This is a genomic window from Oceanobacillus sp. M60 (genome assembly GCF_053839645.1).
The window spans coordinates 57,672-155,122 of sequence record NZ_JBSSNH010000009.1 but is presented as its reverse complement, the minus strand read 5'-3'; the positions used below and the strand labels follow the sequence as shown (position 1 = coordinate 155,122).

Below are 97,451 nucleotides of genomic sequence, written 5' to 3'. Positions count from 1 at the left end.
TTGGCATGCATTTAATTCGTATATTTTTCTCATCATTTATTTTCTTTTTCACTTGACTTTATATAGTTAGTCTTTCTAAATGAAACACAACATTAAAAATGTATTTCTTGTTATTAAGTATAAAGCTGTGTTACATTCAATAAAAGTGAACAAAATTAATATCAGCATTCAAAAATATTGAAAGCTAGAGGGAGAATTATGATGGAATTACGCCAACTGAATACATTCCATACGGTTGCAACAACTTTAAATTTCAGTCGAGCTGCTGAAGCACTAAACTATGTCCCTTCAAACGTCACGATGCAAATAAAAGCATTGGAGGAAGAGCTTAATGTTCGTCTTTTTGACCGCTTGGGAAAGCAGCTCGTTCTCACAACTGCGGGTAAGCGTTTTTTAACTCATGTCCAAGACATTCTAAACAAATTAGACGAAGCACGCAGCTCCGTTCATGACAATGAAATTCTTAGTGGTACTCTAACGATTAGTGCCAACGAGGTTGTTTGTGCCTATCGACTTCCAGAGGTCTTTAAACTTTTCCGTTTTCGGTATCCGGGAGTTCGCCTTATCTTTCGCTCTGTTTCAAATCAACAACTTAAACAAACGCTCTTTGAGGGTACCTCAGATGTCGCCTTTATACTTGACGAACCCATTCAATCAACGGGACTTGCAGTGGAAGCATTGACAGAAGAAAATTTTCGCTTGTTCGTTGCTCCAGATCATCCACTGGCTAAACAAACTGCAATACAGCTTGAAGATTTTTACGGAGAGGTGTTCCTTATTAATGAAAAAGGCTGCCCCTATCGAACAATGTTTGACCAAACATTTAAAAAAGGAGACATTGACAGTATTTCATCTTTAGAGTTCCAAAGTGCAGAAGCCATTAAACAATGTGCAATTTCAGGAATCGGTATTGCCTTTCTTCCTAAAATAGTAACTGAAGTCGAAGTTGAACGTGGCGAACTTGTTGCTCTTCCTTGGCCGTTTCCAAACTTGGATGTATATACACATATGGCATGGCATAAAGATAAGTGGCTTTCACCAATTATATTATCTTTCATTGAAACAGCAAGGGAGGTTCTAGCTTTTACGGAAGACAATATGTCAAAGTAGTTTAAACCATTTTGACATATTGTCCTAAATTCCAGCAAAATGCTATGATACGACCTCTTTAACTAATACTATATCCCTCTGCGCAATCGGCGTATCTCTTAATCTTTTATGAATATGCCAGTGATACATTTTATTTGTATTTAATTTCAAATTTCCATTTTCAGTTCTGAGTACATGAAAACCGGCAACAGTATTATTATTCATTAAACTTCTAATATGACAAATATTTATTGCCTACATCAATATCTAAGCAATGGATATTTATTGAAGTAATTTTATTGCGGAACAATGTATATATGCATAAAATAGATAAAACTTACTCTCTTTATCTATATTTGAGGGTATTAGTTTACCGTTACTTATGGTATGGTTCCCCCCTCATAATCCGAAAACTCCGATAAACCTGCTCCAACAACACCAGCCGCATCAACTGATGAGGAAACGTCATCTTAGAAAACGAAAGCCCTAAATCACTCCGCTTCCGCACATCCTCACTAATCCCAAGTGAACCGCCAATCACAAACACAATCTTGCTCTTCCCATAAGTCGCCAGCTCATCCAGCTTTTTCGCAAGCTGCTCTGAACTCAGCATCTTCCCATCAATCTCCAGCGTAATCACAAACGCATCTGGATGAACCTGTGCAAGAATACGCTCTCCTTCTTTACGCTTCACTTCTTCCATTTCCGCTTCACTCATCGTCTCCGGCGCTTTTTCATCCGCTACTTCGACAATATTCACTTTGGCATACGCACCTAAGCGTTTTTTATATTCATCAATACCCTGCTTTAAGTATTTTTCCTTTAATTTTCCGACGGTAACAAGGGTTATGTTCATTAAAATCTTCCTTTATTATTTCATTTTTTCGATTCTGTACATATTCTTCCTTTATTTTACCATGTTTCTCTACCTGGAGTTACTCTTACTTTAAAAATATTCTAATATCTACATACAAAAACCGAGATTCTCTGCATATGCCATACAGAAACCTCGGTTTTTTCCAAACATCCTTATTGAGCTTCTTCGCTCTCTTCCTGATCAATCAACCCGCACATCTTCAACCCATCAGCAATTCCATCATCATCCGCTGACTTCGTAATATACGTCGCCACTTCCTTAATCTCCTCCACAGAGTTCTCCATCGCCACCGATGTTTTCACAAACCCAAACATCTCCAGGTCGTTTAATCCATCGCCGAAAGCATATGTATTCTCTTTAGAAAGTCCGGTGACTTCTAAGAATTTCTTAATACCTGTTGCTTTGGAGACGTCTTTTGGGAAGACATCACAGTTATAGGGAGAGTTGCGGACAAAGTGAAGCTCTGGGAATTTTTCCTGATATTCTTCTTCCCCATCTTCCAGGTATATTTCTACCTGATAGACCGGCTTGTTCATATAAATATCATCATCCACTTCCGGAATCTCTCTGTCACATTCCAGGCAGTCCTTCTTTAACAGCTCACATTGATTGTTCGTTGTAAAAATTTGCTCGGCAGTGTGGAAAGAAAGGGTGACCCCTCTTTGTGTTGCATAGTCTCCCAATTTTTTTAATTGGACCGGGTTGATTCGGTTCCGGGAAACGACTTCTCCTTCATGTACAATGAATTGTCCATTCATCAACACAGCTGATCCGATTCCTGTCTCTGCTCGTAATTTCTTTGTTTCAAATGGAGGTCTGCCTGTTGCAAGCACAGGTATTCCATCATTTTCAATTAGTTTTTCAATTGCCTCAATACTGCTTTTTGCTACTTTATTATCACTTGTCAATAATGTTCCGTCTAAATCAAAAAATACAACGGGTCTTTTCATCATTTTTTATCCCCCTCACATATCCTGCTGGAGTTAATGTATCCCTATTCTAAAAGATAATGAGATGAAAAGCTAGGCTTTCTGTCATTTTCTGAATTATTTTCATTTCCATTTTTTCCTATTCCTCCTGGTTTCATGTTCCCCGTATTGTGGAATAGACAAAGTAGGCAAAAAAAAAGAGGAACATGAAGCTGTTTATCAGCTATTCGATGGATAGATAAGATAAAATACTCACGAAAAGGAGACATGCCACATGTTTGATGATCGTGCAGGAAAAGTACTTGTGGATTTACTGGAGGACTGGGGTGTAAACCATATTTATGGAATGCCTGGGGACTCCATCAACAATTTAATGGAAGAACTGCGAAAAGCAGAGGATAAAATAAAATTTGTGCAGGTTCGTCATGAAGAGGCCGGCGCATTAGCTGCTGCTTCTTACGCAAAATTAACTGGAAAGCTTGGCGTTTGTTTATCCATTGCGGGGCCGGGTGCGATTCACTTATTAAATGGATTGTATGATGCGAAGGAGGATAGCGCTCCTGTCCTTGTTCTTGCCGGGCAGGTTCCCACAGATCAAATTGGGACAGATAGCTTTCAAGAAGTCAATATGGAACGCATTTTTGATGATGTTGCGGTTTATAATAAAGAGGTTACCTCAGAGGAACAGCTCCCATCCATGGTCAATCAGGCTATTCGCACAGCGTATGCGGAAAAAGGAGTTGCTGTGTTAACCTTGCCGGATGATATTCCAACTGAAAAAATTAAAAATAAGGTGCAAAAAAATGCAGTGATGTATGAGTCACCAGCACTTACTCCAGATGTAACTGCGATGCAGGAGGCTGCAGCTGCAATTGAAAAAGCGAAAAAACCTATTATTTTAGCAGGAACAGGTGTGAAGAAAGCGAAGGAAGAGCTGGCGGCATTTTCAGATACGATTGCTGCACCCGTTGTTATTTCCTTACCTGCTAAAGGAGTGATGGAGGATGAGCATCCAAATTTCCTTGGTAACCTTGGAATGATTGGCACCAAGCCGGCTTATGAAGCAATGGAGGAGACAGACCTCTTAATCCTGCTTGGAACCTCTTACCCTTATACCGAGTTTCTGCCAGAGGATGTTACCTGCATCCAAATTGATAGGAATCCTTTACAAATCGGCAAAAGGTATCCCGTGGATATTGGCGTTGCCGGGGATGCGAAAAAGGTGCTCGGGTGGTTCAATGAACAGCTGCCTCGCTCCGAGAAACGTGATTTCTTAGAAAAATATCAGGAGAAAATGACCAGCTGGTGGGAGGAAATGAAGAACGATGAAGAGCAAACCTCTACACCAATTAAGCCGCAGCAGGTCATTCATGAAGTGCAGAAAATCGCAGAGGATGATGCTATCCTGTCAGTTGATGTCGGCAATGTGACTGTATGGGCGACGCGGCATTTCCGGATGAAAACAACGCAGGATTTCTTGATTTCCAGCTGGCTAGGCACGATGGGTTGCAGTCTTCCTGGAGCGATTGCAAGTAAAATAGCTTTCCCTGAGCGGCAGGTAATCAGCCTTGCCGGCGATGGCGGTTTTTCCATGAACATGCAGGATTTTTTAACTGCTGTGAAATATAACCTGCCAATGATTGTTGTTATCTTTAATAATGAACGTATCGGCATGATTAAGTACGAGCAGGAGGCTGGCGGACACCTGGATTATAAAACTGGCTTAGAAAGCTTTAACTTTGCTCAATTTGCGGATAACTGCGGCGGTAAAGGGTATCTTGTAGAAAAGTTTGAAGACCTTGGACCTTCTCTGCAGGCTGCAGCGTCGTTTAATCAGCCCGCGATTATCGATGTCTGTATTGAGGATGAGCCCCCAATTCCAGGCAAGCTTTCTTATGATCAGGTGACCAGCTACACCAAGCAGACCATTAAAAAATTATTTGAAAAAGGAAAGCTGGAGCTTCCGCCGATTCGCAAGGGGTTAAAGCGGATGTAAGCTGACGTTTAGAAGGAGTGTTTCTTTTCGAAGCACTCCTTCTTTTTTATGGATTTCTCTTAAACTTTTGAGGAGTTCTTCATTTTATCCATCTATTATCCTATGATAAACGTTCTTTTTCTAAAGCATTCCCTAAAAATCGAGCTAATTCCAACATCCCATATTTATTAACTTTTTCTTCCGCTTCCGAATTGTAGTTTGTATTCGTATTTACATCATACGTGTAAATCTCTCCATTGATATCACGAATAAATTCAATACCGGCAACATCAATCCCGCTATTTTTCAAGAAATTCTCATAACGTGCAATTTGCTCCGTGTCCATTCCTTCTTCCATAATCTCAAACATCGGCGGACTTTCTTCTTCCTCCCCGACCGGACAAAATGCATCGCCAATCCGGCACGCATCTGCAGGGCACAACTCAAAGCCTTCTGTAGTATCTACCTTCACTGCGTAAATCAATTTCCCGCCGACAAATTCTGCTCGTATTATAAAAGGCTCAGGCGACTGGATGTATTGCTGAATCAATGTAATACCATCAACGGGTTCTTCAAATTCCGGGCTATTTACATACGCTTCAAGGGCATCGATGGAATGGAAAAGCTGAACTCCCAGCCCTTTCCCTGCTCTGTTATGCTTTGTAATGAAAGAAGATTCACCTATTTTTTTTGCAGCTTCTATTATTTGGTCACGTCCAACTGCTCCAATTGTCTTTGGTGTTTTTATGCCGTTTTTTTCAAGTGCGGTATATTGGTTAATCTTGCTAATTTCCAGCTGAAGCGCCTGTGAACCATTAAAGACCGTTCGATTATGCATCTCTAACCAGGATAGAATGCCTCCAGCTAATTCGGGTGCAAAGCGGTGATCTCGTGTGTGTGAGGAGGCACTCATCCGATTATAAAATACCCCTTCAGGCGGTTCTGCGGTTAAATCAACCACCCCCTTATCTAAATGCCAGGTTTCATAAGGCAAATTTAATTCTTCCAGACGATTGGTTAAGTGTACTGTCCAATCATCGTTTTCATGTAAAATATATATTTTCGACAATGATAACACCCCTTCATTAAAAAATTTTATTTCATATGGCTTAGCTTCTATTTAGCATCCATGCACTATTTCCAGCCATGACATAACTTCCATTCTTTATAAAAAGAAATTCTAAACACTGTTGATTTTAACAAAAAAAGAAGGAAGAACCCAAGATTCTCCCCTCTTTATATGTAAAAGGAAACCATCAATCGTCTCCTTCTTCCCACTGGACACGCTCCATAAATTCCGTAGAAGCCTTATATCCCTGCTGCTGCAGGTACCAATTATTCGCAGCCGCTTCTACTAATCCAGCTACATCCCGTCCTGGCTGGAGCTGAATCTCAATTCTTGGAACCTGGACGCCCATATACTCTTCATAATCGGTTTTCGGCTCCAGATCATTATTGAGTGCATCCTTCTCCCACTTTGTCAGTTCAATATCCAAGGAAATACGTGATTCATCCTGGAACGCCTTTCTGCCATACATCCGTACAACATTTAAAAGTCCGACACTGCGGAGAGCGAGGAATTCACGATTGATATCGTTATGTGTACCAAGAATCGTCTTATGGCTCACCTTTTTCAAAATAACAATGTCATCCGAAACAAGCCGATGTCCGCGCCCAATCAAGGTATGTGCCAGCTCACTTTTCCCTACGCCAGACTCTCCGCGAATTAAGACGCCAATTCCGGAGACATTCAGGCAGACCCCATGAACTGCAATTTCTGTTGCGAGCTTGCGGGTTAAATAATTATCTACCTTAGCGATAAAATCAACGGCTGTATCTGCTGTACGCAGAAGCGGAATATTTTCTTCCTGACAGAATTTCGTTAAGTACGTAAGTCCCTCTTGATTCGACGTAACAATAAAGCATGGCGGATGATAGCTTACCACATGGTCTATCCGTTCCTTACGTTCTTCAATATTCTGCTGCTTCAAAAAGTTAATTTCTTTTTTCCCTAAAATCTGCACACGTTCCATTGGGAAAAAGTCAAAGTAACCAATGAATTCTAAGCCAGGGCGATGGGTCCTGGCTTTCTTGATGGTGCGATCTAACTCATCGCCTCCAGCCAGTACTTCCAATTTAAATTCTTGCACTAATTGCTTTACACTGATAGATTTCAAAGCACCACGCTCCTCTCCGTCCTGTCCTTTTCCCTACATTATAACGAATTATGTCGCAAAGAGACAGAATCATGTATGAGAAATCGCTATTTCACTAATTTGTCACATTAACCTGTAACTATTTGAAAAAGGAACTGGAGAAATGTGCAAAATATAGCGCCTTTTCATTATTTCTATTTAATAATTTGAACCCGCTTAATATATCGGCCGTCTATTTCTAATATGTGGAATGTTAAATTTTCCTTTTCCAGCGTATCTCCTTCTATAGGGAAGGTAGTAAAGTTTCTCAGAATATAAGCTGCAAGCACATCATCTTCCTCTGGAATATCTGTATCAAAGGTATTATTCAGCTGGTGAAGCGTGATTTTTCCATCACAGATAATTTCGGTTTCTGTCTGCTTTTCTATCAGCGCATCCTCTTCCACATCCATCTCATCTTCTATCTCTTGTCCAATCATCACTTCAATAATATCTTCCTGTGTGACAATTCCTTCTGTGCCGCCATACTCATCCAATACGATAGCCATATGCTTCTTTTCCTCCAGCATTTTATGGAATACCCATTCGATATTATTAAATTCATACACACGCAGCGGATCCATATCACTATAATCTGCAAGTGTTTTTTCTTTTTCATCGCTCCACGCAATTAAATACTTAGAGTGAAAAATGCCGATAATATCATCCACATCTTCTCCATAAATAGGATACCTTGTAAATGGACTGGACAGCGCCAATTCTTTCACCTCTTGGTAACTTGCTTCATGATCTAACCCGACAATTTCAACGCGCGGTGTTTTTAGAACATCCTTTACATTCAAATGATAAAAATCAAATACACCACGTATTCGTGAAGACTCTTCCTTTTGAAAAGCTCCTTCTGAATCAGCAATATCCACTATTGCCCGCAGCTCTTCTTTGGAAACAGACTCCATCTGCACTTCTCCTTTAGAAAGTGCCCGGGTAATCGTGCCTGTTAATCCATTTAATAAAAAGGTGATTGGTTTTAAAATCCATACCACAGCCCGAATAACCGGGAAGATCAAAGCAGCAATCCGGTCCGGGAAGCTGGCTGCTACGGATTTTGGTATCACTTCCGAAAATACAATAATCGTAATGGTCAGTACAGCTGACGCAATTCCTACATTTAAACCATAATCTATCGCCATCATGGTAACCAGTGTAGGCAACAGAATATTCGCCACGTTATTTCCGATTAAAATTGCTGTAATAAATTCACTTGGGGTAGAGACAAGCTGAAGCAGTTTTTCTGATTTTATATCACCATCATTTGCTTTTGCCTGCAGTCTCACCTTATTTGTTGCTGTTAAAGCTGTTTCACTTCCTGAGAAGAATAGAGAAACAAATAATAAAAAAATGATCGCAATGATCACGAGTAAATTCCTCCTAAATGACATTTTCGTTAGATATGCTGCATCACTATGTAGAGCAGAAAAGATAGCTCTCTTTCATTTGAAAACTATCTTTGTTGAACATATACACGCTGAAATAATTTTAAAACCTTTAATTTAATAAATTCTGGATAAACACACGAATCACATCCGCGCCGCCAATCAATGTTCCTAAAGAACTTCCTATATTGGCAAATACGATTACTAACAAGATACGTGTTACTTTATTATTCCAAAAACCTTTTACAGAATGCACATCATCTGCAAGTGAATCAAAATCGCCTACATTCGGCCGCTTAATATAAGCCTGAGCAAACCCTGCAAACCAGCCTGCCGCAAGTAATGGATTCAGCGAAGTAAATGGCGCTGCGACGAATGCAGTCAGGGCAGCTAATGGATGTGCGAAGGCAACAAGGGCGCCAATAGCTGAGAGAGAGCCGTTCCAGAGCGCCCAGCTTATCGTTTGCTGCCAGCCTGCCGCTGGATTTGTCATGAATGTGTAGGCAATGATGCCAATAATGAAAATAGGTATCGCCCATCCAACCACTTTCGGCCACTTTGATTTCGGCGGACGTGTGTTTAGTTGTTCCAAATCCTGTTCTTTTTCAATTTCTTTGGTTATGCCTGGCACATGTGCTGCCCCAAGTATCGCGACAACCTTATCGCCGGGAGCATCTTTAATCTTTTGAGATAAATATTGATCCCGTTCATCAATCAATGGTTTCTTCAGGTCTGGAAAATAAGCGGTAAACTCTTGAAGCATCGCATTAATCGTATCCTGCTGCTTCATCTTTTCTAATTCTTCTTCGGAAATTTCCTCTCTGCTGAAGATACTTCCAAACACTTGCATGAGCAGCATTGATTTTCCTTTAAAGCCCATATTCCCCCAAATTCGGGCAAAAGTAATTTGAATATCCCGATCGGCTAAAACAAGCTCGGCTCCTGTTTCTTCCGCGGATTCAATTCCTTGTATCATCTCTTCTCCCGGACGAATACCAAACTGCTTAGCCATCCGCTTCTGAAAGGAAGAAACTGCCAGGTTCATTAATAGCATGACTGCTTTTTTATCGCGGATGACTTGAAAGATATCGGTGTTTTTCCATTTATTATTATCCTTCACCGATTGAAAACGCTGGGCATCCAGCTCAATACATACCGCATCAGGCTGTTCCCTTTCAATGACTTCCTTGACCTGTTCGGCACTATTTTTAGAAACATGGGCTGTTCCGATTAGTATATATTCTTTTCCATTCAAATGGAGCCTTGTGATGTTCTCCTCACTCATGTACCATCCTTCTTCCTTCCATTATGTTATTCAACACGGAATTCCTTTTTTTAAACTTGTATATCCTATTGTAATACATTTTCACCAATTAATTAAACATCTACGCACAAATAACGTATGATATAGGAAGATGATAATAAAGGAAGTATGAATATGGGGGTTAACCTATGTTTCACTATCAAATAGATGACCGTCTAACCTTGCGCCAGCTGCAGATGAATGATGCAAACGCGCTGTTCAGGACGGTAGAAAGCTCCAGAGAAGAGCTGCGTGAGTGGCTTCCCTGGATTGAAACGACACAAAAACCGGCCGATTGTTTAGCCTTTATTGATTTATGCCTGCAAGGAGCCCGGCACAGACAGTCGCTGAATATCGGTATCTTTGATCGGGATAGGCTGATTGGCTGTGTCAATTATAATTTTATTGACTGGCAAAATGGCAGCACATCGATTGGCTACTGGTTAGATCCGGCTTATCAAGGGAAGGGCGTCATGACCACAGCAGTTCAGGTGATGATTGATTATGCCTTTTATACACTGCGGTTAAACCGGGTTGAAATTCGTGCTGCAACCCACAATAAAAAAAGCAGAGCCATTCCAGAACGGCTCCGTTTTCAAAAAGAAGGTATGATCAGGCAGGGAGAATGGCTATACGATCATTATGAAGATTTAGTTGTTTACGGACTGCTAGCACGAGAATGGACGCATTAACGGAGAATCACAGCTCATTGTGCTAGTTCTTTGTTTCCCTCATTTTTATTTCGACAATTTCTTTTGTATCGGTTTTAAAATAAATATCAATAATAACACCAAATTCCTTTTCTTTTCCCACTAACCATAGCTTAAAGGTTTCGACTGTATTTTCAGATTCTGTTTGTCTGCCTACATGCAAATAATCTACAATTTTTTCTTGAGGGTACTTGGCTTTCACTTCTTTCATGGCAATCTGACCCCATTCGGCATATTCCGGCTCTTCTGCATTCACCCATGTTCCAATCAACAATGGAATGATAATAATGCCGGCGAAGATAAGGGCGCGATATATTCGATTCATCAGGCCACCTCCTAATTAGTCTTAGCTTGTGTTATTTTTTATGTTTTTATGCTAATCAGAAGACAGATGTCTTTATTTCCCGGGAAATGAAGACAATACGCTAAAAAAACAGGCTGCGCTTGGCACAGCCTGTTCTGCTATTTCATTTGAACACCGTGCAGATGAGCAAAGATACCTTTTTTCTGCAGGAGTTCTTCGTGCGTTCCTTCTTCTTCAATCCCATTTTTCGTTACCACCATAATACGGTCTGCTTCTTTAATCGTAGCAAGACGATGGGCGATCACAATTGTCGTCCGGTTGGCGGCCAGCTCGTTCAATGCTTTTTGAATAATCATTTCTGTCTCTGTATCCAGCGCCGAGGTTGCTTCGTCCAAAATAAGAATTGGCGGATTTTTCAAGAACATCCGCGCTATTGCAATCCGCTGCTTTTGTCCTCCTGACAGCTTTAAGCCTCTTTCTCCAACCTGTGTCTCATAGCCATCTGGAAGCTCCTTAATAAAATCCTCCATATGTGCACGTTTAGCTGCAAGTTCGATTTCTTCATCAGTTGCTTCCAGGTTTCCATACGCAATATTCTCCCGCAGGGTTCCTGTAAACAGAAATACATCCTGCTGTACGACACCGATTTTACTGCGGAGAGATTCCTTCGTCATATCACGAATATCCATTCCATCAATCGTAATCGCTCCATCTGTCACATCATAAAATCTTGGAATCAATGCGGAAATCGTTGTTTTTCCAGCTCCAGACGGTCCGACAAAAGCAACCGTCTCTCCATGATGAATATCAAAGCTGATATCGTTCAATACCGGTTTTTTCGTTTTATCGTAGCTGAAGCTGACTTGATCAAAACGGATATCCCCTTTTAATTCACTGACTGCTTCGGCATCCGGCTTGTCCTCGACATCCGGGTTGATTGCCATCATATCTGAGAAACGTTTAAAGCCGGCCATTCCTTTGGGATATAGCTCTAAGAGTGCTGTAATTTTATTGATTGGTGTCGTTAATACATTCACGAACAAGATAAAGCTGACTAATTCTCCATAGCTGAGGCGATCTGTATAAGTGAACCAGGCCCCTACAACAAGTACAAGCAGTGTCATTAAACGCATCAGCAGAAAAATATTCGAATGGACGATACCCATTACTTTATATGCTCCAACCTTTACAAGGCGAAACTTTTCATTATTCTCCTGAAAACGCTGCTTTTCGAATTCTTCATTTGTAAAGGATTGTACGACACGTACACCAGAAACAGCATCCTCTATTCTTGCATTGACTCCTGCAATATTTGCATACATTTTTCTCCACGCCTTATTCATACGAATATTTCCAAATGTAATAAGGAATATCAGGATAGGTACGGTAATAAGAACAATCAGTGCTAAAACTGGATTAATGGTGAACATAATAAAGAAAGCACCTAAAAATGTCATGATGGAAATAAAGAAATCCTCCGGGCCATGATGGGCAAGCTCTCCCAGATCAAATAAATCATTCGTAATACGGCTCATGATATGGCCTGTTTTCGTATTATCAAAGAAATGAAAGGATTGTCTCTGAACCTGATAAAATAAATCACGGCGCATATCTGTTTCGATATTGATTCCCAATTTATGCCCTAAATAGGAAACCACATATTGCAAATACGTACTGATAATATACACAATCAGCAGTAAAATCGATATAACAACAATGGCATTCCAGTCTTGGCCAGGTAATAATTGATCGATAAACCACTGAACCGCTACCGGAAAGGCTAATTCCATCAGCGCCACAATCACTGCAGCTGAAAAATCTATAATAAATAACCGCTTATGCGGTTTATAGTATGAAAAAAATTGACGCAGCATACTTATCCTCCTCCTCTTCTTTTTTATAAAAAGCTAAAGCGCATATGAATGAATTATATAGTTAATCGCTTATGAAAACAATATGCTTTTCTCCAGATTCTTGGGAAAGTTTGTCCTTTCCCCTGCATACCATTTAAAAAAGGAGGATGTTTCACATGAAACCAATGAAGCTTATTTGCTATGTAGTGGGATTTGTATTTCTAGTTTCCGGGCTGATGAAATTTGTGGACCTTTCGATGGTCAGCAGTTTTGAACAAATGGGCGTGCCTTTATCCAATTTTGTTTATTTCTTTGTAGCTCTGTTTGAAGTGATGGCGGGGATGTTATTAATCGGCAGAATATTTATCCACATAAGTCTTATTCCACTGATTTTTATTATGCTTGGCGCACTCTTTTTCACCAAGCTTCCTATTCTGACAGGGGACGGGATATTCGCATTTCTTTTTGCTTCGCGATTAGATCTGACGTTACTTATACTGCTCATCTTTCTCTGGTCTCAGCGAAATGAAAAAGAAGCCTTCACGTAACTTTCCCACACCCAAATTGTGGACAACATCTGTGTAATTCAAAAATCCTGTTTATAGCTTATGGACAAACTGTATTTATCCACAATTATATCCACATATGCACAAATGTTCGCAGTTATATAGTATAGGAACATATTTTCCACACCAAATATAGAATCTCATTCTTTTATTATCCACTGTTTGTGCATAATTCTATATTTCTGTGGATAAAAACTTAAAAAAGAATGGATACCCTTTCATCCATTCTTTTCTAGCTTTTATTGAATTTCTAATTCCAACTCTGTCTGCATTAACTCGCCGTCCCTGTAATAATCAATGGTTACGACTTCTCCAACCTCTTTCTCTTCGTAAAGGATTTTCCGCAGGTCAATCGTGTTATGCACAGGCACACCATCCAATGCGACGATGACATCATATTGTTGAATACCTGCTTCATCAGCTGGGGATAAGTTTTCTACGCTCCATACATACACACCGCCCTCAACTTCCACCGGCAGCTGCAATGTGTTTCTCCATTCATATTGAGGCAGCTCCTCAATCGAATAGATTTCTACACCTAAGAATGGACGGACGACTTCTCCATTCTCCTCTAATTCCTGAATCACAGGAATGGCACTGTCGATTGGAATGGCAAAACCAATTCCTTCTACTGCTTCCTCGTTAATTTTCATGGAATTAATACCAATCAATTGCCCGTATAAATTTATCAATGCTCCACCGCTATTTCCCGGGTTAATCGCTGCGTCTGTCTGGATAACTTCAGCCTGCCAATCGGGCTGCCCGTCAAAGTTAAAATCCATTGGAATGGTGCGCTCCATCCCGCTGATGACGCCCTGCGTAACAGTGCTTGATAAGTATGCTCCCAGCGGGTTTCCGATAGCAATGGCCGGTTCGCCTACCTTCAAACTCTCGGAGGTTCCGATTTCCATTGGCGTATCTTCATTCTCATTATCCATTTTAAGTACTGCTAAATCTGTAAATAAATCACTGCCGATGATTTCTGCTTCCATATGTGTCTCATCATGCAAAATCACTTCTACGCTGTCCGCATCTTCAATAACATGGTGGTTCGTCACAATATAGGTTTCTCCGTCTTCTACCTTATAAATGACGCCTGATCCTGTTCCGGCCTCAATCCCATCCGCTTCGGCTCCCCAAGAAACATTCTGCTGAATATTGGTTATACCAACTACTGCGGGGGTTACTTGTTCAATAATCTCTGTCAGCTGAGTAGAAACATCTACCTGCATCGGCTGGTCTTCCAAAATCCCGTTACTGTCAGCGTTCTCATTGTTTTCTTCTTCACCAGCAGGGCTGATTTGCGCTGTATTCTCATTACGAAGAAAATCAGGATTTATAAGCAACACGAGGATTCCGCCAATAATAATACCTAGCAGTAAGGGGATAAGCCATTTTCCTTTATTCTTTTTATCCGGTCCTGGCTGCGGCTGATTCGGTTGGTCATTATATTCCATATATCCTTCTCCTTATTGATTCATCTACCTACATATTCCCTAAATACATTTATTACTAACACAAAATTGCTCTTTATTAATTCTGCTCTTCACCAAAGTCTATCGGTAACATACTAGATATAAATTTGCTGTAAGCGACCGCTACAGAAATACACTACGCTTTCCATGGGCTCCGAGCTCAGCCTCCAGAATTCAAAACAGAGGTCTGCAAGAGGGAATTATTTTCAGTTTATGCACAAATGAAATTTTTATCCCATTACAGACCTCTGTATCTTTGATCATTACTTTATTTTCTTTATACACGCTCGGTTACAGCGCCGACATCATATAATGGCGTTGGCGCTTCCGGATCAGTGTCATGCAGCTCTACATCGATTCCGTGCTCGGTCAGAACTTGATTGACAGACATACGCGCCAGGTCTTTCATATTATTATCCAGACTCAGGTGAGCCAGGTAAATCCGCTTCGTACGGTTAGAAATAACATCGGTTAAAGCAAGCCCGGAATCCTCATTGGAAATATGTCCGGAGTCTCCTAAGATGCGTCGTTTTACATTCCATGGATAGCGTCCCATCCTAAGCATCTCCACATCATGATTTGCTTCAAAAATATAAGCGTCTGCGTCCTCGACCGTTTTTTTAATACGTTCGGATACGTATCCTAAATCCGTCACAAGCGCTACTTTCTGTCCGTTATTGCGGAAAGTGTAAAACATTGGCTCTGCCGCATCATGAGACACACCGAATGATTCGACCTCGATATCTCCAAAGCTTCGAACGGATCCCATATCAAACTGAAATTTTTGGTCGATGGTCAGCTTTCCGAGAGAAGACTCCATTGCCTGCCATGTTTTTTCATTTGCATAGATGGGCAGCTGATACTTTCGCGCAAAAATGCCCAGACCTTTAATGTGGTCGCTATGCTCATGTGTTACCAGAATCCCGTCAAGACGTGACGGATCGACATCAATTCCCTTAAACAGCCCGTCCATCTTTTTTCCGCTTAATCCGGCGTCTACTAGTAAACGCTGTTGTTCTGTTTCGATATAAAAGGCGTTGCCTGTGCTGCCTGAGGCAAGCACACTAAAACGTAAACTCATTCTGGCTCACTCCTATAAGGCTCAATCTTATCCTCTATAATGGAAATTAGGTCATCCGCTATTTCCTCATCATCCTCCGACATGGAATAAAGCTTTTGTAAATAATTTTCCTCAAACATCTTTGTTGTAAAATATTCCGTATAATTTCCCGGATACGTAAAGGACTCTGCAGCATTGACAAAATAATCATTTTCCTCATCTTCTTCAGCTACCGTGATTTTGTATGTGGGTGCAAACACCTGCGTCCCTTCTCCTTCTTCATCAATTCTGGAATAATACCCGTACGTGACATTTGTCACTTCTTCTTCGGCATTTAAAAAGCGATTATGAAGAAGCGTACCAATGGCAATCTTAGGTGTATTTAAGCTGGTGCTCCCCTGTGTACTTGCGTCACCGACCATCGTTTGCGTATAATGCGTAATCTCTCTGTCATCATTCAAATAGAAGGTGAGCATTGCATGCTGATTTAAATAAAGCGGGTATCCTTCTTTATTTTGATAGAAGACGATAATATTTAAATCATGATTCCATGTGCCAAAACTGAATTCAGAAGCATCTAAAACATACGGGCTGACCAAATCAGACAGCTCGTTCCGCTCCAAATTTTCTGGAATCTCCAATGGTGAAGAAAATTCCACGGTTAATAACTTATTATCCACACTCTTCGCCGCATCGATATCATCTATATCATTTAATTCCCTGATTTCCGTTTGGGTAAATTCCTTTTGAGTGGATGAAATATAGCTCAGCTCAGGAACTTCAAAATCAGTGTCTGCAGAAACAGTAATATTTTCTTGATCCAGCTGCTCGTCCAGATTCAAATCATTAACCTCCAGCTCTGGAATATCCATATCCTGCTGCTTATCAATAAATTGAAATAGCAAATAAATATTTAAGACAAGGAAACTGAGAATAAACAGCGTTTTAATATGTGACCATTGCATTCTCAACTTCCTCCTTCTAAGTTTTGCTGTGTGTTTGTATTTGGCTCTGGTACCACTGACCAGCTGTTATTTACTTTCTGATACCAATTAGGCTCTAAAAGCACATAATCTCCATTATCATCGGTTTCAATCGTTAAACGGTAGGCAATCTGAACATCTTGGATATCTGCTGTATTTTCATTTTGCTGAATGCTGTTCATAATCTCTTCGCCGCTCCTCAACTCTTTTTCCGAGGTATTGACCACGGTATTGAGCGATACCAGAGAACGATTATATTTGCTTAATTGATCATTTTGCCATTCCTGATAGATGGTAGATAAATCCATATATGAATTATTCACAACAGGATATTCAAATTGATACATCCGGTAAGCAATACTATCTTCTGTAAAGCCTTCTAAGCGATAATCTCCTGTAAAGCCTCGATGTGCGTTAATATTATTTAAGCTTTGCTGTAAAACGCTGTTATCCACCTGCTCCGTATTTCTTTCCGCAACATCAATAAACCGCATCCCGTAGCCGGCAATATTTAATTGTCTATTATCTGTCCGATACATAATCGATCCAGGAGCTGTCTCTGATACACTGACTACATTCGGGTTGCTGAACATAATATTTCTGATATCGACCGCTTCAATGGAGTCGAAGGTATACGTATAAGACGTTAATGCTTTCTTTTCCTTTGGAATATAAATATCTCTGGCTGCATCGGTCAATAACTGTTTTTCCTCATACTCATCTTCCGTCAGCTCCCCAAATATCGACAGCAGCTCGTCATAGCTCGTTCTGGAGTAGATCGTACCTTCCACAACTTCTTCCCTGTCTGCTGAAACAAATTGAACGTGTAAAACCTCTTCCTCTTCCTGCAGCTCGATAGAAAATCGATCCACATAGAAATTCGTGTTATTCGTCAATGTACTGTCGACATTTAAGATCGTATCGAACAAAGATAACGGGACCTCCGTCGGGAAAATAATTTCTACTTCTGCACCAGATTCAGTGTCTTCTTCTAAATCATTCCTTTGTATATCCGTCAATTCCCATTGCCGGATATCTTCAAAAAACTGCATACTATCCTCTGGTTCCTTATAGCTGGAGAATTCGCCGTTCATTTTAAAAACCACATCATTCGGCTTTACAAGATCACTTATCTCCTGTTCTTCACCGCCCAGATCCACTTCATCAATCGATTCGACATCGTTTAATGGCCTGTATTCCGCCTGATAATTCCACATCCCGAACGTGAGAACCAGACTCGTTCCTATTAAAATAATCAGCAATAATGATTTTGCAGTCTCTAATTTCATCTGCCTCTCCCCCGCTTCGAGCCCATGAGTGGCAAGGTAAATAGGATTGTCGTACCGCGTCCTTCTTTACTTTGGGCCCAAATCTTTCCATGATGAGCCTCTACAAGTTCTTTTGTAATTGCTAAACCAAGACCGGTTCCGCCAAATTTTCTTGTTCTAGCGCGGTCGGCGCGGTAGAAACGATCAAATATTTTATCGAGCTTGTCATATGGAATCCCCATTCCTTCATCCTGAATACTGATAATGACCATATGACGTCTTACATCCAGATTCACACGCACTTTTCCACCTTCTGGCGAGTATTTAAAAGCATTGGTAATAATATTATCAAATACCTGTGTTACCTTATCCCGGTCCATCCATACAAACGATTTTCCTTTTGGTATCTGGCGCTCCAGCGTAATCGTTTCCGGCAAATTCATTTCATAACGATCGAGGACCTGATGTACATAACCCATGAATTCTGTTCTTTCCTTATGCATCGGCAATTCATCTGAATCCATTTTAGACAGCTGCAGCAGATCATTTACCATCCGGATCATCCGGTCCGTTTCCTTCTGTGTAACCTCTAAAAAGCGCGGAGCAATTTCTTTATTTTCCCAAGCACCGTCAGACAATGCTTCTAAGTAGCTTTTCATGGTCGTCAGCGGCGTGCGGAGTTCATGAGATACATTCGATACAAAGTCTCTTCGCTCTTGTTCCATTTTCTCCTGCTCCGTAACATCGCTGATAACAGTAATAAACCCTGTCACTTCTTCTTCCTCATCCACAACTGTCGAAAAGTTTGCACGTATGATAAACGGTGTTTCTTCATCACTGAAATCGATAATCATCGAACCGCTGTCGGACAGCTTGCTAATATCGACGATTTTCTCTTCCAGGTTAAGCACATCGATGAGATCATCTCCAATCATATCATCCGGATTGGAGCCAATCATTCTGGCCGCAGCATCATTCATCAATGTGACTGCTCCCGTCTGATCGGTTGCGATTACCCCGTCACTCATATACGAAAGAACAGAGCTCAGCTTCCTTCGCTCTTCTTCAATCGTAGCGTAAGAATGCTTCAGCCTGCTATTTAAATCATTAAAGGTTTCGGCAAGCTGTCCAATTTCATCCCGTCCATAGACGTCCAGTTTTTGTGTGAAGTCTCCATTCGACATAATCAGTGCTTGCTCACGCATTTCCTTGATTGGCTTGGTAATTGTACGCGCCACGAGTACCCCGAGGATGGCAGAGATACTTATCGCCAAAACAGAACCCTGCAGGAAGATATTATTGATTCCTTCGATTTGGTCATAGACCTCTTCCAAAGAAGCAGTGAACTGCACCGCTCCAACTGCCTCTCCATTTCCAATCAGCGGCTCCACATGGACATGCACTCTGCTGTCGGTTTGCCGGTCAAAATACGTACTCCGCTGGGATTGTTCAAAAAAGATCGTATTCTGTACATCGATATCTGTAGATTTCTTGCCGACCTCTCCCTGCTCATCAATCTGGTTTGTCCCGAGAATCCTGCCCTGACGATCATAAACATAAATGGTTGTCGCTACATTCTCGGTATTCACATCATCAATGATGGATTGAATTTCCTGCTCTAAACTCGGCTCGTCTTCCGAACGCTCTCTCGCAAAAGCTTGTTCCAGATTATAGCTCAACATCTCCACACGCTCCGTGATCGATGCCTTAAACGTATCCGTTAAATCTTGTTCCAGCCGTTGTGTAAAAAAAGAGCCGATAACCTGTACAGCTAAAATCAACAGAAGGATATAAATAATAATAAACTTTAACTGGATTGATCTAAAAAAACCAACTTTATTCATATTGCCTTACTCCTGTTCAGGACTGCGCAAATAATAGCCGACACCTCTTCTTGTGACAATCCATAATGGGTTGCTAGGATTTTCTTCAATTTTTTCACGCAGACGGCGAACCGTTACATCAACCGTACGCACATCACCAAAATAATCATAGCCCCATACGGTTTCCAATAAGTGTTCACGTGTCATAACTTGTCCAATATGGCGTGCTAAATAATGTAATAATTCAAATTCACGGTGAGTTAATTCAATCTCTACGCCTTTGCGGGAAACAACATATGCATCGGGATGGACGACTAAATCGCCAATCACAATATCCTTGGTTGTTTTTGACGGCTCCTCTGCAGGTACATTTTCACGACGCAGATTTGCTTTCACGCGCGCAATTAATTCACGATTACTGAATGGTTTGGTCACATAATCGTCTGCACCAAGCTCTAATCCGAGCACCTTATCGATTTCAGCATCTTTTGCAGTCAGCATAATCACAGGGACACTTTGTGTTTTACGTACCTCACGCAATACTTCATTTCCGTCTTTTCCAGGAAGCATAATATCCAATAGAATAAGATTAGGACGCTCTGTTTCTGCAAGTTCAATTGCAGTATCGCCATCATTCGCTACCACTACCTGGTATCCTTCTTTTTCTAAATTAAATTGTAATATATCAGCAATTGGCTGTTCATCATCGACAACTAATATTTTTTGACTCATTGCTTGCACATCCTTTTTTTAGTTATAATTCTTTATTATCCATACAGGGAGACAGATAAGAGAGAGGCGCTTCCATAATTTCATAGGGTAGGCTTACTGCCCCTAAAAATATTTTTTCTTAGATGTCCCCGGCTTTTTCTCCCGCCAGTTTATATTTTAAAATCTCATTTTCTCTTTATTGTAAATAACGAAAGTATAACATGAAATCAGTTAACCTATAATTGCAATTCTTTATACAACCTGATTTTCTAGACAAATTGCTTCCTTCTATTTTAACGTAAATTCGCGTTTATGTCTTGTAGGCAGAACAGAAAGATAGAGATTGGGGGAATTTGGATATGATTTTTCCTTAAATTCTTTACAGTTTCTTCACATGCAAAAAAGAGCTGATTTTCATCATCAGCTCTTTTTTGATACATTTCTTAGTTTATTATGGACGGTACACGCTTCTTACGACATTTGTCTGCGAACGATCTGGGCCTACAGAGAAGATGGATAATGGAATTTCTGTCAGCTGAGAAATCCGCTCTAGGTAGTGGCGCGCATTGGCTGGAAGTTCATCCAATGTCTTCACTCCGGTAATATCCTCTGTCCAGCCTGGCATTTCTTCATATACCGGTTCACATTCTGCTAATGCTTTTAAGCTTGCCGGGAATTCTTTGATGACTTCCCCTTTGTAGCGATAGGCAACACAGATTTTCAATGTTTCAATACCTGTTAATACATCAATTGAGTTGAGAGATAAATCTGTAATTCCGCTCACACGGCGGGCATGACGGACAACGACGCTATCAAACCAGCCTACACGGCGCGGACGGCCTGTTGTTGTACCATATTCACGGCCAATTTCACGAATTTGGTTTCCTATTTCATCATGTAATTCTGTTGGGAAAGGACCATCACCAACGCGTGTTGTATATGCTTTTGACACACCTACGACATGATTGATTTTGGAAGGCCCTACACCAGAACCGATAGTTACACCGCCGGCAATCGGGTTAGAAGATGTTACAAATGGATACGTACCTTGGTCAATATCAAGCATAACCCCTTGTGCGCCTTCGAACAGGACACGTTTTCCTTCATCAATTGCATCGTTTAACACAACCGATGTATCTACAACATAAGGAGCCATTTGCTGTCCATATTCAAAATATTCATCGAGAATATCTTCTACCAGCATGGGGTCAGACTCATATACTTTTTCGAATAAACGATTCTTTTCTTTTAAGTTCTGCACTAATTTCCCGTGGAATACTTCTTTGTCCATTAAATCAGCAATGCGGATACCGACACGTGCTGCTTTATCCATATAAGCAGGGCCGATTCCTTTTTTCGTCGTACCGATTTTATTTTCGCCTTTTTCTTCCTCTTGAAGAATATCCAGCTTCAAGTGATAAGGAAGAATCACATGCGCACGATTACTGATACGAAGATTTTCTGTAGAAACATTGCGCTCATGTAAATAAGCAACTTCCTCTACAAATGCTTTAGGATCGATAACCATTCCGTTTCCAAGAACACAGGTCTTCTCGCTAAAGAAAATCCCAGATGGAATCAAATGTAACTTGTATGTTACATCATCAAATTTTATCGTATGACCAGCGTTATTTCCGCCTTGATAACGAGCAACTACTTCTGCATTTTGAGATAAGAAATCAGTAATTTTACCTTTCCCTTCATCTCCCCATTGCGTACCTACAACTACTACTGAGGACATCGTGCACCTCCAAAATTGGTTTTATATATGAAGATTCTTGCCCTGCATGAATTTTTTATTCATCATAACAGCACAATTCCTTATCAACATTTGCTTTTCACTTACCACGTAGTATTTTATCAGTAATAAAAAGACACGTCAATGTAAAACACGAACATTACTTTTTCATTTTGACTTTATCATTCGCTTCATTCGTCTTTTTTATCGTTTTTGTTAAAGAAAAACGAACTTAATAATGTAAAAGGCAAAGTAAAGTTCGGTTTTCACCTATAAACATAGAAAAAGCAGCCCCAACATAATTTGGAGCCGCCTTTCTGAATAGACAAAATGAATTATTCAATACCTTCTGTCCACTCATCTACTTTATCCTGATTAGCTTCTACCCAGTCAGCTGCTGCATCTTCTGGAGAAGCTCCTTCATTAATATCTAACATAACCTCTTCCATATCAGCTGTATCCCAATGGAAATTATCTAGTACTTGGTATGCTTCTGGAGCATCTTCTTCTAGTCCTTCACGTACCATGGTTTCAATCGTTTCTGCTTCACCGAATACGCCATCTGGATCGTCAAGATATTTTAAATCATAAGCTTGGAATTTCCAATGCGGAGACCAGCCAGTTACAACAATATCATCTTCATTATCAATTGCATTACCTAATTCTGTTGCCATTGCACCGCTGGACGAAGTCTGTACAGTCCAATCTTCCAGATTATCATATTCTTCTACAGCATTTTCTGCAGCGTTTACAACACCTGCACCTGGTTCAATACCTGTAATCGTTTGACCAGCTTCATCTGTAAGATCTTCAATCGAATCTACATCCATGTATTCAGGTACAACAAGACCAATTGCTGCTCCTTCTAAGTTAGGTCCAAGCTGTTCTACTTGATCGCCATAAGCTTCGAATTGTTCCGCATGTGTTCCAGGTAACCATGCAGCTACCATTCCATCTGCTTCACCAGTTGCAACAGCTTCCCACATAACCGCATTATCAAGCGGTGTCGTTGTAACATCATAGCCTACATCCTCTAATACTTTAGCTACAACATGTGTGGATGCTACTTCCGTATCCCATTCTACATAGGCTAAATCAATGTCACCCTCTACTCCGCCTTCTGCAGAATCATCATCTCCGCCATTGCTGTCATCACTTCCACAGCCGGCAACAACTAGTCCAAGTGCTAATGAACCAATCAGTCCAGCACGCTTAAGACTCCATTTTGACATAATTAATACGCCCCTTTTCTTAAAATTTATTCTTTCTATATTGACACTTTTTATAAATGAGATGAAATCTTCTCTCATTTATAAAAAGATTGTCATACAAATTTAGTCTTTAGCTTTATTCATATTTTGTGTAATACGGTCAATAATAATCGCCAGAATAACAATTCCGACACCAGCTACAAACCCGGTACCGACAGATGCACGTTGAAGAGAAGAAAGCACTTGACTTCCAAGTCCCGGCGCACCAATCATTGACGCAATAACAACCATAGACAGTGCAAGCATAACTGTTTGGTTAATTCCAGCCATGATGGTTCCTTTAGCCATAGGCAATTCTACCTTAAATAGTTTCTGTGATCCGGTCGTACCGAATGCATCAGATGCTTCAATTAAATCCTTAGAAACCTGACGAATCCCTAAGTTTGTAAAACGGACCGTCGGCGGTGTCGCGAAAATTAGTGATGCAAATACACCAGGAACCATCCCAATTCCGAAGAATGCTACTGCCGGGATTAAATATACGAATGCCGGCATGGTTTGCATAAAGTCCAGAATTGGTGTGAAAACCGTATTAGCAATTTTGCTTTTTGCCATTAATATTCCTACAGGAACACCCACAATGACAGATAGTAAACTTGCTAAAATAACCAATGTTACTGTAGACATCAGCGCGTCCCATAACCCCTGGTTATAAACAAACCATAGACCCACGATAGAAAATACAGCTAATCCAAGTTTTTTACCAGAAACAAAGAACGCAATTACAGCAACAATCAAGATAAATATAATTGGCGGAATACCTGCCAGAACATCTGAAGATACAAAATCCATAAAATTACCAAGATGATCTTTGATTGGCTCAAAAAGAAAGGCAAAGGTATCTTGAATCCAATCTGTCGCAGTCTCTGTCCATTCGGATAAAGGTATTTGATCAATAAAATCAAGCATTTAAGTTCACCTCACCATCATTTGCAAGCGCGGCTAATACAGCACCGCGAACAATAATTCCATTTAACCGCCCGTTATCTTCTACAACTGCAATGGGAACCGGCGTATCATAGATCATGGAGAAAATATCTTGCATTGGTGTGTCTGGGGTTACTCTTAAAATATCTGTTTGTAAAATTTCTTTAATATCTGTTATTTCTTTTTTACGTGCCTCAGAAGCGTCATCTGCTGTCACATAGCCCTGTAAGCGACGGTTTTCATCCACTACGAGAATGCTGGAAATACCTTCCCTGCGCATTCTTTCTAATGCTGCGCGCGGACCATGCTTCGCTATGTTAATCGTTTCCGGCCTCTTCATGATATGATTTGCTGTAAGAATCTTCGAGCGATCCACATCCTCTACGAATTTCTCAACGTAATCATTCGCAGGATTCATCAGAATTTCTTCCGGTGATCCAATCTGGACGATAGCCCCATCCTTCATTAACGCAATACGATCCCCTAAACGAAGCGCTTCATCCAGGTCATGTGTAATAAAGACAATGGTTTTCTTCATGGAGGATTGCAAATCAATCAGCTCATCCTGCATTTCTTTACGGATAAGCGGATCAAGCGCAGAAAAAGCTTCATCCATTAATAATACTTTTGGGTCATTCGCTAGCGCACGAGCCAGCCCTACACGCTGCTGCATACCGCCTGATAACTGGCCAGGTTTCTGATGCATATAATCGCCTAATCCAACAAGCTTTAAGGATTCTCCTGCTTTTTTCTCCCGTTCGGATTTATCAACACCTTGTACCTCTAATCCAAACGCTGCGTTCTGTAAAATAGTACGATGCGGGAAAAGTGCGAATTGCTGGAATACCATTCCTAATTTTTCACGACGTACTTGTCTTAACGCTTTTTTATCTAATGTTGCCAGTTCTTTTCCATCAATTAGAATAGATCCTTCGCTCGGTTCGATTAATCGATTTATTAATCGAACCAGGGTTGACTTACCGCTTCCGGAAAGCCCCATTATTACGAATATTTCGCCTTCTTCAACTGAAAAACTGGCACGATTTACCCCGACAGTATTACCTGTCTTTTTCAGTATCTCTTCTTTGGACATACCTTGATCTAACATTTTGATAGATTGGCCGATATTTTTACCAAAGATTTTAGACAGGTTTTTTGCTTCTACTACTGCCATATAATCACCTCTCTATTTGTTTTGATTTGTAGTACATCTAAAATTAAAATAATCTTTGGTACTCCCGAACCATTTATGCTGAAATTAAAAATAAATGAACCAACGATTGACTCATTTATTTTATGGCATCCACATAGATGTATTTACCTGTTTCAAGGCAACAATACTAATTATAGTTAAGTTCCTGTTAAACCTCAAACCGCTTATTTTACGGTATTCTAATAGTTTTAAGCAATAAATTCCTTCTATTCCATATAAATCGACGTTTCCTGCCTTTTCCTTCTGTATACTTTTAAATGCTTCACTTATTTTACAATTGGTAACATTTATTTCTGAAAAATTACCATTTTGTTACAATTGAAACCACGATATTACATATTTTTTAAATTATGCTGTCGGAACTTATTTACAATATATAAAGTCAGCATCAAAATAGCCGTGATGGACAGCATCATTATTCCGCCAAGCAGAATCATTTGTACCAAAGCCCAGTCCGCTCTCATATGTAAAATAAAGAAAGACACTAAAAACAAAATTGAGATAATTGTATATTTTCCGAGGGAATACCCTTCTTGGCGCAACTGTCCCAGCAGCAGTTCATACGACGTTTCTTTCGGCAGCGCTTCCGATGAGCCTTGATAAACTTGAGTATAATCTACTGTATCGACAAGCTCCCAACCTTCTTCTAATGGCGGCGTATCTTCCTCCACCTTTTGAATAGGCTGAAACTCCAGATGATATTGTACTTCTTTCGGTTTATCTTCTGTTAATTGAAAAAGCAGACCGCCTAATCGTAACCTTTCTACTACCCATCCTTCCTTTGCAAGAGCTTCTAATTTTTCTGTTCCTATATAATGAAAGAAAAATCTAGCAGGGTTCCAAATTAATTTCTTTTTCATGATTTTTCACCTCTGTATAATGACATCTAAATTTAAATTAGTATCATTATACAAGATTTCCCGCGATTCTTCCTAGTAATCATAAAATATGACAGAAAAATGATTTTATTAACAAAAAGATAACGCTTTCATTTTTTAACTAATGACAATTTTCATATTAAATCTATTTTTACGAATTTAAATAGTTTCCTTTTTTATCCAATTGTGTAAACCCTTTTATACCAACGCTTCCCGTTTTTTGATAGTTTCCAAAACCATGCATTTTCTAAGGATTTTCAAATGACTTATATTTCTCTAAGTCTTTTCATGATATAATCGAGACTGACCTATAACACGAGAGAAAGGATGAAATAAACCGATGAGTCGTTCAAACGAACATATTGAAAAGCCGGAGATAGCTGTCAAGCAGCCTAATCCCCGTCTTAAAAGCTGGAAAAGCGTCTTTAATAAACTGAAGAAAAATAAGTCGGCTGTTGTCGGCGGAATTTTAATTATTTTACTTATCATTATCGCTCTTATCGGCCCATACTTAACCCCCTACGACCCTCTATACGATCAAGATGTAACCAATAAATTAGCTACCCCTTCATCTGATCATTGGTTTGGGACAGATAACTTTGGGAGAGATATATTCAGCAGGGTAATCCAAGGCACCGGATTAACACTGATGATAGGTTTTTTCTCTATCTTACTGGGAGCAACTGCCGGCGTATTTCTCGGTATTATCGCAGGCTATTACGGCAAACGGATAGATAGTATTATCATGCGTTTCATGGATATTTTATTAGCATTCCCTAGTATTCTATTAGCATTAACGATCGTTACGGTTTTAGGCGGAAGCATGGTTAATGTTGTTATCGCGGTTGCTGTTTCCTCTGTACCGATATTTGCCAGAATTGTTCGTGGATCTACTTTATCTGTGAAAAAGCTGGAGTATATTGATGCGATGAGAGCGCTGGGCGCCAGTGATTCCAGAATTATTTTTAAACATATTTTACCTAATATCACCTCTCCAATTATCGTTCAGGCTACGTTAAGTATTGCTACAGCGATTCTGTCAGCTGCGGGGCTTTCCTTCTTAGGATTGGGCGCACAGCCTCCTACACCAGAATGGGGAGCCATGTTAAGTGATGGACGAAATTACTTATATAATGCACCCCATGTAGCGTTATTTCCTGGGCTTGCTATTGTCGTAGCTGTATTGGCATTTAACATGCTTGGAGATGGATTACGTGACGCATTTGATCCAAAAACGAGAGAATAGAAAGAGGTGAACGATTTTGATTCAATTTATCATTCGACGTATTTTACAAACGATACCCGTCCTAATTGGTGTATCTATATTAGTATTTAGCATGATGCATTTAGTTCCAGGTGATCCAGCACAAGTAATCGCTGGAGAAGGTGCGCCACAGGAACAAATTGAAAATATCAGAGAACGATTAGGTTTAAATGACCCTTTACCCACGCAGTATCTTAATTATGTAACCAGTGCAGTCCAAGGCGACTTAGGAACCTCTATGCGAAGCGGTAGAGATGTTTCAGCCGAAATTGGGGCCCGATTCTGGGTAACCGTTGAGCTTGCCATCTATAGTACCATCTTAGCTGTTTTTTTAGGATTAATTGCAGGTATTATTTCTGCTACACGTAAATATACAGCCATCGATACTACTATTATGATTGTCGCTTTATTTGGTTTATCGATGCCTAACTTTTGGCTTGGTTTAATGTTAATTCAGTGGTTTGCAATTGGGTTTGATTTGCCATCCTGGGTACCTTTCTTTAATAACACAGCATGGTTCAGTCCTTCCGGCTGGGGAAGCTTCAGCCAAATTGTCTTACCTGTAATCACATTAGGTACAGGAAGTGCTGCCATTATTGCACGTATGACACGTTCCAGCATGCTGGATGTTATCGGCTCAGATTATATTCGAACCGCCCGTGCCAAAGGGGTAAAAGAGCAAATCGTTATTTATAGACATGCATTAAAGAATGCATTAATCCCTATTGTTACCGTAGTTGGATTACAATTTGGCGGACTTCTTGGCGGAGCCGTATTAACAGAGTCTGTATTCGCCGTTAATGGAATGGGAAAATTGATTATCGATTCTATCCAAGCCCGTGATTTCCCGGTTGTTCAAGGAACCGTTTTAGTCGCATCTCTTCTCTTCATTCTTGTAAACTTAATTGTCGATGTTGCTTACAGATTCTTGAACAAACGGATTGATTTAGATTAGTATTCTTGCATTACAAGATTTCGAAAGGAGCTGCTTACTATGACAGGTGCACCAAACCCTTCATATGATAATATACTAGAAATTAAAAATTTACAGACTTCTTTCTTCACAAAAGATTTAGAAGTAAAGGCTGTAGATGGTGTTTCCTTTAATATTCCAAAAGGAAAAGTACTTGGTGTCGTTGGAGAGTCTGGTTCCGGAAAAAGTATTACTTCCTTATCTATTCTCCGTCTTATCGAAGAACCAGGTAAGATTAAAGGTGGAGAAATTCTCTTCAAAGGAGAAAACCTCTTAGATAAGAGCGAAGCACAGATGCGCAAAATTCGAGGCAATGAAATATCAATGATTTTCCAGGAACCAATGACTTCCTTGAACCCTACCTTTACGGTCGGACAGCAGATCAGTGAATCATTCCGCATTCACGAAGGTCTTGGCAAAAAGGAAGCAAAAAAGAAATCCATTGAGATGTTAAAGCTGGTAGGAATTCCTTCCCCAGAAAAACGTATCAATCAGTATCCATTTGAGTTATCTGGAGGGATGCGCCAGCGTGTGATGATCGCAATCGCGCTTGCCTGTAACCCAGATCTATTGATTGCTGATGAACCAACAACCGCATTGGATGTAACAATTCAAGCACAGATTTTAGATTTAATGAAAGAATTGCAAGAAAAATTGGACATGGGTATTTTATTAATTACCCATGACCTCGGCGTTGTGGCAGAAACTTGTGATTATGTTGCCGTTATGTATTGCGGGAAAGTGGTCGAATTCACCGATAAAAAGACCTTATTTACAGAACCAAAACACCCATATACCGTTGGTTTGATGCAATCTGTTCCACAACACGACCAAGACGTAGATGGCGATTTAGCAGTGATTAGAGGATCTGTTCCAAGTCCAGCCGATATGCCGCAGGGCTGCCGTTTTGCGCCAAGATGTCCATTTGCTACCGATTTATGCCGAAATAAATTACCTGACTTAGAAACGGATGAAGAGGGTAATCAAATTCGTTGCTGGATTTATTCTGACGAATGGGACGGAGATCCGGAGGTGAACATTCATGAGCAATCAAAAAGTACTTCTTAAAGTAGATGACTTAAAACAATATTTTCCGATTAAAGGCGGGTTTTTTGGACGCACCGTCAATCACGTAAAGGCAGTAGACGATATCTCCTTTGAAGTGTATGAAGGAGAAACACTAAGTATCGTAGGAGAATCTGGCTGTGGAAAATCGACAACCGGACGAGCTGTTCTCCGATTAGATGAACCTACTGATGGAAAAGTAGAATTTGATGGTACAAATATTCTTGAGCTAAATAAAAAAGAAATGAATAAATTTCGTAAAGATATGCAGATTATTTTTCAGGATCCATATGCATCGATTAATCCCCGCCACACTGTCCGGCAAATTTTAACCGAAGCAATGGAAATTCAAAATGCGGTTCCTAAACATGAAAGAAATGATCGTGTGAAGGAGTTGATGGAGACAGTAGGCCTTGGCGCCCACCAGATTGACCGGCATCCACACGAGTTCAGCGGCGGGCAGCGACAGCGTATCGGGATTGCCCGAGCACTGTCTGTTGATCCGAAATTAATTATTGCTGATGAGGCTGTGTCAGCACTTGATGTGTCTATTCAGGCACAGGTTATCAATCTGCTGAAAAAGCTGCAGCGTGAATTTAAACTGACTTATCTTTTCATTTCACATGATTTAGGTGTTGTACGTCACATTTCTGACCGTATTATAGTAATGTATTTAGGAAAAGTTGTTGAAATAGCTGATAAAAAATCATTATTTACCAATAACATGCATCCGTACACGAAAGCACTTCTTTCTGCTATCCCTAGTACGGATTTGGAAGCCAAAAAAGAACGTATTACGCTAAAAGGAGATGTGCCTTCTCCGATTGATCCTCCTGAAGGCTGCCGCTTCCACACACGCTGTCCTTTTGCCACGGACATCTGCCGTACAAAGGTGCCTGAACTGCGTAACACAGAAGGTATGAAAGACGGACATCGTGCAGCTTGTCACCATATGGAAGCTATCCGTTCTGGTGAACATCAGCCGACGGTTAATGCGTAATTATATCGTAAAAGTCACATGATATGAATCATGTGACTTTTTTTATGTACAAAAAACAGCTGCTTATCTCTATCAGAAAAGCAGCTGTTTATTCATTTCATTATTGATTTAAAGATACATCATGTAATTGAAGAATTCCAGTTGGCGATTGCGTTAAGCCTTGTACATTATCATTCACACCAAGCAAGAATTCTTGATGGTGCAGATAAAGCATTGGAGCAAGCTCTGTAAGTTCTGTCTGGATATCGCTGTAAAGCTGCAGACGTGTCTCTTCGTCTCCTTCACGGCGGGCAGCTTCAAGCATTTCATCTAATTCCTCATCTTGTAAGAAAGAACGGTTACCAGGCTCACCGATATTCTCCGAATGGAATAATGGATATAATCCATAATCAGCATCCCCAGTTACAGTAGACCAGCCAAGTACAAACATATCATGATCTCCTTGAGCTGTTCTTTCTAAATACGTGCCCCATTCAAGTACTTCAACCTCTACATCAATATTCAATTCTTGTAATTGAGCTTGAACATTGGTAGCAGCATCTATACGCTCTTGTGTATCATTTGTCCAAAGCGTTGTCGAGAAGCCATCTTCATAGCCCGCATCTGCTAACAATTGCTTCGCTTCTTCTAAATCATATTCTAAACCAGGTGCATCCTCGTCATAACCATATACTGCCGGTGCTAATGGCCCAACAGCCGGGATTCCAACTCCTTCGTAAATACCATCAATAATCTGGCTTTTATCAATTGCCATATTGATTGCTTGACGCACATTCGGATCATCAAATGGTTCTTTTTCTACGTTAAATCCAATATAAGATACGCTGACACTTTCTTGCGGTGCTACATGGATTCCTTCTGAATTTTCAACCTGAGCCATATTACTTGGTCCCAGAGGATCAATAATATGTGAATCTCCAGTTTCAAGCTCAGCTACTCGCGTATTCGCTTCACTTACAACCTTAAATACAACGGAATCAAGGTGAGCCGGCTCTCCCCAATAATCTTCGTTTTTCACTAAACGAACTTCGGAACCTGAATTCCATGAATCAAATTTAAAGAAACCTGTACCAATCGGGTTCTCATTAATATAGCTTCCCGGTTCTTCTCCATTTTCCATTGCTTCATAGTCTGCCTCAATTACTTCAAGCGATGTCATTCCACCGCCATTATGTGCAATATGTGCAGGGAATGGCGCAAATGGATATTCTGTCGTAAAACGTACAGTATAATCATCCACTACTTCTATATCCTCTACCATTTCATAAAGGAAGTAACGCTGAGAAGCTACATCTTCATCTAAAATACGTTCAATATTTGCTTTTACTACTTCCGCATTAAATTCCGAGCCATCATGGAAAGTTACATCATCACGTAATTTGAACTCCCATACATTATCTTCTACTGCTTCCCACTCTGTAGCAAGACCAGGCTGTAATTCCATATTTTCATCTAAAGTTACAAGTGTTTCAAAGATATTTGCCTGTACGTTACTAGATGGTGTATCGTTTGAACCTGCCGGGTCCATTGAAACAACATCTGACTGGTTGGCAATAACAAGCTCGCCGCCCTCAGCAGCTTCTTCGGAAGTGCCTTCTCCATCTCCATCCGAATCGCTGTTACCGCCTTCATCTGGTTCGCTTGCACACGCTACCAAAACAACGCTAAGTAAAAGACCGAAAATTAGCAATAATAAAGACTTTTTTGACAATTTCATATTCGTACTCCCCTCAAATTAGAATATATTTGTCTTACTACTCTATTCTAATCTATCTCCCAGATAAATTCAATAATAGTATTAATTTACTAAAATTTTGAAATATCTTAATATAACTGTAATCTATTTGTATCCCAGCACTTACACTCTATTTACCAGCAGAAAAGAAATACCTGTCTGTTCCCCTCTATATCAGTCTTTTATAGCTTTACATAGAACATAGAATCACTCATTATACTCTTTTTAATTTGTTAACTTCTTGTAAAATAATCTAGTTCCATTGTCTTATTTTGTCGATTCATCTGAAAGCACTACTATTTTCCTTTCATAAAACAAAAAAGAGATGCCTATCTTACAAGACACCTCTTCCCACACTAGTATTCATTATTGGACCATTATACGTTCAACAGTCTCATCTAAGTGACACAGAAATAGACTTTCTCATATGAAAAATCAAAAGTACCTCTATTATCTACATCGCCGGCGGAATATCTCCCTCTCCATAACGATGATCTAAGTCCACGAATTTATTATATTCTTTTACAAAGGCTAGCTCTACGGTTCCTGTTGGACCATTACGCTGCTTCGCAATAATAATCTCAATAATATTCTCTTTCTCTGTCTCTTTATCATAATAATCATCACGATATAAGAAACCTACAATATCCGCATCCTGCTCAATACTTCCTGATTCACGGATATCCGACATCATTGGGCGCTTGTCCTGCCTGGACTCCACACCACGGGAGAGCTGAGATAATGCAATCAATGGCACTTCCAGCTCCCTGGCCAATGCTTTTAGCGCACGGGAAATCTCGGAAACCTCCTGCTGACGGTTTTCCTTCGAGCTGCCGCTTCCCTGGATAAGCTGCAGATAATCAATCAGAATCATCCCAAGCCCATGCTCCTGCTTCAGGCGCCGGCACTTGGAACGAATTTCATTGACACGTACGCCTGGCGTATCATCAATATAAATTCCTGCATTCGACAGGGACCCCATCGACATCGTCAGCTTACTCCAGTCATCTGCTTGCAGCTGTCCGTTTCTTAAACGCTGCGCGTCAATATTTCCTTCCGCACAAAGCATACGCTGAACGAGCTGATCCGCGCCCATCTCGAGACTGAAAATAGCTACATTTTCATCTGTTTTTACGGCAACGTTTTGCGCTACGTTTAATGCAAAGGCTGTTTTCCCTACGGAAGGACGCGCCGCAATAATAATCAAATCGTTCCGCTGAAAGCCTGATGTAATGCGGTCTAAGTCCAAGAAACCCGTTGGAACGCCTGTTACATCACCTTTTTGCTGGTGAAGCTGTTCAATATTATCATATACATCAATCAAGACATCTTTTATATTTTTGAAAGCTCCTGAATTTTTTCGTCCAGAAACCTCCAGGATACTTTTTTCTGCATCATTTAAAACATCTTCAACCTCATCTTCTTTTTCAAAAGAGGCCGTCACAATGTCTGTTGCTTTTCGAATCAAGCTGCGCAGGGTTGATTTTTCTTCTACAATTCTGCTGTAATACTCTACGTTAGCTGCAGTCGGCACACTTTCTGCCAGTTCTGTTAAGTAGGAGACACCGCCTGCTTCCTCCAGCTGTTTCCGGTCATTTAAAAACGTGGTAACTGTTACAACATCAATCGGTTCCCCGCGCTCAGACAAGGTCATCATCGCTGTAAAAATAAGCTGATGGCTCGCACGGTAGAAATCTTCTGGTATCAAAATTTCCGAAGCCTGTACAAAGGCGGTCGGCTCCAAAAAAACAGCGCCTAAAACAGATTGCTCTGCTTCTAAATTATGCGGTGGTGTACGATCATTCAAAGACGCACTCATTACCTCTCCTCCGTATTCTAGTTAAGTGAAAAAAGAAATCGGCACACAATTTTTCTGCCAATTTCTTTTTCCTCTGTTTATTTCCGAATGTCATCCTATTTATTTTTCTTTTACATGCACCTTTACAGAGCCAGATACTTCCGGATGTAATTTAACGGGAACATTTGTGTAACCCAACGCACGGATTGGCTCATCTAATTCTAGCTTGCGCTTATCGATTTTATAGCCATGCTGTTTATTTAATCCTTCTGAAATCTGTTTACTGGTTATGGAACCGAATAAACGTCCATTTTCTCCAGATTTTGCTTCCAGCTCAACCGTTAAATCAGCAAGTTTGTCTTTTAATTGAATGGCATTTTCTTTTTCTTCTATTTCTAATTGATCTTGTTTTTTCTTTTTCGCATCAAGTGCTTTCAGATTCCCGGAAGTAGCTTCTTCTGCCAGTTTATTTTTGAACAGGAAGTTACGGGCATAGCCGTCAGGAACATTTTTCACTTCGCCTTTTTTTGCTTTCCCTTTAACATCTTTTAAGAAAATAACTTTCATTCTGAATCTCTCCCTTTTTTATACTCCAGCTCATCAATAATCTCAACAAGCATTTCTTTGACTTCCTCAATGGTTTTGTCTTCTATTTGCGTTGCTGCATTGGTTAAATGTCCGCCGCCATTCATTTGTTCCATGATGACCTGTACATTGACATCCCCCAGCGACCGTGCACTGACTCCGATTCTGCCGTCTGCTCTTTCCGAAATAACAAAGGAAGCCGTGATACCTACCATAGACAGTAAGGTATCCGCTGCTTGCGCAATCAGCACAGGGTTATATGCTCTTCCGCTCGGCGCTGTCGCAATCGCAATATAGTCATTATAAATTTGTGTTCTTTCAATAATATTGCTGCGTTCGATAAATACCTCTAAGTCATCTTTGAGTAAATGCTGGACTAATACTGTGTCAGCGCCTTGTGACCTTAAATACGAAGCCGCATCAAATGTTCTTGAGCCGGTACGCAGCGTAAAACTTTTCGTATCAACGATAATCCCAGCTAAAAGTGCTGTAGCTTCCAGTACTTTCAGCTTCACTCCTTTGGGCTGATACTCCAGGAGCTCCGTCACAAGCTCTGCTGTGGAGGATGCATAAGGCTCCATGTAGACAAGCGTAGGATTATCAACAAATTCCTCTGCCCGGCGATGATGGTCGATAACAATTTTATAATCGGTATAGTTCAATAAACTTTCTACTGCAACCATGCTCGGTTTGTGGGTATCCACAATGATCAATAAACTCTGCTGATCAATCATGAGATCCTCTGCTTCTTCCGGTGAGATGAATTGATCCCAAAGCTCTCCATCCTCACGAATACGGTCTATCAAACGGGAAACACCAGTCTCCACATCATTCTCATCAAACACAATATAACCGGGTACATCATTTGTTTTAGCAATATTTAATACACCGATAGCTGCACCAATGGCATCCATATCAGGTGATTTATGTCCCATAATAATAACATTATCACTGGCACGAACCAACTCTTTTAACGCATGGGATATCACTCGTGCCCGTACACGGGTACGTTTTTCCATCGGATTGGTCTTTCCGCCGTAAAAACGTACTTTTCCATTCTCATCCTTAATAGCCACCTGATCGCCGCCCCGGCCTAAGGCTAAATCTAAGCTGGACTGGGCTACTTCACCAATCTCCGGCAGCGTCATGTTTCCAGCACCGACCCCGATGCTCAATGTGACTGGGTTGCTTTCAGATCCTTTCATTTCCCGGACTTCATCTAAAATAGAGAATTTAACTTTTTCCAGCTCTTCGAGAATTTCCAGATTCCCAACAGCTAAAAATCGTTCCTGTGATGTTCGTTTCAAGTAGAGTCCATAATGACTGGACCAGTTATTCAAAACAGCCGTCACCTGTGAGTTCAATTGACTCTTAGCTGTATCATCCATATTTTGAGTGATTTCTTCATAATTGTCTAAGAAGATAATAGCAAGTACGGTTTGTTCATTATAGTAACGGTCCTTCAGTTTTTGATGCTCTGTACGATCAAGGAAATAGAGCAGTTTCTCTTCCTTTTTTATCACACATAGAAAGGTGTAATCTCCAATTTCCACCCATATTTCATCTCGGTTCTCTATAATCATCGGGATTAGGTCTTCCGATAACTGATTAAGAGATTCACCGATAATGGTATCCTTGCTTGCTTTAAACTGATTCATGAATGGGTTCGACCACTCTATTTGAAAGTTATCATTGTATAGAACAATTCCAAACGGCATCTCTAATAAAGCTTCCGAACCAACTTTTTTCACTCGATGAGAAATCGTCGATATATATTCTTCCGCTTCATCCAGAAGCACTCTTTCCGTTCGAATACTATAGTAAAATGAAGCAGCGTAGACAACTGTCATTATTAAGCCAACTATCCATTGATAGTACCAAACATATAAAAGCAATAGAAATGTAAAGATATAAATTATCCATACATGCTTGCTTAATGTTGGTCTATTCTGTAAATCTGGCACGGCATTCAGCTCCTTCAAAGTCCAACAGTCTTTCTGTTTTTTTCCTGTACTTATTCTTAGACCGAACAATTATTTTATGGCTTTCGGTGCGGGAATCTCGGGTTGCTCTATAAGCCTGCTTCTTTTTTATTTTAACCGCCCTCTTAACCGGAAACCTATATCAATTATACCTAAGATTCGGATGAAATAAAGAAGAATTCCTGGAAAAAGAATCGTTGCAATAACAATCAAAATAGGAACTGCTTTGGCTATACGTTTGATATGTGCAAAGTAAAAAATAAATGAAAATCCTTGCAGCATCAAAGCAATCCCGACAATCATCAATAAATTCTGCGCTCCAAATTCCATGGTGCTTCCTTCTTCAAAACCGATAACAGATAAAATTAATGCTAACAGATAAATCCAAATAATTGCACCCGGAAATTGTAATTCACGGAATGGCGGAAAAGAAAATTTCTCTTTCTCTATCCGATTTAATAACTTATAACTGATCCATTGCGTAATAAATGCCGTAGCTAGAGCAAATACAACCATAAAGGTAGGAATTAATTGCTTCAGTAGGCTAATTTGTGTCTCTTGCAATGCGGTGATATCTTCTTCGTTCAGCGAAGGATTGACACTTTCTATCATGGATGCACTCATACTGACAGAGTCTTCCACAATGTTTTCGTATTCAGATACAATATTAACATCCAACAGTATTTGAATAAAAACAAAAGCCAAAAGCATCCCAACAATAAAGCCGAATGTTCCTTGGGCCAGTGTTTCATATGCTGTATTCCTTTTATACATGGCATAGCCGATAAAAATACCGCCTGCTGCAGCAATAAGCACACCTGGCAGTATCATCATAGACATCAGCAATGTAGATATAATCGCAACAGCCACTGTCATTATAAGACCTGCCTTCACCCCATGCCGTTTCACATAGAATATAAAAGGAACAGGCAGTACAAACATGCTGATTAAACTAAGTATCGGTAAGAAAGAAGCCACCAACAAAACCATAACAATGGCAATCATTAATGCTCCTTCGGTAACTTTTCTCGATTGGTTCATATACTACACCTCGTTCTAACAAAATTAAATAATAGTAGAGGATGTTTTAAATTCTTCTCCTCTATAAAAAATACATCAAAATTAATCCAATTAGCTGTATCCTTTCCTGTTTAATCACATCCATTTTTATGGGTTTAAATGGCAATATGATAATTCAACACATATTCTATTATGATAACATGAATTTAGCAGAAAGGCTTGTATAGTACCTTGTTCAAAAGAGGGCGTAACGGTGGTGTTCACTATGCTCAGGGAGTATCACCGCTCTATGTATGCAATTAAATGAGGGTAAGTTACACTGAAAATGAATTTTCATATTATTTCCCGGGAAATTTGTCGAATATCGCTGTATTCTTAGCCAACTAAAAGCTAACTCCTATATAATAATAGTGTTGCCAACTAAAAGTAGATTAAATCATATCTTTTCCATTGGTTTCTGAACGGTATATATTTTCTCTTAATCCAATATGAAGCTCTTTATTTGCTCATAATTTTTAGAGGAGAAGACTTTTTCTACTTCAATATAAAGGATGATAATAATGAAATTCACAAAAATACTCAAAGAAAGTCTTTTTCTTCCACAAAAAAAAGCTATGTTTCAGATTAACCGAATCGGGATGGATCAAATTATGATTTACCTTTTCATTTTATTTATGGTGACATCCCTGCCTGAACTAATTTCCCGTTTAACAAGCTGGAGTGGTTTAGGAGGAGAAATGAATATTATCTTTCAGCTTATTTATTTCTTTATGTTTTATTACTTAATTCTATCTATTCTGCTGCTGGGCGTCATTTCATTTATCGCTTATCTCGGCAGAGGGATTGTTCGGCTGGCCAACCGGAAGCTCTATTACGGCACACTTTGGAAGTTGACTGCTTGTTCACTGACGATTCCGATGCTGATTTTTACCTTATTCTCGTTTATTTGGTCCATTCCAGATTGGTTTTTATTCATCTTTTTTATTTATCCAGTAGTTTTGCTGGTGCGGATGGTATTTTTATACCCACAGAAAAGGTTCCGTTAAATGACATTTTTCTACATATTTAAACAAATAAATTGTTGAAATTAATCTGTAAACGTTTTATAGTGTTATTATGCATTTTTTTAGTAATTTGTAAAGCGTTTGCAAAGAAAAGGGGTTTATTATGGAAGATATTTCTGTTTGGCTTACAATTGTTGGACTGCTTATTATCTTTTCAATTGTAGGTTTGCTTATCTCAAATAAAATCAGCCCTATTGTCGGAATGACGATCATTCCAATCATAGGAGCATTTATAGCCGGATTTAATTTTGAGGAACTATCTGGATTTTTAGCAGCTGGTTCTGATCAAGTAATGGGCGTTGTAATCATGTTTATTTTTGCCATTATCTATTTTGGTATTATGCAGGATAGTGGTTTATTTAATCCTTTCATACGCTTTATGATTTTAATGACAAAGGGGAACGTAATCATCGTAGCCATGGCAACCGCGGTTATCGGAATGATTGCACAACTTGACGGGGCAGGAGCATCTACCTTCCTTCTCTGTATTCCAGCGTTGCTTCCTTTATATAAAGAACTACATATGAGCCGTTATTTATTATTATTATTAGTTGCTTTAAGTGCAAGTGTTATCAATATGATTCCATGGGGAGGGCCTGCTGCACGTTCAGCAACCGTTATTGATATGGATTTGATTGACTTCTACCTGCCGCTTATTCCGATACAGGCAATTGGAGCTGTATTAATTTTAGTACTGGCTGCTTTTCTCGGAATTCGTGAGAAAAAGAAAATCAGTAAAAAAGTGGCGGCTGGTGAAATCACCTTAAGTGAAAACGTAAATATTCTTGCGATTGCTGACAATTTTACGAAAAGACAAAATGAAGAAATGGCACAGGCGAAAGAACAGCCGCGAAATTTAGCATGGAGAAACGCGGCAAACCTTGTTCTTACGGTTCTGGTATTAGGGGCCATGATGGCTAGTTTACTGGCTCCTCAATATGCATTTATGATTGGTGTAGCGATTGCCCTTCCATTGAATTACAAGGGCGTCGATAATCAAATGAACCGTGTCAAAGCCCATGCTCCTAATGCCTTAATGATGGCAGCAGTTATTTTAGCTGCCGGAGTATTCCTTGGGGTCTTGAACGAATCAGGCATGCTTGAACAAATTGCACTTGCCGGAATTGCTATCATGCCAGCATTTGTTGTTCCTATTGTACACATTATTGTTGGTATCTTCGGTGTTCCTTTAGATTTACTGACCAGTACTGACGCATATTATTTTGCATTGATGCCGATTGTTGATCAGATTGCGAGCTCCCAAGGGATTGCTTCTGTATCTACCGCATACGCTATGATGATTGGTAACATCATTGGAACATTTGTAAGTCCTTTCTCTCCTGCATTATGGTTAGGAATTGGACTTGCGTCAGCTAACATGGGGAAACATATCAAATACTCTTTCTTCTGGTTATGGGGATTCAGTATCGTTCTATTAGTCATTGCTGTATTAATTGGTGTGGTTACTCTATAATATTAGATTCATAAATTCATATAAACGCTTCAAGTACAGCTACGTATTTGCCTGTACTTGAAGCGTTTTTTATGAGGAGAGGCTAGAAGAGAAATAAAAAAGACAGGCTGTAGATCCCTTTTTTATTATTATTATTTCTATGCTTGCCTGAATCGTATTTATTTTGTTATTTAATAAACTTTTACTGGATGAAATGACCCTCCCTGTCTGCCTACATGACGTGAGCATCCCCAAAAGGGCTTCTATATGCCCTTTTAAAGACATAAAAAATCCCTCAAGTCCATTAAAACTTGAGGGATTTTTTAATCAGTCTGTTACGTAAGGCAATAAAGCCATTTGACGAGCACGTTTAATTGCAATAGTCAATTTACGTTGATATTTTGCAGAAGTTCCAGTTACACGACGAGGAAGAATTTTTCCACGTTCAGAAACGAAACGTCTTAGCAAATCTACATCTTTATAGTCAATGTGTGTAATTCCATTTGCTGTGAAATAACACACCTTACGACGTTTTGCGCGTCCGCGACGAGCTGCCATGTGAATACACTCCTTTTAAATTAATTTAGTGAAAATGATTTAAAACGGTAAATCATCATCTGATATGTCAATTGGTTCTCCATTGTTTTTAAATGGATCTTCCTGACTTGTATTTTGATTTTGGTTTTGATTAAATCCTTGATTTTGATTTGATGAAAATGGATTTTGCTGATATTGGTTCTGATTATTTTGGTTGTTCTGGTATCCATCCGATTGAAACTGTCCGCCCCCTTGGGAACCTTTCGTCTCTAAGAATTGAACACTATCTGCAACAATCTCTGTTACATAAACCCGTTTGCCATCCTGGCCTTCAAAATTACGTGTCTGTACACGGCCATCTACACCAATCAAACTTCCTTTTTTCATATAATTCGCCAGGTTCTCCGCAGGTCTGCGCCAAACGACACAGTTAATAAAATCTGCTTCGCGATCTCCCTGTTGATTTGAAAAAGGTCTGTTCACAGCAATATTAAAATTAGCTACTGCCACACCGCTTGGTGTATAGCGTAAATCAGGATCCCTCGTTAATCTGCCAACTAATACGACACGATTTAACATCAGAACCACTCCTTATTATTTTTCATCTCGAATTGCCATATGGCGAATAATATCATCGTTGAATTTCGCTAGGCGGTCAAATTCATTTACTGCATTTTCATCACCTTGGAAATTGATAACAACATAATAGCCATCACGATAGTCATTGATTTCATATGCAAGACGTTTCTTGCCTTTTTCATCAACTTTTTCGATTTCCGCACCGTTATCAGTAAGGATTTTGTTAAAACGCTCGATTAAAGCAGTTTGTGCTTCCTCCTCGATATCTGGGCGGATGATGTACATAATTTCGTATTTTCTCATCCGTTACACCTCCTTTTGGTCTTAGCGGCTCTGTTCTCTGCAACTCCGTATGAATCACAGATATAAGAGCAAGGAATAATTTTTTAATTACTCACATTTGGACATTATACCAAATAAATTATGTTATGACAAGCCTTCGAGAGAACCTGATTACGTTTATTTTTAAATATTTACTGTTACCCAGCTTATAATTAGAAAATACACTTATACATTAAATCGGAAATGAATAACGTCACCGTCTTGAACAATATATTCTTTTCCTTCCAGTCTCACTTGACCTCTTTCTCTTGCTGTCGCCATATTGCCTGCATCTACTAAAGCATCATAAGATACGGTCTCTGCACGAATAAATCCTCGTTCAAAATCAGTATGGATAATCCCTGCAGCCTGAGGTGCTTTGATACCCTGACGGAAAGTCCAGGCCCGCACTTCTTGTTCACCGGCTGTAAAATATGTAGCCAGTCCAAGTAAATTATAAGATGCTTTAATTAATTGATCCAAACCAGATTCAGAAATACCTAAATCCTCCAGGAATTCTTCTTTCTCTTCCGGTTCTAATTCAGCTATTTCTTCCTCAATACGTGCGCAGACCACAATTACTTCTGCATTCTCATTGGCTGCATATTCTTTTACTCTTTGAACATTTTCATTTGAATCAGAGTCTGCTACCTCTTCTTCGCTTACATTGGCCACATATAAGGTAGGTTTACTCGTTAACAGATGCAGTCCTTTAACTATTTTCTCCTGCTCCTCTGTAAACTCTAAAGCACGTACCGGCTGATCGTTCTCTAAGCCTTCTTTTACTTTGTTTAAAATCTCATACTCTGCCAATGCTTCTTTATCCTTTTGACGCGCCAGTTTTTCTACACGCTGAAATCGTTTATTGACCGATTCCAAGTCTGCTAAAATCAACTCCAGATTAATGATTTCAATATCATCAATTGGATCGACCTTTCCGGAAACATGTGTAATATTCTCATCTTCAAAGCAGCGTACAACCTGACAAATCGCATCTACCTGTCTGATATGAGATAAAAATTGGTTTCCTAGTCCTTCCCCCTTGCTTGCACCCTTCACAATTCCGGCAATATCCGTGAATTCAAATGCAGTCGGGACTGTTTTCTTTGGTTTTACAAGCTCTGTTAATTTATTTAAACGTTCGTCTGGAACCTCCACAATCCCTACATTCGGATCAATTGTAGCAAATGGGTAGTTTGCTGCTTCCGCTCCTGCCTGCGTGATTGCATTAAATAAGGTAGATTTTCCTACATTTGGAAGGCCGACAATTCCTGCTGTTAATGCCATATTACTTTTTCCAACTCCTTAAGGACTTAATTCGTTCATGAACATTTTCGTAACTCCAATTATAGATAGTCCGCTGCAAAAAGACAAGCATGAGAAAACTCAAAACAGGGCCATTGTCTGACCCCATTTTGAGTTTTCTTCTAAGGAATTTTTTATTTTTGTCTTGTCTTTTCATCAGTAAAATCATTTTTTACTATTCTTCGTGTTTTTCTAGAACTTTTTTCATCTTCTTCGTAAAATCTCTTCTCGGGATAAGCACACTATGCCCGCAGCCAAGACATTTAATCCGGATATCCATCCCCATCCGGATAATTTGCCATCGGTTCTCTCCGCATGGATGCGGCTTTTTCATTTGGACAACGTCACGCAAACCAAATTCTTTATCCATAACTCCTGCTCCTTTTTTGAAATAATGCTGTCTGGCTCCAAGAACCTTTTTAACGAAAACGCAGCGCTTTTCTTACATTATAGCAAATTTAAAGGAGGATTATCCTCGATTTTGCCGACGTTCTTGACGTTCCTGTGTTAATTGATCCATTTCCTGCTCGGAATAAGCAACAATACGAGGAGAAGGAATTTTAACCCCGGATTTATATAGCTTGTCCTGAATCTCTTTACGGATATTCCGTTCTCCCGCCCATTGGAAGACCGGCTCTGTTTCTGCAATAATACGAACAACGAAATGAGAAACATCCAGATTTTGAACACCGATAATCTCTGGAACACCTAAAATAAAATCATATTTTTCCGGCAGTGTTTCTGCTACTTCATGAATAATTTGTTCTACATGTGCGATATCACTTTCATACGGCACATTTACATCGACAACAGAAAGGCCATTTCGAGATGAATAATTGATTACCTGATCAATATTTCCGTTAGGGACAATGTTCAGTTCTCCTGTCCAGGAAACAATTTTTGACGTGCGTAGTCCAATTTCTTCCACTGTTCCTTCTATTCCAGCAGCTAACACATAATCACCTACTGAAAATTGATCTTCAAAAATAATAAAGAAGCCAGTAATGATATCACGCACAAGGTTCTGTGCCCCAAAACCGATTGCCAGACCTGCAACACCAGCGCCGGCTAACAATGGTCCAATTTCAAAGTTAAAGACTTCCAATATCATAACAAGTGCCATAAAATAAACAACATATGCAACGACACTCTTAATCAATTTCTTCAGTGTATCTTCCCGGCGTTTCGGAATCTTTATTGGCCCATGCTGCCTTTGTACAAATAATTTATCTACTATTTTCCGCACGATACGGACAACCAGCCAAGAAATAAGAAGAATTAAAGCAATCCGGATGGCCCCTCCTAAAATGGTTAACCACAATTCAGGATTGCTGAAATAATCCCATAACCTGTCAAATTGATGACTTATAAAATTCAAGTTCATGCGTATATAACTCCTTTCACTTTCTTAATAAAACAGTTCTTCTATTATTGGATGTTAAAAAATACTACCATAATGTTTTTCCCATCTGCAAAAATATAAACATATATATATTATATTTTGCAAGTTTTTTATTTATAAATTGAGATGACATCGGGATTATACTATTCTCTGACACCTTCATTTTTTTAACAGTCCTTTATTTAGAAGTTATATACATGTTATTCATCAATGAAGTATTATTTTGTTTTTTTCCATAACGGATAGGTTAACAGTCTGGCTAAAATATATAAATTTAGAATACCGTATAGCGGATAGAGGAAATTCACCAAATTAGCAAAACCAAATCCTGTTAATGGAAGCATAAGCAATACCGAAATAAGTACAATCAGGTACATTGGCTTTTCTTCTCTTAAAAATGACTGCACCCTGGTTGCGATACCCAGCATCCCTGCAGCGGCGGTTGTAAAGATTGCCAGCCAAAGAAGGATAGACATAAATAGAATCATCCCTAATGGAAATTCTTTTAAAATAGCGAATAAGGGAATCTCATAAAGAATAATTTCATCCGCGATTTGAATCAAGCTACTATTGTAAATATACGAAACAATTCCTAAGCACACCCCTGTCCCAATACAGCAAATAATAATTTCTCCTCTTCCCTTCACCTTATTTCCAATCGCTCCTAAAATAGCAATCAGCGGAAGAATATTTAATGCTGTAAAGGGAAAGGCGGAAAACCAATTTCGCTGCTGGTGCCAATATGCAAACAGCTGTAAATTTTGATTGGAAACATACATTGCTAACACATACAAAAGCCCGCCAATCAAAATAGGCAATATAAGTTCATTAAAAGTCAATAACCCGTTTATTCCCTTAATAAATAACAATACAAGTACAATTCCAGTAATTCCGATACCGACCGGATATGGTAAATGAAATACCTGCCCCGTTGCCCCGCTTCCCGCAATCATAATCATCGTCGTGGTGAACAGATAAAGAAGGATTAATCCGTCAAATGCCTTCGTCAGCTTTTTTCCAGCAATTATTTCTAAAACAGGTAAATAATTTTCACTTTTCATTTGGTAGCTGATTGCCATAATCACATAACAGCAGAATGAAAATAGAAAAGAAAATAACACAATAGCCAGTCCGCTTTCATGCCCAAAAAATTGCCACAGTTCTCTTCCTGATACATATCCGGCACCAATCGTTGCACCAAGGATTAATGCCGTCCATTGCAGGCCTCTTCTCCACATGGTATTTCCTCCAATTCATACGTATAGTTCTTCGTAAATTACCGTATACTGTAACAATATGATTTTGGAGGAACTGCTATGAATCTAAAAACAAGCTTACGCATACAATCAAACCATTTTAGAGCAAATTATCAAGAACCCGACATAGCCAAAACATTATCTAATCAAATCATGCCCTGGTTTCCTTTGAAAGCTGTTGATTATATCGCTGTCTTCATTGGTACTGATCGTTCTACAGGAGACGCATTAGGCCCGCTCGCTGGTATGTATTTCGAGGAAATGCGTCCCAGAAATTTACATGTTTATGGAACGATTCATGAGCCGGTTCATGCGGTTAACCTGAAAGAATCCCTCTTAAGCATTTATAAAAATCACGAGAAACCTTATCTGATTGCCATTGATGCATGCCTGGGCAAAAGCAGCTCTGTTGGAAGTATAATTGCTGAAAACAAGCCTTTAAAGCCTGGTCTTGCATTAAACAAACAGCTCCCTCAGGTTGGCAATATGAACATTACAGGGGTTGTCAATGTCAGCGGATTTATGGAACAAACCGTTTTACAAAATACCCGCCTGTCACTCGTCATGGATATGGCTTTAGAAGTAGCAGGCATACTCAAACAGGTGGACAGACAATTAACTTATTCCCGGCATATAAATACAGTTAAAAATATGATTTAAGCATAAAAAAACGGGCTCTCTCTGCCCGATTTTTTTCGTTCTAGAATAAAGTAAAAAGATAGTAAACAAGGACTACTGTCAAAATACTTGGCAGTAAATTCCCGATGCGAATCTTGGTGATATTTAATAAATTGAAGCCAATTGCCAGGATAAGCAGACCGCCGACTGCAGTCAACTCGACAATTAATCCATCTAAAAAAGCGGCCGACACCCACTTGTCAATTTGGGTTGCCAAAAGCGTTATCGTTCCCTGATAAAGCACAACGGGAATGGCTGATAAGATCACACCAATGCCTAAGGTAGTCGTTAACACAAGTGCTGTAAATCCATCAATGATTCCTTTGGTAATCAAAATACCATGATCTCCGCGAATGCCGCTGTCTAAAGCACCGATAATTGCCATTGCTCCAACACAGAAGATAAGAGAAGCTGTTACAAACCCTTGCGAGATGCTTGTATCATTCTCATTCGCTGCAAAACGATAGCCAATCCACTTTCCAAAACGATTTAAGCCTTCTTCAATCTTTAACCCTTCTCCAATGATTGCTCCAGATAGTAAACTTAATAAGACCACAATAATCTGTTCCGTCTGCAATGCCATCTGCAGACCAATTAAAACAATAGCCAGTCCTATCCCGTTCATCACCGTCTCTTTAAACCGTTCCGGAATTTTTGTAAAAAATAAACCGATGATGCTTCCAATAATAATAAATGCGAAATTAATAATTGTTCCGAATAAAGCCACTTCCTGCCTCCTATTTTCATGAGATTTAACAGGACAAGTATTTACAGCCCCTATGTCTATACAGTTTTACAGGATTCCTCTTTTAAAATGTTCCACGTGAAACATTTTCGTCTAAATATGTTTTATCACGGAGAACCTCCCATAAAAACTCCCACTGAATGAAATTTCGTTTTATGTATGAATATATAGATGATTAGCTATCTCATCAAACAAAGAGTTAAAGAGCATTATAATCAACTTTCAATAAATTTGCAATGCTTTTTCTTTATCCAATAAGCTTATCATAGAGAACCTTCTTTTAAATTTTCGTTGGGTAATATATTCTCAAAAAAATCATGCTGTTCTTTTCATTTTTTAGAAACATTTGAGAATTGATTGAGCAAAATCTGAGAAACACCCTTTATGATATAGAATATAAGGAATGGGAGGTAAATGAAATGGAAACTGTATTAGAAATTAAGTGCTTGAATAAGAAATATAAAGACCAATATGCTCTTAAAAACGTTTCTTTATCCATACAAAAAGGAGAAATCTACGGTTTAATTGGCAGAAATGGAGCGGGAAAAACAACCCTATTAAAATCCATTGTAAAGCTAATTGCTCCAACAAACGGAAAGATTACATTATTCGGTTCTTCATCTGAAAAAAGCTGGGTAAAAGCTTTAGGCAGAACCGGCAGTGTTATCGAAGTCCCTGTCGCCTATGAGCCGCTTTCCGGTTGGGAAAATCTTGCCTATTACTGCAAACTACGGGGAATTACTGACGAAAAAACGATTATCCAGGAAACGCTGAATATCGTTGGATTAGACCCAAAAGATAAAAAGAAATTCAAACATTATTCTTTAGGAATGAAACAGAAGCTGGGGATTGCGATCGCCATTTTATCCCGTCCTGATTTTCTTATACTAGATGAACCGATTAACGGGTTAGACCCCCTCTCGATTATTGAATTTCGACAGTTGTTAAAACGGCTGCAGCAGGAACAAGGAATGACCATTATTATTTCAAGTCATATCTTATCTGAACTTTATCATGTTGCTACCCGTTTTGGAATTATCCATCATGGTAAATTGGTGAAAGAAATCTCAAAAGAAGAATTTGAGACGCTGAGTCAAGAATATATTGTATTACAGACTTCACAGATGGAAAATGCCAGTCGTGTATTGCAAGAAACAAATCATTATCAGCTTAAGATTATTGCCAAAGATAAAATGCATATTTTCGATGACTCGCATCACATCAATCATATTATTGTTTTACTGGTGCAGGAGCAAATTCCTATCGATGGAATCTACTACCAAAAACAAGATTTAGAAAAATATTTTACAAGCCTAGTTCATGAAGAGATGGAGGAGATTACCTATGGTTAATGCGATACGTGCAGATCTTTACCGCTTATTCCATACAAAAGGATTTTATATTACCCAGTTTTTATTAATCCTGTTTGTAGTCATCAGCGTTACAGCAGAAGCCACAGGAAATGTTGGTGTAAATACTTCAGATGGGGCGACAGAGATGCAAAACCATTTGCAGGTTTATGATTGGGACAGCTATCAGACCTTCATTGCTTTTTCCAGCATGGCGAACTTCCTGGTTTATTTCTGTCTGCCTTTACTTGTTATGATTGCAGGCTATGATTTAGTACATAAAAGTTATAAAAACCAACTGACTTCCGGCGTCTCCCGTCTTCAATACTTCGGTTCTAAGTATTTGATTTTCATTGTAGTCACTTTCCTGCAATTTCTGTTTTATTACGCTTCTGCTTTTCTTACTGCTGCTGTTAAGAATGGATTTGGTACCGCTCCACAGGATTTCTGGATGAATGCTTTACAAACAATAGGAATCCAATTTATCGCTTTCCATGCCATTTTTATCATTGGCCTTTGCATTCTGATAATCACATTTTCCAACGTTGCGGGTATCCTTAGCGTCATCCTGCTTCCATTGATTATTAATATTTTAAGTGCTTTTTTCAATATTGGCTGGTTGAAATATGTTGACTTTCAGTATGGGATAAATTACGCCTGGGTACGTGACTTGCCGGATTTTTCCTGGCTCGTTTTCCTATGCTTCAGTTTAGGTGTCATCATAGTTATGAGTTATATTGCTTATCAAGCTTTTCGTAATAAAAGCTTATAAAAAAGGAAAACAAATAAGGTTCTATTGCTTCTGACAGGCAATAGAACCTTATTTCTTTGATCCACCTTGCCCTCCCCTGCTTTTAGCTGTGTGGCCAATCTAACATCACCATAAATAAATCTTCTTTCTCTTGAATAATCAGATAGCCGCCTGTTAATTCAGTAAGCTCTCTTGCAATATACAAACCTAATCCAGAGGAGTCTTCTGTTTTAGACATGTTCTCTGAATAAAAACGCGTCGTCAGCTTTTCTAAATTTTTAATGGGATGCCGCTCCCGATTAATCGCTTCTAACTGGATTCTCTCTTGTGTTCCACTTACACGAACCTGTAAATATTCTCTCCCATGCTTTAACACATTTCCAAAAATATTTTGCATGATTCGCTTTAACAAATCGGCATCATTTGTAATGATATACGCTTGTTCTAAATCAATATCAACGTTAAAATTCTTTTCCTGAAGAGCATCATAGTATTGTAATAATTCCTGCTTCACAAGCTCTGTAAGATTCACTGACTGAAATATAGGTTCAATAGATTGCTCTAAAAGGTTTTGGTATTCTAGTAAAATATCTAAACGCCCAGACACTGTACGTATATTATCTTGGATTTTCTCGACGATTGACTTTTCGCTGGTGTCCTTCCTTAATAGCTGCTGCGTATAACCGTTGGCAACTGTCAACGGTGTACGAATGTCATGCGTAATATTGTGAAGAGCTAATTTTAACGTTTCTTGCTCTTGCCTGCTTGCTACTTTCGTCTCTCTCAGCTCTTCAAAAAGCAGGTTAAACACCTTTATTACTTTTTCTACTTCCGTATTCTGTATTCGACTTGTTAACAACAAATTGGTTTCAGATATTTTCTTCGCTTCTATATCCATCAATAATCTTTTTAAAGCGTGTTTCTGTCGAAAATAGAGAAACGCAAAAAGGAAGCATAAACCAGTAGATAATAAAATAACTAGGACTGTCATCTCTGATCACCTGCCAGACGCACTCCTAGCCCCCAGATTGTTTCAATATATTCTTCTTCTGAATCTAAAAGAGCAATCTTTTTTCGCAGATTACTCAGTTGCGCATTTAACGTATTATCCCCCGGCATATATTGCTCCTTCCAAACTCTTTCATATAACTGCTCTTTCGTAAAAATCTGACTGGGATGCTCTAATAGACAGGTTAAAATCTCCAATTCTTTTTTACCAAGCCGCACCCTTTCTCCATCGCGTGAAATTTCAAAATTAGAACTATCTACATAAATATTTTTAATAGATTGCGCTCCCCCGGTGACGGACTCCTGCCTGAATTGGCGTAACTGGACCATGACTCTAGCTAATAATTCCTCATCATCAAAAGGTTTTGTAATATAATCATTGGCGCCATTCAGTAAATATTCACTGACTAACTTTTTTTCCCCTAAAGCGGTCAGCATAATCACTGGTACTTCACTGACTTTACGAATCTCTGATAATACTTGGTCTCCATTCTTTCCCGGCAACATAATATCCAATAAAACTAAATCTGGAGATTCCTGCTGAAATAACAGCAATCCTTCTGTACCTGAATAAGCTCCTGCCACGGGATAATGCTCTGACAACAGGTTTACTATCATTTGATTGATTTCGTTATTGTCTTCTATTACTAAAATTTTCGCCATATGTTGATTACTCCTATTATTTTTTCTCTTATCTGTAAGTATAGCAAAAGAAAAAGGAATTCCATATCCTATTCCAGATACGAAATCCCTTTTGAAAAGATTTTATCGTGGTGCGTCGAAAATCTCCCGCTGGAGGAAGTTTCACTTTACGCCTCTTCCCTGATTTCTGCCGGCCGAACCCATCTCGAGATCAGACCATGCTTTGGCGAGAGCAGGAAGGTTATAAAAAAGATACAGCCTGTCATAAGCGCCATGGATCCGGAAATAGATGTATTCAGCCACGTAGCTACCCAATATCCTGCAACAGCGGAGATGATGCCAAATCCACCGCTTAAAAACAGCATCAAGATTAATTTATCTGTCCATAGGTAAGCTGCTGCTGCTGGAGTAATCAGCATGGCAACCACAAGGATGGCACCGACTGCATCAAAAGAAGCAACGGTGGTTACCGACACAAGTGTCATAAATAAGTAGTGAAAGAAAATCACTGGTATACCTATGCTTGCTGCCAGCGCCGGATCAAAAGAAGTAATTTTCCATTCCTTATAAAAGGCAATAATAAAGAAAATCACAACAATTAACACAAGTGCAAGAATAGCAGTGGCTTTAGGTACTGATCCGATCAATGGAATATCCATTGTTGTAAATGGAACAAATGTTATTTCCCCCATCAATGCGTGCTGTACGTCTAAGTGCACATTCCCAACAGAGGTAGAAATTAAAATAACACCAATGGCAAATAAGGTTGTAAATACAATTCCCAAGGAAGCGTCGTGCTGTACCTTCAAGTTATTAAGGGATTGCACAAGGAATGCAGTAAGAATTCCGGCAAAAATACCGCCTACTAGCATTGCGGTTCCAGATAACTGCTGTGTTACCATATAAGCTAATACAATCCCAAGCAGCACCGTATGGCTAATTGCATCTGCCATCATCGCCTGTTTCTTCAGGATGAGATATACACCGATTAAGCCGCAGGAAAGACCCACAAGAGATGCTGTTAAAATAATCCACATCGTATAAGTCATTGTGATCCTCCTTTTTCAGCTGCTAATGGATGCTTTTTTTGAGATGCCCGCTGCTGCATTTTAAATTGGATGAAATTAATAACTATCCCTTTTTCCTTTCCAAATAATAAGGAAAGGATAAAAACAGTGGAGGAAGTGAGGACGATAAAAGGTCCTGTCGGCAATCCGCTTCCTGTGGAGCTTACCCATGTACCAAACGCACCAGCTAAGCCTCCTATTGCAGAAGAAAGCAAAATCATCATTTTAAAGGAATGCGTCCAATATCTTGCACTCACAGCCGGGATAATCAGCATCGCAGCCATTAAAATAACACCAACCGCCTGGATACCAATAACAATGGTTGTTACCAGCACGATGGTATACAGCACGTTCATGCCGCGTATGGACATTCCGACACCTTTTGCAAAGTTAGCATCGAATAAGAATAATTTCCATTCCTTGAAAGCAAGGAATATAATCAAAATAACAATTGATGCCAGTGCAATCATTGTAATGACATCGGAACGAACCATTGCCGCTGCCTGCCCATAGATAAAGTTATTTAATCCGCTCTGGTTCCCGCCGGGAGAACGGTTGGCAATCGCCAAAAGCATAATACCGACACCGTAAAAGACGGATAACGTCATTCCCATGGCGGTATCTTCCGTAATTCTTGTCGCGCTCGAAAACCATTGAATAAAAAAGGCCCCTAAAAGCGCACTGAGTGCTGCACCAATAACAAGTAATAATAAATTTTTTTCCTGGATGATCAAGAAAGCTACTACAACACCGGGTAATGCTGCGTGGGACAAAGCGTCACTCATCAGATTTTGTCTTTTCCAATAAGCTAAGCATCCGATTCCCCCTGCAGCGATACCCAAAATCATAGTACTTGCCATCACCCATAGCGTATTAATGTGAAGAAGATTGGATAACATATTGATCTCCCTTTCCAACCCATTGCATATCTCCACCATACGTTGTCGCTATATTATTCGTTGTGAACACTTCTTCTGTTTTCCCATGAGCATATACGGTTTTATTTAAAAATAAGACATGGTCAAAATATTCTGAGACGGTTTGCAGATCGTGATGGACAACCAACACGGTCTTGCCATTGCTCTTTAATTCTTTCAAAATAGTCATAATCGCTTTTTCCGTAGACGCATCTACTCCTGCCAAAGGTTCATCCATAAAGTATAGTTCCGCATCTTGAGCGAGTGCACGTGCTAAGAATACACGCTGCTGCTGCCCTCCTGATAACTGACTGATTTGACGATGTGCATAAGCTTCCATACCCATCTTCTTCAAGGCATTCATTGCTTTTTCTTTATCTTTTTTAGAAGGAATACGAAACCAGCCGATTTTTCCATATAGCCCCATGGTTACTACATCCAGAGCATCCGTTGGAAAATCCCAGTCAACCGAGCCGCGTTGAGGGACATAACCGATTTTCTTCTTTGCAGTTTTAAAAGGACTGCCCCAAAATCTGACATTTCCTGTCAGCTTGGGGTGAAGTCCTAACATGGTCTTGATTAATGTCGATTTACCGGCACCGTTAGGACCGACAATCGCTGTAATCGTTCCTTCTTTCACTTCAAAACTTACATCATTCAATACTTTATTTTTTTGGTAAGAAGTTGATAAATCATCTACGCATATTACAGATGATGTCATCTTACTCATCTCCTCCAGATAATGCTTCATAGATTGTATTTATATTATGCTTATACATTCCAATGTATGTGCCTTCGTCTGTTCCCTCTTCGCCCATTGCATCAGAATATAGTTCTCCGCCGATTTCTACTTCCATTCCATTATTGGAAGCTCCTTCAATAACTGCATTGATCGTGTCCTGATTCACGCTGCTTTCTACAAATATAGCTGGAACTTCATGTTCTTCAATAATAGAAATGGTATTATTCACATCAGAAACACCGGCTTCACTTTCTGTACTGATTCCCTGCAGACCAACTACTTCCATATCGTGTAACTGACCAAAATAATTAAATGCATCATGTGCCGTTACAAGCACGCGCTGCGCTTCAGGGATATCTTGTAATTTTGCTGCTTCTTCATCTAGTTCTTCTAGCTGTGCAAAATATTCCTGTTTTCCTTCTTCCAGTTCATCTGCATGCTCAGGAGCATACTCTTTTAATTCTTCTACTGCAGCATCTAATGCGTCCTGCCACAGATTATAATCAAACCATATGTGTGGGTCTGGAGCTCCCGGCTCTTCTTCATCTTCTAAGAGAGCATCCTCAGGCAATGTTTCCCCAATTGCCAACACTGGTTTTTCGGAGCTGATTGATTCTAATGGTTCTTCCATATTCGCTTCTAAATGTAACCCAGAATAAAAGACGACATCTGCTTCTGATAACGTAGCTATATCCCCCTGTGTTGGGTCATATAAATGCGGATCCACAGAAGGCCCCATTAATGTCTCTACATTTACTAGGTCTCCGCCAATCTGGGATATCGGCTCCCCGATTTGCGCAATTGTTGTGACAATTTCAATTGGCTTGTCACCTGATGCGCCTCCGCTTCCGTTTTCTTCCTCACTGTCTGAGCCGCAAGCTGCTAAAACGAATACTCCCGTTAGTATAGCAAAGCCCAGTATTTTCTTCCAAGCTTTCTTCATCTTTCTTCCTCCCTCGTTTTTTGCATAAGGTAAACTTTATTATCTAATCCCTACTTTATGCATTGTATTTCGTTTTGTCAAGTAAATTTTAGCTAGTCTACTATTTTTCCCTAAGGAAACATTTAACACATTAAATTCCATTAAACGTTTACATAGTTAATTTGAAAGACCTTTTCAGAATAATTAAGCTATCTAAATACATATTTTTTTCATGTGAAAAATTTTTTAACTTGTATTCGTTCATCCATATATGCAAACAGTAAATCGTATTTACAGTCTCTGCAATTACATTTTGAGCAGGATACGTAAATATTGAGGCTTAGCTTATTAGGCTAAAGCTAACTTTCCTAAGCATCAGAAATTTTATTTACCATATATTCCCAGCATATAAAATAAAACAGTTTTATTTTTTGTCAAAATGACTTCTTTCATTCCATCTACACCTAGCTTGTTTACGACGATTAAGAAAAACCAAGAATACCGCTTGATCTTTAAAACACGAGTATTCTTGCCAAAGAGATGTCCACTGCGACGGGTTTCGATGGGACGAGTAATCGCAATCCCAGTCCCAGTGTGAAGACCCCGCAGAAAAAAGCGGACTTCTTTTTTTCTACCCGCGGGGCATGAGTGCGACTATGCTTCTGTCTGCGCCTGTCGGCTTGCCAATCAGGAAGTCTTCTTTAAAGGAGATGGGCTCGAGGCCCACGGAAAGCGGAGTGTATTTCTGGAGCCTAAGATTACTCACCCCATGAAATCCGTTGGAGCGGCTATCCTCAACATTTTATACTTTCTTACTTTTTAACAAAAAAACAGCCGATATACTGCTTATTTGCAGTATATCGGCTGTTTCCTATTTTTCCAGATATTCCAGAATACGATTTAAATCATCGTCATTGTAAAATTCAATTTCAATTTTACCTTTTTTCTTTCCTTTATGAATATGAACGGCTGTGCCAAGCGTATCACGAAGCACCGTTTCTCTTTCCTGGATAAATACATCCTTTTTCGGCTTCTTCTTCTGTTGTTTCACTTGTTTTTCGTTCATAGCGATAATAAGCTTCTCTGCCTGCCGCACATTTAACTTCTCATTGCGTATTTTATTGGCTACAGCAAGCATCGCTTCCTGTTCTTTTAACCCAAGTAATGCCCGTCCGTGTCCCATGGATAACTCACCATTATTAATATGAGCAATTACTTCCTCGGGCAAGGATAATAAACGAATCATATTCGCAATATGGGAACGGCTCTTCCCTAATCTTTCAGCCAGGACGTGCTGCGTAATATTCAGCCTGTCTACTAAATTAGCGTAGGCTTGTGCTTCTTCAATTGGAGTCAGGTTCTCACGTTGCAAGTTTTCTAGTAACGCAATTTCCATCATGCGTTCATCTGTCAATTCACGGACAATAGCAGGAATTGTCTCTAATCCAGCTTCTTTTGCTGCCCGGCATCTTCTTTCCCCGACAACAATTTCAAAACCTTTAAGGCTTTTCCGTACAATAATCGGCTGAATAACACCGTACTCTTTAATCGAGTCTTTTAGCTCTTCAATAGAATCTGCCTGAAAGCTCTTCCTTGGCTGATAAGGATTGGGACGACAATGAGATAATTCAATTTCCTGCACATTATCTTTACTGTCTTTTTCAGCTTCTGGAAACAACGCGTTAATTCCTTTACCTAACCCTCTCTGCATTTGTCATCACTTCCTTCGCTAAATCAAGATATACCTCTGCACCACGAGATTTGGAATCATAAGAAATAATCGGCTGGCCATGACTCGGTGCTTCCCCTAAACGAACATTTCTTGGAATAATGGTTTCAAATACTTTATCTTGGAAATACTTCTTCACTTCTTCAATCACTTGAAGACCGAGATTAGTACGTGCATCCAGCATCGTTAAAAGAACCCCTTCTATCATTAATTCTGTATTCAAATGCTTTTGCACTAATCGTATTGTATTTAATAACTGGCTCAAGCCTTCCAATGCATAATACTCACATTGTACTGGAATCATAACAGTATCGGATGCGGTTAATGCATTAATTGTCAGTAATCCCAATGATGGCGGACAATCAATAATAATATAATCATACTGGTCTTTTATCTCGCTTAATGCCGTTTTCAGTCGAATTTCTCTTGAAATAATGGGAACAAGTTCAATTTCTGATCCTGCCAGTTGAATCGTTGCAGGAATAATATCTAAGTTCTCTAAATTCGAGGGAACAATGACATCTGCTGCTGGTGTATCTTCTACTAATACATTGTAGATACATTGACTGACATCTGCTTTATTCACGCCTACCCCGCTTGTTGCATTTCCTTGGGGGTCTGTGTCCACGAGTAATACCTTATTCCCCAATGAAGCTAAGCAAGCACTGACATTCACAGATGAGGTTGTCTTTCCAACGCCTCCTTTTTGATTTGCGATGGATATAATTTTTCCCATGTTGACACCTACCTTAGTTGGAGGTTGTTCAAATTTTTCCTGATAAAATGAAATTTCATTCTTTTCATCAAAAAAAATTGAGCAATCACTTCTCTATTCACTATCATAGCATTTATTTTAAATTTACGATGCTTTCTAGCATTTTTTAATTTAATTTTAATATAGAACAATCCAAAATACTACCCGAGCAAATGTATCATGTATGTTCAAAACAAAATACCCATCTAATCTTAAGATGGGCAAAGAAAAGCCGGTATACTAATTCATTCTGCTGCTATTTTTGCTTAGGTATTTTAATGGTTATCTGATAATAATTATCGAGTTCTTGTTCATCTGATTCCACATCAACACCCGTATCTGACACCATATTAAGGGACTGTCGGATTGTATTCATTGCAATCCGGACATCTTTATTAATACCTTTGAATTTTGGTTTTGGCTTCTTTTTTTCCTCTTTTGGCTCATTGATTTTAGAGATTCGCTCTTCTGTTTGCTTCACATTTAATTCTTTCTCAAGAATTTCTTTTAACAGGAGAAGCTGCTGTTCCTCGTCCTTTAACTTAATTAAAGCACGTGCATGTCTTTCTGTAATTAATTTTTCCAATAAAGCATCCTGCACTTCTTTCGGAAGCTTTAATAATCGCAGTTTATTAGCGATTGTAGACTGGTTTTTACCAAGACGCTGCGCTAATGCTTCCTGCGTCAAATCATGCAGCTCAAGCAATTTATTATATGCTATGGCTTCTTCTATTACTGTCAGTTCTTCCCGTTGCAGATTTTCAATAAGTGCAACAGAAGCTGTTTCCGTATCACTCATTTCACGAATAATTGCGGATACTTGTTTCCAGCCTAAATGCTGAACTGCTCTCCATCTTCTTTCCCCTGCAATTAACTCAAAGGAATCTTCATCTAGTTTACGAACGACAATTGGCTGAATCATTCCATGTGTGTGTATGGTTTGTGCTAATTCTTTTATTTTTTCTTCTTGAAAAATCGTTCGTGGCTGGTAGCGATTGGCCTGAATTTTATCGATATCGATTTGAATCACTTCATCTGAAGAATAGGAAACCTTCTCCGTATCAATTGGATCCTTATCGCTTTTTCCAAATATCCGATTAAAAGGACTCACCACTTGCTGACACCACCTTCTAAAATTAACAAACTATTCATTATCAAATCTATTAAAAATAAAAGCCCGAAGCTGTACGAGCTTTCACAGAACGGGACTTAGATTAGCTCGGGGCTGTAATCACCTGCCCCATCGAAGAGATTTCGTGATTACGCGTCCCACCGAAAACATTTAAGATAACTTCAACATCTCTTGTCACGCTTAAACGGACAATTTTTAGCAGAGGTTTCTTTTTCATATGTTAACATTCCTAATTTACTTCTTAATTAAAAGATAATGTTTCACGTGAAACATTATTAAACTTTCCAAATTACTTCGTGAATTCATCTACTATTATATAGATGGTTTATTCACCTGTACAACATTCATATAATAGCATCTATCCTTTTATAAATACAACAACGAACAGTCCATATGTACAGTTTCTATTTTACCATACCTACCGCTGAAAAAATATAAAATGAATTTAAATAATCGAAAGCGCATCTTTTTGTCAGTTTGTGAATCTTTTTTTAGATTAAAAAGCAGCTATTCAATTGGTTCTTTATTTGGTACTCCTGCTTTTCTAGGATATTTTTTTGGTGTCTTTCGTTTCTTTGCGATTTTAACAATAGAACGTTCTCCTGCATCAGGGGAAAGTGTGAACGTATCAATCGATTCTACTTCTCCCCCAAGCAATTCAATCGCTGCTTTTCCTGTTTCCAGCTCTTCTTTTGCTTGTGATCCTTTCATCGCAACAAAATAGCCGCCTTTTTTCACAAATGGAAGACATAATTCACTCAACACCGACATTCTGGCTACTGCTCTGGCCGTTACTAAATCATATTGTTCGCGGAATGTATCGTTTTTCCCTGCATTTTCAGCACGGTCATGATAAAAAGCAACGTCAGTCAATCCCAGTGTATTGGCTAAATGGTTTAAAAATGTAATTCGTTTTTTCAATGAATCAATAATAGTTACCTTTAAGTGTGGAAAGCATATTTTCAGTGGAATACTTGGAAAGCCCGCACCTGCGCCAATATCACAAATAGACAGCTCCTGCGTCATATCTGTATGAAAAGCGGCCGTAATACAGTCATAGAAATGCTTTTCATATACTTCTTCTTCCTCTGTAATTGCTGTTAAATTTATTTTTTCATTCCATTCGACAAGCTCTTGAAAATAAAGATGAAATGCTTGTTGTTGTGATTCATTTAATGTTATTCCTTTTTCTTCCAACGCTTGGACAAATTGTTCTGGTTTCATTATAGTCTCCTTTTCCTTCATTTGTATTTGATCATCTGTTCGTTAAAAATAAATTCGATATCAAGCATCCTTTATCTTTTTATATAAGTTGAAATACAAATTTCAACTTATATCAATTACGCGAGAGTTTTATGTATTCTTTTTTATTCATACAGGGAGAACTCCCCTCCCCTGCTGCATCAATATTATCGATACATCAAAATAGAAAGCGCTGTATAATATTTAGAAAAATAGCGACGTATGGATAACGCCGCTATTTTCTTATTTTAATTTGCAATTCGGGCAATATTTCCTTGTTCAATATAAACGAGCAAAATAGAGATATCTGCCGGGTTTACTCCGGAAATTCTGGATGCTTGACCAACAGAAAGCGGGCGTACCTTTTTCAATTTTTCAATTGCTTCTGTGGCAATGCCATTGATTGCATTATAGTCGATATCTGCTGGTATTTTCTTATCTTCCATTTTCAGCATTCTTGCTACTTGCTCTTTTGCTTTTTTAATATAGCCTTCATATTTAATTTGAATCGCTACCTGTTCTTTTACATCATCACTGATATTCTCGTCAATTTCAATCATTTGCTCGACATATTCATACGTTAATTCGGGACGTTTTAATAAATCATATGCTTTAACTGCTTCTTTCATCGGTGCAGCACCAGCGGATTTCATCACGTTTTGTATTTCTTCCGTTGGTTTGACCACGATTTTATTTAGACGTTTCTTTTCTGCTTCCACCTGCTCTTTCTTCGCTGTGAAAGCAGCGTATCTTTCTTCAGAAATTAACCCATAGTCGTAGCCAATATCGGTAAGACGTAAATCTGCATTATCATGACGAAGCAATAAGCGGTATTCTGCACGTGATGTCAGTAAGCGATAAGGCTCATTTGTTCCTTTCGTTACGAGATCATCAATCATTACGCCGATATATGCTTGGGAACGATCTAAGATAATCGGTTCTTTACCAGTTACTTTTGCTGCTGCGTTCATGCCGGCCATTAAGCCTTGACCAGCTGCTTCTTCATAACCTGAAGTTCCGTTAATTTGACCGGCAGTGAATAATCCAGGCAAACGTTTGGTTTCCAATGTCGGCCACAGCTGTGTCGGAACTACCGCATCATATTCAATCGCATAGCCGGCACGCATAATTTCTGCATTTTCCAGACCTGGAACAGATTTTACCATTTCATGCTGCACAGACTCCGGCAAAGAAGTTGATAGCCCTTGTACATAAACCTCTTCTGTATTTCTTCCTTCTGGTTCTAAGAAAATTTGATGTCGGGGCTTATCATTAAAACGAACGATTTTATCCTCAATTGACGGACAATATCTTGGCCCGGTTCCCCGCTTCATACCAGAATACATGGCTGATAACGTCAAATTTTCATTAATTACTTCATGTGTGAATTCATTCGTATACGTTAACCAGCAAGGAATTTGATCTTCAATCACTTCCGTTGTTTCATAAGAGAAGCTTTTCGGATTCTCGTCTCCAGGCTGAATTTCTGTTTGTGAATAATCAATTGTATGGCTGTTTACACGTGGAGGTGTTCCTGTTTTAAAACGTGTTAAGTTAAAACCTAATTCCTCCAGGTTTTCTGATAACTTAATGGATACACGCTGATTATTTGGGCCACTTTCATATTCTAAATCGCCCATCAGCACTTTCCCGCGCATAAATGTTCCGGTAGTCACAATAACCGATTCAGCATAATAAGCTGCTTTTGTTTCTGTAATAACTCCCTTACAAATGCCGTCCTCTACGATAAGCGAGTTTACCATCCCTTGGCGGACCGTTAAGTTCTCTTCATTTTCAACCAGATTCTTCACTTCCTGCATATATACTGGTTTATCAGCCTGTGCACGTAATGCTTGTACAGCCGGCCCCTTTCCAGTATTCAGCATCCGCATTTGGATATAGCTTTTATCAATGATTTTCCCCATAATTCCGCCAAGTGCATCAATCTCCCGTACGACAATACCTTTGGCAGGACCGCCAATAGATGGGTTACAAGGCATAAATGCAATCATATCTAAGTTCAATGTCAGCATTAATGTTTTTGCCCCCATACGGGCAGAAGCATGCGCTGCTTCTATTCCAGCATGACCGGCTCCAACAACAATGACATCATAATTTCCTGCGTTGTAAGTCATTTTTTTCTTCCTTTCCTTTATATAAACATATCCGTTATTTTCCTAAGCAGAACTGAGAGAATAACTGATCAATCAAGCTGTCACTTGCTGTATCGCCAATAATTTCTCCCATAAACTCCCATGAACGTGTTACATCAATTTGCACAATATCCATCGGCATGCCAAGCTCAATTGCCTCGCGAGCATCATCCAAAGCCTGTTTTGCCTGTTTTAACAGCTGAATATGACGTACATTGGATACATACGTTAAATCGCCTGTATCTACTTCACCAGAGAAGAAGGTATTGGCAATTGCCTGCTCCAGCTGATCAACACCCTGCTCTTCAATTAAGGAAGTTGTCACGACAGGCTTGCCTTCTGCAAATTTCCGTACTTCTTCTAAATCTAACTTCTGCTCTAAGTCTGTCTTGTTGATGATGACAATATACTCTAAACCTTGCACAGCTTCAAATAATTTTTTATCTTCCTCACTCAAAGCTTCATTATAATTTAATACAAATAAAATTAAATCGGATTCCTTCAATACCTGTCTGGAACGATCCACGCCAATACGCTCTACAATATCCTCTGTTTCCCGGATTCCTGCTGTATCTACTAAACGTAAAGGAACCCCGCGGACATTCACATATTCTTCAATGATATCACGCGTTGTCCCTGGAACTTCTGTAACAATAGCTTTATTTTCCTGCACCAGGGTATTCATTAAGGAAGACTTTCCGACATTTGGACGTCCAATAATGGCCGTTGCTAAGCCTTCGCGCAAAATTTTCCCTTGCGCTGCAACTTCCAGAAGCTTCTCTATTTCTTCTCCCACCTCTTTGGTCTTTTCCTCCATCAAGGTGTGCGACATTTCCTCAACATCATCATACTCTGGATAATCGATGTTTACCTCTACATGGGCAACGGTCTCCAGTAATTCTTGTCTCAACGTCTGAATAAGCTTCGACAGACGTCCATCCATTTGTTTTAATGCCACATTCATTGCTTTATCTGTCTTTGCACGGATCAAATCCATTACTGCTTCCGCTTGTGATAAATCAATGCGGCCATTTAAAAAGGCACGTTTAGTGAACTCGCCCGGCTCGGCCAGACGTGCTCCTTTTGCGAGCATAATCTCTAACACACGATTCACGGAAACCAATCCGCCATGACAGTTGATTTCAACAATATCTTCACGGGTGAAGGTTTTCGGAGCACGCATCACGGAAACCATAACCTCTTCTGCTAATTCCTTTGTTTCCGGGTCAATCACTTTCCCATAATGAATTGTATGGGAATCTGCCTCTTTCAGGCTCTTTCCTTCAAACACATCCGAGGCTAACGGAATTGCTTCCGGTCCGCTTAGACGCACAATTGCAATCGCCCCCTCACCTACTGGAGTGGATATCGCTGCTATTGTATCTGTATCCATACTTATTCACCTGCCTTCCTTTCATTCTATATCTATAAATTAATTCGTTAATTTTTATTATCACTAACAATCAAGAATAACATAGTTTTAGAAAAAAGGAAACTTATCCACAAAAATAGTTTTGTTTATTTTCGACCTAGTGTTATCCACATGTGCATAACACTATTTAATCATTCTCTTCCTGCCAGGATAGCAAGATATATATACTTATTATTAGGTGCGAAAGTTGATTAAAATACAAATGAAAAGCCAGAAAGATTTTAATCTCCCTGGCTTTCCTTTTATCTATGGTTTTATAACAATATGACGATGTGGCTCGACGCCGTCAGAATAAGTAGAAACCTGCTTATCCTGCAGGAAGCTATGGATAATTTTACGTTCAAATGCCGGCATCGGCTCCAGTACTACTTTTTTCTTCGTTTTCTGTGCTTTATCTCCCATTTTTAACGCGAGTGATTCCAGTGTTTCTTTTCTTCTCGCGCGGTAACCTTCTGCATCTAAGGTTACCGTATAGTACGTATCATTCTGTTTATTAATGACTAAATGAACTAAATATTGCAGCGCATTTAAAGTCTGGCCCCGTTTTCCGATAAGCTTCGCAATATTTTCATGATGCATCGTATACGTTACATGGTTTCCCTTTATTTCGGTATCTACTTTTACTGAGAGATTCATGTTGCTAGTAACTTCTTTGATAAATTGAGCAGTTTCTTCAACTGGATCCTTTGCGACCGTTACTTTTACATAAGCACGCTTGGACCCAAATATGCCAAACATTCCTCTTTTGCCTTCATCAATGACCTCAACATCTACTTGATTCTCTTCCACTCCCAATTGCTCCAGAGCTGATTGAATCGCTTCTTCAACGGTTTGACCACTTGCAGTTACTTCTCTCAATCGCTTCCCCTCCATTAATCACAGCATGAGTATCCGTAATTTCCCTTACTTGGCAAAAAATGATATATACTTTTGTGAGGGAAAACGGCTGCTATATCTTCTGATTAAGTACTGTAGCTAGGACTTTTGATGAATTCACATATATTTTTAAAAATGCAAAATATTTAACTATTTTTCTTATAAATAATGGGGGAATTTCTTCCCCCATTATTAAAAATTATTTTTTTGACATCATCGGCTTATTAATAAGAAGTGTCTGGAATACCATAAATATGTTACCTGTTACCCAGTACAACGCCAATGCTGCCGGGAAGAAGAATGCCATAACACCAATCATGATCGGCATGACATAAAGCATAATCTGCAGCTGTAAACGCATTTGCGGATTACTGTTTGCTGCGGAGTTCGTAGACATCATTAATTTCTGCTGTAAGAACGTAAACAGCGCTGTCAGAATCGGTAAAACAAAATCTGGTGTTCCAAGCTGGAACCAGAGGAAATCATGTGTAGCAATTTCTGTCGTACGTCTGATTGCATGATACATTGCAATAAATATTGGCATCTGTACAAGAATCGGTAAACAACCTGCTAATGGATTGACCCCATTCTTTTGGAATAATTGCATCGTTTCCTGCTGTAATTTCTGCTGTGTATTCGCATCCTTAGACGCATACTTTTTCTGAAGTTCCTGTAATTGCGGCTGCACTTCCTGCATTGCCCTCGTGCTTTTGATCTGTTTTACATTTAATGGTACTAAGAGTAAACGGATAACTACTGTTACCAGGATAATTGCCAGTCCATAGTTTTCATTTAAAAATTCTGCAATCATTGTTATAAACCATGATAATGGGTAAACAAAGATTGTATTCCATATTCCTTCACTTTCAGGTGTAATCGGTTCATCGATTTGGGTACACCCAGCTAAAAAAACCGCTAACACGAGAAATGTGACTAATATCCCGTATTTTCTACGCAAAACATTTCCTCCTTAATATTACCAACGCTTATAATTGCTATTTTAGCTTATTTACATTGCGAATTCTATCCTAAACTTGTTCTTACTTGGAATGTTTAAATAATTTTTCTTTATATAGTAAATGCGAGAGACTTTTTTTCATCATCTCGTAACTCATTGTTTTCGTTGGGTTTCTGGCAATGATTACAATATCATAACAAGGTTTAATATCTTGCTCTAACTCTTGAAAAGACGCTCGCAACAACCTTTTAATCCGATTCCTGACAACGGCATTTCCTATTTTTTTCCCTACAGACAGACCTATCCGAAAATGATCCTGATTATCTTTCTTTTTATAATAAATAACCAGCTGCCTATTTGCGAAAGAATTCCCATGTTTAAATGTTGCCTGAAATTCTTCATTTTTTTTAATCCGAAATTGTTTTTTCACCGTCATCACCTTTTAATTTAACCCGCATACATCTTTTTCTATTCATCTTGTTTCAGCAAACTTGTCCATTTTTATCAGCATAAAATATGTACTCCTTATGTGAATAAGCATATCCTCTAAAATACAGAAAAAAAACCACTGATAGTTGTCAGTGGCTTATGCAGATAAAACTTTACGTCCTTTGCGACGACGACGAGCCAAGATATGACGACCATTTTTTGTGCTCATACGCGTGCGAAAGCCGTGAACTTTTTTACGTTTGCGGTTATTTGGTTGAAACGTTCTTTTCATGAGTGTGCACCTCCTTGGAATCTCCAAGTTCATATTTAAACTAAAATAGCTTATAACTTATCCTTTAGACAGTCCTTGATATTATACGAAAAAATGATTGATTTTGTCAACCGGGTATTTAATAAAATTCTAACGACCTTTATTCCTCACACATTTTTTCGGTCGATATTTTAACTGCTATATATAGTTGAAATAAAATTTTATCATTTTGCGTTCGCTGCGACAGCTGTCGTGTAAAGATTAATCATATTCTCTGCCACACATTTTCATTATTACCATGCTGATATATTCCTTTCCATATAACATCCCCTTTATTCCTTCTAAATTTTACTTCTTCCACTAATCACCTTGCTTTAACATCGATGCAGCTTAATCATTGATTTTGGTATCCCTCCAAAAATAGTACAGAAATTAATACAGCCCGCACAGAATTTCTATTTTAGAAATCACTCTTATTATCCACATCTTATATCGGATATATTTCCTTTCTTTTTGTCTATCCACACAAAAAATAAACAGGATAATCACAAAATACAGTGTTGTTTATAAGCAAAACACACAACAGATAGAATATGTGGATAACTATTTAAAAGCCATTGATTTATTCAGTTTTATTTGGTATTATATTTATGTTTTAGTTTGTGGAAATCATTTCGCAGATAAATCTTATTCACAGATTGTGGATAAGATGTGGATATTCTTTCCACTGATTTTTGATAAAGTTTTCTACAAAGTTGTGGATAGCGTTTATATATGTCATATTTTATTTAGAATTAGCTTTAATAGTATAATGTAAATATCTTTTATATTCGTATTTAATCGTATATATGATTTCTTTTTTATTTATCCACAGCGCTTTTTTTATTTTAATACGTCTGCCTTTCCATCTAATACATGAAATAGATTGAGAGAGGCTTTTTTCTTCTGAATAGAAGTTATGAATTTCTATGATGAATATTAATGGAATGCGCTGGTTGATTCTTTTTTATTGCTGTCAGCTATTAAGCCTATTTCCTAACTCAGGTCGAAAGGAGTGAAAGTAACTTTGGAAAATATTGAAGAACTTTGGGATGCCACATTGGACATTATTAAAGAGAAATTAAGTAAGCCGAGCTTTGACACCTGGCTGAAGAATACAAAAGCCCTTCACTTAGAAAAAAATACATTGGTTATCTCTGCTCCAAATGAATTTACAAAGGACTGGCTGGAGACACAGTATACAGATTTAATTACGCAAACATTGGAAAAAACTACTGGGACAAGTCTGAATGCAAAATTTATTATTCCTGATTCTGTGGAAGAGCCATCCGATCAAAAACCCATGCCAAAACCGAATATCGATGCAAAAACAACGGATTCCCCCAAGTCAATGCTTAATGATAAATATACATTTGATACATTTGTTATCGGCGCCGGAAATCGCTTTGCACACGCAGCATCGCTAGCTGTAGCGGAAGCTCCTGCTAAAGCGTACAATCCCTTATTTATCTACGGCGGCGTCGGTTTAGGGAAAACACATTTAATGCATGCAATTGGTCATTATGTAAGAGAACATAATAAAGATGCGAAAGTGGTTTACCTGACTTCTGAAAAATTTACGAATGAATTTATCAATGCCATTATGGATAATAAATCGAATCATTTCCGTAATAAATATCGCAATATTGATGTCCTTCTTATTGATGATATTCAATTTATTGCTGGAAAAGAATCCACACAGGAAGAATTTTTCCATACATTTAATGCGCTGCATGAAGAAAGCAAGCAAATTATTATTTCCAGTGACCGGCCGCCAAAAGAAATTCCTACATTAGAGGATCGTTTGCGTTCACGCTTTGAATGGGGTCTGATTACCGATATCACACCTCCTGACTTAGAAACAAGAATTGCCATTTTAAATAAAAAGGCAAAAGCAGAAGGTTTAGATATTCCGAATGAGGTTATGCTCTATATTGCTAATCAAATCAATACAAACATCCGGGAGCTGGAGGGCGCGCTGATACGTGTTGTTGCCTATTCTTCTTTAGTCAATCAAGACATTGACGCATCGTTGGCAGCAAATGCATTAAAGGATATCATTCCAAGTAATAAACCAAAAGAAATTACCATTCCTGCGATTCAAGAGGTTGTCGCAGACCGGTATCATATCCGTCTGGAAGATTTTCCTGCTAAAAAACGTACCAAATCGATTGCCTTTCCAAGACAGATTGCAATGTATTTGTCACGGGAGCTTACGGACTCATCCCTGCCTAAAATTGGCCAGGAATTTGGCGGAAGAGATCATACGACCGTCATTCACGCCCATGAAAAAATTTCGAAGCTGCTTGAAACAGATACAGAGCTCGATCGGGATATTGAAGAATTAAAAGAAAAACTTAAATCCTTATAATACATGTTCAAAAAATGCGTTTTTATTGGAGTTTTTGAGCATCCACCTATAGAGAAAACACAACAAAGGCAAACCTAAATAGAAACAGGATTGCCTTTGTTGTCCTCCTGCTTTTTAATTATGCAGAAGGAAGCAGCTGTGTATGCTGTGAAAAAAGTGAATCACTTATGAACAGGTTATACACATGTGGAAAACTTTGATGTTTTCATGCTAAACTTACTTATCCACAGTAATCACAACACTTATTACTGTTATTACTGGTTTTATATTATAATTAATAAATATATAGAACCCTTTTTTATTGATTTTGAAAAGAATTTAAGAAATAGTTGCTGTAAAACTTTTCTTAAAACCTGAGGAGGATATAAACATGCGTTTTACAATACAAAGAGATAAACTGATTGCCAGTGTACAGGATGTTATGAAAGCAATCTCTTCCAGAACAGTTATTCCGATATTGACTGGAATGAAGATAGAAGTGAGACAACACGGAGTGACATTAACCGGGAGTGATTCAGATATTTCTATTGAATCTTATATTCCTGCAGAAGATGAAGATAAAGTATATGTTGAAAATATAGAAGATGGAACTATTGTATTGCAGGCTAAATATTTTCCTGAAATTGTCCGCAAGCTCCCGGAAGCACAAGTAGATATAGTTGTTGATGAGCAGTTTAATGTAAAAATTACTTCCGGAAAATCAGAATTTAATTTAAATGGACAGAGCGCCGATGAATATCCGCATCTTCCACAAGTAGAAACAGAAAATAGCTTTGAAATGCCAATTGACTTATTAAAAAGTATGATTAAACAAACTGTTTTTGCTGTGTCTACGATGGAAACCAGACCAATTTTAACCGGAGTAAATATCAAGCTGGAAGATCAAAAGCTTGTATTTACAGCAACTGACAGCCATCGACTGGCCAAAAGAGAGGTTCCAGTAACAGGAACGAATGTATCGATAGAACAGGTTGTTGTTCCTGGAAAAAGTCTCAATGAACTCTATAAAATTTTAAATGATTCAGAGGAAACAGTAGAAATCAGTGTAACGAATAACCAAATTCTTTTCCGTACGAAGCATTTAAATTTCTTATCCCGATTACTGGACGGGAATTATCCAGAAACATCGAGATTGATTCCGGATCATAGTAAAACAACAATCCAAATAAAAACAACACCGCTATTAAGATCAATCGAACGTGCTTCTTTATTAGCAAAAGAAGAAAGAAATAATGTTGTTAAATTTACCAGCAATGATGATGGGGTTATCCAGATTTCAAGTAACTCTCCAGAAATCGGAAATGTTGAAGAAGAAGTCACAGCTGATGAGATTAACGGAGAAAATTTAAAGATATCCTTCAGTTCAAAATATATGATCGATGCGCTAAAAGCGATTGAATATGATGAAGTAGTGATAGAATTCACTGGAGCAATGCGTCCATTTATCATTTGCCCGGTAGAAAATGATTCCATCCTGCAGCTTATTTTACCGGTAAGAACCTATTAATTTTTACGCATTACGCGTTAAAAAAAGTATTCCAGCTGGATGATTAAGTAAAAGTTATACCTGATCATTTAAAAGCTCTTTTGTGGAAGAAAGAGCTTTTTCTTTTGGATTAGAACCGATAATGAGAAAGAAAACCGCATTTTTTTGACAACCCCTTTAAAAAAACAACAGAAAACGCGCTCTAAGAAGAGATTAGGGAAATAAGAATTCCCCCATTAAAAATATCTTAAAAGCTCTGTAACGCATCTTTTTGTAATTATTTGAGGCCTATTCTTCCTTTTTTAATCAATCTTTAGTAAAATAGACAATAGAGGAAAAAATAATCGCATTTGTCTTTGGTCAAAATAAAGGCAGATAAAACAAATAGAAAGTATTTGGTGATATCCATGCATGAACAGATAAAAATAGATACGGAATACATTACGCTTGGGCAATGCATCAAGCTGATTAACTTTTTAGATTCTGGCGGAATGGTCAAAGCATATCTTCAAGATATAGGTGCTGTGGTAAATGGGGAACGTGAACATCGCCGCGGAAGAAAATTATATCCCGAAGATGTCCTTGAAATTGATGAGATAGGATCATTTATCATTCTTAAAGAGGATTAAAGCATGCATATTGAACAGTTAAAATTAACCAATTACCGCAACTATGAAACATTGGATATTACATTTGATGATAAAATAAATGTCATCATCGGTGAGAATGCTCAAGGGAAAACCAATCTGATGGAAGCTATTTATGTACTCTCTTTTACCCGTTCTCACCGGACCATGCGGGAAAAAGAGCTCATACGCTGGGATTCAGATTATGCTACAATAGAGGGCAGGATTACAAAAAGAAATCAATCGATTCCCCTGCAAATCTCCATTTCATCCAAAGGAAAAAAAGCAAAAGTAAATCATTTGGAGCAGCACCGGTTAAGTGACTATATAGGTGCGGTTAATGTGGTTATGTTTGCACCGGAGGATTTAACCATTGTAAAAGGTGCTCCGCAGATTCGCCGGCGTTTTATGGATATGGAGTTAGGCCAAATCCAGCCAACTTATATATACCATTTATCTCAATATCAAAAAATACTAAAGCAAAGAAACCATTTATTAAAGCAGCTGCAGCGCAGGAGCTCTGCTGATGAAACGATGTTGGATGTATTAACAGACCAACTGGTTGAGCATGCTTCTTTTTTGTTGGAGAGAAGATTTGTCTATCTTGATTTGTTAAGAAAGTGGGCAGGACCGATTCATGAAGGCATCAGCCGCAATCTAGAAAACTTAGAAATTCAATATGACGCGACAATAAAGGTATCAGAAGAGGCAGATAAGGAGAAAATAGCTACTATCTACCAAGATTCCTTCAAGGATGTCCGTGAAAAAGAAATAGAGCGCGGCACCACGCTGATTGGTCCGCACCGGGATGACCTTATCTTCTTAGTAAATGGCAAAGATGTACAAACATATGGTTCTCAGGGACAGCAGCGGACAACCGCATTGTCGATTAAACTGGCTGAGATTGAATTGATTTATCAGGAAGTAGGCGAATATCCGATTCTTTTACTGGATGACGTGTTAAGTGAACTGGATGATTATCGCCAGTCGCATTTATTAAATACCATTCAGGGAAAGGTGCAGACATTTGTGTCCACCACGAATGTAGACGGGATTCATCATGAAACGCTAAAAAATGCTGAGTTATTTTATGTTCATCAGGGAGTTGCGACCAATAAAGAAGAGTCATAATTTCCAGCTGTAAAAAGAGGATGTACAAAAAGTTTCCAGGGTATTGTATTTTTTTGGCACCTAAGAGCGTTTATTCTTTATACAAAATATACCCCTGAGGATGGAAAAAAGTCTGGTTTAATGAAGAAAGGAAGCGATTGATCGTGTTCATTCACATTGGCAATGACAATGTTATCCGGTCTCGGGAAATCGTTGCGATTATTGATTACGATTTATATACCAATGCGTCAGGAATGTATCAAATGATACAGGAATGGAAGCAGCAAAACAAAGTTTCCGGTCCTGAAAAAAAGGCCAAATCCATTATGGTTACTGCAGATCATATTTTTTTCAGTTCTTTATCTGTAACTACTTTAAGAAAACGGTCAGGTATTTTAACTACAATCAGTAATCTAGAGGATTATTATGAAGAATAAGCCTGAGATAACAAAATCAAGAGATTTCTGCTGAGGAAAATGCAGAGCCTTCTCTTTTTAATATATACAAATGGATGGATTGTAATTCATATAGAAATGAGTGTGAGAAGATGTCGATGGAAGACAAAATTACAGAAAACCAAGCCTATGATGCTGATCAGATACAAGTACTTGAAGGTCTTGAGGCAGTTCGGAAAAGACCGGGAATGTATATTGGCTCCACCAGTGAAAAAGGATTACATCACCTTGTCTGGGAGATAGTGGATAACAGTATCGATGAAGCACTGGCAGGTTATTGTGATCATATTGAAGTCATTATTGAAGAAGATAACAGTATTACTGTAATAGATAATGGCCGGGGGATTCCTGTTGATATTCAAAAGAAAACAGGCCGTCCAGCTTTGGAAGTCATTATGACGGTTCTTCATGCCGGCGGTAAATTCGGCGGCGGCGGATATAAGGTTTCCGGCGGACTTCATGGTGTAGGTGCATCTGTTGTAAATGCTCTTTCTAGTAAATTGGAGGTATCTGTCCACCGGGATGGAAAAATTCATTACCTCTCGTTTAAAAAAGGTGTACCTCAGGGTGAAATTACCGTAATTGGCGAAACAGATATTACAGGGACAGTCACCCATTTTATACCGGATGAAGAAATTTTTACAGAAACTACTGAATATAACTATGAAACATTAGAGCAGCGCCTGAGAGAGCTTGCCTTCTTAAACAAAGGATTGCGTATCTCCATCGAGGATAAGCGCACTGATAAAGATCCGGCAACGTATTATTATGAGGGCGGAATCAGTTCTTATGTTGAATTTATTAATAAAAATAAAGAAGTCTTGCACGAGCCTTTCTATGCTGAAGGCGAAGATCAGGGAATAGCCGTGGAAATTGCTATCCAGTATAACGATGGGTTTGCAACGAGCTTATATTCTTTTGCAAATAATATCCATACGTACGAGGGCGGTACACATGAAGTTGGTTTCCGTTCCGGTTTGACACGTGCTATCAACGATTATGCGAAAAAGAACAGCCTATTGAAAGATAGTGACGCCAACCTGTCCGGAGAGGATGTCCGCGAAGGACTGACAGCGATTGTTTCTGTAAAGCATCCAGACCCGCAATTTGAAGGACAGACAAAAACAAAACTTGGTAATAGCGAAGTACGGGCCATTACAGATGGTGTATTTTCAGAGTCCTTTTCTAAATTTCTCTATGAAAACCCGACAATTGCTAAAATCGTTGTTGATAAAGGACTTATGGCATCCAGAGCACGTCTGGCAGCGAAAAAAGCAAGAGAGCTGACCCGCCGTAAAAGTGCATTGGATGTAACAAGTCTGCCTGGCAAGCTTGCTGACTGTTCTTCCAAAGATGCCTCTTTGAGTGAACTGTATATCGTAGAGGGTGATTCTGCCGGCGGTTCCGCAAAATCAGGAAGAGACCGTCATTATCAGGCTATCCTGCCATTGCGCGGAAAAATTCTGAATGTCGAAAAAGCGCGCTTAGATCGAATTTTATCAAATAATGAAGTACGAGCTATGATTACGGCATTAGGAACCGGCATCGGCGAAGAATTTGATATTACAAAGGCACGCTATCACAAAGTAGTCATTATGACAGATGCCGATGTAGATGGCGCTCATATTCGAACGTTATTATTGACCTTTTTCTATCGATATATGCGTCCGTTGATTGAGCACGGGTATATTTATATTGCCCAGCCGCCGCTTTATCAAATCAAACAAGGAAAATCTGTTCACTATGTTTATTCGGATAAAGGATTGGATGCGCTTCTGGAAGAGATTCCAAAAGCACCAAAACCAGGTATTCAGCGTTATAAGGGGTTAGGAGAAATGAATGCAGATCAGCTATGGGATACCACAATGAACCCAGAATCCCGCACACTGCTGCAGGTTGAACTCAGTGACGCAATCGACGCAGACCAGGTTTTTGATATGCTGATGGGCGATAAAGTAGAACCGCGACGCAACTTTATCGAAGAAAACGCCCAATACGTACAAAACTTAGATATTTAAGTATTACATCCTTTTAATAAGGACAACAAAGCGGATAGAAGTACTTCTATCCCTTTCTTGTCAGATATTAAAAATATAATAGCTGTATAAGTTGTATTGTTATTTTTGTTTTTCAAACATATTCAAATTGTTTAAATAGTGCAATCCAGCTTATCCAAATGAAAGATTCGAGGAATCACTAACATAATGGTGATTGGGAGGTTATTAGACTATGGCAGAGGAAAATCGTCCGAGTGTCCAGGAAATAAATATAAGTAAAGAGATGCGCACATCCTTCTTGGATTATGCAATGAGCGTCATTGTGGCAAGAGCATTGCCAGACGTTCGAGATGGAATGAAGCCCGTACATCGCCGTATTCTTTACGCAATGAATGATTTAGGAATGCACTCTGACAAAGCATTTAAAAAATCAGCACGTATCGTCGGAGAGGTTATAGGTAAGTACCATCCGCACGGTGACTCAGCTGTTTATGAGACAATGGTAAGAATGGCACAGGATTTCAGTTACCGGTATATGCTAGTGGATGGACATGGTAACTTTGGTTCGGTCGATGGCGATTCAGCAGCAGCGATGCGTTATACAGAAGCACGTATGTCTAAGATTTCCATGGAACTGCTTCGTGATATTAATAAAGACACGATTGATTATCAGGATAACTATGACGGAGCGGAACGCGAGCCAATTGTATTTCCGGCACGTTTCCCGAATTTACTTGTCAATGGAACTTCTGGAATCGCAGTCGGTATGGCGACTAATATTCCGCCGCATCATCTGGGAGAGACGATTGATGCTGTTCTGGCAATCAGTAAAAATCCGGATTTAACTGTGGATGAAATCATGGAAAATTATCTTCCTGGTCCAGATTTCCCTACTGCAGGACAAATCTTAGGCAGAAGCGGTATCCGTAAAGCATACGAAACAGGAAAAGGCTCCATTACCATCCGGGCTAAAATCAATATTGAGCAAGGCAAAAATGACAAAGAAACCATTATTGTGACAGAGCTTCCTTATCAAGTGAACAAAGCCAAGCTCATTGAAAAAATAGCGGAGCTTGTCCGCGATAAGAAAATTGACGGCATTACCGATCTTCGTGACGAATCAGACCGTAATGGCATGCGGGTTGTTATGGAGCTTAGAAGAGATGCAAATGCGAATGTGGTTTTGAATAATTTATATAAGCATACTTCCTTGCAAACGACATTTGGTATCAATATGCTTGCGCTTGTGGACGGACGTCCGCAGGTATTAACTGTCAAACAATGCCTGATGCATTATTTAGATCACCAGAAAGTAATTATCAAGCGTCGTACAGCCTTTGAATTAAATAAAGCCGAAGCACGCGCTCATATTTTAGAAGGCTTGCGTGTTGCACTCGATCATTTGGATGAGGTTATTTCTTTAATCCGTAATTCAAAAACAGCAGATATTGCAAGAGAAGGGTTAATGGAACGTTACCAGTTATCCGAGAAACAAGCCCAAGCTATTCTTGATATGCGTCTACAGCGTTTAACAGGATTAGAACGCGAAAAAATTGAAGAAGAATACAAAGAGCTGCAGGCATTGATTGCTGAATTAAAAGCTATTTTAGCGGATGAAGAGAAAGTATTGGAAATCATTCGTGAAGAGCTGACGGAAATCAAAGAGAAGTTCCGTGATGAACGCCGTACAGAAATTGTTGCCGGTGGAGCGGGCTTCTTTGAAGATGAAGATTTAATTCCGGAAGAGAATATCGTTATTACATTGACCCACCAGGGCTATATTAAACGCTTGCCTGCTTCTACTTACCGTACGCAGCGCCGTGGCGGACGAGGTATCCAGGGCATGGGAACCAATGAGGATGACTTTGTAGAACACCTTGTATCCACATCAACACATGATACAGTTCTTTTCTTTACGAATAAAGGGAAGGTATATAAAACAAAGGGTTATGAAGTACCGGAGTTCAGCCGGACAGCTAAAGGGATTCCAATTATTAACCTGCTTCAAGTAGAAAAAGGAGAATGGGTGAACGCCGTTATCTCTGTAACTGAGTTTGATGAGGATCACTTCTTATTCTTTACAACGAAGCTTGGGGTTGCAAAACGTACATCCCTTGAAAAATTCAAAAACATCCGTAAAGGCGGCCTGATTGCTGTAAATCTTCGGGAAGAGGATGAGCTGATTTCTGTCCGCATGACAGATGGCGAAAAAGAAATTATGATTGCTACGAAAAATGGCTATCTGATTCGTTTTGAAGAAGAACAAATGCGTCCAATGGGTAGAACCGCAGCAGGAGTAAAAGGTATTTCCCTGCGTGAGGATGATGAAGTTGTTTCCATGGAAATTATGGATGAAGGTTCTAAAATTCTCCATGTAACCAGCAAAGGATTTGGAAAGCAGACACCAGAAGATGAATATCGCCGTATCAATCGTGGCGGTAAAGGTGTATTTACGTGTAAGCTGGATGAAAAAACAGGACATGTAGTTGATGTAAAAGCCATTCAGGGTGATGAAGACTTAATGGTTATTACTGCCGGCGGCGTTCTGATCCGAATGCAAGTATCCGATATTTCACAAACTGGAAGAAATACCAAAGGGGTACACTTGATACGTCTGCAGGATGACGAAGAAGTTGCAACAGTAGCACGAATTGAGAAAGAAGAAGAGGAAGCGGCAGAGGAAATCGAAGCATCTGAGGAAAATAAAGAAGTTAATGAAGGTGCAGACGATAACAACGAGGAATAGGTAAAACGATGAGATATTGAAAGATGATATAAAACAGCGGACAGGCGAAGTGATTCATAGCCCGTCCGTTGTTTTTGTATCTGCTGGAACAGCTTTATTCTTTAAAATTCTGTAGTAAATGATGGCCGATAAGCGCTGGTGTTTTTTGCTGGGTGACGGTTAAAAATCGTTGGATAAGCGGATATTCCCGGTCTGCTTTCATTTGCATCAGCTCACCCCACCATTCTGTTTCATAACGGCAAATCATACTCAAATTAAATAGCAGCAGATAATGTACCAGGATTTCGGAATAAGGAAAATAGTTTGCCCGATTCGCTGGAAAATAAATTGCTTCATTATGCAAATCATAACGAAAGGGGCCGTCCCAATCTTTGACGGGCCCGGTCAGATAAAGCTGTAATTCCTCCTTTTTTTGTTGTATATCCTCAATTGGAGGCAAAAAAGCCCGAATACGCTCGACAAAGGTATCTTCTTTTAAATAAAATCCATCTAAAATCCGATTGGGAAAACGAAGCAGTTTACTGTTTTTATTCCCAATAATAATCATCGACTCCTCCTGATAAAGCTGCCAAATATTGCTTAATTCTGGAATAGAAGCTAATAACAGACGCATTGAAACACGTTCTAATGGAAAGGGATAGAGAGAAAATAAATGGCGGCTTACATATGGAAATAACCCCTTTTGCTGTAATTTGACCTCATCCTCGATAAATCGATAATCCTTGCGTTTTCTTTTCCGGGCAGTCAGACCATGCGCAAGAACAGCTGTTGTTTCCGGATAATCAGGGCGCTTTGACAGCAACCAGCCTTTTAAAAGATGTGTCATTCCATAAAAAGACAGAACAGGCTGAACCAGCACACTGCTTTGCCTGCTTGATTCCATAAAGCATGTTCCATTATGAATATAATGGATAAAAGCAGAGCTGTTTTGATAGCTTTTTGCCTGAGCTTCACGAAGAAATGAGTAACTTTTCTTCAGGTAATTTTGTGCATTTTCCTGAGTGGTTAAAAATGGATATAAATCTTCAACATGCAACATTTCTACAGCTCCATAACTATTTAAATATTTTGAATCTATCCTCTATTTTTTCTATATGTAGGGTGCTTGAAAAAGCATGAAAAAAAGCGTAATGTAAGTAAAAATAGATATTTGCTGCTGCTTTCACAGGATTGGTATTTTTTTAGCAGTTTCTCCGATATTCGATAAGGATATACCTTGAAAACTGTATAATACCCGTAAGTGAAGTGAATTGAGGTTGCGAATTCAATGATTGGAGGATGAGCTAGCAATGAGAGAAGACAAATTTGCAAAAGAAGGTTTGACATTTGATGATGTATTGCTTGTTCCGGCAGAATCAGATGTTTTACCAAACCAGGTGGATCTGAGTGTTGATTTAACATCAAATTTAAAATTGAAATCCCCATTTATCAGTGCTGGAATGGATACAGTAACAGAAGCAGAAATGGCAATTGCGATGGCACGTCAAGGCGGGTTTGGAGTTATTCATAAGAATATGTCTATTGAACAGCAGGCAGAGGAAGTAGACCGTGTGAAACGCTCAGAAAGCGGCGTAATCACGAACCCGTTCTTCTTAACTCCGGAGCATCAGGTTTATGATGCGGAACATTTAATGGGAAAATACCGCATTTCAGGAGTTCCCATTGTAAATAATATTGAGGAACAAAAGCTCGTCGGTATTTTAACCAATCGTGACTTACGTTTTATTGAAGATTATTCGATTCTGATTTCGGAAGTGATGACCACAGAGGAATTAGTGACAGCGCCAGTGGGAACAACACTGGATGAAGCAGAGAAGCTTCTGCAGAAATATAAAATTGAAAAACTGCCTCTTGTTGATGATCAGGGAATTCTAAAAGGGTTAATTACGATTAAAGATATTGAAAAGGTCATTGAATTTCCAAATGCAGCAAAGGATGCACAAGGACGGTTGATTGCAGCAGCTGCAGTCGGCGTGACAGGCGACGCGATGAAGCGGATTGAAAAATTAGTGGATGTCGGTGTAGATGCCATTGTAATCGATACAGCACATGGTCATTCTAAAGGTGTTCTCGATCAATTAAAACACATTCGCGAAACGTATCCTGATTTGACAATTATTGCAGGAAATGTTGCTACAGAGGATGGGACAAAAGCTTTGATTGAAGCAGGAGCTTCCGTTGTCAAAGTAGGTATTGGACCGGGGTCTATCTGTACCACAAGAGTAGTAGCAGGGGTCGGTGTACCACAAATTACAGCAGTTTATGACTGCGCAAGAGCAGCAAAAGAATACGGTGTACCCGTTATTGCAGACGGCGGAATCAAATACTCCGGCGATATTGTGAAGGCTTTGGCATCAGGTGCACATGCTGTAATGCTGGGAAGTATTTTTGCCGGAACAAAGGAAAGCCCTGGAGAAACAGAAATTTTCCAAGGACGTCAATATAAAGTATATCGCGGTATGGGCTCTGTTGGAGCAATGCAAGCAGGCTCCAAAGACCGTTATTTCCAAAGTGAATCAGAGAATAAAAAGCTTGTTCCAGAAGGCATTGAAGGACGTATTGCGTATAAAGGCTCGCTGGGAGATACCTTCCATCAGCTGGCAGGCGGTTTACGCTCCGGCATGGGATATTGTGGAACGAAAAATCTGGAGAGCTTAAGAAACGATTCCCGATTTATCCGGATTACCGGGGCTGGGTTGAAGGAAAGCCATCCGCATGATGTTCAGATTACGAAAGAAGCACCGAACTATTTTATGCAGTAAAAAAGAGAATAATTAAGCAATTTAGTTGATGACAAATTTGTGTCATACGGTCGTAAAAAAAATAGATGGAGGATGTTGCTCCATCTATTTTTTTATGAATTTTTATGGTAAAATGTGAAGCGTGCTCAGCAGAATACATAGAACGTATGTTGATGGCTATATTATTAAACGGAGGTACGGAAATGTGAGAAAGTCTATGAAAAAATTGTTTCTTTTGGTGGTTGCAGCAGCGCTTGTTTTAACATCTTTTGTTACACCATCCATGTCTGTGTATGCAGATGGATTAGATATAGAAGCGGAATCGGCTATTTTAGTGGATGCAGAAACGGGGAAAGTATTATTTGCAAAGGACCCGGATGTGGCATTGCCTCCTGCTAGCATGACGAAAATAATGACAGAATATCTCGTTTGGGAAGCAGTTGAAAACGGAGATATTTCCTGGGATACAACAACACAAATTAGTGATTATGCATATGAAATATCCAGCAATGATGATTTTTCAGGGGTTGGATTAAGACAGCAGCAAGATTACACAGTAGAAGATTTATATAAAGCAATGGCAATCAACTCAGATAATGCGACAACGATTGCACTTGCAGAGTTAATTGCAGGTTCAGAAAGTGAATTTGTCGAAATGATGAATGCAAAGGCAGAAGAACTGGGAATGCCGGAATATAAATTTGTTAATTCCAGCGGATTAGATAATGAGAGTCTGGGGGATAATTATCCAGAAGGAACAAGTCCTAACGATACAAACTTATTATCAGCCCGTTCAGCAGCAATTTTAGGGTCTGCATTAGTGAATGATTATCCGGAAGCATTAGAAATTTCCAGCGTGCCGAGTACGGAATTTGATGATCAGGAGATCCGTAACTGGAATTACATGCTGGATCATGATGCAGATTATTTACAGAAGCATTACTATGAAGGTGTAGATGGTTTAAAAACTGGTTTTACAACGGTTGCCGGTTATGCTTTTACAGGAACAGCAGAACGGGATGGACGACGTCTTATCAGTGTGGTTATGAAAACAGACAGTGAAGATGCCCGTTTTAATGAGACTGCAAAACTGTTTGATTATGGATTTGATCAATTTGAAACACAAGAATTATTCCCGGCAGGATATCAAGAAGAAGGCAATGAAACAGCTCCGGTTGCAAGAGGAAAAGAAAAAGAAGTAAATATTGGCATCAATGAAGGGATTCATGTTCCGATCAAAACTGGTGAGGAAGATCTGTATCATTTAGAATATAAAATTGATGAAGACAGATTGAATGATAATGGAGAGTTAGAAGCTCCAGTGGAAGCAGATGAAGTTATCGGAACAGTTACCGTTGTCTATGATGGAGAAGAAGAAGATTTTGGATATATTTCCGATGAAGCGAGTCAGGAAAGTTATGATTTAGTTGCAATGGACTCCGTTGAAAAAGCAAATTGGTTTATGCTTACGTTACAATCTATTGGTGATTTCTTTGTAAACATGTTCCAAGGTGCATTTAATTGGGTGAAGGGACTTTTCAGCTAATTTTTGCAGGAAGTCTTGCAACCTGATTGGAAATAGATTATGATGATATACAATCATTCATTGAAATAATAAAGCGTTGATAGGAAGCAGTAGCTGTTTGATTCTATCTATAGAGAGCTAATATCTGGTGCAAATTAGCGTTAGAATGCAGTGAATCCATCCTGGAGCATGCTTATTGAAGTGGTTCAGTCACGTAAGTAAGCACGGAGATACGACGTTATTCGTATATAAAGCCGGAAGAATCTGTCTGTATAGATTCTTTAACTAGGGTGGCAACGCGGGAAATATACTCTCGTCCCTTTCTACATAAGGGATGGGAGTTTTTTTATGGTTTTAAAGACATTAAAAATATAGGAGGTAATCAGTATGTTAGATATGAAATATGTACGAAATAACTTTGATGAAGTGAAGCAAAGATTAGCACACCGCGGAGAAGACCTTGGCGATTTAGACAAATTTGGCGAGCTTGATGTAAGAAGACGGGAATTGATTGCAGAGACAGAAAAACTAAAGGCAAAACGTAATGAAGTGTCTAAGGAAATTTCTGTTTTAAAGCGCGAGAAGAAGGATGCGGAGGAAGCCATAGCTTCTATGCGTGAAGTTGGAGATCAAATTTCTAAATATGATAAAGAATTAAAAGACATTGAGGAAACCCTGGAACATATCATGCTTTCTATTCCTAATCTGCCGCATGAGAGTGTGCCTGTTGGTGAAGATGAGGATGATAATGTAGAAGCACGTAAATGGGGAGAGGTGCCGGAATTTTCATTTGAAGCACAGCCGCACTGGGATGTTGCGACAAATTTAGATATTTTGGACTTTGAACGTGCAGCAAAGGTAACGGGAAGCCGTTTTGTTTTTTATAAAGGATTAGGAGCAAGACTGGAACGTGCATTATTAAACTTCATGATGGATCTGCATGCGGATAAGCATGGCTATCAGGAAATGCTTCCTCCATACATTGTGAATCGCCTGAGTATGACAGGAACAGGACAGCTTCCGAAATTTGAAGAGGATGCGTTTAAACTGGAAGACTGGGATTATTTTCTGGTGCCGACTGCAGAAGTCCCTGTAACCAATTATCACCGTGATGAGATTTTATCAGGAGAGGCGTTGCCGAAAAAATATGTTGCATTCAGCGCCAGCTTCCGTTCTGAAGCAGGTTCTGCCGGAAGAGATACACGCGGCTTGATTCGCCAGCATCAATTTAACAAAGTGGAGCTTGTGAATTTCGTGAAACCGGAAGATTCTTATGACACATTAGAAAGACTGACAGGGGAAGCGGAAAAAGTATTGCAGCTGTTAGAACTCCCTTATCGTGTGATGAGTATGTGTACAGGTGATTTAGGCTTTACAGCAGCGAAAAAATACGATATTGAAGTATGGATTCCAAGCCAGCATACGTACCGTGAAATTTCTTCTTGTTCTAATTTTGAGGATTTCCAAGCGCGCCGTGCCGGAATTCGCTTCCGCCGCGAAGCAAATGGAAAACCAGAATTTGTCCATACGTTAAACGGTTCTGGTCTTGCGTTAGGACGTACTGTAGCGGCTATTTTAGAGAATTGCCAGCAGGAAGATGGAAGTGTAGTAATTCCTGAAGTATTGCGTCCGTATATGAGCGGCATTGAAGTGATTGGCAAGTAATGATTAAGTAAGAGGCTCTCCATCTTTGGGGGCCTCTTATTTTTTGATAAAAAATATTGACAAGTCATCTTTGAGGATGATATAGTATATTTTGTTCGCTAGGAAGTGAGCAAATTAGCGTTATTTCATGGAGGTATACCCAAGTCTGGCTGAAGGGGTCGGTCTTGAAAACCGAGAGGCGGGTCAAACCGCGCGGGGGTTCGAATCCCTCTACCTCCTCCATTTAAAACAACCGTAAAAAATTGGAGATAAAAACCCGCAGCTTTCGTGCTGCGGGTTTTCTAATACATATATATGTTTACTCTCTATCTCTTCGCTCCAACAACGATTCTAATAACTGCTTTGGCAGCGGGAAGCGTTTGTTATCAAGCGGCAGAAAGTTAAGCTTGCTCTCTGCATGTTTATCCTCTTTTGCTTCATTGATTTCCGTATGAAGAAACTCCATCTTTTCATCCAGTTGATTTGCGATATTTGCACTGGTTGTTAATTCTTCTACCAGATGTGCCGGTACTTCCCCATCATATTTATAATAAATTTTATGCTCTAAGCTCGCCCAGAAATCCATCGCAACGGTACGGATTTGAATTTCGATAAATACCTCTTCCTGACGGTCAGAGAAAAAGACAGGAATGGATAAAATCAGATGCAGACTTTTATATCCGTTTGGTTTTGGATGCTTAATATAGTCTTTCGTTTCAATGACTTTGATATCCTGCTGACCTTGGATCATTTCGCTGATTTTATAAATATCGGATATAAAGGAGCAGACAATCCGGATTCCTGCAATATCCTTGATATGATTCTTGATAGATTTTTGCGTAATCGAAATGTTTTTTCGCTGGCATTTTCGTAAAATACTTTCAGGTGTTTTTATACGTGATTTTAAATGTTCAATCGGATTATAATCATGAATATGCTCAAATTCTTCTTGAAGGATGTTCAGCTTGGTATTGATTTCATCCAGTCCAAATTTATAGCTGAGCATGAAACGTGTCAGTTCTTTTCGTACAGCGGTTAACTGGTGTATCTGTTTTGATTCATCCATTGATAAAATTCCTTTCTGGCTTACATTCATGTACAATATAAGTATAGCAAAATTTGTTTTGAATAGCAGATAAAAAGACGCTGCAATCCATTCTGATGGGTGCAGTCTTGACAAAAGTATGGCAAGGCCTTATAGTACAATTCAATAAAGAAATACGGTGAACGGACCAGTAATCGATGTGTATTTACCAAAGAGAGGAAATCCGGCGGCTGTAAGATTTCTGTAAATGCCTTGATGAACCTATCCGGGAGTAGGTTAGTGTATGCTGACTGCAGTAAACTGCATTATCAATGTGAGTGGATAACTTTTATCAACAAAGGTGGTACCGCGGAATAATACTGATTTCGTCCTTTACAAGGGATGTATAATCAGTTTTTTTTATTGCTCTGAGGTATCGGTGAAATAAAATATTAAAGGAAAGAAGAAACACACAGGAGGAAACTACATGGAAAAAACAATTGCATTTTTTGGAGCAGGAAATTTAGCAGAGGCGATTATTGCAGGCATTACAAGGACTAATGTTGTTACAAAAGAACAGGTGCTGGTGACGAATCGCAGTGATAAAGCAAGGTTAGATCTGATTGCTGAAAAGTATGGAGTGACTTGCGACCTGGATAAAGAAGAAATGATCGAGAAAGCAGATATTATTATTTTAGCGATGAAGCCTAAGGATGCGAAGGATTATTTAGACTGGCTAAAAAATTATATAAAACCGCATCACATGGTTATTTCGGTGATTGCAGGGTTATCTATCGAACAGATGGAAAAAACGCTGGGAGAAGGTATTCCTGTTATTCGAACCATGCCGAATACGTCTGCATTGATCGGCCAATCAGCTACTGCTATTTCAAAGGGAACCAATGTCGAACTCGGTCAGCTTTACTTTGCTGAGGAACTATTCCAGACAGTGGGTACAACAAAAATTGTTGATGAGGAGCAGATGCATACGATTACGGCGATTGCAGGAAGCGGACCGGCATTTTTCTACTACATGGTGGAAGCAATGGAAAAAGCAGCAATTGAAGCAGGATTGGACCGGGATACGGCATTAGAGCTGCTGACCCAGACGGTGATCGGCGCAGGAAAAATGCTGGAGACATCTGGCGCAGACCCGGAACAGCTCCGTGTTAATATTACCAGCCCGGCAGGAACCACAGAGGCTGGTTTAAACCAGTTAATGGCGAATGAATTTGATAAGATAATTAAAGCATGTGTCGATGGCGCACGAAATCGGTCTATCGAGATTACGAATGCTCAGAACTAATTTTTTACACGTACTTTAAAAAAGAGAAGAGGGAAAGCAGATGCATACACCGGATTGCAGTTATTGCGGGAAAAGATGGAGTTATGGACAGACCTTTAAGCAGGTATTTAAGATTAAAATGATTTGTCCGCACTGCGGCAAAGAAAATTATTATAATGCAAGTAAAAAAGGCGGCTGGCTCCCTTTATTAGCCATTCCTATTCTGTTAGGGCTGGCCTTTCTGCTAAGGCTGTCTTCTGTAGAAATTATTCTCATGGGCTGTTTGCTGATGATTCTTCACGTCCTGTCGATTCCTTATCGGACGAGATTGCAGAGAGCCGGCAAATAAATGAAACACGATGCTTCCCAAAATAGATAAGGTTTAGTATAATACGATTGTTCGTTTATTTTTCAATGGACGGATAATGAAGCATAATTGAGCGGTTTCCACTGCTGATTATGTGCAAAGCCCCCGTAGCTCAGGGGATAGAGCATTGGTTTCCTAAACCATGTGCCGCAGGTTCGAATCCTGCCGGGGGCGTAAAAAAGTCTTGTTATACAGAGATTTGTGTCTTTCAGTTATATTATCGGAGGCCACGGTTTATACTTGAAAATTACATAAACCGACAGACGTCATTTTTCGTTTTCTTGTTTGTTTTATGACAAGATTTCTGAAAGGTGGCTTTTTTTTATATAGAGAAGACAATTATTGTTCTGCTTATTTTTCGTGAAAAAGCAAAATGAGAAACACCATTGATGTTTTTTGTTTTATAGACGGTAATAATGAATAGAGCCGCTCCTAAAAAGAAGCGGCTCCATTCTTCTCATCTATATAAAGGGCAGGATACAGCAATGGATTCCGATTCCCTATCGCTATATCACTTTCACCCGATTCAAAATATCTTCGGCGTTTTTCACCCGTTCCTCTGTCGGTGGCTCTACACCTTCCAGCGGATAGTCCAAACCAAGATTTTCCCATTTATAGACACCTAATTTATGATACGGCAGCACTTCTATTTTTTCGACATTATTTAATGTCGCAATAAAATCGGAGAGCTGCTGTAAATGTGCATCGTTATCGCTGCCACCGGGAACAAGTACATGACGGACCCAGACAGGCACTTTCTTCTCGTCTAAATAGCGGGCCATGTCGAGAATATGTTCATTGGACAGACCAGTGAGCTCTTTATGCGCTGCAGCGTTGATATGCTTTAAATCAAGTAAAACCAAATCAGTTAATTCCAGTACTTTATCTAAATTTTTTATAAAGTGAGGGGAGCGGTTAAAGCATCCGGCAGAAGTATCAATGGTTGTGTGTACTCCTAATTTTTTCAGTTCGGTGAACAATTCGAGTAAAAATTCAACCTGAAGTAAAGGCTCTCCGCCGCTGACAGTCACTCCTCCATTGGTAGATTGGAAGAATGGGAGATAGCCCTTAATATCCTTCACCAGCTCTTGTACAGACATTTTCTTTCCTGCTCCCATGTTCCATGTATCCGGATTATGACAAAATTGACAGCGTAATAAACAGCCTTGAGTAAAGATAACATAGCGTAATCCAGGCCCGTCTACGGTTCCACACGTTTCGATTGAATGAATTCTTCCTTCTTTCATGATACTTTTCCCCCTCACTTCATATGCTGAAAATAATTCAGCATCAAGCGCTCAAGTTATTTAATGAGCGCTTGATATTGACTTCTTACAGAATGGCCTTACAAGCTTTCATGGAAGGTCCGGTTAATGACATCGATTTGCTGTTCTCTTGTCAGCTTAATAAAGTTTACTGCATATCCAGAGACGCGGATGGTAAGCTGCGGGTATTCTTCCGGATGCTCCATCGCATCTAATAAAGTTTCCCGATCAAAGACATTGATGTTTAGATGATGTCCTTTTTTTGCTGCATAGCCATCGAGGATACCGGCTAAGTTTGTTTTTCTTGTTTCTTCATCTTTACCTAACGCTTTTGGCACGATGGAGAAGGTGTTCGAGATACCATCCAGTGCGTATTTATATGGCAATTTTGCAACGGAGCTTAAAGAAGCTAATGAGCCATTTTTATCACGTCCGTGTAATGGGTTTGCTCCTGGAGCAAAAGGTTCTCCTGCTTTTCGTCCATCTGGTGTATTTCCCGTTTTCTTCCCGTAAACCACATTGGAAGTAATCGTCAGGATAGACTGTGTTGGTGTAGCATCGCGATACATATGGTGTTTCTTAATTTTATTCATAAAGTCTTTTACGAGACTCACAGCAATTTCATCTGCGCGATCATCGTTATTGCCGTATTTTGGATAGTCTCCTTCTATTTCATAATCAACAACAAGTCCGTCTTCATCACGAATGGTTCTTACCTTCGCATATTTAATGGCGCTTAGGGAATCGACAATGACGGATAGTCCTGCTACACCACAAGCCATGGTCCGTAATACTTCCCGGTCATGCAACGCCATTTCCAGTCGCTCGTAGCTGTATTTATCATGCATATAATGGATAATGTTTAATGCGTTGACATATAAACCAGATAACCAGTCTAGGAGGTTATCATATTTCTCCATCACTTCGTCGTAATCAAGATACTCTGATGTGATTGGTGCATAGTTTGGAGCTACCTGCATTTTTAGATTTTCATCTACACCGCCATTGATCGCATACAGAAGTGCTTTTGCCAAGTTTGCCCGTGCACCGAAGAACTGCATTTGTTTCCCGATGCGCATTGCAGATACACAGCAGGCAATTCCATAGTCATCTCCATAGATCGGGCGCATGATATCATCGTTTTCATATTGAATCGAGCTTGATTTAATAGACATTTTTGCACAATATTTTTTATAGTTTTCCGGCAGTTTAGCAGACCAAAGTACGGTTAAGTTTGGCTCTGGCGCCGGTCCTAAGTTATCTAATGTGTGCAGAAAACGATAGGAGCTCTTTGTTACAAGTGGGCGTCCATCTTCTGCTATTCCTGCCAATGATTCTGTTACCCAAGTCGGGTCTCCGCTAAATAATTCGTTATAATCTGGTGTTCTTGCGAATTTTACGAGACGCAGCTTCATCACAAAATGATCGACAAGTTCTTGCGCTTCTTGCTCTGTCATAACCCCATTTTCAATATCTCTCTCTATATAAATATCTAAGAATGTAGAAACACGGCCAAGACTCATGGCAGCCCCGTTTTGCTCTTTAATGGCAGCTAAATAGGCTAAATAGAGCCATTGGAATGCTTCCTGTGCAGTTGTTGCAGGCTTGGAAAGGTCAAATTCATATTTTTCTCCGAGCTTTTTCAAATCCATTAAGGAACGAATCTGCTCCGAGGTTTCTTCACGGTCGCGAATCACATCGTCCGTCATTGTTCCGTTACCAATCAGCTGCAGGTCTTTTTTCTTTTCTTCAATTAAACGGTCTACTCCATACAGGGCAACGCGGCGGTAATCACCGATAATACGTCCGCGGCCGTATGCATCTGGAAGCCCGGTGATGATTCCTGCTTTTCTTGCTTTTAAGATTTCGGGTGTATAGGCATCAAAGACGCCTTGGTTATGCGTTTTCCGGTGTTCTGTAAAGGTATGGACAACGTCATCATCAACTTTGTAGCCATAGGATTCTGCGGCAGCTACAGCCATACGGATACCTCCAAAAGGCATTAGAGCACGTTTGAAAGGCGCATCTGTTTGCACGCCGATGATTTTTTCCAAGGGCTTATTTAAATAACCAGCACCGTGAGAGGTAATAGTAGATACGATTTTTGTATCTAAATCATATACACCGCCATTTTCCCGTTCTTCTCTGGTTAATTGCATGACTTGCTCCCACAGGTCTTTGGTGGCTTGAGTTGCATCAGTTAAGAAGGATTCATTTCCTTCATATAAATGATAATTCTGTAAAATAAAATCACGAACATCAATTTCTTGCTGCCAGTTGCCTTCAACGAAACCATCCCAAGGGACTCTTTTTACCATTTCATCTGCTACTTTCATAACAAAAACCCTCCTCTTAATTAATTGTGAATAAATTCACAATAACCTCTATTTTTATTATAACGGTTTCGGAAAATAAAACAAGTGAAATACTTCACAAATGAAGAAAGTTCTTAAAATGTTCAAATTTAAAGCTTGAGAAATAAGAGGATTTTATAAAATAGTAACATTCGTTCCAAGCCTTTTTTAAAGAGTAAGAAAGTATAAAATGTTGAGGATAGCCGCTCCAACGGGTTTCATGGGGGGAGTAATCTTAGGCCCCAGAAATACACTACGCTTTCCATGGGCCCCGAGCTCATCTCCTTTAAAGAAGACTTGCTGATTGGCAAGCCGACAGGCGCAGACAGAAGCATAGTCGCGCTTATGCCTATGGTAGAAAATAGAAGAACACTTTTTTCCTGCGGAGTCTTCCCACTAGGACTGCTGCGGTTACTCGCCCCGTCAAAACCGTTGCCCGCGGAAAGCGACTTCCCGAAGCGGACATCTGCTCGGCAAGAATATTAGTATTTTAAAGACCAAGTGATTTTCTTGGTTTCTCTTAATAAATACCGGGTTTTGGATAGGGGAACGGAGCAAGTGTATTGTTTTCTGCTATATATTTGCTTAAAATAAATACATTACGGTTTTTAGAAGGAAGGTTTCTTTATTGTATGTAATAATTGTTCTGGGGATCATTGCAGGAATGATGATTCCGCTGCAGACAGCAGTAAATAATCGGCTGACTGTGTTTACGAAAGCGGTGTTGCCGACATCCTTTTATTCCTTTTTATCTGGAAGTATTATTTTATTTTTCATTAATCTTATGATAGATCCTGACAAATTTACAGTATCATTCTTTGCAGATCAATCCTTTTCCTATATCTGGTTTACTGGTGGTGTGCTTGGAGTAATTTTTCTTACAGGGAATATTATTTTACTGCCCAAAATTGGTGCAGCATTAACGGTTATTGTTACCGTAACAGGACAGATGGTGATTGGTATTTTGATTGATACCTTTGGCTGGTTTGGTGCAGAGGTAAAACCGTTGCATTTTATGCATATCGTTGGTGTTCTTCTTTTAATTACCGGAATTGTCTATATGAATGCGAAAAAAAATCCCGGCGTTTCGCAGAGTCATTCCCGTCTGTGGGTATTGTTCGGGATATGTACAGGAATGATGCCGCCGCTGCAGACAGCAATCAATAGCGCCTTGCGTTATGAAGTAGACTCCTTTATTTATGCTGCTTTTATTTCATTTATTGTAGGAACCGCTGTGTTATTTATTCTGTCGATGATAGTGAATAAAGGAGTAAAGTTAACACGTATTTCTGGAGATTTTAAATTAAAGCCCTGGCATTTTGCCGGTGGTGCACTCGGCGCAGCATATATCGCATCAAATATCAGTTTAATGCCTTATCTGGGTGTTACATTAACGATGATGGCTGCTATTTTAGGGCAGATTATCATGGGACTGTTAATTGATCATTTTGGGCTGTTTAACCTTCCGAAGTATTTAATTGATCAAAGAAGGGTTATCGCTGTTATTATGATTATCAGTGGAATAATCGTACTCAATATCTTTTAAGAGGATATTTAAAAATTCTTTTTCACTGTCCTTTTTGTACATTATTTTAAGTTCGCAGACCTTGTTTCTTGCCTGTTGGAAAGGAAACAAGGTCTAATTTTTACCCTGTGAGATAGGAAGCGGTTTTTTCATACAGAGAAAAATGGTTATTATGGTACATCTCCAGCCTGTGCAGCGCAAAGGAAAATTCCACCGGAAAATGCTGCAGAATATCATAAACATTTTCGATATGAAGCTGGTCCAGCATAAATGTCGGGATACAAAAATGATATGCAAAATGGTTGGCTTGATTTTCTTGCAGGTCGACAAAAAGGGAATGCATAAAACGCTGATCTCCTTCATGGAAAAAATAATGGCATAATTCATGCCCAAAACATTGCCATATATTTTGCTGGGAAGTATTTGGAAGTACGATATAATTATCTATCCGCATACTGACAGATGCTGCATAAATAATTTCAATATTTAAAGCTTGTGCAATAGCAGAAATGGAGAGCTCTGCCGGAGTCTGGATATTCAGCTGCTTGTATAATACTTCGACAAATTTTTCTACATCTGAATAGTACATTTGATTTCCCACCTTCAATAAGAATATACGTTCGGTTTGAAGTGCTAAAAATAAGGTGCAGCAAGTACACCTGTTTTTATATTGCTTATGGAAGTATAAATCAGCATTAGTCATTTTGATTGGCGTTACCATTATTTGTTTTCTTTCTGTATAAAATATATTGTATCACATTTAAAGCTTCTTCTTTCTCATCTTCTGTCATTCGTTTCCAATTACGGAACATCAATGTATCTTGCTCCGACATCGGTTCCGGCCGGGAAGTATCCTTTGTTGAGGGAGACATAGATTTACCTAAAAGCCAATCTACGGAAACACCATATAAATTAGCCATTTTATGTAACGTGTCTGTGTCCGGATCACGATATTCTCTTTCATAACCAGATAAAGTACCATTTGAAATACCTAAAAGTTTCGAAGCTTCAATTTGTTTTAATCCAGCTTTTTCTCGTGCTTCTCTTAATCTTTGGGAAAGAATTTTCATAGTATCCACCTCAATATAGAGATAATACCATTTTTAATAAAAACAATAATATTTTTAAGCGAAATGCAAATTTTATTGTTTTCGTATATTGACTTATGCAAAGCGCTTAATTATAATTTAAAGTATAAAAACCAAAAGATGGATGGGGTGATTTAGTGGAAATACATGAGAAAATCGAATTTATCAGACAGCAAAAGCAGATAACGAAGACACAAATTGCAAAAAAATGCTCTAAAACTCCTGCCTGGTACACCAATATTTCCAAGGGAAAAACAAAGATAGATGTAGATACCCTGGAAAGAATAGCAGATGCATTAGAAATTGATGTGAAAATGTTATTTGATAAGGAGTTGAATGATGCATTAAATAAATGCAAAGAGCTTTTATAAACGAAAATAAAAAGGAAGAGATTTTATACACCCTAGATCAAAACGATACCTCGAAGAGCTGGAATGATATAACTATCATTAAGCGCCACATAGCTATCCCCTCAAAGAAAAATCTCTCAACCACAATATATTTTATCCTGTTATAATACGTAATTCGGGTTCTATCTCCTCGTTCATAGGGAGGTAGTTTTTTATTGGATAAATGAAGCTTGTGTTTTACTCAATAAAAAACTGGGTAAAGATTTTAAACATATTTATGTAATATGGAATATAATGTAATATTTAAAAACATACTATTCAAGTACCTTACATTTATGGTAGAATTTATCTTACTCTACAATTAGAATAAACCCTGTAAAATGTAGTCGCCTCAACTACAATGAAAAATCCAATAAATCTATGTTTTATATCCAATGAAAATAAAGTGTTTATCAAGAGTGAAGAATGACTGATTAAAGAGAAGGTAACTAGCAGTAAAAAAAAAACTTTGTTTCAGTTGGATATTTTTGTACCCGAAAACATAGTGAAAGGAAGAAGGTATATGGATTCTAAAAAATTAACGAGAAGAATATTAATTGCTCTGGTTGCTGGTGCAGCTGCTGGTATAGCACTGACATTTGCCCCGGAAAGTTTTTTTGAACCTCTCGATAAATATGTATTAGACCCGATTGGTCAAATATTTATTAATCTTATAATGATGTTAGTAGTTCCGCTTGTATTTGTATCCATTGTATTAGGAACAGCAGGCCTGGGAGACCCGAAAAAATTAGGAAAGATTGGTGTTTCCGCGGTTGCCTTTTTCTTAACAACAACGGCAATTGCAATCAGTTTAGGTCTAGGTTTGGGTTATTTGATCCAGCCGGGGTCGACAGGGATTTTTGATACGTCAAATGCAGAATACAGCGCAGATGAAGCACCGCCAATTATGGAGACGTTGATTAATATTGTTCCTGAGAATCCTATAGAAGCATTGGCATCTGGAGAAATGCTTCAGATTATTGCATTTGCTATCTTTATTGGGGTTGCATTGGCATTTTTAAGTGATAAAACAAAAGGAATATATAATCTATTTGAACAGGCAAACGAAATTTTGAATTGGTTAATTACAGTGATTATGCGATTTGCTCCGTATGGGGCATTTGCTTTGATTGCCTCAGCAATTGGTGATGCTGGACTGAATGCACTCGGTTCCATGTTGAGCTATATGTTAACGGTGATTGCAGGTTTGCTGCTGCACGCACTCATTATCTATTCGCTTGCTATTTGGCTAATCGGACGCGGGAACCCAATTACATTTTTTAAAGTATTTTTCCCGGCAATGGTGGTTGGCTTTAGTACTTCCAGCTCTAATGCTGCACTTCCTGTGGCGATGAAGACAGCTCAAGAAAAACTGGGTGTAAAAAAAGCTGTCAGCAGCTTTGTTCAGCCGCTCGGTGCAACCATTAATATGGACGGGACAGCAATTATGCAGGCTGTAGCAACCGTATTTATTTCCCAAGTGTATGATATCCCGCTGACTTTTATGGATTTATTAATGGTCGTTCTTATCGCTACGTTGGCAAGTGTTGGTACAGCAGGCGTCCCTGGCGTCGGACTGGTGATGCTGGCAATGGTACTTGGCCAAGTTGGGCTGCCGGTAGAAGGTATTGCTTTAATAATTGGTATTGACCGTCTTCTCGATATGTTAAGGACATCTCTAAATATTGCCGGCGATGCTACTTGTGCATATATTATATCTGAACGGGGAAAACGGAATGAGAAAAAGACACAAAATGCATAAAATCAATATTTAATTCAATGAAATCCGAACGCATTTGCATTCTAACGAGAGAATGTTCAAAATGGGTCCGGATTTCTTTGTTTCGTACGTTGTTTTTATTCTATTTAGCTGGAAGTTGATTAAGAGATAACCTGCAGCACGCTTTCTGCTTAATTTATTTGTTCCTGATAAACTGCTGTAAATCATGGGTTAACGGGTATTCATCCCAGTAATATCTCCTTTATTTTGTAAAATTAGAAACAAACTCTTTAAAAATGTCACAGAATGTTCTAAAATAGAAATAGTTAACAAAATATTTTAATCCTTTTTTTAATTCTATTTGTAATCGTTTCCAATTAAGATGAATGAGGTGATTAGATGGATATGCAAGCAATTCCGGCACGTGAAGGCAATCATAATTTAAAAAACTACGAGGATTTTCGAAAAACATTTTCTTGGGAAAGTGTGGAGAAGAACTTTTCCTGGCATGAAACAGGAAAAGTGAATATGGCCTATGAAGCAATTGATAGACATGCTGATAATCCGGATAAGAAGGATAAAATCGCATTACTATATTCAGATCCCAATCGAGAAGAAAAGGTCAGCTTTGATGAACTTCGTTTACAAAGTAATCAATTTGCGAATGTATTGAAGAAATACGATGTGCAAAAAGGAGATCGTGTTTTTCTTTTTATGCCGAGAAGTCCGGAGTTCTATCAAGCATTTTTTGGTATTCTAAAAATAGGGGCGATTGCAGGACCGCTGTTTGAGGCATTTATGGAGCAGGCAGTCGGCGATCGATTAGAGAATAGTGAGGCGCGTGTATTAATAACAACTCCTGATTTACTCTACCGTATCCCGCAGGACAGACTGCCTCATTTAGAGAAAATCGTGTTAGTAGGTGCGCATGAGGAAGAAGGAGACCAGTATATTGGTTTCGATTCCGAAATGAAAGAGGCATCCACGGATTTTGATATTGTTTGGGTGGATAGAGAAGATGGCATGCTGCTTCATTATACATCTGGTTCCACAGGGAAGCCAAAAGGCATCCTGCATGTCCATAACGCTATGATACAGCATTACGCAACTGGAGAATGGGTGTTAGATTTAGAGGACGATGACATCTATTGGTGTACAGCTGACCCTGGCTGGGTTACAGGAACAAGCTATGGTATTTTTGCGCCTTGGCTGCACGGAGTGACAAATGTGATTCGCGGCGGACGTTTTTCTCCAGATGATTGGTATAAAACGTTACAGGATAATCATGTTACCGTATGGTATACTGCACCGACAGCATTACGGATGCTTGTAAGTCACGGCGAAGAGAAGGTCAGAGAATATGACCTGTCTGCGCTGCGTCATATTTTGAGCGTAGGAGAGCCATTAAATCCGGAAGTAATTACATGGGGATTAAAAGCTTTCGATTTACGAATTCATGATACCTGGTGGATGACAGAGACAGGGGCGCAGGTGATTGTAAACATCCCGTCACTGGAAATCAGACCTGGTTCCATGGGGAAACCAATCCCTGGGGTAGAGGCGTCCATTGTCGATAATGAAGGCAATGAAATCCCTCCAAATCAAATGGGTAATTTAGCCATCAAAGCGGGATGGCCATCCATGATGCGCGAGGTTTGGAACAATAAAGGAAAATATGAAAGTTATTTTATTAACGGCTGGTATGTCTCTGGAGATAGTGCATATCGCGATGAAGATGGATATTTCTGGTTCCAGGGCCGTCTGGATGATGTTATCAATACATCTGGAGAACGGGTCGGACCATTTGAAGTCGAGAGCAAGCTGATTGAACATCCGGCTGTTGCAGAGGCGGGAGTTATCGGTAAGCCGGATCCGGAGCGTGGAGAAATTATTAAAGCATTTATCACCTTAAATCCGGGTCATGAAAAAAGTGATGAGCTGTTGGAAGAAATTCGTCAATTTATTAAAAAAGAATTAAGTGCACACGCTGCACCAAGAGAAATTGAAGTAAAAGACTCTATTCCTAAAACACGGAGCGGTAAAATCATGCGCCGTTTATTAAAATCATGGGAATTAGGGCTGCCGACAGGAGATACTTCGACGTTAGAGGAGTAATCCGTCTATTGTAAAAAAGCAGGAAATACTTTATAAAATGAACATAGTGGCTTCTCATTTAACGATAAAAATGAGAAGCCACTATTTTTACGTACTCAAACTTTCGTACATTAAAAAATAACTTTTTTTTCACAGAAACAGGAGTTAATCGTTCCTTCGATAACGCCCTTTACAAAGAATATCAATTCGTATGTTTTAAATAAATTCTATTTGGGAAGATATAGGATGTAACCAATATTAAAGGAGTGAATAATTCATGGGTAAAAAAATTGCAACAGTTATCACAGACTTATTTGAAGACGTAGAATATACAGACCCTAAAAAAGCATTGGAAGAAGCTGGTCATGAGCTGGTTACGATTGAAAAAGAACAAGGCAATACCGTAACAGGCAAATCAGAAGATACAAAAGTAACTATCGATAAAGGTATTGATGACGTAAAACCAGAAGACTTTGATGCATTATTTATTCCTGGCGGTTTCTCTCCAGACATGCTTCGTGCAGATGACCGCTTCGTTGCATTTGCAAAACATTTTATGGATGAGAAGAAACCAGTGATGGCCATTTGTCATGGACCGCAGCTTCTTATCACTGCAAAAACACTGAATGGACGTGGAGCAACAGGCTTTAAATCAATCCAGGTTGATTTAGAAAATGCAGGTGCGAAATTCCAGGATAAAGAAGTTGTCGTTTGTCAAAATCAATTAGTAACAAGCCGTACACCAGATGATATTCCAGCGTTTAATCGTGAGTCTGTGAAAGTGCTTGGTTAATTAAAAAGTATAATTAGAAATAAAGAAGAGTGCTTTGAAAATATGGTTTCAAAGCACTCTTTTTCATGTACATATTCTGCTTATTCCTCTAATTTTTGAATATCAAATTCATTATTTAAAAGCAGCCAGTTCTGCGGGAAGGACAGCCCTAATTTCCAATAAGAAATGCCTAAAAGTTGAAATTCGCGGATTAAATCAAATTTAGCCTGGATTGAACGGGCATCCTCAAACCAAACCTCGTGCTCCTGTCCGGAGGCATCTGCATACATAAAATAGGGCGCTTGGGCTGTGGTATCATATTGAATCGCAACATTATTCTCCCAGGCGATTTGAACGGCCTGCTGCGGACTGATAGCCCGTGCCGCTTCCCCTCCTTCTACAAAAGGAAGTGTCCAATCATATCCATATAAATTCTGACCGAGTAAAATTTTCTCTGATGGAATTTCAGAAACAGCATATTCCACCACGTCGCGGACGGAGTTGAGAGGTGAAATAGCCATCGGTGGCCCGTAGCTGTAGCCCCATTCATAAGTCATCAACACAACAAAATCAACAATCTCTCCGTGGGTGCGGTAATCATGCGCTTCATACCATTGCCCTGCCTGTTCTGCGCTCGTTTTTGGCGCAAGTGCTGTTGAAATCAGCAGTCCAGCTTGGGAAAGGCGATCCTTTGCGGTACGCAAAAAGGTATTATAAGCCTCCCTATCATCTGATGGAAGAAATTCAAAATCAAAATGTACATCACGAAAGCCTTGTTCTGTTGCGATATTAATAATCTCATCTAATAACCGGTTTTGAACAGCCTGCACCGTTAAGATAATATGCCCGACCTCCGAGCTGAATGCTCCTTCTTCTAAATTAGTAATGGCCATCGCAATGGAAGCGCCGTTTGCTCGTGCGGAGGTGATAAGATTCCCTGTTGGCGGAGCTGTCAGTGTACCATCCCGATTAGCGCGGTAGCTAAATAAGGTGAGATACGTTAAAAAAGGCGAATACGTGCTTGCTGCTGTTTCTAATGTCTGGGAAACCTCCTCTCCCATTGGTTCGACATAGGCATTGGAAGTAATCGGTTCTTTTGGAGCAGGCGGGATGTATAGGCGAAGTCCAGGATAAATAATCTGATTTGCAT

The 97,451-nt window shown here is 39.2% G+C and carries 87 protein-coding genes, 2 tRNA genes and 2 other annotated features (1 of these 91 only partly in view); of the genes, 32 read left to right on the top strand and 57 right to left on the bottom strand.

Features of this window, described 5'->3' with window-relative positions:
• Nucleotides 1-201 precede the first annotated feature (201 nt).
• Nucleotides 202-1,110 carry a LysR family transcriptional regulator gene (locus ACW0TQ_RS20335; RefSeq protein WP_212929194.1) on the top strand — a complete coding sequence of 303 codons (909 nt, stop codon included), beginning with the start codon at nt 202-204 and terminating at the stop codon, nt 1,108-1,110.
• Nucleotides 1,111-1,152: 42 nt separating this feature from the next.
• On the opposite strand, the gene ACW0TQ_RS20330 is transcribed toward ACW0TQ_RS20335, so the two are convergent.
• The 3 genes from ACW0TQ_RS20330 to ACW0TQ_RS20320 all read right to left on the bottom strand — a co-directional run bounded on the left by ACW0TQ_RS20330 (nt 1,153) and on the right by ACW0TQ_RS20320 (nt 2,919).
• Entirely contained in the window at nt 1,153-1,314 is a 162-nt protein-coding gene (locus ACW0TQ_RS20330; RefSeq protein ID WP_368901816.1) for a DUF5839 family protein, read from the bottom strand.
• A 151-nt stretch (nt 1,315-1,465) separates the two neighbouring features.
• Nucleotides 1,466-1,945: a 23S rRNA (pseudouridine(1915)-N(3))-methyltransferase RlmH gene (gene rlmH / locus ACW0TQ_RS20325; protein ID WP_212929192.1), complete on the bottom strand. Its 480-nt coding sequence runs from the start codon at nt 1,943-1,945 to the stop codon at nt 1,466-1,468.
• 173 nt (nt 1,946-2,118) lie between these two features.
• Nucleotides 2,119-2,919 (bottom strand): Cof-type HAD-IIB family hydrolase, encoded by an 801-nt coding sequence (locus ACW0TQ_RS20320; protein ID WP_212929191.1) that lies wholly within the window; start codon nt 2,917-2,919, stop codon nt 2,119-2,121.
• 250 nt (nt 2,920-3,169) lie between these two features.
• On the opposite strand from ACW0TQ_RS20320, the gene ACW0TQ_RS20315 reads away from it, so the two are divergent.
• On the top strand, nt 3,170-4,891 hold the full coding sequence (locus ACW0TQ_RS20315; protein WP_212929190.1) for a pyruvate oxidase: 1,722 nt from the start codon (nt 3,170-3,172) through the stop codon (nt 4,889-4,891).
• Between the two features lie 100 nt (nt 4,892-4,991).
• Here the strand turns inward: ACW0TQ_RS20315 and ACW0TQ_RS20310 are convergent, their stop codons facing one another.
• The 4 genes from ACW0TQ_RS20310 to ACW0TQ_RS20295 form a co-directional block, all read right to left on the bottom strand.
• Nucleotides 4,992-5,939 carry an ATP-grasp domain-containing protein gene (locus tag ACW0TQ_RS20310; RefSeq protein ID WP_455725953.1) on the bottom strand — a complete coding sequence of 316 codons (948 nt, stop codon included), beginning with the start codon at nt 5,937-5,939 and terminating at the stop codon, nt 4,992-4,994.
• A gap of 187 nt (nt 5,940-6,126) precedes the next feature.
• Nucleotides 6,127-7,047: an HPr(Ser) kinase/phosphatase gene (hprK, locus tag ACW0TQ_RS20305; protein WP_042528756.1), complete on the bottom strand. Its 921-nt coding sequence runs from the start codon at nt 7,045-7,047 to the stop codon at nt 6,127-6,129.
• A 173-nt stretch (nt 7,048-7,220) separates the two neighbouring features.
• Nucleotides 7,221-8,441 carry a hemolysin family protein gene (locus ACW0TQ_RS20300; protein WP_212929188.1) on the bottom strand — a complete coding sequence of 407 codons (1,221 nt, stop codon included), beginning with the start codon at nt 8,439-8,441 and terminating at the stop codon, nt 7,221-7,223.
• Between the two features lie 130 nt (nt 8,442-8,571).
• Entirely contained in the window at nt 8,572-9,744 is a 1,173-nt protein-coding gene (locus ACW0TQ_RS20295; protein ID WP_042528753.1) for a TraB/GumN family protein, read from the bottom strand.
• Between the two features lie 167 nt (nt 9,745-9,911).
• Between ACW0TQ_RS20295 and ACW0TQ_RS20290 the strand changes: the two genes are divergently transcribed.
• Nucleotides 9,912-10,454, top strand: coding sequence for a GNAT family N-acetyltransferase (locus tag ACW0TQ_RS20290; protein ID WP_042528751.1), 543 nt, complete (start codon nt 9,912-9,914; stop codon nt 10,452-10,454).
• A gap of 22 nt (nt 10,455-10,476) precedes the next feature.
• Here ACW0TQ_RS20290 and ACW0TQ_RS20285 read toward each other — a convergent pair whose 3' ends face one another.
• Both ACW0TQ_RS20285 and ACW0TQ_RS20280 read right to left on the bottom strand, forming a co-directional pair.
• Complete coding sequence (locus ACW0TQ_RS20285; RefSeq protein WP_042528749.1) at nt 10,477-10,797, bottom strand: DUF3889 domain-containing protein; 321 nt, start codon at nt 10,795-10,797, stop codon at nt 10,477-10,479.
• A gap of 137 nt (nt 10,798-10,934) precedes the next feature.
• Nucleotides 10,935-12,650 carry an ABC transporter ATP-binding protein gene (locus ACW0TQ_RS20280; protein ID WP_042528747.1) on the bottom strand — a complete coding sequence of 572 codons (1,716 nt, stop codon included), beginning with the start codon at nt 12,648-12,650 and terminating at the stop codon, nt 10,935-10,937.
• A 155-nt stretch (nt 12,651-12,805) separates the two neighbouring features.
• On the opposite strand from ACW0TQ_RS20280, the gene ACW0TQ_RS20275 reads away from it, so the two are divergent.
• Nucleotides 12,806-13,177 (top strand): DoxX family protein, encoded by a 372-nt coding sequence (locus ACW0TQ_RS20275; protein ID WP_042528745.1) that lies wholly within the window; start codon nt 12,806-12,808, stop codon nt 13,175-13,177.
• 257 nt (nt 13,178-13,434) lie between these two features.
• On the opposite strand, the gene ACW0TQ_RS20270 is transcribed toward ACW0TQ_RS20275, so the two are convergent.
• The 11 genes from ACW0TQ_RS20270 to ACW0TQ_RS20220 form a co-directional block, all read right to left on the bottom strand.
• Nucleotides 13,435-14,652, bottom strand: a complete 1,218-nt coding sequence (locus ACW0TQ_RS20270) for a S1C family serine protease (protein ID WP_042528743.1) — start codon at nt 14,650-14,652, stop codon at nt 13,435-13,437.
• A gap of 295 nt (nt 14,653-14,947) precedes the next feature.
• Nucleotides 14,948-15,751: an MBL fold metallo-hydrolase gene (locus ACW0TQ_RS20265; RefSeq protein WP_455725952.1), complete on the bottom strand. Its 804-nt coding sequence runs from the start codon at nt 15,749-15,751 to the stop codon at nt 14,948-14,950.
• Nucleotides 15,748-16,695: a two-component system regulatory protein YycI gene (locus ACW0TQ_RS20260; protein WP_256705429.1), complete on the bottom strand. Its 948-nt coding sequence runs from the start codon at nt 16,693-16,695 to the stop codon at nt 15,748-15,750. Before ACW0TQ_RS20260 ends, ACW0TQ_RS20265 begins: the two co-directional genes overlap by 4 nt.
• A 2-nt stretch (nt 16,696-16,697) precedes the next feature.
• Nucleotides 16,698-18,002, bottom strand: coding sequence for a YycH family regulatory protein (locus ACW0TQ_RS20255; RefSeq protein WP_042528737.1), 1,305 nt, complete (start codon nt 18,000-18,002; stop codon nt 16,698-16,700).
• On the bottom strand, nt 17,999-19,825 hold the full coding sequence (walK, locus tag ACW0TQ_RS20250; RefSeq protein WP_256705430.1) for a cell wall metabolism sensor histidine kinase WalK: 1,827 nt from the start codon (nt 19,823-19,825) through the stop codon (nt 17,999-18,001). The genes ACW0TQ_RS20255 and walK overlap by 4 nt, the downstream gene beginning before the upstream one ends.
• 6 nt (nt 19,826-19,831) lie before the next feature.
• Complete coding sequence (gene yycF, locus ACW0TQ_RS20245) at nt 19,832-20,536, bottom strand: response regulator YycF (protein ID WP_042528733.1); 705 nt, start codon at nt 20,534-20,536, stop codon at nt 19,832-19,834.
• A gap of 430 nt (nt 20,537-20,966) precedes the next feature.
• Entirely contained in the window at nt 20,967-22,256 is a 1,290-nt protein-coding gene (locus ACW0TQ_RS20240; RefSeq protein WP_256705432.1) for an adenylosuccinate synthase, read from the bottom strand.
• 332 nt (nt 22,257-22,588) lie between these two features.
• Nucleotides 22,589-23,485: a glycine betaine ABC transporter substrate-binding protein gene (locus tag ACW0TQ_RS20235; protein WP_368901821.1), complete on the bottom strand. Its 897-nt coding sequence runs from the start codon at nt 23,483-23,485 to the stop codon at nt 22,589-22,591.
• 102 nt (nt 23,486-23,587) lie between these two features.
• Nucleotides 23,588-24,433, bottom strand: coding sequence for an ABC transporter permease subunit (locus ACW0TQ_RS20230; RefSeq protein ID WP_368901822.1), 846 nt, complete (start codon nt 24,431-24,433; stop codon nt 23,588-23,590).
• On the bottom strand, nt 24,426-25,625 hold the full coding sequence (locus tag ACW0TQ_RS20225) for a betaine/proline/choline family ABC transporter ATP-binding protein (protein WP_368901823.1): 1,200 nt from the start codon (nt 25,623-25,625) through the stop codon (nt 24,426-24,428). The genes ACW0TQ_RS20230 and ACW0TQ_RS20225 overlap by 8 nt, the downstream gene beginning before the upstream one ends.
• A gap of 371 nt (nt 25,626-25,996) precedes the next feature.
• Nucleotides 25,997-26,524 carry a DUF2812 domain-containing protein gene (locus ACW0TQ_RS20220; protein WP_042528723.1) on the bottom strand — a complete coding sequence of 176 codons (528 nt, stop codon included), beginning with the start codon at nt 26,522-26,524 and terminating at the stop codon, nt 25,997-25,999.
• Nucleotides 26,525-26,882: 358 nt separating this feature from the next.
• Between ACW0TQ_RS20220 and ACW0TQ_RS20215 the strand changes: the two genes are divergently transcribed.
• Genes ACW0TQ_RS20215 through ACW0TQ_RS20200 form a run of 4 tightly spaced genes read left to right on the top strand, consistent with a single transcriptional unit; the run spans nt 26,883 to nt 30,844 of the window.
• A complete protein-coding gene (locus ACW0TQ_RS20215) occupies nt 26,883-27,788 on the top strand; it encodes an ABC transporter permease (protein WP_042528720.1) in 906 nt (301 codons plus the stop codon).
• 16 nt (nt 27,789-27,804) lie between these two features.
• Nucleotides 27,805-28,761 (top strand): ABC transporter permease, encoded by a 957-nt coding sequence (locus ACW0TQ_RS20210; protein ID WP_332093979.1) that lies wholly within the window; start codon nt 27,805-27,807, stop codon nt 28,759-28,761.
• 39 nt (nt 28,762-28,800) lie between these two features.
• On the top strand, nt 28,801-29,847 hold the full coding sequence (locus ACW0TQ_RS20205) for an ABC transporter ATP-binding protein (RefSeq protein WP_455725951.1): 1,047 nt from the start codon (nt 28,801-28,803) through the stop codon (nt 29,845-29,847).
• Nucleotides 29,822-30,844 carry an ABC transporter ATP-binding protein gene (locus tag ACW0TQ_RS20200; RefSeq protein WP_455725950.1) on the top strand — a complete coding sequence of 341 codons (1,023 nt, stop codon included), beginning with the start codon at nt 29,822-29,824 and terminating at the stop codon, nt 30,842-30,844. The genes ACW0TQ_RS20205 and ACW0TQ_RS20200 overlap by 26 nt, the downstream gene beginning before the upstream one ends.
• A 100-nt stretch (nt 30,845-30,944) precedes the next feature.
• Here the strand turns inward: ACW0TQ_RS20200 and ACW0TQ_RS20195 are convergent, their stop codons facing one another.
• The 5 genes from ACW0TQ_RS20195 to ACW0TQ_RS20175 form a co-directional block, all read right to left on the bottom strand.
• Complete coding sequence (locus ACW0TQ_RS20195) at nt 30,945-32,561, bottom strand: glutathione ABC transporter substrate-binding protein (RefSeq protein WP_193063755.1); 1,617 nt, start codon at nt 32,559-32,561, stop codon at nt 30,945-30,947.
• 472 nt (nt 32,562-33,033) lie between these two features.
• A complete protein-coding gene (gene dnaB, locus ACW0TQ_RS20190) occupies nt 33,034-34,398 on the bottom strand; it encodes a replicative DNA helicase (protein WP_042528710.1) in 1,365 nt (454 codons plus the stop codon).
• Between the two features lie 99 nt (nt 34,399-34,497).
• Nucleotides 34,498-34,944: a 50S ribosomal protein L9 gene (rplI, locus tag ACW0TQ_RS20185; protein WP_042528708.1), complete on the bottom strand. Its 447-nt coding sequence runs from the start codon at nt 34,942-34,944 to the stop codon at nt 34,498-34,500.
• The gene (locus ACW0TQ_RS20180) at nt 34,941-36,926 is read right to left on the bottom strand and encodes a DHH family phosphoesterase (protein ID WP_042528705.1); all 1,986 of its coding nucleotides are present in this window, start codon (nt 36,924-36,926) and stop codon (nt 34,941-34,943) included. The genes rplI and ACW0TQ_RS20180 overlap by 4 nt, the downstream gene beginning before the upstream one ends.
• Nucleotides 36,927-37,052: 126 nt before the next feature.
• The gene (locus tag ACW0TQ_RS20175) at nt 37,053-37,985 is read right to left on the bottom strand and encodes a YybS family protein (RefSeq protein ID WP_042528703.1); all 933 of its coding nucleotides are present in this window, start codon (nt 37,983-37,985) and stop codon (nt 37,053-37,055) included.
• Between the two features lie 539 nt (nt 37,986-38,524).
• Between ACW0TQ_RS20175 and ACW0TQ_RS20170 the strand changes: the two genes are divergently transcribed.
• The gene (locus ACW0TQ_RS20170) at nt 38,525-39,010 is read left to right on the top strand and encodes a DUF1189 family protein (protein WP_193063757.1); all 486 of its coding nucleotides are present in this window, start codon (nt 38,525-38,527) and stop codon (nt 39,008-39,010) included.
• A gap of 121 nt (nt 39,011-39,131) precedes the next feature.
• A complete protein-coding gene (locus tag ACW0TQ_RS20165) occupies nt 39,132-40,502 on the top strand; it encodes a CitMHS family transporter (protein ID WP_042528698.1) in 1,371 nt (456 codons plus the stop codon).
• A gap of 306 nt (nt 40,503-40,808) precedes the next feature.
• Here the strand turns inward: ACW0TQ_RS20165 and rpsR are convergent, their stop codons facing one another.
• The 7 genes from rpsR to ACW0TQ_RS20130 form a co-directional block, all read right to left on the bottom strand.
• The gene (rpsR, locus tag ACW0TQ_RS20160; protein ID WP_042528696.1) at nt 40,809-41,039 is read right to left on the bottom strand and encodes a 30S ribosomal protein S18; all 231 of its coding nucleotides are present in this window, start codon (nt 41,037-41,039) and stop codon (nt 40,809-40,811) included.
• A gap of 39 nt (nt 41,040-41,078) precedes the next feature.
• Nucleotides 41,079-41,597 carry a single-stranded DNA-binding protein gene (gene ssb, locus ACW0TQ_RS20155; protein ID WP_042528694.1) on the bottom strand — a complete coding sequence of 173 codons (519 nt, stop codon included), beginning with the start codon at nt 41,595-41,597 and terminating at the stop codon, nt 41,079-41,081.
• Between the two features lie 15 nt (nt 41,598-41,612).
• Nucleotides 41,613-41,900: a 30S ribosomal protein S6 gene (rpsF, locus tag ACW0TQ_RS20150; protein WP_042528692.1), complete on the bottom strand. Its 288-nt coding sequence runs from the start codon at nt 41,898-41,900 to the stop codon at nt 41,613-41,615.
• Nucleotides 41,901-42,104: 204 nt separating this feature from the next.
• Nucleotides 42,105-43,205: a redox-regulated ATPase YchF gene (gene ychF / locus ACW0TQ_RS20145; protein WP_042528690.1), complete on the bottom strand. Its 1,101-nt coding sequence runs from the start codon at nt 43,203-43,205 to the stop codon at nt 42,105-42,107.
• 193 nt (nt 43,206-43,398) lie between these two features.
• Nucleotides 43,399-43,593, bottom strand: coding sequence for a DUF951 domain-containing protein (locus ACW0TQ_RS20140; RefSeq protein WP_256705439.1), 195 nt, complete (start codon nt 43,591-43,593; stop codon nt 43,399-43,401).
• A gap of 99 nt (nt 43,594-43,692) precedes the next feature.
• Nucleotides 43,693-44,607: a mechanosensitive ion channel family protein gene (locus ACW0TQ_RS20135; protein WP_256705440.1), complete on the bottom strand. Its 915-nt coding sequence runs from the start codon at nt 44,605-44,607 to the stop codon at nt 43,693-43,695.
• Nucleotides 44,608-44,843: 236 nt separating this feature from the next.
• On the bottom strand, nt 44,844-45,863 hold the full coding sequence (locus ACW0TQ_RS20130; RefSeq protein WP_193063761.1) for a YkvI family membrane protein: 1,020 nt from the start codon (nt 45,861-45,863) through the stop codon (nt 44,844-44,846).
• 78 nt (nt 45,864-45,941) lie between these two features.
• On the opposite strand from ACW0TQ_RS20130, the gene yyaC reads away from it, so the two are divergent.
• Entirely contained in the window at nt 45,942-46,541 is a 600-nt protein-coding gene (yyaC, locus tag ACW0TQ_RS20125; protein ID WP_042528680.1) for a spore protease YyaC, read from the top strand.
• A gap of 40 nt (nt 46,542-46,581) precedes the next feature.
• Here the strand turns inward: yyaC and ACW0TQ_RS20120 are convergent, their stop codons facing one another.
• Entirely contained in the window at nt 46,582-47,286 is a 705-nt protein-coding gene (locus ACW0TQ_RS20120; RefSeq protein ID WP_042528678.1) for a DUF554 domain-containing protein, read from the bottom strand.
• A 437-nt stretch (nt 47,287-47,723) separates the two neighbouring features.
• Between ACW0TQ_RS20120 and ACW0TQ_RS20115 the strand changes: the two genes are divergently transcribed.
• A complete protein-coding gene (locus ACW0TQ_RS20115) occupies nt 47,724-48,656 on the top strand; it encodes an ABC transporter ATP-binding protein (protein ID WP_256705442.1) in 933 nt (310 codons plus the stop codon).
• A complete protein-coding gene (locus ACW0TQ_RS20110) occupies nt 48,649-49,425 on the top strand; it encodes a hypothetical protein (RefSeq protein ID WP_256705443.1) in 777 nt (258 codons plus the stop codon). The genes ACW0TQ_RS20115 and ACW0TQ_RS20110 overlap by 8 nt, the downstream gene beginning before the upstream one ends.
• A gap of 82 nt (nt 49,426-49,507) precedes the next feature.
• Here the strand turns inward: ACW0TQ_RS20110 and ACW0TQ_RS20105 are convergent, their stop codons facing one another.
• The 17 genes from ACW0TQ_RS20105 to rpmH form a co-directional block, all read right to left on the bottom strand.
• Nucleotides 49,508-50,395: a sensor histidine kinase gene (locus tag ACW0TQ_RS20105; RefSeq protein WP_256705444.1), complete on the bottom strand. Its 888-nt coding sequence runs from the start codon at nt 50,393-50,395 to the stop codon at nt 49,508-49,510.
• Entirely contained in the window at nt 50,392-51,075 is a 684-nt protein-coding gene (locus ACW0TQ_RS20100; protein WP_256705445.1) for a response regulator transcription factor, read from the bottom strand. The genes ACW0TQ_RS20105 and ACW0TQ_RS20100 overlap by 4 nt, the downstream gene beginning before the upstream one ends.
• A gap of 146 nt (nt 51,076-51,221) precedes the next feature.
• The gene (locus tag ACW0TQ_RS20095; RefSeq protein WP_256705446.1) at nt 51,222-52,103 is read right to left on the bottom strand and encodes a metal ABC transporter permease; all 882 of its coding nucleotides are present in this window, start codon (nt 52,101-52,103) and stop codon (nt 51,222-51,224) included.
• The gene (locus ACW0TQ_RS20090; RefSeq protein WP_256705447.1) at nt 52,100-53,020 is read right to left on the bottom strand and encodes a metal ABC transporter permease; all 921 of its coding nucleotides are present in this window, start codon (nt 53,018-53,020) and stop codon (nt 52,100-52,102) included. Before ACW0TQ_RS20090 ends, ACW0TQ_RS20095 begins: the two co-directional genes overlap by 4 nt.
• On the bottom strand, nt 52,995-53,759 hold the full coding sequence (locus ACW0TQ_RS20085) for a metal ABC transporter ATP-binding protein (protein ID WP_455725949.1): 765 nt from the start codon (nt 53,757-53,759) through the stop codon (nt 52,995-52,997). The genes ACW0TQ_RS20090 and ACW0TQ_RS20085 overlap by 26 nt, the downstream gene beginning before the upstream one ends.
• Before the next feature lies 1 nt (nt 53,760).
• Nucleotides 53,761-54,723 carry a metal ABC transporter solute-binding protein, Zn/Mn family gene (locus ACW0TQ_RS20080; RefSeq protein WP_256705449.1) on the bottom strand — a complete coding sequence of 321 codons (963 nt, stop codon included), beginning with the start codon at nt 54,721-54,723 and terminating at the stop codon, nt 53,761-53,763.
• A gap of 850 nt (nt 54,724-55,573) precedes the next feature.
• Complete coding sequence (locus ACW0TQ_RS20075; RefSeq protein WP_042528669.1) at nt 55,574-56,413, bottom strand: ParB/RepB/Spo0J family partition protein; 840 nt, start codon at nt 56,411-56,413, stop codon at nt 55,574-55,576.
• Nucleotides 56,394-57,167, bottom strand: coding sequence for a ParA family protein (locus tag ACW0TQ_RS20070; RefSeq protein ID WP_042528667.1), 774 nt, complete (start codon nt 57,165-57,167; stop codon nt 56,394-56,396). The genes ACW0TQ_RS20075 and ACW0TQ_RS20070 overlap by 20 nt, the downstream gene beginning before the upstream one ends.
• Nucleotides 57,168-57,441: 274 nt before the next feature.
• Nucleotides 57,442-58,299 (bottom strand): nucleoid occlusion protein, encoded by an 858-nt coding sequence (gene noc, locus ACW0TQ_RS20065; protein ID WP_455725948.1) that lies wholly within the window; start codon nt 58,297-58,299, stop codon nt 57,442-57,444.
• A 100-nt stretch (nt 58,300-58,399) separates the two neighbouring features.
• The gene (locus tag ACW0TQ_RS20060) at nt 58,400-58,534 is read right to left on the bottom strand and encodes a hypothetical protein (protein WP_455725947.1); all 135 of its coding nucleotides are present in this window, start codon (nt 58,532-58,534) and stop codon (nt 58,400-58,402) included.
• Nucleotides 58,535-58,824: 290 nt separating this feature from the next.
• The gene (gene rsmG / locus ACW0TQ_RS20055) at nt 58,825-59,541 is read right to left on the bottom strand and encodes a 16S rRNA (guanine(527)-N(7))-methyltransferase RsmG (RefSeq protein ID WP_042528663.1); all 717 of its coding nucleotides are present in this window, start codon (nt 59,539-59,541) and stop codon (nt 58,825-58,827) included.
• 266 nt (nt 59,542-59,807) lie between these two features.
• Entirely contained in the window at nt 59,808-61,694 is a 1,887-nt protein-coding gene (gene mnmG / locus ACW0TQ_RS20050) for a tRNA uridine-5-carboxymethylaminomethyl(34) synthesis enzyme MnmG (protein WP_193063767.1), read from the bottom strand.
• Nucleotides 61,695-61,728: 34 nt separating this feature from the next.
• Nucleotides 61,729-63,105, bottom strand: coding sequence for a tRNA uridine-5-carboxymethylaminomethyl(34) synthesis GTPase MnmE (gene mnmE / locus ACW0TQ_RS20045; protein WP_042528659.1), 1,377 nt, complete (start codon nt 63,103-63,105; stop codon nt 61,729-61,731).
• Nucleotides 63,106-63,390: 285 nt separating this feature from the next.
• Entirely contained in the window at nt 63,391-64,002 is a 612-nt protein-coding gene (jag, locus tag ACW0TQ_RS20040; RefSeq protein ID WP_455725946.1) for an RNA-binding cell elongation regulator Jag/EloR, read from the bottom strand.
• Nucleotides 64,003-64,219: 217 nt separating this feature from the next.
• Entirely contained in the window at nt 64,220-64,978 is a 759-nt protein-coding gene (yidC, locus tag ACW0TQ_RS20035; protein ID WP_042528655.1) for a membrane protein insertase YidC, read from the bottom strand.
• Nucleotides 64,979-65,060: 82 nt separating this feature from the next.
• Entirely contained in the window at nt 65,061-65,408 is a 348-nt protein-coding gene (rnpA, locus tag ACW0TQ_RS20030) for a ribonuclease P protein component (RefSeq protein WP_042528654.1), read from the bottom strand.
• A gap of 156 nt (nt 65,409-65,564) precedes the next feature.
• Nucleotides 65,565-65,699 carry a 50S ribosomal protein L34 gene (rpmH, locus tag ACW0TQ_RS20025; protein ID WP_042528652.1) on the bottom strand — a complete coding sequence of 45 codons (135 nt, stop codon included), beginning with the start codon at nt 65,697-65,699 and terminating at the stop codon, nt 65,565-65,567.
• 1,045 nt (nt 65,700-66,744) lie between these two features.
• Here rpmH and dnaA point away from each other — a divergent pair.
• The 7 genes from dnaA to gyrA all read left to right on the top strand — a co-directional run bounded on the left by dnaA (nt 66,745) and on the right by gyrA (nt 76,508).
• Nucleotides 66,745-68,088, top strand: a complete 1,344-nt coding sequence (dnaA, locus tag ACW0TQ_RS20020) for a chromosomal replication initiator protein DnaA (RefSeq protein WP_042528650.1) — start codon at nt 66,745-66,747, stop codon at nt 68,086-68,088.
• A gap of 370 nt (nt 68,089-68,458) precedes the next feature.
• A complete protein-coding gene (gene dnaN / locus ACW0TQ_RS20015) occupies nt 68,459-69,595 on the top strand; it encodes a DNA polymerase III subunit beta (protein WP_193063772.1) in 1,137 nt (378 codons plus the stop codon).
• A 386-nt stretch (nt 69,596-69,981) separates the two neighbouring features.
• Nucleotides 69,982-70,203 carry a S4 domain-containing protein YaaA gene (yaaA, locus tag ACW0TQ_RS20010; RefSeq protein ID WP_042535606.1) on the top strand — a complete coding sequence of 74 codons (222 nt, stop codon included), beginning with the start codon at nt 69,982-69,984 and terminating at the stop codon, nt 70,201-70,203.
• A gap of 3 nt (nt 70,204-70,206) precedes the next feature.
• Nucleotides 70,207-71,331 (top strand): DNA replication/repair protein RecF, encoded by a 1,125-nt coding sequence (gene recF, locus ACW0TQ_RS20005; RefSeq protein ID WP_042528646.1) that lies wholly within the window; start codon nt 70,207-70,209, stop codon nt 71,329-71,331.
• 143 nt (nt 71,332-71,474) lie between these two features.
• The gene (gene remB, locus ACW0TQ_RS20000) at nt 71,475-71,747 is read left to right on the top strand and encodes an extracellular matrix regulator RemB (RefSeq protein ID WP_341172345.1); all 273 of its coding nucleotides are present in this window, start codon (nt 71,475-71,477) and stop codon (nt 71,745-71,747) included.
• A gap of 110 nt (nt 71,748-71,857) precedes the next feature.
• The gene (gyrB, locus tag ACW0TQ_RS19995; protein WP_193063774.1) at nt 71,858-73,783 is read left to right on the top strand and encodes a DNA topoisomerase (ATP-hydrolyzing) subunit B; all 1,926 of its coding nucleotides are present in this window, start codon (nt 71,858-71,860) and stop codon (nt 73,781-73,783) included.
• 211 nt (nt 73,784-73,994) lie between these two features.
• Nucleotides 73,995-76,508, top strand: a complete 2,514-nt coding sequence (gene gyrA, locus ACW0TQ_RS19990; protein ID WP_256705450.1) for a DNA gyrase subunit A — start codon at nt 73,995-73,997, stop codon at nt 76,506-76,508.
• Between the two features lie 94 nt (nt 76,509-76,602).
• Here the strand turns inward: gyrA and ACW0TQ_RS19985 are convergent, their stop codons facing one another.
• On the bottom strand, nt 76,603-77,547 hold the full coding sequence (locus tag ACW0TQ_RS19985; protein WP_042528638.1) for a YaaC family protein: 945 nt from the start codon (nt 77,545-77,547) through the stop codon (nt 76,603-76,605).
• 250 nt (nt 77,548-77,797) lie between these two features.
• Between ACW0TQ_RS19985 and guaB the strand changes: the two genes are divergently transcribed.
• From guaB to ACW0TQ_RS19965, 4 genes are all read left to right on the top strand, one after another.
• Nucleotides 77,798-79,270: an IMP dehydrogenase gene (gene guaB, locus ACW0TQ_RS19980; protein WP_042528636.1), complete on the top strand. Its 1,473-nt coding sequence runs from the start codon at nt 77,798-77,800 to the stop codon at nt 79,268-79,270.
• Nucleotides 79,271-79,454: 184 nt separating this feature from the next.
• A complete protein-coding gene (locus ACW0TQ_RS19975) occupies nt 79,455-80,795 on the top strand; it encodes a D-alanyl-D-alanine carboxypeptidase family protein (RefSeq protein WP_455725945.1) in 1,341 nt (446 codons plus the stop codon).
• A gap of 67 nt (nt 80,796-80,862) precedes the next feature.
• Nucleotides 80,863-81,098: a binding site (T-box leader), on the top strand.
• 63 nt (nt 81,099-81,161) lie between these two features.
• On the top strand, nt 81,162-82,439 hold the full coding sequence (gene serS, locus ACW0TQ_RS19970) for a serine--tRNA ligase (RefSeq protein ID WP_368901756.1): 1,278 nt from the start codon (nt 81,162-81,164) through the stop codon (nt 82,437-82,439).
• Between the two features lie 129 nt (nt 82,440-82,568).
• A tRNA-Ser gene (locus ACW0TQ_RS19965) sits at nt 82,569-82,661 on the top strand.
• A 76-nt stretch (nt 82,662-82,737) separates the two neighbouring features.
• Here the strand turns inward: ACW0TQ_RS19965 and ACW0TQ_RS19960 are convergent.
• Nucleotides 82,738-83,484 (bottom strand): GTP pyrophosphokinase, encoded by a 747-nt coding sequence (locus ACW0TQ_RS19960; RefSeq protein WP_042528626.1) that lies wholly within the window; start codon nt 83,482-83,484, stop codon nt 82,738-82,740.
• A gap of 148 nt (nt 83,485-83,632) precedes the next feature.
• Nucleotides 83,633-83,839, top strand: a binding site (T-box leader).
• 90 nt (nt 83,840-83,929) lie between these two features.
• Here ACW0TQ_RS19960 and proC point away from each other — a divergent pair.
• The 3 genes from proC (at nt 83,930) to ACW0TQ_RS19945 (ending at nt 85,268) form a co-directional block, all read left to right on the top strand.
• Complete coding sequence (gene proC, locus ACW0TQ_RS19955; RefSeq protein WP_256705451.1) at nt 83,930-84,748, top strand: pyrroline-5-carboxylate reductase; 819 nt, start codon at nt 83,930-83,932, stop codon at nt 84,746-84,748.
• Nucleotides 84,749-84,788: 40 nt separating this feature from the next.
• On the top strand, nt 84,789-85,076 hold the full coding sequence (locus ACW0TQ_RS19950) for a TIGR04104 family putative zinc finger protein (RefSeq protein ID WP_042528622.1): 288 nt from the start codon (nt 84,789-84,791) through the stop codon (nt 85,074-85,076).
• Nucleotides 85,077-85,195: 119 nt separating this feature from the next.
• A tRNA-Arg gene (locus ACW0TQ_RS19945) sits at nt 85,196-85,268 on the top strand.
• 332 nt (nt 85,269-85,600) lie between these two features.
• Here the strand turns inward: ACW0TQ_RS19945 and pflA are convergent.
• A complete protein-coding gene (pflA, locus tag ACW0TQ_RS19940) occupies nt 85,601-86,341 on the bottom strand; it encodes a pyruvate formate-lyase-activating protein (RefSeq protein ID WP_042528620.1) in 741 nt (246 codons plus the stop codon).
• Between the two features lie 98 nt (nt 86,342-86,439).
• Entirely contained in the window at nt 86,440-88,695 is a 2,256-nt protein-coding gene (gene pflB, locus ACW0TQ_RS19935; RefSeq protein ID WP_042528618.1) for a formate C-acetyltransferase, read from the bottom strand.
• Between the two features lie 646 nt (nt 88,696-89,341).
• Between pflB and ACW0TQ_RS19930 the strand changes: the two genes are divergently transcribed.
• Nucleotides 89,342-90,259 carry a DMT family transporter gene (locus ACW0TQ_RS19930; protein ID WP_052484845.1) on the top strand — a complete coding sequence of 306 codons (918 nt, stop codon included), beginning with the start codon at nt 89,342-89,344 and terminating at the stop codon, nt 90,257-90,259.
• A 100-nt stretch (nt 90,260-90,359) separates the two neighbouring features.
• Here the strand turns inward: ACW0TQ_RS19930 and ACW0TQ_RS19925 are convergent, their stop codons facing one another.
• Nucleotides 90,360-90,827 (bottom strand): ImmA/IrrE family metallo-endopeptidase, encoded by a 468-nt coding sequence (locus ACW0TQ_RS19925; RefSeq protein ID WP_042528614.1) that lies wholly within the window; start codon nt 90,825-90,827, stop codon nt 90,360-90,362.
• A gap of 106 nt (nt 90,828-90,933) precedes the next feature.
• Complete coding sequence (locus ACW0TQ_RS19920; protein WP_042528612.1) at nt 90,934-91,308, bottom strand: helix-turn-helix domain-containing protein; 375 nt, start codon at nt 91,306-91,308, stop codon at nt 90,934-90,936.
• A gap of 155 nt (nt 91,309-91,463) precedes the next feature.
• On the opposite strand from ACW0TQ_RS19920, the gene ACW0TQ_RS19915 reads away from it, so the two are divergent.
• The 4 genes from ACW0TQ_RS19915 (at nt 91,464) to ACW0TQ_RS19900 (ending at nt 96,322) form a co-directional block, all read left to right on the top strand.
• A complete protein-coding gene (locus ACW0TQ_RS19915; protein WP_042528610.1) occupies nt 91,464-91,697 on the top strand; it encodes a helix-turn-helix domain-containing protein in 234 nt (77 codons plus the stop codon).
• Nucleotides 91,698-92,238: 541 nt separating this feature from the next.
• On the top strand, nt 92,239-93,477 hold the full coding sequence (locus ACW0TQ_RS19910) for a dicarboxylate/amino acid:cation symporter (RefSeq protein WP_042528609.1): 1,239 nt from the start codon (nt 92,239-92,241) through the stop codon (nt 93,475-93,477).
• 357 nt (nt 93,478-93,834) lie between these two features.
• Nucleotides 93,835-95,550: an acetate--CoA ligase gene (gene acsA, locus ACW0TQ_RS19905; protein WP_332093961.1), complete on the top strand. Its 1,716-nt coding sequence runs from the start codon at nt 93,835-93,837 to the stop codon at nt 95,548-95,550.
• Between the two features lie 256 nt (nt 95,551-95,806).
• The gene (locus ACW0TQ_RS19900) at nt 95,807-96,322 is read left to right on the top strand and encodes a type 1 glutamine amidotransferase domain-containing protein (protein ID WP_042528605.1); all 516 of its coding nucleotides are present in this window, start codon (nt 95,807-95,809) and stop codon (nt 96,320-96,322) included.
• 80 nt (nt 96,323-96,402) lie between these two features.
• On the opposite strand, the gene ACW0TQ_RS19895 is transcribed toward ACW0TQ_RS19900, so the two are convergent.
• Nucleotides 96,403-97,451, bottom strand: the 3' portion of a protein-coding gene (locus ACW0TQ_RS19895; protein WP_042528603.1) for a glycoside hydrolase family 18 protein. 244 nt of this gene lie beyond the right edge of the window; the window shows 1,049 of its 1,293 coding nt (coding positions 245-1,293); its start codon lies beyond the right edge, outside the window — the gene reads right to left on this strand; it ends in the stop codon at nt 96,403-96,405.

Coding starts and splice junctions, on each gene's coding strand:
- ACW0TQ_RS20335 (WP_212929194.1), top strand. CDS start 202: ATGGAATTACGCCAACTGAATACATTCCATACGGTTGCAACAACTTTA.
- ACW0TQ_RS20330 (WP_368901816.1), bottom strand. CDS start 1,314: ATGAATAATAATACTGTTGCCGGTTTTCATGTACTCAGAACTGAAAAT.
- rlmH (WP_212929192.1), bottom strand. CDS start 1,945: ATGAACATAACCCTTGTTACCGTCGGAAAATTAAAGGAAAAATACTTA.
- ACW0TQ_RS20320 (WP_212929191.1), bottom strand. CDS start 2,919: ATGATGAAAAGACCCGTTGTATTTTTTGATTTAGACGGAACATTATTG.
- ACW0TQ_RS20315 (WP_212929190.1), top strand. CDS start 3,170: ATGTTTGATGATCGTGCAGGAAAAGTACTTGTGGATTTACTGGAGGAC.
- ACW0TQ_RS20295 (WP_042528753.1), bottom strand. CDS start 9,744: ATGAGTGAGGAGAACATCACAAGGCTCCATTTGAATGGAAAAGAATAT.
- ACW0TQ_RS20290 (WP_042528751.1), top strand. CDS start 9,912: ATGTTTCACTATCAAATAGATGACCGTCTAACCTTGCGCCAGCTGCAG.
- ACW0TQ_RS20285 (WP_042528749.1), bottom strand. CDS start 10,797: ATGAATCGAATATATCGCGCCCTTATCTTCGCCGGCATTATTATCATT.
- ACW0TQ_RS20280 (WP_042528747.1), bottom strand. CDS start 12,650: ATGCTGCGTCAATTTTTTTCATACTATAAACCGCATAAGCGGTTATTT.
- ACW0TQ_RS20275 (WP_042528745.1), top strand. CDS start 12,806: ATGAAACCAATGAAGCTTATTTGCTATGTAGTGGGATTTGTATTTCTA.
- ACW0TQ_RS20270 (WP_042528743.1), bottom strand. CDS start 14,652: ATGGAATATAATGACCAACCGAATCAGCCGCAGCCAGGACCGGATAAA.
- ACW0TQ_RS20265 (WP_455725952.1), bottom strand. CDS start 15,751: ATGAGTTTACGTTTTAGTGTGCTTGCCTCAGGCAGCACAGGCAACGCC.
- ACW0TQ_RS20260 (WP_256705429.1), bottom strand. CDS start 16,695: ATGCAATGGTCACATATTAAAACGCTGTTTATTCTCAGTTTCCTTGTC.
- ACW0TQ_RS20255 (WP_042528737.1), bottom strand. CDS start 18,002: ATGAAATTAGAGACTGCAAAATCATTATTGCTGATTATTTTAATAGGA.
- walK (WP_256705430.1), bottom strand. CDS start 19,825: ATGAATAAAGTTGGTTTTTTTAGATCAATCCAGTTAAAGTTTATTATT.
- yycF (WP_042528733.1), bottom strand. CDS start 20,536: ATGAGTCAAAAAATATTAGTTGTCGATGATGAACAGCCAATTGCTGAT.
- ACW0TQ_RS20240 (WP_256705432.1), bottom strand. CDS start 22,256: ATGTCCTCAGTAGTAGTTGTAGGTACGCAATGGGGAGATGAAGGGAAA.
- ACW0TQ_RS20235 (WP_368901821.1), bottom strand. CDS start 23,485: ATGTCAAAATGGAGTCTTAAGCGTGCTGGACTGATTGGTTCATTAGCA.
- ACW0TQ_RS20230 (WP_368901822.1), bottom strand. CDS start 24,433: ATGCTTGATTTTATTGATCAAATACCTTTATCCGAATGGACAGAGACT.
- ACW0TQ_RS20225 (WP_368901823.1), bottom strand. CDS start 25,625: ATGGCAGTAGTAGAAGCAAAAAACCTGTCTAAAATCTTTGGTAAAAAT.
- ACW0TQ_RS20220 (WP_042528723.1), bottom strand. CDS start 26,524: ATGAAAAAGAAATTAATTTGGAACCCTGCTAGATTTTTCTTTCATTAT.
- ACW0TQ_RS20215 (WP_042528720.1), top strand. CDS start 26,883: ATGAGTCGTTCAAACGAACATATTGAAAAGCCGGAGATAGCTGTCAAG.
- ACW0TQ_RS20205 (WP_455725951.1), top strand. CDS start 28,801: ATGACAGGTGCACCAAACCCTTCATATGATAATATACTAGAAATTAAA.
- ACW0TQ_RS20200 (WP_455725950.1), top strand. CDS start 29,822: ATGAGCAATCAAAAAGTACTTCTTAAAGTAGATGACTTAAAACAATAT.
- ACW0TQ_RS20195 (WP_193063755.1), bottom strand. CDS start 32,561: ATGAAATTGTCAAAAAAGTCTTTATTATTGCTAATTTTCGGTCTTTTA.
- dnaB (WP_042528710.1), bottom strand. CDS start 34,398: ATGAGTGCGTCTTTGAATGATCGTACACCACCGCATAATTTAGAAGCA.
- rplI (WP_042528708.1), bottom strand. CDS start 34,944: ATGAAAGTTATTTTCTTAAAAGATGTTAAAGGGAAAGCAAAAAAAGGC.
- ACW0TQ_RS20175 (WP_042528703.1), bottom strand. CDS start 37,985: ATGAACCAATCGAGAAAAGTTACCGAAGGAGCATTAATGATTGCCATT.
- ACW0TQ_RS20170 (WP_193063757.1), top strand. CDS start 38,525: ATGAAATTCACAAAAATACTCAAAGAAAGTCTTTTTCTTCCACAAAAA.
- ACW0TQ_RS20165 (WP_042528698.1), top strand. CDS start 39,132: ATGGAAGATATTTCTGTTTGGCTTACAATTGTTGGACTGCTTATTATC.
- rpsR (WP_042528696.1), bottom strand. CDS start 41,039: ATGGCAGCTCGTCGCGGACGCGCAAAACGTCGTAAGGTGTGTTATTTC.
- ssb (WP_042528694.1), bottom strand. CDS start 41,597: ATGTTAAATCGTGTCGTATTAGTTGGCAGATTAACGAGGGATCCTGAT.
- rpsF (WP_042528692.1), bottom strand. CDS start 41,900: ATGAGAAAATACGAAATTATGTACATCATCCGCCCAGATATCGAGGAG.
- ychF (WP_042528690.1), bottom strand. CDS start 43,205: ATGGCATTAACAGCAGGAATTGTCGGCCTTCCAAATGTAGGAAAATCT.
- ACW0TQ_RS20140 (WP_256705439.1), bottom strand. CDS start 43,593: ATGGATAAAGAATTTGGTTTGCGTGACGTTGTCCAAATGAAAAAGCCG.
- ACW0TQ_RS20135 (WP_256705440.1), bottom strand. CDS start 44,607: ATGAACTTGAATTTTATAAGTCATCAATTTGACAGGTTATGGGATTAT.
- ACW0TQ_RS20130 (WP_193063761.1), bottom strand. CDS start 45,863: ATGTGGAGAAGAGGCCTGCAATGGACGGCATTAATCCTTGGTGCAACG.
- yyaC (WP_042528680.1), top strand. CDS start 45,942: ATGAATCTAAAAACAAGCTTACGCATACAATCAAACCATTTTAGAGCA.
- ACW0TQ_RS20115 (WP_256705442.1), top strand. CDS start 47,724: ATGGAAACTGTATTAGAAATTAAGTGCTTGAATAAGAAATATAAAGAC.
- ACW0TQ_RS20110 (WP_256705443.1), top strand. CDS start 48,649: ATGGTTAATGCGATACGTGCAGATCTTTACCGCTTATTCCATACAAAA.
- ACW0TQ_RS20105 (WP_256705444.1), bottom strand. CDS start 50,395: ATGACAGTCCTAGTTATTTTATTATCTACTGGTTTATGCTTCCTTTTT.
- ACW0TQ_RS20100 (WP_256705445.1), bottom strand. CDS start 51,075: ATGGCGAAAATTTTAGTAATAGAAGACAATAACGAAATCAATCAAATG.
- ACW0TQ_RS20095 (WP_256705446.1), bottom strand. CDS start 52,103: ATGACTTATACGATGTGGATTATTTTAACAGCATCTCTTGTGGGTCTT.
- ACW0TQ_RS20090 (WP_256705447.1), bottom strand. CDS start 53,020: ATGTTATCCAATCTTCTTCACATTAATACGCTATGGGTGATGGCAAGT.
- ACW0TQ_RS20085 (WP_455725949.1), bottom strand. CDS start 53,759: ATGACATCATCTGTAATATGCGTAGATGATTTATCAACTTCTTACCAA.
- ACW0TQ_RS20080 (WP_256705449.1), bottom strand. CDS start 54,723: ATGAAGAAAGCTTGGAAGAAAATACTGGGCTTTGCTATACTAACGGGA.
- ACW0TQ_RS20075 (WP_042528669.1), bottom strand. CDS start 56,413: ATGCAGAGAGGGTTAGGTAAAGGAATTAACGCGTTGTTTCCAGAAGCT.
- ACW0TQ_RS20070 (WP_042528667.1), bottom strand. CDS start 57,167: ATGGGAAAAATTATATCCATCGCAAATCAAAAAGGAGGCGTTGGAAAG.
- ACW0TQ_RS20060 (WP_455725947.1), bottom strand. CDS start 58,534: ATGAAAAAGAAACCTCTGCTAAAAATTGTCCGTTTAAGCGTGACAAGA.
- rsmG (WP_042528663.1), bottom strand. CDS start 59,541: ATGAAACCAGAACAATTTGTCCAAGCGTTGGAAGAAAAAGGAATAACA.
- mnmG (WP_193063767.1), bottom strand. CDS start 61,694: ATGACTTACAACGCAGGAAATTATGATGTCATTGTTGTTGGAGCCGGT.
- mnmE (WP_042528659.1), bottom strand. CDS start 63,105: ATGGATACAGATACAATAGCAGCGATATCCACTCCAGTAGGTGAGGGG.
- rpmH (WP_042528652.1), bottom strand. CDS start 65,699: ATGAAAAGAACGTTTCAACCAAATAACCGCAAACGTAAAAAAGTTCAC.
- dnaN (WP_193063772.1), top strand. CDS start 68,459: ATGCGTTTTACAATACAAAGAGATAAACTGATTGCCAGTGTACAGGAT.
- yaaA (WP_042535606.1), top strand. CDS start 69,982: ATGCATGAACAGATAAAAATAGATACGGAATACATTACGCTTGGGCAA.
- recF (WP_042528646.1), top strand. CDS start 70,207: ATGCATATTGAACAGTTAAAATTAACCAATTACCGCAACTATGAAACA.
- gyrB (WP_193063774.1), top strand. CDS start 71,858: ATGTCGATGGAAGACAAAATTACAGAAAACCAAGCCTATGATGCTGAT.
- gyrA (WP_256705450.1), top strand. CDS start 73,995: ATGGCAGAGGAAAATCGTCCGAGTGTCCAGGAAATAAATATAAGTAAA.
- ACW0TQ_RS19985 (WP_042528638.1), bottom strand. CDS start 77,547: ATGTTGCATGTTGAAGATTTATATCCATTTTTAACCACTCAGGAAAAT.
- guaB (WP_042528636.1), top strand. CDS start 77,798: ATGAGAGAAGACAAATTTGCAAAAGAAGGTTTGACATTTGATGATGTA.
- serS (WP_368901756.1), top strand. CDS start 81,162: ATGTTAGATATGAAATATGTACGAAATAACTTTGATGAAGTGAAGCAA.
- ACW0TQ_RS19960 (WP_042528626.1), bottom strand. CDS start 83,484: ATGGATGAATCAAAACAGATACACCAGTTAACCGCTGTACGAAAAGAA.
- proC (WP_256705451.1), top strand. CDS start 83,930: ATGGAAAAAACAATTGCATTTTTTGGAGCAGGAAATTTAGCAGAGGCG.
- ACW0TQ_RS19950 (WP_042528622.1), top strand. CDS start 84,789: ATGCATACACCGGATTGCAGTTATTGCGGGAAAAGATGGAGTTATGGA.
- pflA (WP_042528620.1), bottom strand. CDS start 86,341: ATGAAAGAAGGAAGAATTCATTCAATCGAAACGTGTGGAACCGTAGAC.
- pflB (WP_042528618.1), bottom strand. CDS start 88,695: ATGAAAGTAGCAGATGAAATGGTAAAAAGAGTCCCTTGGGATGGTTTC.
- ACW0TQ_RS19925 (WP_042528614.1), bottom strand. CDS start 90,827: ATGTACTATTCAGATGTAGAAAAATTTGTCGAAGTATTATACAAGCAG.
- ACW0TQ_RS19920 (WP_042528612.1), bottom strand. CDS start 91,308: ATGAAAATTCTTTCCCAAAGATTAAGAGAAGCACGAGAAAAAGCTGGA.
- ACW0TQ_RS19910 (WP_042528609.1), top strand. CDS start 92,239: ATGGATTCTAAAAAATTAACGAGAAGAATATTAATTGCTCTGGTTGCT.
- acsA (WP_332093961.1), top strand. CDS start 93,835: ATGGATATGCAAGCAATTCCGGCACGTGAAGGCAATCATAATTTAAAA.
- ACW0TQ_RS19900 (WP_042528605.1), top strand. CDS start 95,807: ATGGGTAAAAAAATTGCAACAGTTATCACAGACTTATTTGAAGACGTA.